Genomic DNA, 115343 nt, shown 5'->3' with positions numbered 1-115343 from the left:
AACACAGAATGGTCGCACCGGTAAAGAGCGGCGCTAAGGTTATCTGCTCCGAATAGAATGGACGCACGCTGGCAATGACCCCTTCACCTTCGCCAAGGGACAAGCTATGGGCCATTAAACCGATGAAGACTAAGATAATGGCTATCTGAGCAAATACGATAACGCCATTAAAATTCGCAACTAAATCAATGCCTCTCAGGTTGAGTACCGTCATGACGGTGACTAAACCAAAGATGAAAATCCAAGGCTCCACGTTGGGGAACATGGCAGTAAGGTAGATTTTGGCCAATAGCATGTTGATCATCGGCATAAACATGTAATCGAGTAGCGATGACCAACCCACCATAAAACCGACATTTGGACTAAAGGTTTTTTGGGCATAGGTATAAGCCGACCCCGCATAGGGATATTTACGCACTAAATGACCGTAGCTAAAAGCGGTAAACAGGATACCCGCTAATGCGAGCAAGTAAGAGGTGGCCACGTGGCCAGAGGTGATCTCAGAGACAATTCCGAAGGTGTCAAACACGGCCATAGGCGTGAGGTACGCAAGCCCCATCACAACCACCTGCCACAGATTAAGGCTTTGCTTTAAGCCCGGTTTTTGTTGGCTCATACACCACCTCCCAGTAAAGTAGGTGGAATGACTAACGCAACATCTTGATTGACGGCAATGACCGAAAATCCGGTAAACAACAGCCCCATTGAATTGTCCTCAGTAAAGTAGGTTCAAGCGAACCTCGTATCATTTCCGGATGTTTACCGGCCTCTATTGGTTTAAAACCCATATATTCAAAAAGAAAATAACCGAGGCAATGAATACCTCGGTTATTTTTTCGGCGCGCATTTTCGCCCAAAACAGGGTAGAAGACAACCCAATAAGCACATTAAGTGCCTTTTATGTGTCCTAGATTAGGGCGTGTTGACGTTTCGAGATTAGATTTTGTTCGTTCTGGCAAGCACGTGCTCGCGAAACGAGGAATGATGTGTCGTTATTCTACTCAAATGACGAGCAGCTCTTACGACAGAAAGTAAGAGCAAGGGCTTGCCAGACGAACCCTTCGGGCAGCATTTGGCTGGCTTTTCTGCAGCGTGATCATCCGTTTATGTAGAATAACTACACTGCACGGACGTTGCCTTGCATAAAGCTGCAAAAATAACCCTGAAACGTCAACACGCCCTAACAATGGCAACAATATCTGTAGAAGAATAACTCAACACAGGCAAGAAACGAGCGAATCTAAAGCCTATATCGATGTTTGTAATACATTTGCTCGGCGTTTAATCCCTAAAATGGCAAGGCCAAAAAATGCCGCAAATAATCCCCAAAGCTGTAACCACTTTGGTAACACGCTCGCCCAGCTAGCGCCCATTTGATTGAGTTCTAACATGCCCATAATGGCCGGAACGGCAGGGATCATCTGCGAGCCCAGCACAAGCGGCTCAGGGATTAAGGCAATCGGCCAGACAAAGCCTGAGACAAACAGGATTGGCATTGAAATTAATAGCAATACTTGAGTAGGCAAATCGCGGCGGGTAAACAAGGTGCTCATTGCGACTCCAGCCGCCGCCGTCGCCAGTAAAAACGGTAATAGCCACAGCGCGACCAGGCCAAAGCGCGCTTGAATACTCACGTTATACCAGTGGTAGCAATAGCCCACATAAAAGCTGGTAAACACCATATAAATCAACATAAACGCCATAATTCGACCGCAAACCAATTGCAGCGGCGACACCTGCTGCCAATAGCCCTGATGGCGCCACTGGCCTGCACCTAAAATGCCAGTACCGATCAGCAATGTTTGATGCAGGATCAGTAAAAATAACCCCGGCACGACATAAGGTGTATAGCCTAGGCTTGGGTTAAACGCAGGAACACTATTTAAGTGCAGCGAGTTGAGGTTCTGTTCGGCCTCTTTAGGATTTTTCCCTTGAGCGAGCATACCAATCCATTGTATTTGCTTACCTGCATCCATCCCCGCACTGACAAGACCTTCGGCCACAGCGGAGTAAATCAAGAAGTAACTGGCATCACCGCCGTAGCTTAAGGTTACGCCCTTACCTAACAACAAATCGCGGCGAAATCCTTCGGGGATCACCAATAAACCGTGTGCCTTACCGGTTTCGATAAAGCGTTTCGCCTCGGAGATAGAGCCGACTTGGCCTATCACTTGGATTTTTGCACTGGCATCCGCATGGCGAATAAGTTGACGACTCAGGGAAGAATGGTCTAAATCCACCACGATAAGCTGCTGTTCTGTTGGGACTTGGTGCAAATAAGGCAAGGGATAGAGCACCGAATAAAACAGCACACCGCCAAATAGGGTCACAGCGATAGCCTTATCGCTAATAATCGCCTTTAATTCAGTGAGCACTAACTGCCATAAATTCATGTTATTGCCCCTTCACTGATAGAGATGTATCGGTGTCAGCCGCTACCGAATTGGGGGTTACCGTTATCGGCAGTAGTTTGCTCGCCAAGGCATAAATCACGGGGAGCAGGCAAATAAATCCCCAATAACTACTCAATTGCTGCGCCATCGTTGACCAAGTAGCACCATAACTGACCACGCTCACATGGGATTCAATATAATGGCTCGATGGCATAATGAGCCGCCACCACTGGGCAAGTTGTGGCATTTCGTGGGTAGGAAAAGTGATCCCCATAAAGGCAAAGGCTGGTGCAAATAATGCGGTACAAAAACTGATGACCCGCGCGCTATCACGCATCAGCACAAACACCAGTAACACCAAACTCCATACCGCCAACAGCATGATCAACTGGGCAAACAGCAGCAGCGCTATACTGCCCGCAAAAGGCAGGGCCAGATACAAATACAACCAAGCGAGGATAAACCCGCCTTGCAGCATCAAGATAGGGGTAAACAGCAGGATTTTAGCCAACACCTTAGGCCAAAAATGCTCGGTCAATTGATTGGAGATCCCCTCCTCTGACTGTGCGGCATTAAGGTGTAACTCGCGATTTAAGCTGTTAGCCATCACCAGCATAGATAACAACTGCCAAAGGGCTACCAATACTGGCGGCACTAAAAAGCCAATGTAGTTATTGTTACGATTAAATAATGCCGTGGTTTGGCTTTTGACCGGGCTCAAATTCACCGCCACTTGTGATTTTGGTGTGCCCGTCATCAGTTGCTTAAGGCCTGCGACCTGCAACAACCCATCGCCGAGACTCAACTGAATTTGACTCGACAACAGCTTACCCACCAACAAAAACTGGCTGTTGTAGCGCACATCGATTGTGGGTGTATGGCCGGTAAGCAAATCCTTTTTCATATCATAGGGAAATACTACCACCGCATAGACCTGCGCCTGCTGCATGGCCTCGACGGCCAAGGAGAGATCGGTAAAACTCTGGGGATCGGTCACAGGATTGGCTTTGAGTTGACGGGTCAACATCCGGCTGAGTTGGCTATGGTCTTGGTCAACAATCGCCACGGGTAACTGCCGCGGTAAACCCGCACTAAATAACCACCACAGGCACAAAATCCCCAGTAACGGAATGTAACTGATAAGGGCTAGTTGCCAAGGATCGCGCCATAGCGCCTTAAGCTCGCGGCGCACCAATGCCATGAACAACGCCATAAAGCCTACGGAGGCAGACTCTGTCGCATCGGCGTTAGTGCCATGCTCGCTCAATGGCTTAGGCTCGCTCGGTAACTTGGTCACAGTCGTTACTCTGCACTGAGCAACACAGACATACCGACGCGCAGATCAGCAATTGGCGCCGTTGGGCGTAATTCAACCTCAAAGGTGCGCATATCAAAATCGTGGCCGCTTTCGGTCGAACGCCAAGTCGCAAAATCCCCCATCACACTGATATGGGAGACAGTAAACTCTACCGTTTTATCCAGCGCTGGCAGTGTTAATTGCAGTTTATCGCCCTTTTTAAAACGCTTTAGTTGATCTTCACGTACTTGGAATACCGCCCAAGCGTCCTGCATATCAATCAGACTCACCACAGGGAAACCACTCGGCGCCAGTTCACCTGCTTGCAATAATACTTCGCTAATTTCCCCAGATTTAGGCGCACGCATTTGGCTATCAGCCATAATGGCACTGACTTCTTTCACCGCGCCTTCGGCCATACGCGCATTCCCCGCCGCAGCGGCTTTGGTTTCGACCCGCGCGCCTTCTTCGGCCATTTGATACATGGCTAACGCCGCTTGTTCTGTATATTTTGCCGCTTGCCACTGGGTAAAGGCTTCATCGCGTTTTTGCCGTGCAGCCACTCCTTCGGCAAATAAGTTTTCAACGCGGGTATAGGTAGTTTTTGCCAGTGTTGCCGCGGCTTGCGCCTTAAGCCATTGCTCTTTAGCTGCCATCACTTCTTGGCTACGGGCACCATTATTTGCCTCTTGTTGCAAGGCTTTAGCTGCATCACGGCCACCTTCGGCCTGCATCAACTTGGCATCTAGCTCAGGGCTGTGGATAGCAAACAGTAAATCACCTTCATTGACACTATCGCCACGGCGCACAAGCACTTGTTCGACCCGCCCTGGCACCTTAGAGGATACGTTATATTCGCGGGCTTCAATCTGCCCCTGCAGCACACTCGGCTTTGGGCTATAAGCCAGTTTGAGCCCATAGGCTAAAATAAGGCCTAATGCGACCAACGCTGTGAGAGCAAAAATTCTGTTAGCGCGCATTGATAGTCTCCTGCGATTGAGTGCCTGTGGCACTGCGACCGATAAATTCATCTAATTGACCACTGATGGCCATTAATCTGGCATAGGCTTGCACATAGCGATAACTGGCACCGAGCTGCTGGGTTTTAACGGCGCTCAGTTTTAATTCGGCATCGACCCTATCGATAGACGTTGAAAGCCCTTGATTAAAGGCGATTTCCCTTAAACGCAGGTTCTCGGTGGCTAGTTCAAGTGAGGTATTCAGGGCCTTGAACTCTTCTTCGGCCTGTAATAACTGGCGGTAACTTTGGTCGAGCAGCAAACTTAAGTCTTGGCGTGTCTGCGCCTTAGTGTAACGGGCTTGCAGCAAGGCACTCTTAGCCGCTTCCACTTTACCGCTGCGGCCATCGCGGCTCAGCAAGGGCACTTTTACACCGACACCGACCATCCAGTCCGGTTCTACCTTAGAAAACAAGCTGTCATCTTCGTATAAGGTGTAATTACCAAAGAGGAAAACCGTGGGGTGATATTTACCTTTCTCTAAGGAAACCAAACCATTCGCCTGCGCCTCTTTAGCCTCAAGTAGCTTAAGCGCCGGGTGTTGATTTAAGGTCATTTGGGTCAAGTCCCCCAATGACGGCGCCTGTGGCAGCACAAATAGCGGCGAGTTAGTACTGACATCACTTCGTTGCAACATACGCGATAGGGCGATAACGGCCATTTCATGTTGGCGGCGGGCGCTGCCTAAATTGACCTTAGCGTTGTCTAAGGCCACTTGAGCATTGAGGCGCTCGACCTTAGCGATTTGCCCTTCGCGCTCCAGCGCCAACGCATGGTCAACGTGCTTAGTTAAGGAGGCCACCAGCTCAGTTTGGGTGCTGACAAGGGATTGAGTCACATCAACGGCATAATAACGATCAACCAACTGAGTGAATAAGTCGCGGGTTGCTAACTGTAATTCCTGTTGTTTCTCGGCCACCATGGCGGCATGAATGCCTTGAGCCGCAGTGATCTGGCCGCCGGTATAAATCGGCCACATCGCCTGTAAGCTGGCGCGGAAAATATCTTGCTCGGTAAAGGGCGTGACAAATAATGAACCCGGAATACTCGCCAGTGCACCGCCAAGTGCGGGTGGCAAAGTCGCAGGGTCAAGCGAGGCTAAGGGGTTGAGATCCCTTAAATCTAATTCGATTGGTTTTTCGAGGTGGGTATAACTGCCATTCAGACTGAGGGACGGCAGATTTAAACTTTCGCCCGCCTCTTGCTCGCCCTTGGCGCGATTCACCTCTTGGGATTGAGCCTGGAGTTTATCGCTCACCTTAAGCACTTGCTGCCAAGCCTCAGTAAAGCTACTGGGCTGGGCATAGGCCGCTAACGGCAATAGTGAGGGCAAAGGCAATAAACACAGCCATGCCAAACGTGATAGTTTCATTAACACCTCTAGAGTAGTTACTCTAATTTCCTTTGCAAATGATAACATCCATCATGGAAGGCGGCTAGAACCCACCGCTGGAAGTGTAAGATGGGTTCTAAAATAAGCACTTAGCCAATCAACGTAGGAGCTTCTAGCTTCTAGCTTCTCGTTTTACGCAGTACCGCCTACGGTCAGCTTGTCGAGCTTAAGGGTCGGTTGACCGACACCCACAGGCACGCTTTGACCATCCTTACCACATACACCAACGCCCTTATCCAACGCCATGTCGTTACCCACCATGGAAATCTGGCTCATGGCTTCTGGGCCATTACCAATCAGGGTAGCGCCCTTAATTGCTTGAGTCACTTCACCATTTTCAATCAGATAGGCTTCAGAGGCGGAGAACACGAACTTGCCCGAGGTAATATCCACCTGACCGCCACCAAAGTTAGGCGCATAAATGCCCTTCTTCACTGACTTGATGATCTCGCTCGGATCTGACTCGCCCGCCGTCATATAAGTGTTAGTCATACGAGGCATAGGCAGATGCGCATAGGATTCACGGCGACCATTGCCCGTTGGTGCCACGCCCATCAGGCGAGCATTTAATTTATCCTGCATATAGCCTTTGAGAATACCGTCTTCGATTAACACGGTTCTCTGGGTTTGTACGCCTTCATCGTCGATGCTCAGTGAGCCACGGCGATTCGCAAGCGTGCCATCGTCCACGACAGTCACCAATTTCGAAGCCACTTGCTGGCCAACCATGCCACTAAAGGCGCTGCTGCCCTTGCGGTTAAAGTCACCTTCCAGACCATGGCCTACAGCCTCGTGCAATAACACACCTGGCCAACCATTACCGAGCACCACGGGCATTTCTCCGGCGGGCGCATCAATGGCATTGAGGTTAACTTGTGCCTGACGCACCGCTTCACGGGCAAAGGCAAAGCACATCGGCAAACTAGTTTCATCATTCACCATAAACACGCTGTAATCGTGACGACCACCGCCACCAGCACTGCCACGTTCACGCTTGCCATTTTCTTCTAAAATCACGCTGCAATTAAAGCGCACTAAGGGACGAATATCGGCAGCCAAGGTGCCATCGCTAGCAGCGACCAAGATTTCTTCGTGCACACCAGCAAGGCTAATCACCACTTGAATAATGCGGCTATCGAGGCTACGAACATAAGCATCGGCCTCTTTCAGCAGGTTGATTTTTTTCACTTCCTCCATGGCGGCGATAGGGTCGAGACTATCGTACAGTGCCAAAGCTTGCTGGCGCTTAAATGCCTGAACCTTGGCCTGCTCACCCGCTCCCGCAATACCGCGCGCCGCCTCGGCCGCAGCGCTTAAGGCCGCTGGCGTAATATCATCGGCATAGGCAAAACCGGTTTTCTCGCCGCTGATAGCACGCACACCGACACCACGTTCGATATGGAAGCTACCATCTTTAATAATGCCATCTTCGAGCACCCAAGATTCGTGGCGACTGCCTTGGAAATAGAGATCGGAAAAATCGACTTTATGTTGATGTATGGTGTTTAAATAACTTTGTAACCCATCTAGGGCTAAGCCACCCTTTAATAAACTTTGCTCTACTTGTGCTAAAAAAGGCATCGCGGTTCTCTCTGAAAGCTTGGCTAAAATTGGCAACTCACTCATTTTTAAATAACTAAAATTCGCTGTGAGTCTATTTCATCTAAATCTGTTGAAGGCTTAATCTGTTCAAGGTTTAAGGTTCGGTGCAGTAAAACAATTATGTTGCGCCACGGGCATTTTACTGCGGATGCTGTGCACCTCGGCCACATCGATATCGGCATGCACCCAACCTGTACCGGTTTTCTGCTCGGCAATTACCTCGCCCCAAGGGCCTATCACCATGCTCTGCCCCCAGGTCTCGCGGCTGCCTTCGTTATGGGCGCCCCATTGGGCTGCGGCCAAAATAAAGCATTGGGTTTCAATGGCTCTGGCCTGTAATAACACCTGCCAATGGGCTTCTCCCGTGACCTTAGTAAAGGCCGAAGGCACGGTAATAATCTCGGCTCCCGCAAGGCGCAGCGCCCTAAATAAGTCCGGAAAGCGTAAATCATAACAGATGGTCAAGCCAATTTTGCCAAAAGGGGTGTCGATGACACTGATATGATTGCCGGGGCAGAAGGTTTCACTCTCGCGGTATTGCTTAGTGCCATCGGCGATATCCACATCAAACAGATGCAGTTTATCGTATTGCCCTAAGGTATCACCTTTATCATCAAACAGATAACAGCGGCTGTAGACGCGCCCATCCTCCGCCAGCGCGGGGATGGTCCCCGCCACCATATATACAGAGTAACGGGCGGCTAAGGCACTTAAGGCGGATTTTAACGGGCTAAGATGACTATCACCCGCATAGGCGAGTTGTTGACTCTCATGGCCACCAAACAGCAGGCTGCATTCTGGCAACACCACTAAATGCGGGGCATTTTTGTCCCATTGCAGGCGATCACGGGTTAATTCCTCAAGCTGCGATTCGATAAACAACAGATTCGCGCTGACGTCGCGACTGCTCTGACATTGCAACAGGCTGATGCGCATGACTATCTCCTTGAATTGTGTTTATCGACAATACCACCTTGGGGCTCACAGGCTTAGGTTGTTCTGGTTCGGCTTTAGGCGGCTCAGCAGGCTCTACCTTGGGGAGCGTCGGCGCTTGCGGCGATGTCTCTTCCTTAACAGCTTTTACAGGTTGCTCGTTGTTTTTTTCGGGCTCGACGGGCGGCTTAGCCTCTGTCTTGGTCGGGGCACTATTCTTGACGGGTGGCGCATCATTCGGCTCTGCACCCTCGGTTAGCGCTGGCAATTCGCCCCCCACCATAGGCAGAATCGACTCGGGGATTTCAATCTCTTTACTCTTACGTTCCAGTTCCTCTACCACAGGCTCAGACATAGTGCCCGTTACTCGGAAGCGGATCTCAGAGATCACCTCAATCACAGGCTCTAACACTTTGGTTAAGGCAAACGCCCCAAGCCCGAGCGTCCACGCACTGGTACTGAGCAGCACCACAGTTGGCACACTTGAGGCCAGTTGCGGCACAAAACGGATATCGTAATTTAAGCTTTCGCTGGTGAGATCCGTATAGCCGCGCACCTTCATATTACCTGCAATCGCATCCATTTCAGTGTCCGTAGTTTTCACTACACCATTATCGATTTGCAGATTACCGGTAAAGGAATTGAAGTACATGCCTTGACCAAATACATCACTGAAATCTAAGGACAATTTACGTACTAATGAATCGAGGCTAAACAGTGAGAAAATCCGTGCGCCCTTATCGCTCACTTGGGATAAATGGCCTTTGCCCAATTCAAATTTGACTTTACCATTCAAGGTTTCAAGGGAAAACGCATAGGGTGCACCTTGCCAAGCTAGCTCGGCATTCACCTTCAATGGAGCTTCATTTACACCCGGATCGATCCCAAGTTGGTGACTCAAATAGCTAAACTGACTAGCATTCAAACTGACGGATAACTCGGTTTGATTTTGGCCATTCTGCTGTTGCCAAATCCCATTCCCCTGCAAAGACACCTCAGGAGTGGTTAAAGATAACGTCTGAATGCGGTAACCCGAGGCTTGCGGACTTGCTTGCACCACTAACTGGCCAAATGGCTTATCGAAAAAACGAAAATCCTCTACATTCACCGCAACGGGCGGCAAATTAGTGAGCACCTGCTCCGCCGCAAAATCCGCTTCACCTTCAGGCTTCACATTGGGTGAAAAATAGAACTTACTGGCAGTCACTTTTAAGCCTTGCGTCAACCAATTAGGGTAAAAATCTACCGTTCCTTCAAACTCGCTAGCTTTGGCATCGAAGCGCCAACCATTTTCATTGGGTTTGGCGCTGAGTCTCAACTCTGTAAGCCCTTGCCCTAATAAATCAAACTTGCCGATATTTGCATCAACCCCAGCCACTGAAGGGAATAAGTTAGCGTTATTTGCCTCTTCCACCAAAATACCAGTGCGAGTCGGTTTGTTTTCTGAAGCAACAAAGGCATTAATTACGGGTAACCAATTAGCTAACTTGCCACTGGTTACATCGATCTTAATGTGTCCAAGCTCGGTATTGGGCACCTCGGTAGCCTCGAAGAGTCGCCCTAATAGCAGATCGAAATAACTGAATTGCGTACCTTTTTCAGCCTCGAAGCCGCCAATAAACTCAGCTTGTTTATCGAGTTTTACCCTCAGGGTTGAAGTCTGGTGATCACCAGAAAACTCGGCCATTAAAGGCCTAGGCTCGTCAGCAGGTTTTGCGAAAATGCCCGGTAATGTTAAGGTGGCACCGACCAGATCGGAACCTAAATTGGCTTGAATTTGATAGCCTTGCTCATCGAATATCATGCTCAAGTTACCGCCCCAAGCGACTTTACCTTGGTAAAACTTACTTAAGGGATTTTGTAACTCTAAGGGTAAACGACTGAGATCCCAACGACTCTTCATATCCACATTCAGCGCAAAATCTTTACCTTCGGGTTGAGTGACAAAACTAAACTCCAAGGGCTGCTCAAACAGGCGAGACTTAATCCCTTTGCCTTCGACTATCTCGTTGGCAAATTGCACTGTGCCCGTCACCGCCTTGAGTTGTAACCCTGGCTGCGCAATAAACACCGGCGTGTTATCAAACATAATTTGACCGCGGATATCCTCAGCCTCACCCTCATACAAGGGAATACTAATATCTAAATTCCCCGTTACCGCGCCCTGCACTTGCACAACCTTTAAGGTTTTGCCCACAGTATCGGCAAGGGGAGAAGCCTGTAGCACTTGAGTCGCAGCACTGCCTTGGGTCGCAAGATCGGCCTGAATTTTTAACAGCGAATGCTCGCCTAACTCGGGAATAAACACGTGGGCACCATCGGCAACCACATTCATCAACTTTCCTTGGTTAACCCAGATATCCATGCGGGCATTTTCAAACAAGGCATCGAGGGAAAGATCAGTGACTGCGGGCCAATCCGGTTGGAATTGGTATTCGGCATTGTTTAAGGTAAATGCCGCTTGGAACACACCGCTATTATCCTCAAAGGGAAAACTCGATAATGCCCCCTGCCATAATACTTGGGCGTTTTGACTCTGCCCCGCTTTAATCGCACCATCCAGATACTCAACCAGTGACTCGCCCATGGCTTTGATCGGGAAGTATTTATCCGCATTGGCGGCATTTTTGACTTCAACATTGGCGGCAAGGGACATACTGGTAGCAGCGCTAAAATCCAGCTTTAGAGCAGCAGCAAGACCAATATCGTCGTTTTCGAACTGCACCTGAGGCACAGATAAGGTTGCCCTTTGGGTATCGAAGGCACCGGTTAACGCCGCGCCATGCAGCACTAAAGGCGCTGAAAATTGATCGCCAAAATCGAAGGTATAAGTTTGCTCGGGAAGCGAAAAAATTAACTTTTCATCCTGCCATTGCAACTTCAGATCCAAGGGGTTGATATTGGGTATTCCTTCCACTTTCTGCCAGTGGAATTGCTTAACGCTAGTGCTTGCGAGCAAAGGCTGATCTGCCGCTTGATAGAGACGAATCGGTCCGACGCTACCCTCGGGCGCGAGCTGAAACCATTGCTGCAATACGGCTAAATCGACACCAGGGAAAAGCGGTAGCAATGGAAATAACGTGTCTAAATCCAAACGGCTAACATAGGCATATAAAGCATCGTCTTGCTGCTTGGCCGCAAACTTCAGCTCGGGCCAATGCACCCCATTGGTGACAAAATCCAAATGAGTGCTGCTGATCTCCCAACCTGCCGCGTTTGGCTCCCAATGAATGCTACCGGACTGGATCTCAAACTTTTGCGGTTGACCTTGCATCGACCATTGCAACCAACTTGGCTCAAACTGCACGAGTCCAGAACGTAAACTTCGATGGGCAAAATCAAACCACGCCTTAAGATTGACTATCCCTTCTAAGGGCAGTTTTTTGCTTGGATCATAGGGATTAGGTTGGCGTGATGCCCATTCGCCCAAATCTAAGGACTGAGCCGCCAGATAAACTTGTCCGGTTAAACTCTCGGGCGCTGTAGCATCGCCGTTAATATCGAGTTGCAGGCTGAGCGATTCCTTAACCAAGGTATTGTTATCGAGGTAAATTTCCCCCGCGCCGCGGTGGCGCTCACCACTATTACGCCAATTGAGGTGACGAATATGAATGGGTCGATATTCATGTTGCAAGCTAAGCAGTTGCACCGAAGCATCCGTCAGCGAGAAACGCTCGAGCTGCTTTAAGAGTAATTTATACAACCAATCGGTTTGCGCCGTTTGATTGGACCTCCCCTGCGCCTTATTACCCGATAATTTATCGATATCGAGGGCAATATGAACACCATCGAAATTGACATCTTCAATGCGTGGACTGGTGGTCAGTAGCGATTGCCAAAAATCCAATTTGATTTGGACATGCTTCACCAACACGGTAACAGGGAGCTTGTCCTGCGTAGGGATCACTAGATTATCAACCGTTACCGCTGGGCCAAAGGCCTGCCACTGGGCGGATAACTCGCCAACTTGGATATCAATTTGATATTCGCTTTTTACATACTCAACTAACTGCTGGCGTACTTCATCGACCTGAGGCAATAATCCACGGATCAAGCTTACCGTCAAGGCAAACAAGACTAAGATCAGTGCCAGTAATTGCCAGCAAAAACGGCTTAGTTTTTTAGCAGTAAAAAGCGTTGCCACTACATCATCACCACGTCGTATTTATGCTGGGAATACATAGGCTCATTTTGCAGGCGAATACGCTTACCTATATAAACTTCAAGCTCGGCGACCAAATGACTTTCATCTCCACTTAAGCTGTTATAGACAGCGGGCGAGCAGTAAAGCAAAAACTCGTCGGCGTCATAGGCCCGATTCAAGCGAATAATTTCGCGGAAGATTTCATAAGAAACAGTTTCTACCGTCTTCATGCTACCCGTGCCCTGACAGGCTGGACACTCACTGCATAGCACATGCTCTAAGCTCTCGCGGGTGCGCTTACGGGTCATTTCAACTAGACCCAACCCAGAGAAACCACTGACATTAGTCTTAACTCTGTCCTTGGCGAGCGCACTATTTAAGCTATTGAGTACCCGCGTTTTATGCTCGTCGCTCAGCATATCGATAAAGTCGATAATGATGATGCCGCCGAGATTTCGCAGCCGCAGTTGCCGTGCAATCGCTTGGGTGGCTTCAAGGTTAGTGTTAAAGATGGTTTCTTCAAGATTACGGTGGCCCACAAAGGCACCAGTGTTGATATCGACCGTAGTCATAGCTTCAGTCTGATCGATAATCAGATAACCGCCAGATTTAAGCTCCACCTTACGTCCCAGAGCACGCTGGATTTCATTTTCGACATCGTACAAATCGAAAATTGGCGCTGGGCCAGAATAGTGCTCAATCTTGTCGGCGATTTCCGGCATAAACTCTTGGGCGAAGGCTTGCAGCTCGGCAAAGGTGCGGCGCGAATCGACTTGAATTCGGTCTAATTCGGTTCCCACAAAGTCGCGCACAATGCGCACCGGCAGGGCCAGATCTTGATAGAGTAATGCTACGCCACGGCGCTGACGCCGCTCGGAGACCTTAGACCATACTCGGCGCAAAAAAGCCGCATCTTGGGCAAGTTCGTCCTCACCTACGCCTTCGGCGGCGGTGCGGATAATAAAGCCGCCGTCTTCATCGACGAATGGCAGAGTGATTTTTTTAAGACGACTGCGCTCTTCTTCCTGCTCAATCCGCTGGGACACCCCAACATGGCTAGAGCCAGGCATAAACACCAAATAACGGGAAGGCAGTGTGATATCTGTGGTTAGGCGCGCACCTTTAGTGCCCAGAGGGTCTTTCACCACTTGCACCATAATATCTTGCCCTTGGCGAACCAGCTCGGCGATATCACGGACCACAAAATGGCCCTTCTCCACATCGGCCACGCATTCAGTGTGCGGCACAATGTCGGAGGCATGTAAAAACGCGGCTTTATCTAAGCCAATATCCACAAAGGCGGCCTGCATGCCGGGCAACACACGGCTGATTTTGCCCTTGTAAATATTGCCCACCAGACCACGCTTCATGCGCCGTTCAATATGGACTTCTTGCAGCACGCCGTGCTCGACTAAGGCAACGCGCGCCTCAGAGGGGGTTACATTAATCAGTAATTCTGAACCCATCTTGCGCTGAATTTTATTCGGATTTAAGCGACTGGTATTCACGACTCACCCCATTAGGGAAATTAAATTAATCTCAGTATGTTCTAAGCCTGAAAACCAATACCGCAGACTAGATAATGCCCGCCTCAGATAAGAGTTGGCGAGTTTCGACTAATGGCAAACCGACAACACAGGAGTAACTACCATCAATTGACTCAACAAAACAGCCACCTAATCCTTGGATCCCATAACTGCCCGCTTTATCCATGGGCTCTTGTGAGGCAACATAGGCATCGATATCTGCATCAGAAAGCACACAAAAACGCACTAAGGTTTCAACTAAACGCACTGCGGTATGATTGACACTTGCTAAGGCGACGGCGGTCATTACTGTGTGCACCTTGCCAGAAAGCGCACGTAGTACCCGCTTAGCATCGGCTTCATCAACAGGCTTACCTAATATTTCGTTTTCAAGCACCACGATAGTATCAGAACCTAATACAGCAGGCTGTGACATACCTGAGCATAATGCAAGCCCAGCCTGGGCCTTTTCAGCCGCAAGGCGCTGAACATAATCCCGTGGTAACTCTCCGGTCTTCGGAGTTTCGTCAATATCTGGTGCTACTTGCGCAAACGTAAAATCAGCCCGTCCGAATCCAATATGAGTCAGTAATTCTTTCCGGCGCGGCGATGTCGAGGCTAAAACTAAATTCACAACTAACGAACCTTATAATGACGTCGAATGCGACGTAAAATCCAAAAAATCCAAGGCCAAAAAACGAGGCCCGATAGTGCAGGCAAAAACAGTTCAGAGTGGAATGTTGCACCATCCATCACAAACTCAACCCAATAAACAATGAGGTGATAGATAGCAATTAACAGCATTATGACCAGCGACTGTTGCCATTTCGGGAAGTTACGTAAACGCTGACAATGTAAAATAGCAATATAAATCACCAACGACATTGCCAAAGAGCGAACACCTAAAGTCGCGCCCAAGAGAATATCAAGGGCTAAGCCCATAACCCAAGCCGTCAGAATGTTATATCTGTGGGGCAACGCAATGGACCAATAGATCAAAATCATCAGTAACCAATCAGGACGCCAGGCCTCAACAATTACTGGCAGTGGCATAATTTGGCTTAAGAGCCCAACAAATAGGGTTAGCCAAACCGCGATGCGTCCATTAGCAGCTTGTAAACTCATTAGTGCACCTCTGCTGGCGGTTGGGTAGTAGCAGCGTTAGATGCCCCATTCGCGTTACTGGATGCTGCATTGGGATTACTGGGTACCACATTGACATTTGTGCCCTGAGTACCGCCTTGAGTCGTTGGCGTTCCATTACTGGTATCAGGCTTAACGTCTTGTGCAGGATGATCTGCGGCCGGTACAGGCACTTGATTAGGCAGTGTCACCCCCGAATCTGGCGATGGCCAAATTAACAGGAGATAACGAATACGGTCGAGTGCCGCCAGAGGCTGAGCCGTGACTCGCGCATAACTTTGGCCATCTTCGGTAAAGACTTCCACTACCCGCGCAACCGGATACCCTTCAGGGAAGCGGTTACCTAAGCCAGAAGTGACCAGCAGGTCGCCCACACGAATATCGGTACTCTTGGCAACATGGCGTAACTCAATTTCATCAAGTTCCCCCGTCCCGTTGGCGACAAGGCGCACATCATTACGGGTAATCCGTACGGGTAAGCCATGGGACACATCAGACAGTAGTAACACTCGGCTAGTCATCTCACTGACCTGCACAACTTGCCCCACCACACCTTGCGCATCCACAACAGGCTGACCAACAAAGACGCCACTGCGGGAACCTCGGTTTAAAACTACATAATGATGGGAAGGATCGCTGGCAACCTCCATGACCTCTGCAACCATCTTGAGAGAATCCTGATAGGCAGGCGAACCTAGCAAGGCGCGTAAACGTTCGTTTTCCTGACGTAAATGCTCGAAACGCTGTAAGCGTTCACTCATTAATAATTGTTGCCTTAACAGCTCTTTATTTTGCAATGCCAACATATTGCGGGTCGCAAAACTCTCAGAAGACCAATCGAGGATCGCACTGGGGACACTCGCGAGGTATTGAATAGGACTTAAAGCGGATGAAAGGGATTCACGGGCAGGCTCAAGGCGGTGATTTGCCGCAAGCAAAATCACCGACAGGATAATTGCCAGTGTTAAACGGAACTGGTTCGAAATACCACGAACAAAAATTGGCTTCATAGGAAAGCTAAGGCGGTGATTAGCCGCCCTATACCGAAGTTAGATTAGGTTTCTTCGGAGAACAGATCGCCGCCGTGCATATCAATCATTTCAAGGGCTTTACCACCACCGCGCGCTACGCAGGTCAATGGATCATCCGCCACCATGACTGGAATTCCCGTTTCTTGCATCAATAAACGGTCTAAATCACGCAATAAGGCGCCACCACCGGTTAACACCATGCCGCGCTCAGAGATATCAGAAGCTAATTCTGGTGGTGATTGCTCTAGTGCCACCATAACCGCACTCACAATGCCCGATAATGGTTCTTGCAACGCTTCTAAAATTTCGTTGCTGTTGAGCGTAAAGCTACGAGGTACACCTTCGGCCAAATTACGACCACGGACTTCAATCTCTAATACTTCATCACCTGGATAAGCAGTACCGATAGTGTGTTTGATACGCTCAGCGGTCGCTTCACCAATCAAACTACCGTAATTACGGCGAACATAATTGATGATGGCATCATCAAACTTGTCACCGCCAATACGCACAGAAGAAGAATATACCACACCATTCAAGGAGATAATGGCAACTTCAGTGGTACCACCACCGATATCAACAACCATTGAACCTGTGGCTTCAGACACAGGTAAACCTGCACCGATAGCCGCGGCCATTGGTTCTTCAATCAAATACACTTCACGGGCACCCGCGCCCATGGCTGACTCGCGGATCGCACGGCGTTCAACTTGCGTTGCGCCAACGGGAACACAGACTAAAACACGTGGGCTTGGGCGAAAAAAGCTGTTGTTATGCACTTGCTTAATAAAGTGCTGCAACATTTTCTCTGTCACATAAAAGTCTGCAATCACACCGTCTTTCATTGGACGGATTGCTTGAATATTGCCAGGAGTACGGCCTAACATCTGTTTAGCTTCTGTACCTACAGCCGCTACAGATTTCTGACCAGAGCTGTTACGCTCGCCACGTATAGCAACAACTGAAGGCTCATTGAGGACGATGCCTTCATCACGAACATAAATTAAGGTGTTAGCTGTACCCAAATCGATCGATAGATCATTAGAAAAAATGCCACGCAGCTTCTTGAACATGTAACTAGCCTGTATTCTGTGGAGTCAGAAGAAAAGAAAAATCAGCTAACTTTATCAATGCCACCCTGATTCCACAAGACCGTTGAGGTTAACAATCGCTAATGGAGTGATTTTTTTTCAAATAGACCACTCAAAAACACTATTTAATCGATAAACGCGCCTTATTGAACAAAAATCAAACAACCCAAAACCCCATTTAATACAAGCTGGCAACATGCGTAAAACCTGTATCTTGCATTTTAGCCTCAGCATGATGCTTTGAGTTCATGCGACAAAACGCATCGCATAACGATAAATCACTACGGACTAATTCCAATTCAGCAAAATCGATCTCCCCTAATTAACTTCTCGCCAGTAGATGATTCTGTCATGACCTCGGTAACGCCCAAAAAATGCACTCGCACGGGGATCGGATAAGCTGGTTGGAGACACCCCATTCCAATTCCAATACCATTCTAACCAAGTCGGTACCTCTAAAGGCGCGGTCACTTGACCGCGATATAAGTTGCCACTAGAGGTGAGAGCTCGCCACAGCAAATCAAATTGCCCCGCTTGAAATGCTGAAGATGCGCCAGTGCGAGTAATACTCTGCCCCGTGGCTAAATCCGGGTCAAAGTTATAACCCAGCCCTGTATTATCCACCTGCGAACCTAGGCCATAGGTGGCAATCGTGCAGCTATCATTCCCATTTATAACCCAACTAGTGCCATTCCAATACTCAGCTCTTGTCGGCATTTTAAGGATTTCAGTCTCTGGGCCATAAGTGTTATCCATCACCACTCGGCCGTGGCGTAGGGTTTGAGTGGTGATTTTCTTAGCATTACAGTTAGTGCAATTACCCGTGGTTGCCGCATCCATATCGGGCGAGGCCACATAGCTGTAAAGTCCATTTGGCCGAGGATCGTTATCCATCAACTGCACGCCAATATCGAGCAGCTCGAAGGGACCGTCTTGATAAAGATTCGTCGTCACATTTGGGGTTACTCGGTTTAAATAAGCGCGATAAGTACCATCGACCATCGCCACACCCTGACTCCAACTATCAATCTTTACAGGCAAGGCACTTAAGCGACTCTGTAAATCGACACCATTGTTATTGTTTTCTCCGACCAATTTCGCGGTTGCGAGGGAGAATGGTGGGAAATAGTTTTGTGTCACCGCGCCGCCGATATTCAAGGCTTTGATGCTCATTGACATGGGAAAAGGTTGATCCATATAACTAAAACTGCCACAGGCAGGTAAGACGGAAATATCGCCCACTAAGAATCTATCGGGTACAAAGCGGCCAATATTGGCTGAATAGCCAATCGGAATATTTAAGCTGCTGGCCACACCTAGATAATTAGGACTCGCCTGCGCCGTAATTTGAAATACGCCAACTTCGCTAATACTTTGATTACTGATGGTGTTGAGATTATTAGTTTGCGCGCTATGGTTATAGGTAGTCACACCTAAAACCCCATCATGGCCACCACTGGCGATACTAGGCGCAACAACTTTACTGATAAGCTTTATGGTTTGGTCACTAAAGTTAGGCGTAGATACGTTGCCCGAACAAAAGTCCGTATCACCGTCCTTTTCCCAAGCCATAGCTTGTACTGTCATTCCGAAATTCTGCCCCGCTTTACGGTAAGCATTGCAGCTCATATCCGCACTCGGGCAACTGGCGCTGGCGTCCACGGGTTTGACGCATAATCCCGCAGGCACACTGACAAACTGATCTGAGCCAGTCATCAAAAGACCCGCATCTTCACCCGTGCCATCAAACCTAGCATCAAGTTGTACTCGTCCGGCATCGGGATAATTTATCTCGAGGGATGCAACGCCATTAGTAAACTGTAACGGAATTTGGGTACGTGAAACCTCAGTTTTGCCGATAGCAGTCGTTGTCGAGCCAGATACATTCCCTTTAATACTAAGAGGTTGCTGCCAAGTGCTTGGGATGGAAGAGGGGGAAATATAGCTACTCCAAAAACCAATATTCTTAGTCGTATTTTCAAATACTGGTACGCATTCCAAACTCGAATTTGACTTTCTTACTGCAGAAATATTGATGGAAGTAGGCTTGTTTGCCAATTTATCAGGGACGTCGAAAATAAATCCACTATCAGCAAAAGCTAAAGTACATGAAGCCGTATTTAAAGGACCAGTCCCCTTACGGCAAAGAGTATCGCTTCCAGCAATGGTAGATGGAATAGAACTACTGACGCCAATCGTCACTGGCGAAGCTGTCACATTATAACGTAGGCTTGCGGTTGCTATGCCATTAACAAAACTAAGACTCGAAGTATTTACTCCACCAACATACCAAGCGCCATTGGTATTGGGATTTAACGACAACTGCGCAACAACAGGATCGGTAAATAACTGACTACAATCAGCATTTGCACAGGCACGCACGGCCATTGTTTCAGCTTTACAGGTCAACGGCGAGTTCGAATAATCAAATTCAAAATGATGCACTTGTTGACCAACAGGCCGTGATTTTATGGCGCACACTTTGAAGTTATCGATTTCATGGTTGTTATTTGCTCCCCCAGTAGAACCCGTGAATGACAAATAAAAATCTTCAGGTACCGCACCCTGGCCAGCTTTTGCCCTTGCATCAAAAGCCGAAACAAGTGCTTGATAGCCTCTTCCATCACGAACATCCCGTTCAACGGAGACCCACGCTTGCCCATTGATCGTTGAATCAATTTTGATTCGATACTTATGGTTAGGTTGCGCCGTTTGGGTACTTCGCACATCAATAGCAGGGTTTAAATTTGCAGCTGTTCCAGCTAAATAACTATAATTTGATGCAGCGGAACCACGTAGGGCAATGGATTGCGCCCTAAATCCAGGCCCCCCCACTTTACCTTCGTTACCGCTCGAAAAGTTACCATATTCATCTAAACCAACACCTAGCCAACCACCAGCAAAACCCGATGTACCATCATTACGCTGAGCATACCCTAGGGCACCACCAAAACTACCCGGTTGAGGAGTCACTGATGCATCAGAGAGAATAACCGCAATACCATCCCCCCCGGTACCTGACGATGGAGACCAAGCAAAATAGTCAAACTCAACAGTGACTAGGTTATCCTCAGCAGGAAATAGCCGCTGGAAGGTACTTGATGTCGCTTGGTTACCCGATGCAGGAGTAATTCTAAGCCTGTTACCCACAATACTTGGTGGCGTTGAACTCCCTAATACTTTTATTGCCCAGTCATTTCCAAGGCTAGAACGGGAAAAATCGTCAGTAAAACATTCTTCAACAGGGGCGACTTTTTCGAGCGCGATAAACCCATAATCTTCCGAAACATGCGTCCGGTCAGTATCTTGATAAGTATCTTCGTCATTGACGACACTGACCAGTGTCGATGTCAGTGTACAACGCCTTAACCAACCACCATCACTACCATTACGAGATGACTTACCCGCCACAAAGGTTGGAGCATTGTCAAACCCTGTTAACGCCGTGGTGTAAGCACATTGCTGTGTTAATGAAGTGCCTGATTGATGGGTGATGGTGTTAGCGAATTGATAGCGAACATTTTCTCCACCGAGCGCCATAGTGCCAACACCCGGTTCGATGGCAAGATAAGCGATTGTCTCATCGTTAAGTGAATTCACACCACTAGGCTGACATTGCCGATTATTACCGGATCTAGAATACACTTCAGAAGTATCTAAATTTAATTGCATGCCGCCGTTATAGGGCTGAGAAATACTGGTTAGCCAGCAATTATTATTGCGGGTTTGCAACTGATTGAGTCTTACCGTTAATCCACTGGCAAGAGGTTGATTAACCCAGGCCGACGAAGACATGTTTAAAGCACTATTGGTCGTCACTGTCCCTGCGGTAAAACGTTTACCGTTTGATAATGTATAGCTACCCGGAGTTACCGCAATCCAATGCACTTCTGGCATGGGCGAAGATGGAATGTAACGATTGTTTGGGCTCGAAGGCTCTGCTTGGTACCAAGTAAAACCTGTATTGCTCACATTCGACAAGAAAACCGAAGCAGGTCCATCAGCATTAATGGATGAACTCGAAATGGTAGGCATCAAGAATACGAGGGGAGTCACTCCAGCAGGAAAGGCCTCATCAAAAACCACTGAAGTAGATGTCGCCTTACCAAAACTCAATTGTAAGTTTGAACCACCAATAATTTTTGAATCATCATTAACCGTTAACTTACGGGAAGTTATACGACCAAAAATGGTATTAGTGCCATTAATAGTGACTTCTGCATCGCTGTAGATATAAGCATTTATATCAATATTAGATGTATTTAGAGCGATATTACTGTACCCCAAAAACAGTAATTCACCGGCGCCAGATGCATTAAACTTTAGGGCGCCTGAAATGTTAACGGCATTTTTAACAAAAAATCGTACATCGCCCGCGATATTAATATTGGGTGAACCACCAGTAACGGTAAAATTCTCAACCCAATAATCTCCCGCGGATAAATTAAGCACAGTCGATTTATCGAGAATCAGATTTTTAATTTTATAAGTAGAGTGATTAGCAGAAAACGCTAGCTGACAGCCATTTTTATCTAAAATAATTGAACCAAATTCCGTTGTACTATCAGCTCCAAAGGTGGTACTGGGTTGGCATTGACCATAACCAATTCCAACAGAACCATTACCCGTTTGAAACTGATTAGCGGGAGAATTCAAATTAAGGCCTGCAATATCAGAACCCGTAATATCACAATATCGAACCCCTCCGGCACCATCATCACAGACATTATTCTGCATACTATTACCCGCCTTATTGCTGCTGCAATAAGCGAGATTTTGCCCGCCCGTTCCATCAATAAAACCGCGATAGATAGTTAAGTTTGAAGCAGGGCTTGCACATCCACTGGCCGTTCCATGGTGTCCTTGAACCACCGCAGGAAAATACTTGTTATAGTCAACACTCTCAAACGCTTGAGTCGAATAACTGCATAACAGCAAACTAATAAACATCCCTAGCAATCTAACCACGGGCTTCTACCTCTACTTGACGGCTTACACGGGTATCGCCACTCTCGCATATCGCTTTGCTATTAATGCGGAACTGAGTGACTGTGCCGACCGCATAGGATGTGCAGCTTAAACTGACGCTACAGGCATGAAAGCCCACCACATCGGGGGGTGTCCAACTGCTTGAAACACTTGCACATGTCGCCGTCGCATTAGCGGGGGCGTTTAATGGGAATAATTGCGCTAATGCGGCATCGGCACCGCTATTCGCCGCGGCTAAAGCCCGGGTTCCCCACACTTCTTGGGTTAATCCGCTATCGGCATCTTCCACAATGTTGATTAAGGCGGCGGCCAATAAAAACATCACGGTAATAACAAAAATACCGATGACCAAGGCGCTGCCACCTTGGCGACGAGCCGAAGACTGACAATACTTTGAGCGCGATAGACTAACTAAGTTAGGGGACATTGATCACCTGCACTTGATGTCGATATTGAAATGTCTCGCCGTTGACATTAAATCGTGGTTGTAGATGCACCATCGCATTATTGACTAGACTCGATGGTGTTAAGATCAGCGGTAAATCGGCGTTATTACTCAACACATTAGCCACACTCTGTGCCATTAGCACGCCCGAACTCATATCCGCAGGTGTTGGCTGGCTGGCATTCAATCCATAGCCAGTATAACGCTTAAGAGTTAACTCATTGCTGGATGGCGCTTTTTCAAAACAATAACTCACAGGATTTGAACCAAAATAGATCCGCTGCCGTGGTGATGCTTCAGCAAAACGTACTGGCGCAGTAAACGTCAGCGTTACCTGATTACCCAAAGGCGCCATGGTGTTAATCTGAGCGCGTTTTTGCCTCGCACTGTTATACACATCGCTATCAGTCAAAGGATAAATCCAAGCATATTGGTTAACCGCAATCTTACTGGTCACATCGTCTAAAATCACCGTTCCCGAGAGAGCTGTGGCGCTCGGCGATATTGGCATAGATAAATAGGAGGTGCTGGCTTGGATAGGTACAAATTCAATACATTGATAGGTGAGTGAATCCGTATTCACTCGCACACTATTAGGCACTGAGCTGCGTAATTCGCGCGTCATTCGCTCGACCACAAAACGGCTCTGACTGAGCACTTGATCGACCGAGCTCGATTCGACAAAAATTCGCGTGCCAAAAATAATAAAGCTACTGACCCCAACCACAAGAATGCCAAGGATCAAGATAACCGTAACCATCTCAACTAAGGTAAATCCCCGCGCGGATTTTTTATTTACAGCATAGTGTGAAGACATCAGTAATTACTCCTCACCATATTGTAAGTAATCACTTCGCCATCGGGCGTTGTCACATTAATCGTCACTAACTTGGTATTGGGCACGGCCCCATAAGCAACAGTGACACTTAAACGATAGTTAGGATAAGCATCAGCATAGGTTTGACTGGAGTTAAGCATAGCTGCGGTTTCATTTAAGCCGTGGTAATCGTCAACATCGTCATAGTCATTGCGACTTTCTCCCTCATTGGGCCATTGCCAATCCGTTGGTCCGAGACTAATCACATTTGAGCAAGGCAAGCCTAGTGGGCTATCGCAGGCGGGTACGCCGCCATTGGCGTTAGTATTTTCATCGTAACGTTTACCCCAAATCTCATTCATCACCGAATGGGCCAGTTCGGCGCTTTGCACCCTATGTAAGGTCTTCGCCGCGCGATCCGCTTGGGGAAATAACATGCTGCTGAGCATCACTATGGCAATGGCGATCACTAACATGCCGACCACTAACTCAATGAGAGTAAATCCCCGAGGGTGAACCGGGCTTAATCGAATACCTCTAGTGCTAATTGGCATAGATGTAACCCTCGCTAGAGATATTGATGATCACAGTCTCATTAGCGGTGACTTTAATACAGTGGCCATTGCAACCTAACGAAGGCCGGCCATTGGTATCAAAATCAATATTAAAGCCACTGGCACCATTACTCACTAACGCAAGGCTCGCTCCACCTTCGAATGCTTGGACATAGAGTGGATCGGGTGAAATCGCCGCCCCCGTGCAACCTGTGCTACTACGGCCCGCAAATTGACTCGCCTGATAACCTGAACTCGATACGGCGAGGCGATAACATCTATCGGTATTATTGAGGGCCTTTTGCTGCACTTGACGCAGTTCGGCGATAAATTCATTACGCAGGCTATAGGCGCTATAGGATGATTGAGTAAACAGACGCGGCAAGACAGTCACAGCCAAAATCGAAATCAAGATAATGGTCGTCACTAACTCAACTAAGGTAAATCCAGTCTGTTTCGCCATGGGAAAATTAACCATTGTCCATATTAGGTTCTAGGTTCTAGGTTCTAGGTTCTAGGTTCTAGGTTCTAGGTTCTAGGTTCTAGGTTCTAGGTTCTAGGTTCTAGGTTCTAGGTTCTAGGTTCTAGGTTCTAGGTTCTAGGTTCTAGGTTCAGTTTCTGCCAACCGTTTGATTAAGGCAAATAAATCTCTATAAATTTGGAGATAAATTCTAAGTAAATTCATTTTGTTGCAGCTGATATCACCCACCTATTTTACCTAAAAAAAAGGCCTGCTAGGCAGGCCTTTTCCGTAATTCAAATTAACAACCATTATCTGTAACAGTAATCGTTGGCAAGGCACCTGCACTTGCTGCTTGTGTATAAACAATCTTACAGCTTTTCGCTGGTTCAGAGCCAACAGCAGCTACATCAGCAGGTGCGCCACGTTGCCAAATGGTACCTGTAGCTTCATCGATAATCCAATCAGCAGCAACTTCACCAGAAGGTACTGCTGATGATGGGGAAGTTCCAGTATTAAACTTAACATCCATACCCTTTTCTAAAGCAGCCTTAGTTGCAGCCATATAACCATATACTACCGGAACATCGTCAGTAGCTGTCGCAGGAGTCCCTGCAACTGTATTACCGAGCACATCAACACTACCTGTTGCAGTACCTTCAATTCCGAGCAATGCAGCTTTTGAATAAACTAGGCTATTGGCACCTTGAATAGCTCCCTTCATACCTTGAATTGTTGAAGCACGTGCATCTGATTGCAGGTTAATAAACTTAGGTGCCGCTGTGACAGCAAGAATACCTAAGATAATGATCACTACGACTAATTCGATTAAGGTAAAACCTTGTTGTCTTTTCATATAAAACTACCCTTTTTTGAGAACCAATTAACTAGAACTAATTAAAAGATAAACCAATTAAAACATTAAATTAAGGCGTAAATGGTGTTTGAGTGAAACTTAGTACTTTGCCTGTACCTGGATTATAAACCACGCCTTTAGCGCCAGTGGTTGATAAATCTGGTGCTGGAGTTGGCACACCTGTATTTTGGTTTAACACCAGAGAGGCCACTTGGTGATAAACACATAAATCCAAACCGCTCACGGCTGTACCCGCAATTGAATTAGTACTGCCACCCGCACCATCGATAACGCGTACGGTATAGCGTTGATTTCGCGCATCTTGCGAATAGAGCACATTACGCGGCGCACTTTGCAATACCGTATTGAATACCTGTTGACAGCTTGCATCCGTCATCGCCGTTGCATCGGTACCAGAGGTACCCGTTGGATAGCCAAAACGTGGGTCGAGTGAAACAGAAGTACCATCTAAGATCACACTGCTATTTTGGCGACCATCGACTTCCCATTGTGAACGCACAAAACTCACGGCTGTAGATAAACCACCCGCCACACCGTCCACACTGGCATCTTCAGCATCATCGGTGACGTTTAAAAAACGTGGGATTGCCGTTGCCGCTAACAGACCCAAAATGACGATCACTATGACCAGTTCAATCAATGAAAAACCATTTTGTTTAGTCTTCATTAGTTTCCCCCTACTTGATGAAAGTCCATTCTAACAGCTAAATCAGTTTATAAAAGCCCGTTACTTAAAAATATTTTAGGAGTTCGTCAAAAAAATGACCCTGCCAGAGTTTAGTTGATAGCCAATACTATCCCCATTTTGTGAGCGATAACGGCAGCTATTATCCTTGCGAAAATAGCTACCAATGAGGGAGTTATCCGCCGCCTCCTGCCCCATGAGTTGCCACCATAAGGCTTGGCAACCTTGGTCACTAAGTTCGGTCGGTTGCGGCCATCCCTGAGCGCTCATGATCACCAGTGTTTGCTGCTCATTATGAGTGTTTTGCTCATTAAACACTTCCCAATCTAGTCGCATTTGTTGTGGTTTGCCAAGGGATAGCCACTGGGAGCGCACCATAGCCAACACATTTAAGAAGCGACTATGTTCGACCTCCACACTTCGGGCGGCAAGTTGTGGCATAGCGGTAAAATATTTAACCCCAATCACCGCGAGAATAATCAGCATCAAGGTCAAGCTAACGAGCCGCCCATAAACCCGTAACAGATTGCTTTCAGCCTTCTGTTGGCTCTGCATCTATTTGATCCTAATTGAGTTAAACTCTCGACTTGGCATTACTTCCCGCCTTTAACCACATTGAGCATATCCCACATCGGCAGGTAAATACCCAGCGCCAGTACCAACACAATAACGGCCACAATACCGATTAAAATCGGCTCTAACTTAGCGGTAAGATTTTTAAGGTCATAGTCAACCTCACCTTCGTAAAAATCGGCGGCATCATTTAACAGTTGGTCAATTTGGCCGGTTTCTTCACCGACGGCGACCATTTGCAGTACCAGTGGCGTAAACAATTTGCTCTGATTCGAAACCCTCAGCATAGATTCGCCTGACTCTATACCACGGCGCATCCCGACAATTTTGTCGTGCATATAGGCATTATCTACCGAATCGGCGACCAAACTGAGCGCCTGCGTCATCGGCACGCCCGCACTTAACATCATCGAAAAACTGCGGCAATAACGGGAGAGGGTCGAGCGCTCAATAATCGAACCCACGGCGGGAATATGTAATTTCCACTGATCCCATTGTTTTTCACCTTTTTCCGTATGATGCCAATAACGGATCCCAATAATAGTTCCGAGTAGTAGCAGTAACATCAAAGGCCAGTAGTGAACAAATAAGTTAGATGTGCCGATCAACACCTTAGTCGCCCAAGGTAAGTCGGCACCGAAACGGGCAAACATTTCGGCAAATTTGGGGATCACCATGATATTTAAAATCACCATGGCCAACGCAATGGCAATCAATACAAATATGGGATACCGCATCGCGGCCTTAATCCGGCGGCGTGTTTCCTGCTCACGCTCGATATAACCGGAGAGCTGAATAAAAGCATCCTCTAACTTACCAGTGTTTTCGCCCACATGAACCATAGAAACAAACAGAGAATCAAACACATCTGGATGTTGGTTCATGGCCGATGACAGTGGGCGCCCCGCAGTTAACTGCTCTGAAATATCATTCAGCGCATCTTTCATCCGTTGGGAGTGGGCGGTTTCGGATAAGCCTGCAATGGCGCGCAGAATTGGGATCCCCGAGCGCGTTAAGGAGTACATTTGCCGGGTAAAAATCTGTAATTCATCCAAGCCGACTTTGCGCTTAAACAGCTGCGCCAAGGTAAAGGACTTAGCTTCCTTCGCGACTTTGACTTCTAACGGGATAATGCCGCGGGCTAACAGCATATCGGCCGCCGCCCCCTCGGAGGCAGCATCGAGCTGACCTGTTACGGCCTGACCTTGTCCACTGCGTCCACGGTATTGATAAACCGGCATAATTACGCCTCAACGCCTTGCTGACTGATAATATCCCGCGAGAGTGGCACCTGCGACTCACTCACATCCTCAACTAGCTTAGCCACCTCTTCAATGGTCGTCATGCCCTCGCTCAAATATTGCAGTGCTGACTCGGCAAGCGGAGTAAAATTTGGGCTTTGCAGGGCTGCACGGGCAAAATCCTGTGGATTACCGGTACGCATCGCATCGATCATCTTTTCATCCAACTCGAGGATCTCAAAAATACCGATACGGCCGCGATAACCACTGCCATTGCAGCTTTGGCAGCCCGTGCCAATGCGGAACTTGGCCGATGAAAAGTCCTGACGACTCACACTATTCAGCCAAGCTTTTTCCTGCGCCGTAGGCTGATATTCCACCCCGCAGTTATGGCAAACGCGGCGCACTAAACGCTGGGCAATAATCACCCTTAACGCACTCGCCACTAAGTAACTGGCGGCGCCCATATCGAGTAAACGCAGCGCGCTGGTTACCGCATCGTTAGTGTGCAATGTGGATAACACAAAGTGACCCGTAAGTGCGCCCCTTAGACCAATCTCAACGGTTTCTTGGTCACGCATCTCACCGACCATGATAATGTCCGGGTCTTGACGCAAAGTAGTGCGCAGCACGTTCGAAAAATCGAGTCCAATCTTATGGTTAACTTGAACCTGGTTGATCCTCGGCAATTGGTATTCGACCGGATCTTCTACCGTGATAATTTTACGATCCGCAGTATTGAGCTCACTTAAGATGCCATACAAGGTGGTGGTTTTACCGCTACCCGTAGGCCCTGTCACCAGCAACATGCCGTGGGGACGTTTAATCTGTTTACGAATACGCGCCAAAATATGTGGCGGCATCCCAGTCTCATTTAAGGTCAACAAGCCTGCGGATTGGTCGAGTAGACGCATCACCACAGATTCGCCGTGGTAAATCGGCATGGTCGACATCCGCACGTCAATCTTGTGGCCCTTAATTTCCATATGGAAACGCCCATCCTGCGGCAGACGTTTTTCAGAAATATCCAGCCCAGCCATAAGCTTAAGCCGCAGTACTAAGGCCGCTGCGATATTGACTTCATTTAGAATGGTCTCGTGTAACTGGCCATCGATACGTTGGCGGATCCGCAGGGCTTTTTCGCCGGGCTCAATATGAATATCCGAAGCGCGCATTTGCACCGCATCTTCAAAAATCGACTGCAGCAACTTAACCACTGTGGTTTCATTATCGCTATCGCCCGAGGTCAGGCTCGCCAAATCAAACATTTGATCTGCGGCATATTCCTCTTCAAGCTTACCAGCGATTTGCGCGATTTGGTCGGTGCGGCGATACAGGTTATCGAAGGCTTGCAATAATTGCTGCTCGGGTGCGACTGCGACACTGAGCTTTTTCGGCGCAATTAAGCTTTCTAAATGGTCGAGCGCCTGCAAATCCGCCGGATCGCTCATGGCCACTAATACCGTATCACCCCGATCTTCAACCGCAAGGGCACGAAAACGCCTTGCTTGCACCTCAGGGATCAGATTCACCACCTCGGTGGGAATTGGGCGTTTGCTGATATCCAGCAGCGGTAGATTTAACTGCTGCGACAAAAATTGCAGCAGTTGAGTTTCGGTAATAGAGCGCAGCTCAATCAGAGTTCGGCCAAGTTTATGGCCCGTCTTACGCTGCTCGCCCAAGGCTTGTTGTAGCTGCTCTTCGGTAATAATCGATTCTTGAACTAACAGATCGCCCAAACGCATCTTTAATCTGGGTTTCATTGGCTATCTCCTAGTTGTTGTAAACGTTGTTCAATAAAAGCCGTGGCCTGAGTTGATAAACCGGAATAGCTTAATGCTGTACGATAGGCTTGACTGGCTTGGGTAAATTGCTTTTGAGAGTCAAGAGCATAGGCTAATCCCATCCACCATTTCCCCTGCTGCGGCTCCTGCTGCAATAACTTGCGGTAAGCCTGTTCAACTAACGGATATTGCCCCTGTTTTTGGGCTAAATCCGTCTGCGCTAACCACTTTTGCCGAGCTAAAGGATGACTATCGGGGATTTGCGCAAGGCTAGCAAGTGCTGCGTCAGTATCGCCCATCGCATGTTGCACCCTAGCCAATAACAAAGCAAATTCAAACTCTTGCGGATAGAGTAACCGTCCCTGCGCTAACACTTCGGCCGCTTGGGGCTGCTCACCTTGACCATAGTGCAACGCCGCCAGTTGTTTGCGCGACTCATGTAGGCTCGGGTCGAGCTTGAGCGCTTTAGCGTAGTAATCCATCGCCTTAACCAACTGACCTTGCTTTTCGGCATCGCTCGCCAATACCAGTTGTTTTTGTGCTAACTGGCTTGGAGAAAGCTTTACTTCCGTCACCGCCATTTGCCCTGTTGGCTGAGCCGCAGCTTGGCTCGAAGCTTGGATCGAAGCTTGAGTCGAAGCAGACTCGACTGCCTCACTCGCCTTGGCCTCTGTTTGGGTTATTTTTACTTCACTCTGATTTACGTTAACTTCCGCTTGATTTGCTTTAACCGCAACCTGTTGTGGCTCAGTATGTGCCTGCACCGACTCTTGAGGTAATGCCGCCCTGTTAGGCATATCAGGTGAGGTATTTGCAGCAACCGATTCTGTTGTCGGTTCACTCGCATTAACACGGGGAGATAGAGCCACACTTGGGGCAGATTCTACTGACGCAGACATATCCTTTGCTGGAGTATCTGTCTGTGGGTTTGTGTTATCCGACGGAGTTTGCGCACTCACCACAGTGTTAACACTGTTATCAGTGGCATTCCTTGAGTCGTACATGGCCTGAAAGGCATAAACCGACACACCACCTACAAGTAGTGACACTAAGCTGATGACTAACCATTTACGCGATGGATTGGGGCGCCCCAGAAACTGGGCCTGATGCACAGCCACATTACTGAGAGAATGCCCCTGCTGGCGTTTATCGAGATCCTGCAGCATCTTGTTGATCACACTCATGCGGCGCCTCCCCACAACTGTTGTAGGTTAACGCCAGATGCCAGCAATGCCGCAATTGCCGCTGCACATACTATCAGTGCGATCGCCATATAGGTCGGCCAGTTTTGCGAACCGCGACTGGCATCTTCGGTATCCTGTATCGCGCCCTTAATGTGGGCGATGCGCACCTGAGTTGCCCCTTCGCCAAAACTGAGCATCAGGGCTTTATGGGCTAAAATATTGATCAATCTTGGAATGCCTCGTGATGCCTCGGCGATTTTACGCGTCAGTTTAGGGCTAAATAATGCTTGCCCCGCATAGCCTGCCACCGCTAAGCGGTAACGAATGTAGGCATCGGTTTCATCCCAGGTTAACGGCCGCAGACTGTAGCTAAAGGTGATGCGCTGACGTAATTGTCTAAAGGCTTGGCGCTTTAATCGCTCATCCAACTCGGGCTGACCAAAGAGCACCACTTGCAACAGCTTACGGCTTTCGGTTTCAAGATTGGTAAACAGCCGCAACGCTTCGAGGCTCTCATCGGGCAAGGCCTGCGCTTCGTCCAGCACTAATACGATGGCGTGACCATGGGCGCTCAGGGCGAGTAATTGTTGCTGAATAAGTCCAGTGAGTTGCTGCTGATCGATTTCGCTGGTGTATTTTAATCCAAGTTCATTGGCCACCGCCCAGCGCAGCTCGGCGGGGGTGAGATAAGGATTAGGAAGATACGCACAATGAAAACCCTGCGGCAGCTCATTAATCAACTTACGGCAGATTAAGGTTTTGCCCGTGCCCACTTCGCCTGTGACTTTGATAAAACCCTCCCCGGTTTGTAGGGCGGTCTGCAATACTTGCAGCGCCTCTACGTGCGGGGATAACCCGAAAAAAAATCCGGTATTAGGGGTTAACGAAAATGGCGTTTGGCTGAGTCCAAAGTGCTTCAAATACATGAAAGCTTACTTATTTTCTGGATACCAACGGTCGAGTAAGGTCTTAGAACGCTCTAACTCGTTTTTCCACGTATCCCCGCCCACCACGGTCGGCTTTAACATAATAATCAGCTCGGTTTTCTTCTTCTGCTTACTGCGGTTTTTAAACAGTTCACCCACCCAAGGGATATCACCAAGCAACGGTACTTGCGATACCACTTCTGAGTTTTCACTCTTCATCAAACCACCAATGACGACAACATCGCCAGAAGCCGCACGGATCACAGTATCAGATTCGCGAATTTCACTTTGCGCCAAGGGTAATTTTAAAGGTTGGTCATTGATTACAATGCCTTTTTCCTGTTCTTTGACATCGATCACCGATGGATGAACATGCAGTAATACGTTGCCGTCTTTATCGATTTGCGGAGTTACATCCAACGCAATCCCCGAGAAAAAGGGAGTTAATTGAACTTGAGGTGTCGTAATAGGCGTAGTGCCAGCCACAGTAGTTGATGAAACATCGGTAACAAAATACTCATCGGTACCGACTTTAATTACCGCTTTTTGGTTATTCGATGCCGTCACCCTTGGGCTGGATAATACATCCACATCACCTTGGGTATCGAGCAGGTTAATCATCCCCGCAAAATCCGCACCCTTGAAACTAATCGTCGTTACGCCACCCAGCGTTGAGCTAATTTGATCACTCAAACCTGGCCCCGCAGACGTACTTACGCCTACCTGAGTATTTCCCCCTGCTAACGCTGAGCCAAGCGCTTGCCATTGAATCCCCTGCTGATAACCATCAGACAGAGTCACCTCGAGGATCTTTGCCTCAAGGATCACTTGGCGTTGTAAATGTGTCTCTGCCGAACTTAAAAAAGCACGCACTTGACGTAATTCATTCGGATAGGCACGAATCGTCACTAATCCCGCCTGTGGAGTGACGACCACTTGGCGACCACCGCCCGTGTCACCCACAATGGCGGTTAAGGTTTCTTTTAACTCGCCCCAAAAATCGGTCTTAGTGTGCGAACGGATAAAGGTGCCATTGCTGCTATCGCTGCTGTTATTGTTGGCATTATTACCGTTGCTCGAATTGTTATTGCCACTAAGGTTACCGTTATTCGAGTTATTATTGCCGTTATTGTTATTCGAGTTGCTGTTATCGGAAATTCGGCCCGAACTCACCGAGGTTAACGACAGGCCATCGCGTACCATGTATAAGTAATTGACCGGAAAAGTCTCAGTACGCATCCCCGCAGGGAATACTCGCAAAATACGTCCTTCACGGCTGACTTCATAGCCATAAATATCTTCAACCACTTGAATGGCTTCGCTCAATGTCACGCCTTTTAGCGACAATGAAATCGTGCCCTGCACATCGGGATGCACCGCCACACTAAAGGGGGTGCCCTGAACGAGGCTCGGGAAAAATACCCTCGCATCGACATCATGGGCAGAAACATCGATACGACGTTCGGTTTCCATGGGCGCAGCTAAACTGCCCATTAAGGTATTAGTATTTAGTTCACGCTGCACCGCGTCTGGCATAACGGCTGGCGGAGGTGGCGTTGACTGCTTCGCGGCCTGCATCGACGCAGAAAGAGCCTCTTTTGATGCCATAGGCTGCGGTCTATCTGTGGTTTGGCAAGCCATAAGACAAAGTGAGAGTAGAGGTGTGAAGTATTTAATGGCGGTCATCTGAGTCTTATTCCCTATCTCTCTGTTATTGCTTGAAATAATGCTAATTTTCGTCCATCAGAAAGTAATACTGACGAGGGGGTAATACGCACGATTTTGACCCCTTGGATGCTATCACCTACGGACACAATTTTATTATTAATCACGGCGTAAGCCGTGTTGCCTGAGCTGACAATACTGTTGAGCACTAAGGCTTGATGCTGATTTTGACTCGCAGCGCTTACAGCCGAATAGCCTTTACCGGGCAAAGTAGGGTCCCGTAAGTTTTCAGCCGACACTTGTGCCGAAATAACCAGTAATGCGATGAAAATATAAGGCTTATTGAGCAACACTGATAAAGTCCTTATTAATACTCAAGGTATAAAGCTCGATATCGATTTTCCCTTTGGGGTAATCAGCCACTTTATAGTCGAGGCGTTTCCAGTAAAGTTTGTCGGGCATGGCTTCTACTGCTTCAACAAAACGCAAGACCGAGAAATAATCACCTTCTAAGCTCATGCGGATCCCATGGCTATACAAATTCAACTTTTTCTCTTCACCCACCGCAAGCAGTGGTACGGGCGCGATAGAGGTAAACTTCTGTAAGGTAATTCCCTGAACCTGCCCAAGCAGATTACCCAATAGTTCAGGCATATAATCGGCGGGCACCATATCGACCATCTGCTCGTTAAGCTGAGTATCAAGCTGTTGGTTTTGTTGCTGTAGCAAGGTTAAACGCTGGCGATAGTCCTGATTGGGATCTAGTGCTAATCGCTGCTGATATAAATCAATCTGTTGCACCGAAACCTGATTTTCTTGCTCTATGACCTTTAACTGCTGCGCCGTCGAATGCTGTTGTTTCCAAAGCGACTCAATAGGCATATAAGCCAACATAGCGATCAGTGCTAACAGGGCAATGGCGATTAGCCCACGCTCGCGTTGGCTGAGAGCATCAAACTTTTGCGCTAATTGTTCAAATTGGGCTTTCATCGCGCCTGCTCCTCTGGGGTCTCACTCGTCAGCGTGAAAGCCAGCGGTTTATCCTCACCGCGATCCATAGTCATAGACGAAAAAGCCTGCCCTTTTAAGGTCTGGGTCGCTTTTAGCTTACTCACCCAAAGCGGGATACTCTGTGGATGATCAGCAAATCCTTCAAACATAAAGTGCTGCTCGTTAATCACAATATGGTTAAGCCAAACACTCGCATCGGCCACCATAGCCAAATCCTTCAATACAGGTGCAAAACCTCGGCTGGTGAGGGAGGAACGCAGTGCCAGCTCATTCATTAATAATTGCTTTAGCTCGAGCTGCTGTGACTCTAACTCGACGCGCGCAACTAACTCAGGATCGGGTTTACGGGCGGCGATTTGTGCTTCAAACTCCGCCTTTTGCTGGTCAAATTGCTGTTTTTGCGCTGACGCTTGGCTTAGCGCCTGCACAGACTCATTTAATGTCCAATAGCTAAAACCGGCAACTGCACCGCAGACAACTAACAAGCCTACGGTATAACTGATTAATTTAGCGAAGGTTAAGCTCTGCTTTGGCGGCAATAGGGCGGCAGAATATAGGTTGACTCTCGATTTTATCACTCGTCACCTCGTGAAAGCTCACTAAAGGCCAATCCCGCCATTTTCGCGCCAACGGAGGTCTTATTAACCACGTTTACAGCTTGATTAAAGTTGGCTGACACCAACTTCGCTAAGGCATCGATCGCACCGTCGGCAAATAACTCAATGGAGTTAACAGGAGGCTGGCGCAGTTGACTCTCAAAATAATCCATAGATCTTTGAATTTCTAGGCTTAAGTTATCTGCCAATCCATAGTTTAGTTCATCCACTTCAGCCTTATCTAATTGGCTAAAACCGCGTACACGGCGCTGCATATATAACAGCCCCTGTTTTACCACCGTCAGTAACAACTCCTGCCCAGAATGATGGCTAACGACCAATCTTGCCTGATTATCATCCATAAACAGGTTGGTCATCGCGAGTTCTTCGATGCTAATCCCTAAAACAGTCAAGCCTTGCTCACTGATGGCTTGAACCATATTGATCAATTTGTCTTTATCGACCACAACAACATTGAGTTTATTGCTTGGCAAAGGGGGCTCAAAATAATCCAAGTGAATTTGCGGCACAGGAATATTGACCATATCTTTTATAGACCAAATCAAAGCTTGAGATAATTCTTCACTATCGACATTCGGTTTATCGGCGACGAGCAATTGATAGCGACCACTACTAAGAGTGATCTGTAAAGCGGCATGGGGGAAAGTGCTGGCAAGTTCAGCAAAGACACTTTGCCATTGATCTTGTTGTAATTCAAAAGAAACCCACTGCTCATGCAGACGTTCGGTGGCAGGTGCATAGACCCACAGCTTATCAGCACAGACATACACCCCCAGTGCAACACCCGTCTGTTTGGCTCGCCAAAAGGCCAACCGAGCAAAAAGTCCTTTATCCATAAAAATGCCTGTCTTCCGATAAAGTTAAGCTTGAGTGATAAGCCAGCGAATTGCGCTATTTCTACACCACCAGACGGAGATAAGCTCACAGCATTTAGAATGCGAAATTCGTCATATCCAGCGTCATAATTTTGGCACAGGCTAGTTTATCCGCTAATCTGTGAATTTTATAGAGAAATTCAACAACCCAGCCCTATTCTTCCACGAGGATCACATCACTCGGGGAAAACAATACGACTTATAACACCTCTGCTGGATCGCTAAAATACATGCCCTGGGCCATCCCCACCCCGAGAATTTGCAAAGTTTGCCATTCTTCAAACACTTCAACCCCCTCCGCACACACTTGCACTTCAGTACGGTACAAACCACCGATTAAACTACGAATAAACAATTGATTTTCAGGGCGTAAATGAATATGACGTACGATAGAACGGTGCAGTTTAATCATGTCGAAATGGCACTCTCGGATATAGTAAGTGCCAACAACCTGTTGTCCAACATGGTCGACACACAGACGAGCTCCCATCTTACGGATCATATCGAGTTTAGGCTGAAGCTTGTCTTGATGCTGGATCACTATATCCTCTGACACCTCAAAAATCAGTTGAGGTGTCAGATGGCGATGCTCAAGTAAGGTCGTTTTAAGCCACTGGGTAAAGGCCCGGCTCATCAAACTATCTAAGCTAAGATTCACACTATAGATTTGATCTTTATGCTGCTCTTGGCCGAGCAACCCCAATACACGCTCAATCATCTGCCGTTCAATTTGTGGCATCAAACCACATTTGTTTGCCATGGGGATAAACAACGTCGCCCGCACTAATGTCCCTTGATTATCCCGCGCCCGGGTAAAGATCTCTTTATGGTGCTCTCTCCCATCTAAATCCATAATGGGCTGACTAAAGGGATAAAAACGCCGCTGAACTAAGGCATTCTCTAAGAAGCTGCGCCAACGCACCGAGCCTTTGGCAAACTCCTCATCAATCGCGCCCTTATCGTACATAAACCAATTACTATTACCTTGTAATTGAGCAGCACGTAACGCCATATCGGCCTCATCAAGCAGCTGATTAACATTATCCCCGGCGGTAAAATAAGCACAGCCCAAGTGGTAAAAGTTATCTCTATTGTCCACATCATCGGGCAAGGTTTGACTCAAGCAGACTTTAAGTAACTTACTGGCGAGCTGATCTGCCTCAATCAAAGAGACGTGGGGCACAACTATCGCAAATTGATTATGGTTACGCCGCGCAAAAATACTGTTCGGCAAGGTTTGCAAGATAGAGTTAATACTATTGACCGTCGCATGGAGTAACTCTTTAACAGCAGCTTCACCCTTTGCCTGCTGTATCAAATCGAGATCATCCATTTCTAACAGATAAATCACCCCATGAGCGACCATACCTTGGTCATGGCTCATGGCATCGAGGCGGTTATTTAAAAACAACCGATTACCAATACGGGTTTGCGCATCTAAAAAGGTATTGGAGCGAATAAACTTATCGAAACGACCTCGTTCCTTATGGGCATCCTGCAATTCCTCAAGCAGTTTGGTTAAGGCTCTATTGATTAGCCTTGGCTTACCATTACCAGGGGTTGCCAGCGCTTGTTCATGTTTACCTTGTAAAATTAATCGACTGCGCTGAGCAAGTTCCTCAATACCATCCAACTGCTGCGAAAACCATATATGTCCGAAACGAACCAAAGCAATCACAGCTAGTAAGCCAATGCCCAAGATAAGCAACTCATACCAACTCACACTGTAATGTTCGAAAGGTTGTGGCAAGCTCAGAGCCATTGTGAGACCCGACTGAGGATCGAGCAAATGGGTATACACCATGGCATTTTGCGTCTGCACATTGCCGTGATAGGCGAAAAGCACTTCGCTCTTCATGGTTAAACGAAATTCAACGGCGTTATACGCCAGCAACATGGGAGGCAGCCAAGACTCCAACTCCCAATCGGGCTGGGAGTGATAATGCTCTATTAGAAGGGATTCAAGTTCAGACACTTTCTGCTGCTGAAACTTATAGGTTAATTGTACAAAACTCATCATTGCGCTGAGTAAAAACACGAAGGCAATAGCGGCTAAAGACATTAACCAGAAGCTGGTTAGTTTTGTTGTTAACATTCGAGTGAATTTCATCGAGCCGCTATCCTGCAGGATTATTATAATTATTGGTGCACTCTTAACATGAGTTAAACAAATGCTACTCAAGATTATTCAGTAGCATAAGCTAAAAGGCAACCTAGGATTTATTTTCAAAGACATTGAAAATCGCGCCAATAGCAGAGATTTCAGCCAACGTTAAAACAAAAAAGAGGCTAATTAGCCTCTTCTTCTATTAATTCTCTTGTCGCTTAATCCGCATATTGGGGCAAAGTTGTTATTGCAGCAACACCCGAATCAATGGCCGCTTGCGCCACGGCGCGGGCCACGCGCGGCAATAAACGTGGATCCATCGGTTTTGGTAGCACATATTCAGGACCAAAACTTAATGAACTTACCTTTGGATAAGCCTTAAGTACACTTGCTGGAACTTCTTCTTTCGCTAATCCGGCAATGGCATGTACAGCCGCAATCTTCATCTCATCGTTAATGCACGATGCACGCACATCTAATGCGCCGCGGAAAATAAACGGAAAACACAGTACGTTGTTCACTTGGTTTGGATAATCGCTGCGACCAGTGCCCATAATTAAATCGCTGCGCGTCGCGTGGGCAAGTTCAGGTTTTATTTCAGGGTCTGGGTTTGAGCAGGCAAAAATCACTGGCTTATCCGCCATCATGGCCACTTCTTCAGCACCAATCACATTTGGGCCGGATAGCCCTAAGAAAACGTCAGCGCCTTTAATCACATCTTGCAAGGTACGCTTGTCAGTCTCATTCGCAAACAAGGCTTTGTATTCATTCAGATCAGTACGACCCGCATGGATCACGCCTTTGGTGTCAAGCATGTAAATGTTGGCGCGGTTAGCACCACACTTCACTAACATGGTCATACAGGCAATGGCAGCCGCACCAGCACCCATACACACAAAAGTGGCATCGCTAATCAGTTTACCTTGAATGTCTAAAGCGTTAATCATGCCAGCTGCGGTAACAATGGCTGTGCCATGCTGGTCATCGTGAAACACAGGCACATTACAACGCTCAATCAATTCGCGCTCGATAACAAAGCATTCAGGCGCTTTGATGTCTTCGAGGTTAATCCCACCAAAGGTGCCAGCAATAGCCGCAACTGTATTAATAAACTCTTCAGCAGTGTTATGCGTTACTTCAATATCGGTCGAGTCGATATTAGCAAAGTGTTTGAATAATAGTGCCTTACCTTCCATCACGGGCTTTGAAGCCAATGGACCTAAGTTGCCTAGGCCCAGAATCGCCGTACCGTTAGAAATAACGGCAACAGTGTTACCTTTGTTGGTATAACGATAGGCATTTTCAGGATTAGCGGCAATTTCACGTACTGGTTCAGCCACACCTGGGCTATAGGCTAGCGCGAGGTCATGGCTCGTTTCAGCAGGTTTGGTGAGGCATACTGCAGTTTTACCGGGAACGGGGAATTCATGATAATCGAGTGCTTGTTGACGAATATCTGACATTTTAACATCCTGAAATGCGACATTTATAAGTATGGAAGTAAGGCCGACCGACTCAAGATCACCTCATTTATGGGTGATTTAAACAGTGTGGCAGGTCGGGGTAAGATACGCCAATTAGGTCACATTTTAAATAAGATCTTGAGAAATTTCGCCTTTACGGCTGAATTGTCGCCCTAAGCTAAGTTTTACAAACTTATCTTAGTCGATAACGGATGATTACCTGTTTAATTTTGTAGAAAACAAACGAAAATATGCAATAAAACAAGGGTAAAACTGTGGTTAAACCTAAAAAATGTTGACTAAATTACAATAAAGACACTAACTAGCATTATATTATCGTTAATTACTATAAATAAGTCGATTTTGCGCAATTTAACAGGAAGAAAGTGATAGTGGTGTTTTTTTAATTGAAATCGTACCAGAAAGGCTAAAAAGTAGCGATTACGTGCCAGCTAACGACAAAAAGCAAAAAGGCGCCAGAGGCGCCTTCGAGAGAAATATTGCTAACGCAATTATTTCTTGCCAAGCATACCAAAACGCTTGTTGAACTTGTCGATACGACCGCCTGTATCAACAATTTTTTGTGTACCTGTGTAGAATGGGTGACATGCACCACAAACGTCTAAATGCAGGTCTTTACCAGCAGTAGAGTTTACTTTGATTACGTTGCCACAAGTACAGTTTGCAGTGATTACTGCATATTCTGGGTGGATACCTGGTTTCATTGGGATTACCTCAAAAGTAAGGCCATGTCGCTCTTCCAACCCGAAGTCGGACACCACATGCAGTTAATAACGGATATGTTAGGGCGCAGGATATTACAGTATCACCTAAGCGGATACAAGTAGATTATCTGAGCATTTTAACGATAATCCACTTGTTTACTGACCATTTGTCTCAGCTTTTATTGGCCAGCTTCCCTATCTTCGAAACTCGCCTTAGCGCCCTGTGCATCGGGATAACGCGCGAGTATCTCAGCCGATGGACAAGTTAAAATGGCATCTTTCTTTAAGGCATTGATACGATTTTTAGCAAATGCTTTAGGATTAGCGTCATGAATCGCCAACATCGCACCATATACACTGACTTGCCACTCAAGGGCATAGCGATTGGCAATCCGCCATAGGGTCTCGTTGTGATAATCCAACATACACTCACCCGAGCTTGTTGCATTGGCATTTGTCGAGCTAGCGATCTTAGTCACTTCGGCTGTCTTAGCTTCAGACACATCAATCCCATTTATACTCTTATCAGCTTTTACCATATCTGCGTTTGCAGATGAGACTTGGGCAGCAGATGATTCGGTCGATGGCTTAGCGATAGAAGGTTCCGTAGACAAACTCGAAGCTGAGGATGCTTTCGCGTCAGGCTTATCCTCTGGGAAGGTAAATCCAGAAGCGCGGGGGGCAACAACGTTTGCCGTCACAGCCGCCACAATAACGGGCGCAACATCTGCTTCAGCGGTGACTAAATTCACCTCTTGCACAACCTTAGTTGATTTAACTGTGGTTTTGTCACTTTTAGCAGAGCTTGCCGCCAACTGACTAGTTTCGGCTTTGGCTGCTTTGCTTGATTTAACAACCGCGGTTTTTGCTTGCGATACTGAAGACGTCGCAGAGGAAGTATTATCAAACAGCGGCAGATTTTTCACTTCATACCAGCGATCGACTCGATATTCACGAACTAACAAGCGTGCCTTAGGATCAGTGACATCCTCAACTCCCGTCAGCAATATCAAGAAACGGTTGAGCTGTTCAGCCATCAGCTTTTCTTCACCACTGGACTGATGCAACACAAACTCAAGCCGCGTCATATCCTGATTATCACTGATCACATTCACGCGCATTTTGGGATAGGCGCCCAATTCAAACATCCGATTGTTGATGCTGACATGGGAAACCTGTGCCTGCACAGCAGCACTGCATACTAAGGCAAAGAGTCCTAATGATTTCGCTATTTTAGTCATTTACTTACTCTCAACTATCCTTGGATAAACTGTCATTAGGACTAGCCCTTGCTAGCCGCGCTGAGTACACTAAACCTCATTTCCCTTTTAGACTCGCCCAGCATATGTCACTGTTTGTTGAAGTTGCGTTACCTGTGCCTATGCGGCAAAACTTTACTTATCGCGTAAAGACAAACGAGCAAAGCGATGATAGCTCCCAAGCCAAGCCACAAATTGGCGTTCGGGTCAAAGTCCCCTTTGGACGCCAACAACTTATTGGGCTCGTTACCGCGATTACCGACAGTTGCGATCTGGCGCCAACGCAACTGAAATCCGTTATAGAGTTTATTGATGACGCGCCCTTATTGCCAGAATCGCTCTATAAATTAACCCTATGGGCGGCCAGATACTACTTTTGCAGCCAAGGCCAAATGCTCACTCAAGCCTTACCTGTAGCACTGCGCAAGGGCCTAGATGCCGCGCCACAAAAAATCCAGTACTGGCACATCACAGAGCTAGGCAGCAATATTGCGCCAGAAACCTTAAAACGCGCGCCCGCTCAAAAAAAATTACTCGAACAGCTAAAACAAACCAGTCTCACCCAGGAAGAAGTCACCAGCCTAGCGCTGAACAAGACCGCGCTCAAAACCTTAGAAGATAAAGGCTGGATTGCCCGCCACGAAAAACTCGCCGAGCTCAATCTCGATTGGCGCAGCCAACTCGAGCTCGATGAAACGCCCCACAGGCTAAATAAAGAGCAAGCAATTGCCGTAACGGTATTAACGCAGCAACAAGGATATCACTGTACTCTGCTCGAGGGCATTACCGGTTCGGGTAAAACAGAAGTCTATTTAGCCTTGCTCGAACATATCCTTAAACAAGGTAAACAAGCACTTATTCTAGTGCCTGAAATTGGCCTCACGCCGCAAACCATCAATCGCTTTAAACGCCGATTTAAGGTGAATGTTGCCGTGCTGCACTCAGGTTTAACCGACAATCAGCGCCTCGAAGCCTGGCGACAAGCTCGCTGTGGCCAAGCGGCCATCATCATTGGTACTCGCTCCGCATTGTTTACGCCGATGGCATTTCCCGGTGTAATCATCCTCGACGAAGAACACGACAGCAGCTTTAAACAGCAAGAAGGCGTTGGTTATCATGCCCGCGACTTAGCGGTAATGCGTGGGCATTTAGAATCAATCCCAGTGATTTTAGGGTCAGCAACGCCTTCCTTAGAAAGCCTGCAAAATGCGCTCAGTGGTCGTTATCATCATCTGCAACTCGGTGAGCGGGCTGGTAATGCTAAAAAAGTACGCCAAGGTATTATCGATATTAAAAACCTGCCCCTCAAGGCGGGCATGTCGGCGCCACTGATCAACGAGATCCGCAGCCATTTAGAGGCCGGCAATCAGGTATTACTATTTTTAAACCGCCGCGGGTTTGCACCAGCACTGCTCTGCCATGAATGTGGCCACTTACACGAATGCGATCGCTGCGATGCATTTTTTACCGTACATCAATCCCTTGGGGAAATTCGCTGCCACCACTGTGGTAATCAATATGCCATCCCAAGGCAATGCCATAATTGCGGCAGTACCATGTTGATGGGCCAAGGTATTGGTACCGAGCAGCTCGCCGAAGCACTGCAATTGGAGTTTCCAAAATATCCAGTGGTGCGTATCGATCGCGATACCACCCGCCTTAAAGGTTCGCTAGAAAACCATTTAAGTGCGATTCATAAGGGCGAATATAAAATCTTGGTTGGCACCCAAATGCTGGCCAAAGGGCACCACTTCCCTGATGTTACCTTAGTGGGCTTACTCGATGTCGATGGTGCGCTATTTAGCGCCGACTTTAGGGCGCCAGAGCGCTTCGGCCAGCTTTATACCCAAGTGGCGGGCCGCGCTGGGCGGGCCAATAAACCCGGTACAGTGCTTCTGCAAACTCACCAGAGTGATAACCCGATCCTTAGGGATTTACTCCACCGCGGTTATGGCGAATTTGCCCGCAGTCAATTAAAAGAACGGCAAATGGCGCTCTTGCCACCCGCTTGGCATATGGTACTGGTGCGCGCCGAGGCGCATTCTGCCTTAGATGCTGACAATTTTCTTAATGCGTTTGCATCCTTGCTGCCCCAAGATAAAGAGTTTGAGATTATCGGCCCAATGCCCGCGCCACTCGATCGAAAGGCCGGTAAGTTCCGCCGCCAGTTGATGTTTCAGGCCAAACACAGACATAGATTACAGCAGGAGTTCGAGCGTATTTATCCGCTGGTGGAACAACTGCCCGAAGCCAAACGCTGCCGCTGGAGCCTAGATAGGGATCCGCAGGATCTGTTGTGATTCAATAATTTGATAAAAAATCATCGGGAAGATAGCAATTAGTCACCACAAACGGCTAAAATACGCGGTTATTCCCTGTATTCACTCTTAAAGTTAGTAGCTAATTAACCCATGAAATCACATATCCAATCATTACTTGACCAAACCATCGAATCCTTTAAACAACAAGGTATTTTACCTGCGGATTTTGAGGCCCGAATTCAAGTAGATCGAACCAAGGATAAGAGCCATGGCGACTTGGCAACCAACGTAGCCATGATGCTAACCAAGGCAACGGGTAAAAATCCGCGTGAATTAGCACAGCTGATCATCGACAACCTTCCCGCCTCCGCCTATGTGGCAAAAGTTGAAATTGCAGGCCCAGGTTTTATCAACTTCTTCATCGATGACAGCGCACTGGCTAACCAATTACAAGCCGCGATTGGCGATGCGCATTTAGGGATCAAATTACCCGCACCACAAACTGTTGTGGTGGATTATTCATCACCCAACCTCGCCAAAGAGATGCACGTAGGTCACCTGCGTTCAACCATCATCGGCGATAGCGTGGTGCGCACCCTCGAGTTTTTAGGCCACAAAGTGATCCGTCAAAACCACGTGGGCGACTGGGGCACCCAATTTGGTATGTTGCTGGCTTACATGGAAGAATTACGTGCAGCCAATGGCGAACAAGCCCAATTAGAGTTATCGGATCTCGAAACCTTCTACCGCGCCGCCAAACTGCGTTTCGACGAATCGGCTGAGTTCGCGACCCGCGCCCGTCAGCTTGTGGTTGCACTGCAATCCGGTGATGAGTACTGCAACAAACTGTGGCGCGAATTTAACGATATTTCGCTAAGCCATTGCCACGAAGTATACGAGCGTTTAGGGGTGAGTTTAACCCGCGCCGACGTGCACGGTGAAAGCGCCTACAACGCCGATTTAGAGCAAGTTGTTAAAGATTTAGATGCCCAAGGTTTATTGACTGAAAGTAACGGCGCCAAAGTGGTCTTCCAAGAGGCCTTCCGCACAAAAGAAGGCGAACCACTGCCGGTTATCATTCAAAAAGCCGATGGTGGTTACCTGTACGCCACAACCGACTTAGCCGCGATGCGTTACCGCTCAAGTGTACTCAAAGCCGACCGCGTGCTGTACTTTGTTGATTTACGCCAAGCACTGCACTTCCAGCAAGTGTTTAGCCTTGCCAAACTGGCCAAGTTTGTCCGCGAGGATATGTCACTCGAGCACTTAGGCTTTGGTACTATGAATGGCGAAGATGGTCGTCCGTTCAAGACCCGTACTGGTGGCGTGGTGAAATTAGTTGATCTGCTCGACGAAGCCAACAGCCGCGCGCTGGAATTAGTTCGCAGTAAGAATCCAGATATGGATGAAGCGATACTTGCAGAGATTGCCCGCGTAGTTGGGATCAGCGCGGTAAAATATGCTGATCTGTCGAAAAACCGTACCAGCGATTACATCTTCAGCTTCGAGCAAATGCTGAGCTTTGAAGGCAATACCGCGCCTTACCTGTTATACGCTTACACCCGTGTCGCTGGCATTTTTAAGCGTGCGACCGATGTTGACTTAAGCCAAGCCAAAATCGTACTCGACCACGAAAAAGAGAAAGATCTAGGCAACAAACTGGCGCAGTTTGGTGAAATCCTAAGCCGTGTTATCGACAAAGGCCAACCACATGTGCTCTGCGGTTACCTCTATGAATTAGCAGGGGCTTTCTCTAGTTTCTATGAGGCCTGCCCAGTGCTTGCAGCCGATAACGACGAGCAAAAACACAGTCGTTTACTGCTGTCACAACTGACGGCGAGCACTCTGCAAAAAGGCCTAAATCTACTAGGTATCGAAACCCTAGAACGGATGTAAGCCATGAGCAATCGTGACTATGCCAACAGAAGACCGCAATCGGGCGCAAAACCGCGCCCGATCCGCGCGACACGCGCAAGGCCTGCGGCTAAAAAGGCCCCGCCTAGCCGTAAGCTTCCTATTCCTTTGATCCTGTTTGCCTTTATTGCTGTAGGCAGTTTTGGCTATTTTCTGTGGAGCATTAAAGACACGGCCAAGCAGGAAGCGCCTGTAGAAGTCAAAACAGAAAAAGAAGTGAAGACAAAAGAACCTGCTGCTCTCCTTACACCAAAGGTGAAAGAGACTGAACGCCAAGAGGTCGCCGTCGCCGCTCCGGTAGAGGAACAGCCGGTAGTTGAAGTGCCGAAGAAAGATCCGAATGCCTTGCCGCCTAAACCCAAGGAAGAATGGACCTATCTGGACGAGCTTGAGAATAAACACGTCGAAGTGGATATTCCTGATGTCGTGGCGACGCGAGCGCCACAGCAATATCAATTGCAGTGCGCCTCATTCCGTCAGGAGTCGCAGGCGAACCAGATGAAGGCCGTGATTGCATTCCAAGGATTAGAAGCGCAGGTCAGGCAAATTGAGGGCACCTCAGGCACTTGGTACAAAGTCATCCTCGGGCCTTATGAGCGCAAACGTGATGCCGAGCGTAAGCGTCACACCTTGCAAAATGCAGGGATCAATGGCTGCCAACTCTTAGCCATTCCTAAGTAATCCTACTCGGAAATGGGTCTCTGAATCGCGGCGCGTGAGCCATCACGCGCCGCGATTTTTTATCTTCTTGCCAACTGAAGTCCGCTCCCAACCACCCTCTTTCGCCTCGTTTTAAACATTGAGCTAATACCAATCGTATTAAATATCTGTTCATTCAGCGGGAGTTAAACGGGCTTTAGACAAGGCGAAGGCTTGAAGGCATAGTGGCGCTCTGTCGAAAGCCTTAAACGCAGTATAAAGCACGTTCAACCCCGCCCTTCGGGAGCCTCACAGGCATCTCACTCCCGTGTTACATTGACTTAAAAGGGAATAACCATTTCTTCGTCAATGCGCCTTGGATTGAGATGCCTGTGAGGCTCTGAACTGATTAGATATTTAATGTGATTGGTATAAGTCACAATTTCATTTTATAGAATTTATAACCACCTATTTTTACACAGTAAATTTGTTTATTAAGAAAGATTAATATGGCGTTTAATTGACCTAGATCAAACTTAGGCGTATCTCTTAATAAACAGCAAAACCTGTTGTCTACTCTCCAAAAACCAACCTCAGGGTGAAGTATTATGAATGCATTAATCGAGATCGAAGCCTCTGAATTTAGCCAACTGTTCAAAAGTGGTGACGCCTTAAGTATCCGGATGTTTATGGAGCATGTTCACATGCCTTTAGATGTGCAGGATAAGATTTACAACGAAATTTCCGCCTTAGCAGTACTTGAACAAGACACTATCGCGCGGCTTATCGAAACCCATTCCCACTCCGAAATCTCTGAACGTTTGGCCTATTAACGCGCTTAGTCTTAATACAATGTAACGCCAACGGATGGCTTCATTGAATTCCCCCTGTACCGCGTCAATTAGATGCATTCGTCCGAAACATTTTCAACCAATCATCCTTGTCAATCCTATGCAAAACCGCAAAAAATAAGGCCAAATATCACTATTTGGCCTTAGGTTTATTGGTGCTTAAGTTATGAATATTTAAGCACCTGCATGGTTTAGTGTCTTAAGCTTTCTCTTTTAAGCCTATGCTATTCATCCAGTAATCGAAATCGACCATATTACCGGGCAACACAATACGGCTAGACTTTTGGCTTAAACCATCAAGCTGCTTAAAGTATTGCTCACCGAGTTGCATACGCAGTGCGTTATGGCCACCAGGAGCGGCAATCACTGTTGCTAAACGTTCAATCGATTCGGCAGTTGCGCGCGACAGCGTTAAAATCTCCTCCGCTTTACCTTCGGCCTCGTTGATACGACGCTGCATTTCCCCCTCAGAACGGTTAATCGTTTCCGCTTTAATCCCTTCGGAACGATTGATCTTACTCTGCTTATCACCCTCACTCTTTGCCAGTAATGCACGGCGCTCACGCTCGGCATTCACTTGCATTTCCATGGCGTTTTTCACCGTCTCGGGCGGCGTGATGTTCTTAATCTCATAACGATGCACGCGGATCCCCCACATGGCGCCTGCTTGGTCGAGCACTTCGACTACCTTGGCCGAAATCACATCCCTCTCTTCAAAGGTGCGGTCGAGATCTAAAGTGCCGATCACAGAGCGCGTGGTGGTCTGTGCCAGCTGGATAGCCGCATAACGATAGTCGGTGATGCCGTAGCTTGCCTTCACAGGATCGGTAACAGAGATATAAATCACCCCATCGACTTCCACATTTACCTCATCGCTCGAGAAGCACTCCTGTGGTGGCACGTCGATAGTTTCCTCTTTTAAGTCATGGATATAAGCCACTTTATCGACAAATGGGATCAGGGTGTGGAAACCCGCATCTAACGTCGAGTGGTACTTACCTAAACGCTCAACGATATAAGCCGATTTAGTCGGGACTAAGCGAATGGATTGGAACAGCTTAATCACAAATATGGCGAAAATCAGTCCCCAAATAACCATTACTGCGACATCAGTATTCAATGGGATTTCCATTAGCGTGCTCCTTTGCTAGTTGCATTATGGCCAGCCACGGTTTGGGTGACTTGTTCCATTCCTTCGAAGAATCCTTCGAGTTTTGCCATTTCAGCCGGGACGACCGACACTTGCGAATCGTTGAGGATCTTACCAACCTGAGCAATAAACTGCTCTTTTAACAACATATTCATCGCATCGGTACCGCCATTAACCGCTAACGCTTGGGAAATCATTGCCATGCCTTCGGACTTTGCCTTAGCAATAATGGCAATCTCTTGGCCTGTGCCCTTAGCTTCGTTGATACGCTTCTGTTTTTGGCCTTCAGAAATGTTAATCGCTTCTTGGCGTTCACCCTCTGACATATTGATCATCGCGGCCTTTTCAGCATTGGCTAGGGTAATTTCAGCGCGTTTACGGCGCTCAGCTTCCATTTGTTTTTCAAGGGTATGGATCACGTGGCGCGATGGCGTGATATTGCGGATCTCATAACGTAACACTTTGATCCCCCAAGGCTCAGACGCCTTATCAATCTCGCGCACTATGGATTCGTTTAAGCGGTCACGCTCGGAAAAGGTTTCACTCAAAGTGAGCTTACCGATTTCAGAACGCATCGTAGTTTGCGCCAGATTGACGGCAGCTTTACGATAGTTTTCAATACCGTAGCTCGCTAGTTTTCCATCCATAACCTTGAGATACACTAAACCATCCACTTCAAGCTGAGTGTTATCCTTGGAGATACAGCTTTGTGGCGGCACGTCGAGCACTTGCTCACGGGTATCGTGGCGATAGGCCACACGGTCGAAAAAGGGAATTAAGAAATGAAATCCCGGTTGTAACACAGTGCGAAATTTCCCTAAACGCTCAATGACATGCACCTCACGCATTGGCACTATTAGCATGAGCTTATAGAGAATAAACAAGACAAATAAAATGATTAAGGTAAACACAAACATAGACTCATCCTTTAGTTTTGAGACGTTGCCTGATGAACAGGCTCAACCACTAGGGCAATGTTTTCACGGCAGATAATCCTGACCTCAGAGCCCGCAGCAATGACACTACCATCCCCCAATGCGGGCCATTCGCTCCCTTGAAACTCGACTCTTCCTGTCGATTGTCCTGGGCCTATGGTTTGTTTCACTCGAGCGATTTGATTGTAGATATCAAGTTCTTCATCGGTGTTGTCCACATGGGAATCCCCACCGACCAATTTTTGTGTGACTTGCCGAAAGGCAAGCAATAGGACAATGGCCGACATAAACCACAGTGTCAGACTTTGAACTAAGCCTTCCACTAGGCCAATACCTAAGGCACCTGCGACCACTAAACAGGCGGCACCAAGAAGCACAACTATACCTCCGGGTATCACCAGTTCCGCTAGCATCAAGATAATCCCGATAATAGACCAGATGACAATCAGATTCGAAAACTCCATATTTCCCCCTGAAATGAGAGCATCCAGTGCAGCACTATAGCAGCAGAACAACAGACGCGCGACATAATATGTCATAAATTTATACGCCGATTTTTAAACGACAGCAAGGGAAATAACTGAAGCTGACTAATAGGCTGAATCGCTTTATAGGGAAAACGCTATGGGTTTCTGTTCTAAAATTAAGCACAATCAATTCAAAAAGTTAGCTTAAAACATCAACAAACAAGAATGAAAACAATAAATAATCATACAAAATCAATAAATTAAGCAAACACAAACCCACAATATGATTATGTGATTTTCACAACAACATTCGATAAAAACTTTGAATAATTGTAAATTTTTGCATATATTGCCCGCACTTTTGACCTAGCTCTCTGTCGGGGGTCGACTCAAGACACAACACCTGAGTCGCTTTGCCATACAGTGCACAGAGCAGGAACTGAGTACAACCTTATTAACCTCTACCCCTACAACAGGAAATAACAATGAAAAAGACATGCCTATGTCTAGCATTAATGCTTTCACCTCAAGCATTTGCTGGTGACTTAGTACAGTGGTGGGATTTCAGTGCAACCGCCCTTTATGGCGAAGACTACGACTTGGCTCCTTCGGACAAGCAAACGACAGTCACACTCGAAACCGCTGGTGCATGGAAATACGGTGATTGGTTTGCCTTCCAAGATTTTATCTATTTCAAAGGCGACCACACGGGCATGGATAGCACCACCTACGGAGAGATTTCACCGCGCTTTAGCGCGAGTAAAATCCTCGGCGAAAAGATTGCCTTCGGCCCAATTACCGATCTTTCATTAGCCCTCACCTACGAAGAAGGTGAAGGCCCTGTGCATAGCTTGCTCTATGGCTTAGGGGTCGATGTTGCCGTGCCTTACTTTACTTACCTTAACTTCAACACCTATCGTCGCGATGCGATGAGCTCAGGCAACATCAGTGATGGTTGGCAGTTCACCCCAGTATTCAGAATCGATATCCCTGTAGGGTCTGCTAACATCATTCTCGATGGCTTTATCGATTGGGTATTTGCAACAGACAACAGTGGTTATGAAGAGAACTTCCACTTTAACCCTCAGCTTAAATACGATTTAGGTAAGAGCCTATTTGGTGACCATAAGGCAAATAAACTGCTGGTAGGTATTGAGTACGATCTGTGGACCAATAAATACGGCGTGAAAGGTATCGACCAAGACACTTACTCTGTGATTGCTCAGTACCACTTCTAACAGTGACTGGCAAAAGTCAAAGTTACTTTTGAAAATTAAAAAGGTGCCCAAGGCACCTTTTTTGTTATTGAGCCACTCGCTTTGCAGGGGAGTGATATTGAACCAAGATTACGCGAGTAACTTCTTAGCCGCTGCAACCACGATAGAAACCGCACTGACTTCGGTTTTCTTCATTGTTGCTTCATCAGGAATTTCTTGTTGAGTACGGTTTACGATCACACCCGCCACACAGGCAGCGCGCCAACCTTGAGTCGCACACATAGTAAATAGGGTGGCTGATTCCATTTCATAGTTCAGCACGCCCATTTCTTGCCACTCTTTCATTGAACCAGCAAAACGGCGGGTCACACGGCCAGTGACAGTGTCGTAACGCTCTTGACCTGGATAGAAGGTATCTGAAGATGCGGTAACACCAATATGTGGCTCTACGCCCGCATCGCGGCACGCAGCAACCATAGCTGTGGTACATTCAAAGTTAGCCACTGCTGGGAACTCCATTGGTGCAAAATGTAAGCTCGCGCCATCTAAACGCACTGACGCTTGAGTCACAATCACATCACCCACATTCACATGGGGTTGAATCGCACCTGTAGTACCAACACGTAAGAAGGTATTCACGCCTAATTGCGCTAACTCTTCTACCGCAATCGATGTTGATGGACCACCGATACCGGTAGAACAAATCACCACTGGCTTACCTTCAGCATACGCTAAGTAGCTGGTGTACTCGCGGTGGCTTGCAAGAAACGTTGGATTATCCATTAACTCAGCAATACGTTTTACACGCTCAGGATCGCCTGGCACAATCGCCAACGTAGCGCCATCGAGCATCGCTTTGGTCAAACCTAAATGAAATACATCAGCCATCGTGAAAACCCCTTTCATTTTTGATAGTAAAATTCTTATATAATCGACTTTAACCTAGTATCGAAGCGGTGAAGGTTAACTTGATCACAGAATTATCGGCAAGAAGAATTGTTCATCCGTAATGTAATTACCAAATCTATTACAGCTTGATCACAAAGATAGCAAATCTGTGATGCTTCTGTGAGCTTGTATCAATTACGTGGAATAAAGTGTGAGTCAGATCTGACTCAATCGCCACATCAAGCAATATAAAAGATATAGATCATTGATTTATAGCTGATTTGCTGAAATCACGCTTTAGTATTAACCTGTAGAAGGACAAATATTGATCCATATCACGTTTATTCATTATGCCTAAGGTTAGGGTTAAGACGAGACCAAAGCACAGTAGAAAGACGACAAGGAGAACGCCAATGTTTCCAGAGTACCGAGATCTGATTACCACCTTAAAGACCCAAGATGCTCATTTTCAACGTAAATTCAACGAGCACAATCAATTAGATGAGGAAATCAAACAACTGGAAAAACGTGTCGGTAGTGATTTCAATCCCGCAGTGAAAGAGCTCAAGAGCAAAAAACTCCACTTAAAAGAAGAGATCTATCAAATTCTCAAATCCCACAGCTAAGCTGCTATCACGGGAAAAACTAAGGGCGCCGCAGCGCCCTTTTTGTTGCTATCTAAGACCGATTACAAATAGTAATCCTTCAGGGGTGGGAAGCCATTAAAACACACCGCTGAATAAGTCGTGGTGTAAGCACCGGCGGTTAACCAGTACATACGGTCTCCAATCGCTAGGTCATTCGGTAAACCATAGCTGTAGTGCTCATACATAATGTCGGCGCTGTCGCAGGTTGGGCCAGCAATCACACACTTATCCAGCTCACCCTGTTTATGGGTGAAGATTGGGAATTTAATTGCCTCATCCATGGTTTCGATTAAACCAGAGAACTTACCCACATCGGTAAATACCCAACGCTCTAATGCGGTGTAGGATTTCTTACTGATCAACACCACCTCAGACACCAGCACCCCAGCGTTAGAGATCAGCGAACGACCCGGCTCCAAAATAATTTGGGGAAGATCATCACCAAAATCTTCCTTCAGGAAGTGAGTGATTTGCTCAGCATAGACACCGAGTTGATTGGTTTTGTCGATATAATTCGCAGGGAAACCGCCCCCCATGTTGATCATCTTCAATACAATATTGTGCTCATCGCGCAAACGATCGAAGATACTTTTCACTTTACCAATCGCCGAATCCCAAGCACCGATATCACGCTGCTGTGATCCCACGTGGAATGAAATACCGTAGGGTTCTAAGCCGAGTTCCTTCGCCAACACTAACAGCTCATAAGCCATCTCATTTTGGCAACCAAACTTACGAGACAGTGGCCAATCGGCGGTGTCTGTGCCTTCGGTCAGGATACGCACATAGATGCGTGAACCTGGTGCTTCTTCGGCGATCATACGTAAGTCAGCTTCAGAATCCGATGCATACATACGCACGCCACGCTCATAAAAAGCACGTACATCTTGGCGCTTTTTAATGGTATTGCCATAGCTAACACGGTCAGCTGTAACGCCGACATTCATAACCATATCTAGCTCATAAATCGAGGCAATATCAAAGTTTGACCCTTTATTTTTTAGTAATGTCAGGATCTCAGCCGCTGGGTTTGCCTTAACTGCATAATAAACATTGGCATAAGGAAAACTATTAACCATGTCATCGTATTGTTTCGCAATGATACTGGTATCAATCACTACGAACGGGGTCGCTTTATCCTTCGCAAACTCTTCAATACGTTTGAAGGTTTGAGCATCATAATAGTCAGCAACATCAATAGATTGAAATTGGCTCATTGGGCCAGAGTCTCCTTTGGGTCAGATGATAAAAAGTCGTTATGTGTCTTAAAAACGTGCGCAGTAAACGCTATTTTTTTAGTTAACGCAACGAATTTTTATGCTTAATAACTAACTTTTTATTCCAACAAATATTAAGCCGAGTTGGACCTAAAAAAACTATTTTTAAAACAAATAATTATGCATAAGAGTTCAGCAAAGAATCTTAAGCTTTATTAACGCTAAAAATGAATTTTTTAAGATGGCAGCCCGCTTTAGCTAAGGGCAGATTATCAGGGAGAAAACGATAGGATGAACCTTAAGTTCCACGGCGTAGTAATACCGAGCGAGAAAACACATCTGTAGTGTTATATAAGGATTAGTCAGATATAAAAGAGGGGAAATCTCTCCCCCTCAGATAGGGCGTAGTCCTACGACTTTACTGCTGTGACTCATTTAATTTGACTAAGGCTTGGCCTAGGGCTTCGCTGGAGTCAAAGTAAGCAATATCTTGAATATTGAGATTATCCAATAAAATCATGGTTGCCATATCTTTGGTATCGGGCAATAGGCGGCTAATCTGCCCTTCCCTGTCTAAACCAATGGCAAAAGGCAGTTCCTGCATTTGTGGTACAGCCACAAATTTGGCTATCAGCGATGGCATACCACTGATATCAGCCACATAAACTAAATGCGCAGGAAACTTATCCCCCGTTAAAGGCGTTAGAGTTTCTTTAATGATATCGCCACCTTTCATGCTACGACTAAAGAGCACTACTTTGGTTTGTTCGGTAACACTGACCGCCTTATCATTTTGATCTTGCAATGAAATAGGACTTATCGCGTCTCCCGCTACATAACTTGTAGCCAACGCCATCATGGGAGTGAAAAGGAAGGACAGGCACAACAACAGCTTTCTCATAAACACTTAGCTCCATTTTAGATACGGGCAATAGCATACCCGAGTCTGGTAACCCGCTCATTTAATCCGAGCTATTACATGATACGCTTCACAATGCATCACGAATACGTCTTTAAAAGACGTCCACTCACATGGGATATATCAGACTTAGCGACCTAACTTCAAACACTACACTTGCAATTTTAGTCTGTTACAAGTTTACTGTGCTGCCAAAATATCGATAGTGACGGAATACTATGTTGTTGATACTTATCATTATAGCCTTTATCGTACTCTTTGTTTTTTTCGCAAAGTACCAAAAAAAGAAGATTCAAGCCGAAGCGCTTACCGCAGGGGAACCCTCAGCGCTACTCAATCATGGACTCACATTAATCAATCAGGGCGAAGTCAACTCAGGCCTAGACTATATTCAGCAAGCCGTTGATAAGGGCTTTGCCGTGGCCGCCATTGCCATGGCCGAGCTGTATTCGGGTCGATTCCAACAAGTCCCCGCCGATCCCAAGGCATCTGAATATTGGTATCGAAAAGCCGCCGAGATCGATCCGCAATATTTACCCATGCTCACCCTAACTAGCTTGGTCGCCACAGAGGCACAAACACCCGAGCAGTTACGCGAACAGGTAGAACAGCTCAAAACCAGTGCAGAAGCGGGGCAAGTCGAGTTTCAATATGAGCTCGCCTATTTGTATCTCAGACAACCCTTTCTCGATCCCGATGCAAGCCAAGCCATTTACTGGTTTGAAAAAGCCATCGCCCAAGGAAACCAAGATGCCTATTACCACTTAGGTACACTCTACTGGCACGATGAACGTGTCACTTCTGACTATGTTAAAGCGCGGGAATACTTTGAGAAAGCCGTCGCCGCCGGTGATGAACTCGCAAAAGATAACCTAGGCCATATGCTTGCCGCAGGCCAAGGCGGCCCTAAGGATCTCGTCCGTGCCGAAGCCCTACTCAGCGAATATGCCGTAGAAAATGATTTTCGTCAGTATTACCTAGGTAAACGTTTCCTCTATGGTGAAGATTTTGCCGTCGACTATGGTAAGGCTCGCTATTGGTTAGAAAAATCCTGCGCCGCTGACAATGTTTTTGCCAAGTTAGCGCTGGCACACCTTAAACTACTCGACCCACAAACGGATAATGACTACCAGCAGGCAAGAACAGAATTCGAGACGCTAGCGTCCCAGTGGCAAGAGGAAGCACTATTCGGCCTAGGTAAAATCTATGAAGAAGGCTTAGGTGTCTCGCGCCAACCGATTAAAGCCTTAATGTATTACCAACTCGCAGCGATGAGCCATATCAGGGACTATCAAGACGCATATGAGAAGCTCAGTAAGCGCTTAGGAACCTTAGAGATCCGCGAAGCCCAAAGCCTGTGTAATAACTTTCTACATCAACATCCTATCCCCAATGAGCAGCAGGCTTATTACTACCTTAACCAAGCAGAAATCTACCGCAAGGGTGAGCATCCGAGCCGCGAAGCGCTGCAAACCGCAGAGACTTGGTACCGTAAAGCTGCCGACTTGGGCAGCCAAGATGGTATGCAAGCCCTCGTTGATATCAACCGCCATGAGTCGATTGATAAACCGGTTCAGACATATATTTGGTCGAGCATATTACTGCGCAACTTTGGCAAATACGGGATGAATAGCGATCAGCTTTTGTATCAACAACAAGTCCTGCCGCGCTTAACAGAGTCCGAGTTGTTGTATGCCCAAGATGAAATCGAGAGGATTGAAACTCAGCTAGCACCTTACTTACAGAGTAATGAATAAGGATTAAATTGCTGATTACTAGGGTTTAGCCGTTTGGCCAAACCCTATTATTAAAAACCACGGCTTAAGCCGTGGTTTTGCTCAAATGCCGCAGCAATGTTGCCAACGTAGGCGCAACGGTTTGATGGGATGGATAACACAAACCAATACGGCGAAACATCCGAGGCCCATCGAATTTAATCTGTTTAAGCCGAGGCTCGTCTTCGATTAATCCATCGGGAAGAAAACTCACCCCAAATCCCGCCAATACCAGCGACATCACTAAAGACTTAGATTCTGCCTTCGCCACCAAATTAAGCGACAAATTACTGCATGCGAGTAAGCCTATGGTTTGCTGATGCGCTTCGCAGGGTGGGCACTCAATAAAATCGTACTGACTTAACTCTTCGGGACGAATACTGCTGAGCTGCGCAAGCGGATGCTCAGTCGGCACGCATAGCACATAATCCTCCTCCCAAAGCGGAAAAAACACTTCATCCTCATGGCGTAAACTGTCTAAAGTTAATCGGCAATCCGCAGGGCTTTGATAATCCAGCAGTTCTAAATCTAAATGACTAATCGCCTGATTGATTTGAGTTAATAATCCTGCAAGACGACGCTGACTCAGATCGGGCATCACGGCTAAGCGCAACTTTTGCCGACTCGCCTTAGCCATAAATAGAGCAGGTAATTTACTGGCCTCCTCCACCAACTTAACCGCCAGTGGATAAAGATAGTGAGCACTGTCTAAGGCCTTTACGCCCTTTTTACTGCGCTCGAATAAGGCACCGCCAAGCTCTTCCTCTAACTGTTTAAGCCCAGCGGAAAGCGAGGGTTGACTGACATAACAACGTGTTGCCGCCGCGGTAATATTGTTTTCTTCATAAATTGCGATAAAAAACCTTAATAGGCGTAAATCAACCATTTGCCTTCACCAGTCTGCCCAGCATATGTCATAGGCAAATCCTATCATATCCAGTGGGAATAAGTATTTTCCAGCCTAAAAATCCCCTTCTATACTGATGAACAAGCTAGATATTGCTCAATTAACCACATTCTTCGCAGATAAAGATAGGAAACTCAAATGACAAAGCCCACTAAATCCCTCGTTGTGATCACAGGCGCTTCATCTGGTATTGGCGCAGCTATCGCTAAAAGTTTTAGTGCTGCCGGACACCCACTCTTACTGTTAGCGCGCCGAGTCGAGGCAATGCAAGCCCTTGCTTTACCAAACAGTTTATCTATCAGTGTTGATGTAACCGATGCAGACGCTATCAAGGCGGCGATTAATCAAGCGGAAGCACAGTTTGGCTCTGTGGGTTGCCTAATCAACAACGCAGGCGTCATGTTGCTTGGGCAAATCGATACCCAAGATCCTAACGAGTGGAGCCGTATGCTCAATATCAATGTAATGGGCGTGCTCAATGGTATCCATGCAGTTTTAGCCGGAATGAAGGCGCGCAAAACGGGCACCATTATCAACATCAGCTCAGTGGCGGGACGTAAGACCTTCCCCAACCATGCGGCTTATTGCGCGACTAAATTTGCCGTGCATGCCTTAACCGAAAACATCCGCGAAGAAGTGGCAATGGACGATGTACGCCTAATCACTATTGCACCGGGAGCGGTCGAGACAGAACTCTTAAGCCACACCACGGATGATGCTATCAAAGCGGGTTACCATGATTGGAAAACACAAATGGGCGGGGTGATTGCCCCCGAAAACGTTGCCGCAGCAGCATTATTTGCTTGGCAACAACCGCAAAATGTGTGTGTGCGTGAGATAGTGTTAGCGCCGACACGCCAGCAACCTTAAGCGACTTACTTGGCGCGACCTCGCCAGAATCATGGGTGAAACGCAGTGTGCGAGTGCCGCTGCGTTAAAAAATTTAAAACTCAGTCAAGCGTTATCAACACCTAGTAGGCAAAATCTCCCCCTCCATAAAGCGAAAATGGAGCTAAATCATTTCGAACAACTACTTTAGATATTGCAAATTTTACAAAGTGTTAACTCGATCACTATCCATTTTCAGACCTTTACAACCTTAAATCCACTCTATTACACAAAACACTAATTTAGCTGTAAAAACAACCTGTTGTTTTTGAAAATGTAAATATCTGTCAAAGTCACTCCCTCATCAGTCAATTAGATTTTTATCAATGAAATTTTTATCAATTAGATTTTTTTAATGGAAGTGATATACCTCAAATAAACATCCCATCACCTTTGATAAATTTATTCACAAGGTGGAAGCAATAGCCACATTCCACCAACAAAGTCATGTGAATGACAATTAAGAAAGGATGAGATGATGAAAACTTCAACTAAGATCGCAATTGCCGTCGCACTAATTAGCAGCTTAGGCCTCCAAGCCTATGCCGCCGAAGGGGGTAATCCTAAAAAAGGGAAACACCTCTATAAAAAAGAATGTAAAGCCTGCCATAGCCAAGGTGGTGAAGGTGGCGAGCTAACCCCAATGAGCAAAACCATGAGCCAATGGGATCGCTTCTTCGACAAAGATAAACACAAACTCAAACCTGAGGTATTCAACGGCCTCACCGAGCAAGATCTCAAAGATATACAGCAATTCCTGTATGACCATGCCGCCGACTCGGAGCAACCGCAAACCTGCGGTTAATTGCTGCTAAGCCTAAATCAAAGGGATAACCGCAGGCCTGCAACTGCAAGTTAACCCATTGAAATAAAATCCAAGCCCAATAAGAGAAAAATGGGGAGCACACCTCAGGGCCTCCTGTTGGGTAAATTTGGCACAGAGCCTTGAGCCAGTGCCAGCGGAACACTCAGGGAGAAACCCTATGCGTACACGTACACTCATTTCGATATTGGTTGCTAATGCGCTGTTTATGTCCGGCCAAACCTTTGCCGCAGCCAACGAAACGCCAGCCGACACCCAAAAAATGGCCGAGCTGAAACAACAGCTTGCCGATATCACCGAACAGCTCGATGAACTCAATAGCCGCGTCGATAAAACCGAACGCCACACCTCGTTAGACCGCCTTGAAATCACCGGAGATTTTAGAACCAAGGCCCACTCACTGCATTACCGCGATGTTGTTTGGAACCCCGCCATTAAGGTGGACTTTAATGACTTTGGCGCCAAGGCCATGTCCGGCGCCTTTGGGATGCCAAACGATCCTAACTCACCACTCGGCCAGATGATGCAAGCCAACCCAGACCTTGCCGCCGCCTTTCAAAATGGCATGTTACAGGGCGTGATGCCCTATGTACTCGCGCAGCAACATATCCAAGATATTGATAACGATATCTTTTACACCACTCGCCTGCGGTTAAATCTTAAGGCCAAGGTATGGGATAACGTCAGCTTTGCCGGTCGTCTGAGCATGTACAAAAACTGGGGCGACTCCACCGGCGTACAAGTGTTCGACTCTTGGCGCTCATTCACAATGGATGGCACCAGCAGCGGCAATACCAGTGGTGACTGGCTGCGGGTCGAGCGCGCCTATTTCGACTGGAAAAACATCAACGGCTCCGAGTTTTACCTCTCCATTGGCCGCCGCCCATCCACCTATGGCCCACCAAGCCACTACCGTGAAAACGAACTGCGTGGCGGCACGCCTTCAGGCCATTTAGTTAACTTTAACTTCGACGGTGCCACCTTAGGCTACAACCTAGGGGAAATCACTGGCGTTGAGGGGCAAGTGGTTCGCTTCTGTTATGGCCAAGGCTTTGAATCCCAATGGGGTAATGGCGAAATGTTTGGCGATATCGTTACCAAAGATACTCACCTCGGCGGCTTTAATATCGATGCCATTAACGATGGCACTAACTTCCTGCAATTTACCCTGTTTGGTGCCAAAGACGTGAACGACGGCTTTAAAGGCACAATGGCCTTCCCGACCCAACTGGCGGGGATTTTTGCCCCCACCATGTACCAGGATATGCAAAAGTTTGACAACTTTAACTTTGTCACCCGAGTACAACCTAGCGGCGTCATTGGTGATATGTACCTTGGCGGCATTGGCTTTGCGCGGGAAGAAGCTAACGATATCAAATGGTTTGCGTCACTGGGTTGGACGCGCGCAGAGCCAAATGGCAATGCCGGCATGTTCGGCGGCATGTTATCCGATGCGGTGTTTGAAGCGGAACTCAACAGCACTGGGACCGAAATCATCATGGTGCCGAAAACCAGCGATGATACCGAGACCAAAGATGGTTATGGCATCTATGTGGGTATTCAAATCCCCGCGCCCTACGGCAAGTTTGGCTTGGAATATAACTATGGTTCCGAATACTGGACGCCCTTCACCCAAGCTCAAGATGACCCTATTGGCAGCAAGTTAGCCACCCGTGGCCACGTTGGCGAAGCCTATTACATCTTTGATATCAATCCCAAGATGTTTATCAAACTGGCCGGACTCTACTACGACTACGAATACACAGGTAGCGGCACGCCTGTGGGCGCACCACAAAAAATCGATGACGTGTTAGCGGGCTCAGCCTACTCAATGCTGCCTGTGGTAGATAAGGCCTTCGATGTGAACGCCTCACTGACTATTAACTTCTAACCTAGACGCCATTCAGCCCTCGGTATCGCCGAGGGCAGGAGTACAGAATGAAAAAACTCATTGTTATTGCCTTGGCGGGTATAGCGTTGCAAGCGCAGGCCGCTAATCCCCATAAAGACGTCCTTAAAGGCCCCTTCGCAACCGGTTCTGAGGTCACGACTAAGTGTTTAACCTGCCACGAAGAACAAGCCACAGATATGATGAAAACCTCCCACTGGACATGGGAATTAGAACAAAAGCTCCCCGATAGAACCGTATTACGCGGTAAGAAAAACAGTATCAATAACTTCTGTGTGTCAATTTCCAGCAACGAGCCTCGCTGCACTAGCTGTCACGCAGGCTATGGCTGGAAGGACAACACTTTTGACTTTAAAGACAAAACTAAAGTGGACTGTCTTGTCTGCCACGACACCACAGGTACCTATGTGAAAGACCCCGCTGGTGCAGGCGAGCCTATGGCTAAACTCGATCTGGTGAAGATCGCGCAAAACGTGGGTGAACCCGTGCGGGATAACTGCGGTAGCTGCCATTTCTATGGTGGCGGTGGTGATGCGGTCAAGCACGGGGATCTCGACTCTTCTATGGCCTATCCCGATAAAGCCACCGATGTGCACATGGACAGCGACGGCAATAACTTCCAATGCCAAAACTGTCATACCACTGAAAAACATAAAATTTCGGGTAATGCTATGGGGGTATCTCCAGGTGGTATCGACCATATAGGTTGTGAGAACTGCCACGATAGCGCGCCGCACAGCAACAAAAAGCTCAATACCCATACCGCAACCGTGGCCTGCCAAACCTGCCATATTCCATTCTTCGCTAAGAATGAGCCAACCAAGATGCACTGGGATTGGTCAACTGCGGGCGATGATAAACCTGAGACCGTAGATCAATACGGCAAACACACCTATCAGAAGAAAAAGGGTGACTTTGTGTGGGAAAAAATGGTCAAGCCACAGTACGCTTGGTACAACGGCACGGCTAACGCTTATATGGCGGGGGACAAGATGGACCCGAAAGTCGTCACCAAGCTGACCTACCCTATGGGCGACATTAACGACGCTAAAGCCAAGATTTATCCCTTTAAGGTACATACAGGTAAGCAGATTTACGACAAAAAACTCAATATCTTTATCACCCCGAAAACCTACGGCAAAGGCGGATATTGGAGCGAGTTTGATTGGAATTTAGCGGCGAAACTGGGCATGGAGGTTAACACCACCATGATTGAAAAAGGCATCAAATACAGTGGTGAATATGACTTTGCTGCCACCGAAATGTGGTGGCGGATCAACCACATGGTCTCACCAAAAGAACAAGCACTTAATTGTAATGACTGCCACAACAAAGGCACTCGCCTCGATTGGCAAGCCTTGGGCTATCAAGGCGACCCGATGAAAAACAAACAAGGCCCTAAACACAAACAACAATAATTGTACTGACTCGCTGAAAGCCTATCCGAGGCTAAAGCGATTATCGCTCCCCTGCAACCTTCGAGAGCTGATGCCGTTGGCTAAGCTCTCTTTTTTATCAGCTATACTCTGCCAACAAAGACAAATCGGCACAGAGAAAAAACAATACTGTCCCAGTTTGTCTCAACCAATTGGCGTGGAAAGGAGTTTGGCTCTGTTTATAAGTCAAATCAACTGATTTTTATGGCATTTATTTTGCCTAAGCAGGCAATGTTCAATTGTGGCAACCTCTATGACCGCGGGCAAAACCCCAACACAGCACCCCACTCAACCGCTCAACCGTTTACTCGGTGAAACCAGCGGTGCATTCGCCGACCTAGGCACATTTTTACCTTTAGTCTTGGGCTTAATTGCCCTAAACCAATTTTCGCCCCAAGGGATATTTTTAGGCTTTGGCCTATTCGCCATCTTAAGCGCCTTATTTTATCGCCGTCCGATCCCCGTCCAGCCCATGAAGGTCATCGCCGCCCTTGTGATCGCCCAAGGCTTAACGCCAGGGATGCTCCAAGCCAGTGCCATGCTGATGGGTATCATACTGTTAATGTTAGCGTTTAGTGGCGCCATCACTTGGCTTGCCAAGCAATTATCCCAAGCAGTGAGTGTGGGGATTCAATTAGCGATTGGTCTGCAATTGATGTGGATGGGCACTAAGATGATGAGTGACTTTTGGTTGCTCGGACTCGGCGCGTTTGCCTTGCTGTTTGTGAGTAAATTCTTACCATTGCGTTACCTTGCCATGCCACTCGTTATCGCAGCTGGGATGTTGTGGCAAGCCAACAGCCAAACCGAAATAACTAGCAGCCTGACGATTCCCGCCTTAAGCGCCTCACTGCATTTAGCTTGGCCTAGCCTTAACGAGTGGAGTTCAGCAGCAATTTTACTGGTACTGCCACAGCTCGCCCTCACCTTAACCAATGCAGTGATAGCCACCTCGGCCATGGCGCAGGAAAAATTCCCCGAAGATGCCGCCAAACTCACGCCTAAAAACTTGGCCATTAGCTCTGGGCTGGCCAATTTGTTACTCGCGCCTTTTGGGGCGGCGGCCATGTGCCATGGCGCGGGAGGCCTTGCGGTGCAGTATCACTTTGGCGCGCGCACTCACCTCGCGCCATTAATCTTCGGTGGTACTTGTGTGGTGATTGCCCTGTTTTGGGATAGCCAAATTGCGTGGTTGCTCGGACTTATTCCTGTGGCGATTCTCGGCAGTTTGCTGTCCATCGGCGGTTTACAACTGGCGTGGTCAAAACGCCTAATCGATGGTAAGCCCTTCTGTATCTTTGTGATCTTATCTACCGCTGTGACCTGCCTAGCCATTAACGCCGCGGCAGGGCTTGCCGTGGGGATTCTTCTCGAGCAAGGTCGCCGCACTTGGGCCATGCTCGCGATGCGTTAAGCGCCAATATCCCCAAGAAAGTAAAAAACACAGCACATCCCTGTGCTGTGTTTTTATCTCTTAAAATGTTCTTGCAGGATTGGTTGGCGTATCCTTTTGCGCCAGCGCCCATTTAGCAATCGCATCCTTACGCATAAAACCCACTTTTGAGTGTTCTCTCGCGTATTGAATAAACTTGTCTAAGGCATTGGCAAGACCTGGCGTGCCCCCGATACGGTCATGCACACTAATCGACATCATCCGCCGCTGCGATGCTCCTTCCTGATAGAGCATATCGAATTCGTCTTTAAGCTCCTGTAAGAAGGCGGCAGCCGTCATCGCAGTGTTACCATCAAAGCGACCTATATCATTGTTGCGCAATGTATAAGGCACCACGGCAAACGGTTTACCCTGCACAGGGATAATTGAAGGTTCATCCCTTGATAAATCATCAATGTGATAGATAAAACCTAAGTCCTGCAGGATATTTAAGGTTTGGGTACTGTGGCGCATCCAAAATGCATTAAACCCGACAGGACGCTGACCAGTGATCTTTTCTAAGGTATTGATACTCTGGATATAAGAATCACGCTCCTGCGCTGGCGACATACTGTATTGCGGCATCCACATCTGCCCATGGCCTGAAATCTCATGGCCTTCATCCACCACTTGTTTAGCAAGTTGTGGATGTAATTCGGCGGCGCGGCCCACCATATGGGATGTCACCTGAATATTGTGCTTACGCCATATACGCAGCAAACGCGGTATCCCTTCATTCATCCCGTAGTCGTACCAACTGGGAGTAATCGTATCTGGGTAGCCTTTCTCCATTGGTGGAAACGGCCCTTCAGCGTTTTTATCCTGCGCGCCAGCCTCAAACTGCATGGATATCGAGATCACTAGTTGCTCGCCATTAGGCCAAAAACGCTTATTCATATTGCCTCCTACCGAAGTTTGAGTTTGATCATCGACCGCCACTAAGCTCGGAACTCCCATTGAAAAGGCTGACTGACTCAGCCCTACCCCTGCAATCAAAGCGCCGCCCGCCTGTAAACTGGTCTTTAAAAATTGTCGACGTTGATTCATGACTTCGCTCCTGTGGTCACAGCGTTAGAGGCAAGCTGGTTAAATAGCGTTTGATAATCCTCTAGATGCCAGTTATCAGTAATAAAACCCTCACGCACGCGGTACATATCTACGGCGCGAAAATCAATTTTTTGCCCTTGACCACGCTGTTCACCAAAGGTACCCGTAAAGTGGCCATTAAAACGGAAGCGCACAACCGCACGGTCACCGACCACCAGCAAGTGCTCAACGGTTACCGAGAGATCTGGCACCGCCGCCCTAAAGGTTTTAGAGGCGTCGAGCGGTCCGCTAATCCCCTGTGCACGACCTTCGGGCAAGGTGCGATCAATAAAACTGGTCGCTAATGCCCAGCGGGCAAATGTCGGGTCACCGGTATCCCAAAAACTAGCGTATAGCAAAGCGGCGTGGGCAATCGATTCAGCCTGTGGTGAACCATCACTGATCAGTTCCATTGCCGTCACCTTAGGGGTAAGGGCAGTTTTGACATCGACACTGGCTTGAGTAGAACCACCTTGAGCGGCAAACACCGTCATGCTAAGGCTGGCGAGCACAAAACCCAAAAGCGCTAAGCCGAGTAATCCTGAGCTCCACAAACCTACTTTTATCCAAGGAGAAACAGGGCAATAAATACGGTTTTGCATTATGCCACCTCATCATCACTAGAGCGGATGACGGCGCGCAGTGCCGCTTGATAGCTAGGATAATCGGTATAGCCCGCCGCACTGCCGCCAAATAATGGCCCCTTATCGAAGGGCGATAAGGGCAATTGATTGGCTAATCGATAAGGCAGATCGGGGTTAGCAATAAAGGCACGACCAAAGGCCACTAAGTCGGCATAACCTTTTTCGATAACCTCATTGGCACGCTCGACATCGTAACGCCCCGCCACAATAATGCTGCCTTTAAACACTTTGCGTAGCTCAATTCTGAAGGACTCAGGCACCTGTGGCGCATCGTCCCAATCGGCTTCAGACAAGTGCAAATACGCTACGCCCAACGCCGATAAGTGTTTGGCGGCCAACAGGATAGTATCGACAATCTCTGGGCAGGCCATATCCTTAAAGGTCACATAGGGTGCAAGGCGAACGCCCACTTTATCGGCACCAATCTGGGCACTTACCGCTTTAACGACTTCCAATAAAAACCGAATACGCTTCTCCGGCGTACCGCCGTAGGCGTCGGCTCTATGGTTAGAATTAGTCCGCAGGAATTGGTCAATGAGATAACCATTGCCGCCATGGATTTCGATGCCATCAAAACCCGCGGCAACGGCATTTGCCCCTGCGTTGGCAAAGTCGGCCACCACGCGGTCGATATCCGCTTGCGTCATTTCCCTCGGCTCGGGGCAATCTACCATTTGTCCCTCGGGATGCTCCTCATCAACGATCCATACCTTAGTACCAACAGGAGCAATCGCTGAAGGTGCAATCGGCGCTGCACCCTGCTGAAAAATCGGATGGGACACTCGGCCTACATGCCAGATTTGATTAAAGATTTTTCCACCCGCTTGATGCACCGCCGCAGTAACCTTTTTCCAGCCATCAATTTGCGCCTCGGTATAAACTCCAGGGGTAAAAGAATAGCCTTGGCTGTCGTCAGAAATTTGGGTCGCTTCGGTGATGATAAGCCCTGCTGACGCACGCTGGGCGTAATATTGCGCCATTAAATCATTAGGGATATTACCCGGTTGCGTGGTACGCGCCCTTGTCATCGGCGCCATAACAATACGATTTTGCAGTGTCAGTGCCGCTGACTCATAGGCTGTAAATAAACTCATATGCACTCCCGAACCATAAATGATGATTGAATATCTAGGTGCAATTGTGCATTAGTTAATCTATATTGATAATTAGCCTATTATTTAAATCATTTTCAAAAATATTTTGATATGTACCATATAAATGATCTGCAACTCGCCCTGCGTATCGCTGCGCTTGAAAGCCTGTCCGCCGCCAGTAAAGAAGTCGGCATGACGCCCGCAGCAGCGAGCGCGGCACTGCAACGGCTTGAAAAAAAGTTAGGATGCCAACTATTTGCGCGTTCAACTCGGCGGTTGCAACTCACGGAAGAAGGGCGAATATTTCTCGATGCAGCTAAACCAGCCCTTGCGTTACTCGAAACCGCTTCCGCTAATTTGGCCGAGCATAGGGGCGAGCTTAAGGGCGAAGTGCGCATTGCTCTGCCCTCGGACATTGGCCGCAGTCGGATCCGCAATTGGCTAGATGAGCTGATGGATAGCGCGCCTGAGCTGTCGATTCAGCTGTACTTTGGCGACCATATGACAGATCTCATCGATCAAAATATCCATTTAGCCCTGCGTTATGGCCAACTGGAAGATTCCAATCTAAAACGGCGCCAACTGTCGATGACGCCAAGGGTGCTCGTCGCCTCCCCCGCTTATCTTGCGCAATATGGTGAACCGCAAACACTGAACGAGTTGAGCCAACACCAAGTGTTGATCTTAAATCGTGGCGGCGAGCCATGGCAGAAATGGAAATTCAGCCATAATGGTGAAACCGTAGAGATTGAAGTAAGAGGAAAACGCTTTTGCAATGATGGCGCCGTTGTGCGCGATTGGGCACTGGCGGGGCGAGGTATAGCCTATAAAAGTTGGCTCGATGTGGCGCAGGATGTCACCGAAGGCAGACTACAGCTTATCCTAGCCGATAAACTCGCGCCTGCGGTGCCACTGCAATTAGTCTATCTACAAACCGACTATCCTAGCCATAAAATCCGCCGCACTATTGAATTTTTAGCCCAAAAACTGCTGCAATTTAGCCAAGAATATCCCGCGCCTTAAACGATAATTGGGCTTGATAAAAAGCAGCTTGCACCCGCAACTGAAGATAGATACTTAAAAACTCTGCGGCGATTCATTCTAGCCCCGAGGTAATATCACCGTCACCACACAGCCTTGCTGCCAAGGCAATGGCGTTTGTGTCGATTGCTTGCAGTTTTCAATCTCAATACTGCCGTGGTGACGGCTAACGACATCCTTACAAATCGCTAAACCTAATCCGAGCCCTGCATCTTTGGTAGAGGCAAAAGAGGCCATCAACTCATTAGCTTGCCCCTGTAAACCTTGGCCATTATCAATTACCAATACTTTGATTTCAGTGGGTTGATAGTGGATCTCAATCCTTAACTTACGTGCACGGTTATCCTCACATGCTTCCAGCGCATCGAGGCTATTTTTCACCAAATTGACCCACATTTGACTTAAGCCAACACTATCCCCCATCAATTCATAGGGACGACCTTGCACCTGTACGTCAACTTGTACCCCCGCTCGGTCTAATTCTCGGCGTAATAAGGCCAGTGCCTCTTTGACGACTAACGTCACATCCAGCGGTTCAGCCTTCGACTGACGGCGTTTAAGCAAGCCACGAATACGGTGCACAACCGCCCCAGCCCGTATCGATTGTGCGTTGATTTTACCCAAAATATCATAGAGCTCTGGGTTGTCCTGTCCCAGCCTTTCTAGCTGTATCATAGCGCCCTCACTGTATTGGGTTATCGCCGCAATCGGTTGATTTAGCTCATGGGCCAACCCGGCACCAATCTCCCCGAGAATCGCCGCACTTTGTAAGCGTTCTAACTGCAATGCCTTGTCTTTTAATTGCCGCTCAGTACTGACTAAAAACTCGCTCTTTTGGCGGAATTTATATTCGAGCCACAGGTGATAAATGGTCGACACAATAAAGATCAGCAGTAATACCCCACCCCACTCTTTATTTTTCTCCATCCATTTATACACGGTTTGATATAAGGGAGGTGATGCACCTTGCAGCTGTAATTCTTTAAATAATTCAATCACCTTTAGCTGGCTTACCGGCGCAGTCCAACCTAAAGTATCGGCGGTAATCGCCGCCACATGGTCTGGGGGCAGGTCAAACAAGGCGCGGGTGATTTGCATGGTGATCCGTGGCGAAACCGTATCCGCCGCCGCAAATGACCAATTAGGATAGAGTTGGGTGCTCACCTCGCAGTCATATCCAGGAGGATGGGTTGGATGAATGACACGATAGTCCGTCTTATTGATAAGCCCTGTTTCAATCATTTCCTCTAGGGTACAAAAAGGCGCAATGGCGGCATCGGCACTCCCATCGCGCACTTGATAGATCAGCGGCGCGAGGGGAAATCCTAAAAATCGCACTTGGCCAAAGAATTGCTCCGGTAAATAACCCATTTTATGCAGTAATCCCATCGCAGCCTGATAGCCGCCAAGTGCCTGCGGATCGCTAGCAACCACATTCTTACCGCGTAAATCCTGCAAGCTACGTATAGGGCTATCGGCACGCACAATAATGGTCGCGCCTATGGTGAAAGTGCTGCCCTGATGTTTACGGCTTTTCATGGTCGCGAGCCAAGAGAGGGGGAAATTATTACTCAAGTGCAGATACTGGCCGGGGTTAGTCACAATAAACTGCAATTCATTGCTCAGTAACTGGCTACGCATACCATTAAAGTCGACGGGCACTACTTCAAAACGGCTATTAGGGACGTTTTCGCTAAGGTAATCCATCATAGGCTGCCAGCGCTGTTTTGCCTGCAACACCCCATGATTCGCCAGCACTCCCACTTTAAATTCATGAACGGGAATGTCTTCATCGGCATAGGACAAATTAAGCATCATTACGCTCAATATGCAGCTCACGAGTATTGCCCTACACCAAGTTCTCATTGCTATCGCCTTGTCTTGTATGCTTTTGTATTCGGAGTACTTTATACACAAGGCCAAAATGATGCTGTGAATAACACCAAACTCTGGCATTCCCCCTAAAGTGATTTGACTAATTTAGTGATAAACCTCCCAAGACCTAGGCTTAAAATTGAGCCTACGACAAGGCAGGCTTAAGCTGATAAAGAGTCCCACCACCAAAAGGAAAACCATGTCCACTATGCTGCCGCTGTATTTAGTCGATGATGATGAAGCGATTCTCGACTCTTTAGGATTTATGCTCAGGCAATTTGGTTATCAAGTACAAACCTTTAGCAGTGGACGGGATTTTTTAGCCCAATGCCCGTTAACTCAAGCGGGATGCGTGATCTTAGATAGCCGAATGCCAGAGATCAGCTGCCAAGAAGTGCAGCAAAAGCTGCTTGAAACCCAAAGTCCATTAGGAGTGATTTTTCTCACTGGGCACGGTGATTTACCCATGGCATTAAGCGCTTTTCGTAAAGGCGCATGCGACTTTTTTCAAAAACCTGTGTCGGGTAAAGCCCTTGTACAAGCGATTGAAAAAGCACATAAAGAAAGCCAATCCAGCTTTGAGCAACAGAGTCTGCAGCAGAAATTTGCCCAACTGACTGAGCGCGAACAACAAGTATTAGCCCATGTGGTTCAAGGCATGACCAACAAACAGATCTCCGAAGCCATGTATTTATCCTTAAGAACCATCGAAGTGCATCGCGCAAAGATTATGAAAAAGCTTGAAGTGAACAATATGGCAGAGTTAGTACAACACTTAGGAAATCTAAATTCTGTTTTATAAATCAGTGACCAGCACGCTAAACAATCGCAATATATTCTCGCCACGCTTGTCACGATTAAACCGCTAATTCCATATAACTCAGACCATTTAGAATGCGCTGATGGCGACGTTTTCATCCAAACTGCGACAAGCTGTCGCAGTTTGCATCTTTGGCTTTGTATCAAACACCATTCACTGCCACACTCAAGTTAGGTTCTGTCATTTATGCTCCGTAGGCATTAACGATCCACTGCTTTTGAACCTTCCCCCGAGTACGGCCAGTGTCCTCGGGGATTTTTTTATCCCTACAAACCTCGCCTCGCCTCCCTAAATCCGAACAATCAATGTAGCATTGTTGTTAATTAAATTAATATCTATCAATAACTTAATGATAATTTTTCAAAATGAAGTTAGAATGCGACTATCTTGGCAACAGGTGAGCAGTATGAGTCGTTTACACACATCTAAGGGATTCACCCTAATCGAACTGGTGGTGGTTATCATCATTTTAGGCATTCTTGCTGTAGTCGCAGCCCCGCGCTTTATGAATCTAAGTCAAGATGCTCACGATACTCGGGCAAAAGCTGCTTTTGCTGCTTTTACCTCTGGCGTCAAGCTGTATCACAGTTGTTGGCTTGCGGGCGGACACTCGGGATATACCCAAAATCTCGCTTGCTATGGTGATGGCACTATCGACTCGACCACCACGGGCTTTCCACTCGGAAAAGACACGGCTCAAAGCAGCAGCCAAGGCACTCAATTACAAGGCGCTTACTGCGGAGAACTGTGGCAATCGTTACTCGATAATCAGGACTTTGTCCTTACCACACACACGGATTGGGAAACGCAACAAGCACCCAATATCGACATCGTCTACTGGTATAGCGGCGGCGCGATAAGTGATCCTAATACTTATTGTTACTTTAACTATGTGTCGGATGATCGCCGCCTTGGCAGCGAGAATTGGGAGCTAAAATACTATCCCCTCGATGGACGAACTGTTGTCGGCCGCTCCTCGTTATCTGCACCTTAACCCACCCAGCATATCCGCTTTCGCCACAGGGCATAAAATCAACAAAGTCCTGTGGCTTTTTTTGCAATAACTTGAATTCTGACTATCCATCCTATAGTGACTTTGTTTTCCTCCGCATCATTTTCATTGCGGGCAGACACTAAGATTCCTTTTACATGTGGTTGTCAAACTCACCAAAGATTGGCCTTAATCCTATAGATTTGTTACCTTTTTGTTTATGGAACACTCAGATGAATAAACGCCAATGAATAATCTCATTGTTACACCAGGCTACGCTTCACAATTCAGTTGTATAGGTGCCGCATGTGAAGACAGTTGCTGCCATGACTGGACCATCATTTTTGACAAAAAAAGCTACAAAAATACCCTTAACCATCCAAAACTCGCTTCGCTTGCCAAAGAGGCATTTATTGAAACCAAAACCGATGCTAATCAGTGGGCAAAAATCAAACTTAACGCCAATGGAATATGCCCGTTTGTAAACGAGCAGAAGTTGTGTGCCATCCATGCGGCTGCGGGTGAAACAGCCTTAAGCCACACCTGTAAAACCTATCCTCGTAGTGACAATGTTATCGCAACCACTAAATACGAAAGTTTAACGATATCTTGCCCTGAAGCTGCCCGTCAGGTGCTATTTGACGCCAATGCATTTCAATTTGAGGCAAAGAGCGGTGGCGCCAAACGTCCAACCGCGGCCAATCCTGCATGGTTAGAAAAAACCTACGATTACAGTTTGGATTTATTAATTAATATGGGTGTGGATTGGCAACAGGCACTCATGGCTATAGGATTATTGGTAAAAGTCAGTGACCAAGTGAGGCAAAATACTCTTCCTATTGCACAAATAGATCAGCGTTTTGAACAATTAATCTTGCTGGCCCAAACCAATCAAATCGATGAGCAATATCAAAAAATACCCTACACACCACAGCCTCAAACCCATGCTTTTGTGTCGATACATGACCAATTATGCAAACTTCACTCAAGAAGCTTAAAGCCTCGTTTTACCTCGCTTAATGATGCAATTGGTTTGTTATGTAATGATAGTAATCAATATCAAATTGACGATTTAAATAAAGCGTGGGAAGAAAAAGCCTTGCCTGCGTTGAGCAATTATCAGGATTTATTTGACCGTTATATTTTATATTCGCTTTACCATGAGCATTTCCCCATGAGTGATTCACAGCAGCCTTGGATGGCATTTCGCCTGCTCGTGATAGATTGCTTTATGATCCGCTGTTACTTATCTGCCATGGCATTTAAAAATAATGGACTGACAGAAAGTGACATAGTGCTGTGTTTTCAGCTCTATAGCGTTGTGCGCCAACATAAAGCGAAATTTGCCCAGGGCATCAATCAGACCCTACAAGAATGTGGTATTGATAGTATTCCCGCCGCCATCAGTCTATTAAAAACCTCGTGATCGCCCAGGAGAGACTGCCGAAATAGCGCCAACGGCAGTCTTTGCGAATCAGCCGACGCTTCAGTCGTAGCAAGACTGAAGCAGGCCGCCATTTCTCTGTAAGCTGTTATTTTGTTGCAAAAGGCGCGCGAACACGTAAACCCCATTGGCTTTTTCTGCAATAACTTGAATTCTGACTATCCATCCCCATATTTACTCCATCATCCACCGCAGGATTTTCATTGCGGGCAAGAGAAGAGGATTCAAAAGTGACCACTATCGTATCAGTACGCCGTAATAACCAAGTTGTCATCGCCGGCGATGGCCAAGTCTCCCTAGGCAATACCGTGATGAAAGGTAACGCCAAAAAAGTGCGTCGCTTGTATCACAACAAAGTGTTGGCAGGTTTTGCTGGCGGCACCGCCGACGCTTTTACCCTATTTGAGCGTTTCGAGTCCAAACTCGAGATGCACCAAGGTCACCTGTTACGCTCGGCTGTTGAACTTGCCAAAGATTGGCGTACCGACCGTATGCTGCGCAAACTCGAGGCCATGCTTGTGGTCGCCGATGCCGAAGCCTCACTTATCATCACAGGTAATGGTGACGTAGTGCAGCCAGAGCATGATTTAGTCGCCATTGGCTCGGGCGGTAACTATGCCCAAGCGGCGGCGTTAGCACTACTGCAAAATACCGAATTATCGGCGCTGGAAATTGCTGAAAAGTCATTGACTATTGCAGGCGATATCTGCGTATTCACCAATCAATTCAAGACAATTGAAGAACTTAATTACTAACAGGGCGTGAGGAATATTATGTCTGAAATGACCCCCCGTGAGATTGTCCACGAGCTGGATGCCCACATTATCGGCCAGAAAAAGGCCAAACGTTCCGTCGCCGTCGCCCTGCGTAACCGCTGGCGCCGCATGCAGCTAGATGCCGATTTCCGTCAAGAAGTTACCCCAAAAAACATTCTGATGATTGGCCCAACCGGCGTAGGTAAAACTGAAATCGCCCGCCGTTTGGCAAAGCTCGCGAATGCCCCATTTATCAAGGTTGAAGCCACTAAGTTCACCGAAGTGGGTTACGTGGGTAAAGAAGTCGAGCAAATCATCCGTGATTTAACCGACATCGCCATCAAGCTGACCCGCGAGCAGCAAATGGGCAAATGCCGCCAACGCGCCGAAGAACACGCTGAAGAGCGCATTCTCGATGCCCTGCTGCCCAAGCCGAAAAATGACTGGGATAACACGGAAAGCGATACCAGCTCCAATACCCGTCAAATCTTCCGTAAGAAGCTGCGCGAAGGCCAATTAGATGACAAAGAAATCGATATCGACGTGGCCCAGCCACAAATTGGTATTGAAATCATGTCACCGCCCGGCATGGAAGAAATGACCAACCAACTGCAAAGCCTGTTTAAAAACATGGGCCAAGCACCGGCAAAACGTCGCAAGATGAAGATCAAAGAAGCCTTTAAGCTGTTGATCGAAGAAGAAGCGGCCAAGCTGGTAAATCAAGAAGATTTAAAAGAGCAAGCCATTGAATTGGTTGAGCAGCACGGTATCGTGTTCCTCGACGAAATCGACAAAATCTGTAAGCGTGGCGAAACCTCAGGCCCAGACGTTTCCCGCGAAGGGGTACAGCGCGACCTATTACCTTTAGTCGAAGGCTGCACGGTAACCACTAAACACGGCATGGTGAAAACCGACCATATTCTGTTTATTGCGTCGGGCGCATTCCAGATGTCAAAACCATCGGATTTAATCCCTGAGCTACAAGGCCGTTTACCGATCCGCGTTGAGCTAGATGCGCTATCAGCCGATGATTTTAAACGCATTTTAACTGAGCCACATGCCTCACTGACCGAGCAATATATCGCGCTGATGGCGACCGAAGGCGTGACCATTGAGTTTACCGAATCAGGTATTGAGAGCATCGCCAAAGCGGCATGGCAGGTGAACGAGCGCACCGAAAACATTGGTGCCCGTCGTCTGCATACCGTAATGGAAAAGCTGATGGAAGATATCTCCTATGAGGCGTCTGACAAGTCTGGCAGCTCATTTGTGATTGATGCCGATTATGTGAGTGCTCACTTAGATAATCTGGTTCAAGACGAAGACCTAAGCCGCTTTATCCTCTAAGCGATTAGCACACAACATCTGCCATGCATATATGGCGGAGATAAGTTCGAAATTGTGACAGTGGCTAAGGCTTACACTTTGTAACCTTAGCCACAAATTGTTATGTTACAGCTTGTCCATTCTCAGCATTTTCTTGGCACTACCTATGACCACTAGCACACCCAATGTCACCGATCTTAAGCTCAAGCGTAAATCGCGCATTTTAGAAATCAGCTTCGATAACGGCGAGCAGTATCAACTCACCTGTGAGATGTTACGCGTCTATTCTCCCTCCGCCGAAGTGCATGGTCACGGTAACCCTAAGCTGGTCACCCATAAGAAAAACGTCAATATCACCAGCATCGAACCCGTAGGTAACTACGCGGTAAAAATCGTCTTCGACGATGGCCACGATACCGGGCTGTTTTCCTGGCAAGTGCTTTACGATCTCGCCACTCACCAAGTGGAATTATGGGAAAAGTACTTAGCACGCCTGCGAGCCGAAAAGGCTTCTCGCGAACCCCTGATTGCGATGAAAATAAAGTACAACTAATAAATTAGGATAGCTGGCTGTTAATTGTGATATTTAAACAATTACATTACAGCTAACGACAGATGTTTAAGAGTATTCGGCCATAGATTAAGCACAGTTATTCCAGTGACACGCCGTAAATATATCCCTATAGGCTCGACGGCGGCATCCATGCCGCCAACGGTCACTTCCATACCAATGCTTAATTCCACTAATCTCTGCGTATGCTTTAACTCTAAAAACAGGTCATTTTACAATGGGTCGTTTGTGAATCTGTTACTTCTCTTGCTGACCTGAATATCTAAGGAAAGATAATGTCGGAAAAAGTCCCTTGCACAGCCTGCCAAACCTTAATCATGCCCAGCACTGCCGAGCGCAACGCGGGCTTATGTATGCCCTGCAAAACTGGCAATCGTGAAAATATCGAGCAGGCAAAAGCCTATTACCAAAAGGAGCGGGAATTAGATAAAACCTGCCCTTTTAGAGCCCTGTGGCGAGAGATAGTGGTGCAGGTGCATAACGATAAGCAGGGCTTTCACACGCTAAGCGAAGCGGCGCAGCACTATTACGCAGTCAATTGTCTTTCGGGCGAAGTCTACAACGGCGGCTTTATCCAGTATTTCGATAACTCATCGGGTGAGCATTATGCTGTTGCCGAGCGCGGCCTTCAGCAAATTGGCGCTTTGCACTCATTAGCTCTATTACAACAGGCTAAACGGGCGGTATTTGGCGACCTTCCCGTGCCAACTGACAGAGACCAACGCCTCGCCGCAACCGATAATTCAGTCGCCGAAGCCCGACTCAATCAACTCGATGATGAGTTTTATCAAGATTTGGATAATCTTGATATCAAGCTAGAGAGCTATGCAATACAAACTGGATTGGTTAACGCAATCGAATGATTGCGGGTTTATTTTGAATACTTTACGCAAGTAATTAAGCAATACCTTTCAGTAGTCTTTTTAAGTTTAAAGTCGTGGGGCTTCACCCCATACCCGACCAAAAGGAGAAAAGCGCCTGTTCCCCTTTTGGATATCCCCCGGCGTCCCCAACGGAGTTGAAAGCCCCTTGGGCATTAAGCATCCTTATGCTATCGCGTCAGACGCTCGGCCCTGATTCGACTGACGCTATCTCGGCCTCTGATAGGCAGGATGACTGAATGTCGTGAAGTGCATGGTCAATGATGTTCCATACATCATACTGACATTTTCCATTTCCTTATGGATCAGATGCACATGAACGACCATGCCTCGCTCACGCAACGAACGCAAATGCCCTATGGCAACTCCGAGGGTATGTGTATTCTGTAACTTCTGTGTAAGCTTTAATCTAAAAGAGTTTTGCATGTCCTATCTTTCCATATCTTTCAATGAAGCGTCATTGTCAGCCAATGAAACGGCATGAAACCCTTGCCTTCGTAGCACTATTTTAGGTCAGCGAAGGCGCACTACCCATTTCAATGCAAAGCGGCACCAAAGTAACTCCTAGCGACCACTGCTGGCAGCGTTTAAGAACTTAGGTGCTTAATCGCTTAAGCCACACCAACGCTTATTGACAAATTGCTATGATAACGATATTCATATTGGGCATTTTTCGAGCAGTTTCAGATAACACAGTCTCTATCTACTCATCATTAAAGGGAATTATATGAAATCACACAATTTAATTTTGATGCTAGCCACTGTTTTTTGGGGTACATGCTTTTCCATCCAAACAGTGGCCAACGATAAGTTACCGCCCTGCAAAGAAGGGTACTGCCAGAAAATTATTCAAGATATAGGTAATGATAAAGCAACACTGCAGGTATGGACTGAAGACGGCAAAGTGATTTATTCAAATAGCCTTGACTTGGATAAAACAGCAAAGTTAGCACATATCACTCGCGACAACGAATCGGTAGATATCAGTCAAGCTTCCTTCTCCCCAAAACTGTTGCCGATTGATTGTGCTAAAGAGAGCTGCTCAACGACAATTTTGACAACCTACGCCACTGAGACAACGTTGGAGAGCGTCCTCACCTTATTTGTTTACCACAAAGGTGAGCTACTCTCGGTTAGTGCAACGCCGATGAAAGCCCTGATACCTGTTGAATTGACCAAGAATCAAGGTTAAATTTTGCCGCCAACCCTCACCGAATAAAGGGCGAGGGTTTCGCTTAAAACGACTTTGCGCTGATCCCGCTCCCCATTTCACCGTAACCCTTAATTGCAATAGTCATCCACCAGAGTCCACCTAATGCAATCACAGCAGCAATTACAGCACTTCCATACGGTCAGGCTAATTTTAGGCAATCAGCTTAATACCCAGCATACTTGGTATAAGCAAGTCGTCATTAAGGCTGAGTGTCCATATTGCATTATTGTTTTTTGAAAATAAAAAGACGCATATATTATTCCATTGTACAAAGTCGATTACGCCCACTTCTCTTTGCTTGATATAATGCTTTATCGGCACGTGATACTACGCTGATATCAGTGTCAGAATCCTTCAACACAGCCAAGCCAAAACTCGCTGTAACCGCAATGGATAAATCATCAAGCTTCAGCGGCTTTTCATTAAGCGCTTTAATTAATTCTTCAGTCCGTTGTATTGCACTTTGATAGCAATAACCTTCAAATATAAGCAAAAACTCTTCACCACCAAATCGATACACTTGGTCGGTTGAGTGGATTGAATTTTTTAAGAAATGGGCAAAACAAACTAAAACCTGATCGCCAACGTCATGACCATACTCGTCATTGATTTTCTTAAAATAATCAATATCTGCTAATACAAAGTAGACATCACTGTCAGAGCCTCTAAACCTGTTTGCCATTCTCTGATATGTCACAAACGACTCATAGAATGCTCTTCGATTGTTAATCTTAGTAAGTGGATCCTGAAATGCCATGTTTTTCATATCTGCGGCAAAATTTTGTAGACACTCTTTTCTGTAATAAAAACGTCGCTTTAGGGTATGCTCATGAATAGAGATAATCACACCGGTTAAATTTGTAGCAAGATATCCCATGCCAACAATAAATAAAGAATAGGCGTCAATATCTTTCGATACATAAATAATTAAAAAACCGGTCAAGGAATATAAAGAACATAAAAAAATCGACAGTAACACATTAAATAGTGTTGAAAAATAAATTGCAATTACAATGATAATATCAAATAAAGCATGGAGAAAATAATCGTCTTTATAAATCAATACCATGCCTTGTAAATTCGCAAAAATAAATGCTGTCAGTATAAAAGTCACCACCCTAAAGGAAGCGACATTTTTTAAATGACGCAACATAAAAATAGCCGCTATACACTGAAGAATCCCCTGATGATTTACAAATAAATCATCAAATTAGAGTGGAAGCGCATCTTGTTGCATGATCAAATGGTTTCGCTAAAAACTACACTTGGACAACAAGATGCGCGAAGCCAATATCCTACAACATTCTTTACACCAATACTGCCCAGAACTTCACCTAAAACGATTAAACAGCTTGATGCTGGCCTCTAAGGCACTGATTGAATGTAAGACACTGACCTTGACTGAGTTAGGTCGAAATTTACCAACCACGGCCCGAACCAAGCACAACATCAAGCGCATTGATCGTTTGCTCGGCAACACGCATCTGCATCAAGAACGGTTAGCTGTCTACCAATGGCATGCCAGCCTCATCTGTTCTGGTAACCCTATGCCGATTGTGCTCGTCGATTGGTCAGACATCCGAGAGCATAAACGCATCATGGCTCTGCGCGCCTCAATAGCCTTCAATGGCCGCTCTATTACCCTGTATGAGAAGTCCTATCCCCTATCAGAACAATGCTCTAAGGCCTCCCACAACGGTTTTTTAGCGGACTTAGCCAAGATTTTACCTTTGCATGTTACCCCTCTCATCGTGACTGACGCGGGGTTCAAAGTGCCTTGGTACAAAGAGGTTGAGGCGCATGGTTGGTTTTGGCTAAGCCGTATTCGCGGTACAGTTCAATTTGCAGATATTGGCGCTGAAAATTGGCGTGCAGTTCGCAGTACACATGACTTGGCCAACGGTCAAGCGAAGAGCCTGGGTTGTAAGACCTTGACCAAAACTAACCCTATCAATTGCCATCTCACGCTTTATCGTAGCAAACCTAAGGGGCGTACAAATCAGCGTTCAACGAGGACTAATTGCCACCATCCATCGGCAAAAACGTACTCAACATCGGCGAAAGAGCCTTGGGTGTTAGCCAGCAATTTACCACCAGAATCTCGGAGCCCAAAGCAGCTGGTAAACCTGTACGCCAAACGTATGCAAATAGAGGAAACCTTTCGTGACCTCAAAAGCCCGGCATACGGCTTTGGCTTACGCCAAAGTCGTACCAACAGTCCAGAGCGATTCGACATCATCCTACTGATAGCGTTGATGGTTCAATGCCTGTTGTGGCTAGTTGGTTTACACGCACAGCAACAGGGCTGGGATAAGCATTTTCAGGCCAATACCATTGGGCATCGAACGGTACTCTCAACGATTCGCTTGGGATTGGAGGTGCTCAGGCGGCCTGATTATCAAATCACGGAGAAAGAATTGCTGGCGGCCTGGGTATTATTCGCCAATCAGTTGCTCAAATATGGCTATGCTATGGCTGATTTATGAGGGGATCCTTCAGCGCTATACAGCAAATGACTAATCCGCCACGCCAAACTAAGGCTATCGCAGGCCAGTACTGCTGCTTGATAACCATATGGTCAAAACAGAGCAGGATAGATAACACTAATGCAATGACGGCAAGTAGCAGTCTAGCAATGTGCTTGTCTTGATTTATTTTTACGCCAATAAAACGACTTTCTAACTCAGAGTCCTTAAATTGGCGGGTCCTCGTAAGTAATGTCTGTTTTTTCTCATTCGATAATGCCTTCATAGCGTAATAAATTCTCTTTTTAAAATTTTTGGCCTCTAAAGGACTATTGTCATTACAACTGATAATAAAGAGACGGTGATTTGGATCTAATACTTCAATCGATACTTTTAGCCATTTTGGTAGAACGCAATGCAACCAAGTTAAATATTAATATTTTCAATGCATTAAGCTCATAAACCTTCTTCATACACTAGAGGATTCAACTCACTACATATGTAACATGTGATCGCTATTTTTTATTGTGAGCTATACAACGTAAATTCGTCAAAAATAAAGTGAGAAAGTTCGGGCATACTTTTACGCCAGAACAATGACTTAATAGCCTCAGAGGCTAAAGGATATACCATCCCCTCGAGGTCGCCGCAGGACATTAGCGTTAGTAGCGTGAGCAAGTCGTGGCCTTATCTTGTATCTGCTCCAAAGGGTAATGGAGAATATCAGCATGATATATGGAAGATCTTTGACCATGCACTTCACGACATTCAGTCATCCTGACTATTAGATGCCAGATAATATTAGTCAAATCAGAGACAAACCTCTGACGCGATAGCATTCTCACGCTTAATGCTCAAGGAGCTTTCAACTCCGTGAGGGGCGTCTTGGCTGCGAGTGAAAACATTAGCAAGGAGGATATGCTTAATCGAAGTAAGTTGAAAATCAGGAGGGTGAAGCTCCACAATTTTGACTTTGCGATTAAATAATGTCAGCTAAATTAGGGCGTGTTGACGTTTCGAGATTGGATTTTGTTCGTTCTGGCAAGCACATGCTCGTGAAACGAGGAATGATGTGTCGTTATTCTACTCAAATGACGAGCGGCTCTTATGACAGAAAGTAAGCGCAAGCACTTACCAGACGAGCCCTTCGGGCAGCATTTGGCTGCAAAAATAACCCTGAAACGTCAACACGCCCTAGGCACTCAAAGAAGTAAATCAATCCCAAATCACAGTGATAAAACTACCCTCCTAAAGCAACCTTCAGATTGATCCCAACTACCCATATCATCGTAATCCTCAATTGCAAATACCATCCACCAGAGTCCACTTAATGCAATTACGGCAGCAATCACAGCAGCAATTACAACACTTCCATACGGTTAGGCTGATTTTAGGCGATCAGCTTAATGCCCAGCATACTTGGTATCAGCAAGTCGATCCCAAGGTGCTGTATTTAATTGCAGAGTTGCATCAAGAAAACACCTATCTGACCCACCATGTGCAAAAGATTTGCGCGTTTTTCAGTGCCATGCCGCAGTTTGCCAGCGAGCTTGGCGCGGCGGGGCATCGAGTGCGTTACCTCACCCTCGACGATACCCAAGACTTTGCCGACCTCAACGCATTGCTAGAGTATTTTGTCGCCGAAACGGGGGCGATTAAGTTTGAATATCAACGGCCTGACGAATATCGACTCCTAGTGCAATTAAGCCAGTTGAAGTTGGCCAATGCCGTTGTGAATTGCGTCGATACTGAGCACTTTTTATTACCCTTTGACGAAATTGATAGGGAATTTCCCCAAGGGCAACACAGGCTGATGGAGCATTTTTATCGGCGAATGCGCAAAAGATTCAATATCTTAATGACAGATGGCAAGCCCGTTGGTGGGCAGTGGAACTTTGATGCGAGCAACAGGCAAAAGCTTAAATCCCAAGATATTAAATCATTACCCACACCCTTGATGTTTGGCCACAATGTGCAAGACATTCTCGAGCGTCTTCAACGCCATGGGATTAATACTATGGGCAAGGCGGATACGCATTTACTCTGGCCGATAAACCGCGCACAAAGCCTCGAATTACTTCAGTATTTTTGTGAATACTGCCTGCCCGCCTTTGGCCGGTTTCAAGATGCGATGACCCAGCAACATCCGGCGCAGTGGAGCCTGTACCATAGCCGGCTGTCCTTTAGCCTAAATGCTAAACTTATCAGTACATTAGAAGTAATCAATGCGGTGATTGAGCACTATCATGCCAATCCTTTTATTGAGATAGCTCAGGTCGAGGGCTTTGTTCGACAAATCCTCGGCTGGCGTGAGTATGTGCGCGGTATCTATTGGGCCAATATGCCCAACTACGCCAACATTAATGCCCTCGAGGCCACGCGCAAGCTGCCCGACTACTTTTGGCATGGTAAGACTCGAATGAATTGCCTGCACCACGCCTTATCTCAGTCACTGGATTTTGCCTATGCCCATCATATTCAACGCTTAATGGTGATTGGCAACTTTTGTTTATTGACCGAAATCGCCCCCGATGAAGTGGATAAATGGTACTTAGGCGTGTATGTGGATGCGATTGAATGGGTCGAAATGCCCAACACTCGTGGCATGGCGCTATTCGCCGATGGCGGCATCGTCGGCACTAAACCCTATGCCGCAAGCGGCAGTTATATCAATAAAATGAGTGATTACTGCGGCAGTTGTCATTACAAGATAAAAGAACGTAGCGGCGAATCAGCCTGCCCATTGAACAGCCTGTATTGGCGCTTTATGGATAAACACCGCGCACAGCTCACCCATAATCCACGCATCGCCATGCTTTACCGCACTTGGGATAACACCGAGGAGTCGGTTAAACAGGCGATGTTGGCCACTGCGGAACAGCATCTAGCGCAACTTGAACGGCTATAACACTGAGTATTGAGGAGAAAAGCCATGCATATTCTAGTACTGGGCGGCAGCGGTGGTATAGGTCAAGCGATGGTCAATAAGCTTGGCGAAACCTATCCCGAAGCCACTATTCATGCGACCTATAAACAGCATCGGCCAGATACTGGGCGAGACGATGGCGTTATCTGGCATCAGTTGGATATCACCCTTGAGGAGGAAATTAAGCAACTGAGTCAAAATATCCCCCAGTTAGATTGGCTGATTAACTGTATTGGCATGCTGCACACCGAGGATAAGGGGCCAGAAAAAAGCTTACAGACCCTCGATGGGGACTTTTTCCTGCACAATATCCAGCTAAATACGCTGCCGAGTATGATGCTGGCAAAGCACTTTGAACCAGCGTTAAAACGCAGTGCGTCGGCAAGATTTGCGGTGATTTCGGCGAGAGTCGGCAGCATTAGCGATAACCGCTTGGGTGGCTGGTACAGTTATCGAGCCTCGAAAGCTGCGCTGAATATGTTCCTCAAAACGCTATCGATTGAATGGCAAAGAAGCATCAAACACTGCGTGGTGCTGTCACTGCATCCCGGCACCACGGATACGCCACTATCCAAACCTTTTCAGCAGAGTGTGCCCAAAGATAAATTGTTTACACCAGAGTACGTAGCCCAGTGTTTAGTGGGCATTATTACCAATGCCACCCCAACTCAAACAGGGCAATTTTTGGCCTACGATGGGGTAGAACTGCCTTGGTAGCGAGACAAGCGTTTAGCACTGATACAGATAAACCTTGGCACCTCTTAACCCTGGCAAAAGTAGGCATAATTGATGCGGCCGCCCTGCTCCCATACGGCGGTCCAGCCGTTCACATCGCTCATATAGCTAAAATAAATGGCATGGGATTCAAGGCAAGTTTCTTGGAAGGCAGCTTTATTGTCGTTAATAAACTGCGCCGAAGCCGCCAAAATATCACTGCACTCCTCATCGTCGGCAACTAACCAGATAAAGTCCTCGCGGCAATCATCCCTCGCAACCATCTCTTCGGGGGAATATAAGTCCAGCTTTTGCTTGAGTGTTTGCCACTGCTCGGGCGTGATATTGCAGGAGATCGCCAGTTTATCAAGCACCCCGGCACCGCCCGCCCAAAAGGATAAATCAAAGTCTAACAGCAGCGGATCGGGTGCAAAGTCCAATAGATTTTCAACCACTTGCAAGCTTTTAGCTAAATCGGCATCGGGCCTGCAATAACGCACCTCAACACCATCATACTCACGCATTCCACGCCTCCTTCCTTGAGCGAATGCTCGTTTACTTTAGCGGCCCGTTTCACTCACCGGTTTCTTTAATAACTTACGCTGCAAGGTGCGGCGGTGCATACCCAGTTGCCGAGCGGTAGCCGACACATTGCCCTGATTAGCATTGAGCACCTGCTGAATATGTTCCCACTCCAGCCGTTTAGGATTAAGCGGTGAGTCGTCAACATCATCTTCTTGCAAGGTATTAGGGTAAGCATCAAGCTCAAAGGCAGCTAGCAGGGTTTGGGTATCGACGGGTTTAGCCAAATAGTTATCCGCGCCAAGACGAATCGCCTCCACCGCGGTGGCAATGCTGGCGTAGCCCGTCAGTAGCACCATCACCACTTTGGGTAACAAATTACGCAGCGGCACAATTAAACTCAGGCCGTTGGCCTCGGCCAATTTCATATCCAGCAGGATATGGGTTGGGCAACACTCACGCGCCACCAGCAGGGCACTACTGGCATCGTGACTTAAACGGCATTCAAACCCATGGCGAGTCAAACGCCGCGCTAAAATACCTGCAAGCGCTTGATCATCTTCAATAATCAATAGCCGTTTCATACTGTTTCTCCAGTTGGCACTTTAGGCGCCAAGAGTGTAAAACGAATTTGCGCCACTGTGCCGCCTTGGGGATGATTTGCCAGAATAAGCTCCGCGCCTAAACGCTCCAAGCTAGCATGGCTCAGTAACAAGGCTACGCCTAAGCCTTTAGGGCTTTCGATTAATAAGGTGCCTAATTGTGGCAATAATGAAGGGGCGATACCCGCGCCATAATCACGGATCTGCAAATAAGCCTGCCCCTCGCTTGGCGAACAATCGACGCTAATATCCACCTGCGAAGTACCTATGGTTTCGACACTGGCGCGGGCGGCGTTTTCAATCAAGGCCATAATCGCGGGGGTTAAGCTCATATCGGTTAAGATCTGCTTTTCTTCTAGCAGCTTAGGCTCACAGGTTATCAACCAATTGAGTTCTGTTTGCGGCATCAATAACTGGGTTTTCTGCTTTAATCCAGCCACCAGCTCAGTGAGATTTTGAGGCCGCTGACGACGGTCACGAATCGACTCGGTCGCCAATCGCAGCTCCGCCAAGGTGTGCTCACAACGCCCTAGTGCAGTTTCCATTTCAACTAAGGTTATTGAGGGTTCGGGGGTTTCTTCCCTTAATTCATCGAGCAATAAATGCAGTGTTGAGAGTGGCGTCGCTAATTGATGGGCCATTTGCGCCGATACAGTGCCGAGCGCCACTAACTGTTCCTGCCGCAGTTGTCCTTCGCGCATATAGGCAAGCTGCGCATCCTGACGGCGCATGCGTTTGGCGATCAGCGCCACACTGGTGGTAAGCACTAAAGCTGAAATCACAAAGTTAAACCACATGCCTAAATAGTGGGAACTCATATCCATGCCGTGGTGCTGCATCTGCGACTCTGGCACGGTAAAAATCATCAGGCTATAGGCAAGCGTTGATATCGCGGTCAAGCTCCAAGGCGCCCAAATAGGCAATGTGACCGCAGCCAAGGCGATAGGTAACAATAATAGCGAAATAAACGCATTGGTCGCCCCGCCCGAAAAATACAGCCAAGAAATCCAAAACAACGTATCCAGACTCAGGGCAATAAACAGGCCGCGCTCTTTCGCAAACAAGGGTTTACGTAATGCTAATGTGAGCGAAAGATAGAGCACCTCCAGCACAAACACGTGCATGAGCGGCTCCATTTGCAAACTCAGGCCAAAGGTATCGGCGGCAAACAACGTCAAACCAATTTGCAGCAATAAACCTAAGGTGCGCAGCAGCGCGACTTGGTCGGCCGCTTGCAGATTCGCTCCTAAAATTTTAACCATCATTATTCCTTAAGCTTAAGGCCAGCAGCCGCAAGTGCTGCACTGGATTGAGCGAGCGCCTGATTAAGCCCTGCGCTAAATTCCAACTCAGAATAAATGCCCAGCGCCGCTAAACGCCCGCAACTTAAGGTGCAGTTCTGCGGCCTTTTAGCGCTATCCATCGGTGTCATTTCTGGAGTTAAATGCGCAGTATCAATTGCCAATAACTCACCTAAGCCCAGTAGCATTTGGTACTTAGTCATGGTTTGCGGCGCACTAAAATGATAAATCCCTGACACATCGGCAGCATGTAACTGCCGCTTGATCAACTTAGCGATGGCGCCAGCAATATCCGCCGTCGAGGTCGGCGAGCGAATGGCCCAAGCATCTACCCGCTGTGGCCTGCTATCTAACAATTGATTGATTAACACTAATACCGCAGATTCGCTCAGTTGAGTCACTTCGCCGTAGAGGATCGGTAAACGTAATACCGCAAAACTGCTGTCGGTATTCAGCACACAGGTTTCGCCCTGTAATTTAGACTCACCATAAAAGTTAACCGGATTGGGTGCGGCATCTTCGGCATAGGGCGGCGTTGTGCCATCAAACACATAGTCGGTTGAGATATACAGCAGCCAAGCTCCATGCTGTTTAGCGGCCTTAGCAAGGGTTTGGCTAGCGCTCAAATTCAGCGCCAAAGCCTGCTCAGGCGAGTGCTCGGACACATCGGGGCGACGCTCTGCGGCGCAGTGCACGATAACCTCTGGCCGTTCGTGGGCAATAAAGGCTTCTACTGCAACAGTTTGGGTTAAATCGAGTTTATGGATATTCGCTTCGGCGCGGCTAAAGCCGGTGGCAATCACCCGATGCCCTGCGGCAGTTAACTGTTTAACGACCGCCCTGCCGAGTAATCCGGTTGCGCCCGTCACCATAATATTTGCCATATTGTCCCAAACTCCTTAGCCACCCATTTGGCGGATAATTCTAAAAGCTTTTCATATTCAACGCACTTGTTTACTCTTATTTGCCCGTACTTAAGCTGATTTGGGTTTATCCCACTCGACCTGATTAACAACAAAAGGCTGAATTTGACTCAAGCACTTCCCCTTATCCTCGCAGGCCCGATGCTGCGCCACTGCGATGCCTCGTACTTTACCCTCTGGTTTGTGAGCCGCGAGCCATTGACTGAATTACAGCTGGCCTTAGGGGAGCAAAGCTATGGGTTAGCAGAGGAAGAAGTGCATTGCATCCCACTCGGCAAGCACGCCTTTCAGTATTTGATTAGTGTGTCGCGACCTACACTGCTTACGCCTGAAACGGCTATTCCATACCGCGTTTCGGCTAAGGGGATTGGCGATATTTTCAATGGTGTCAATGGATTGCACTATAGCGGTGCCGACTCACCCCAGGTTTACTTTTGCACCGAACTCAAACAGGTATGGCATGGCTCATGCCGCAACCCCCACCACCATAGCGAGGATGCCTTAGTCGCCGCCGATACTAAGCTAGCAACACTTATCGATAAGGATTCGCAGCAGCGCCCAGCCCTGTTAATGCTCAGTGGCGATCAAGTTTATGTGGATGATGTGGCTGGCCCCATGTTATGCGCCATTGGTCAGGTGATCGAAAAACTCGGCCTGCACCATGAAGCCTTTCACGGCGCCACTATTGCGGGAAGCGAGGCAATCCGTTATCAAGCCGATAGCTTGTACTTACGCCATAAAACGCTGCTGCCACGTACCGAATATCCCGCCAAAACTGCGCTTTGGCGCTGGTATGTCAACCATCCGATATTTACCTCATCCATCGCAGAAAACCATTTAGTTAGCCTGAGTGAAATGATCGCCCTATACCTACTCACTTGGTCGCCCGAACTATGGGAGTTGGTTGATTTACCCAAGGATGTCGACGGTCTCTCTGCCGCCAACAAGCTGCGGTGGCAAAAAGAATGGCAAAACTTACTGGCCTTTAAAGCGGGACTCACTCAGGTTAGGCGCCTTATGGCGCATATCCCTGTGTATATGATGTTTGATGACCATGATATTACCGATGATTGGAATCTCACCGCCAAGTGGGAACAAGCCGCCTACGGTCATGCATTTTCTAAACGAATCATTGGTAATGCCTTGATTGCCTATACCCTATTCCAAGGATTAGGTAATGCACCGGATAAATTTAATGCCGAGGTTCGCCCAAAGTTAGATGCGTTTTTCAATCGCCCCGATCCTAACACTCAGGATGCCTTGATTGATCTCTTACTGACATTTGAGCAATGGCATTACAGCTTAGACACCTCACCCAAGCTGGTTGTACTCGATACTCGCACCCGCCGTTGGCGCAGTGAATCGAATCTCGCCAAACCCTCGGGCTTGATGGATTGGGAAGCCTTAATGGATTTACAGCAGGCGCTACTGGGTCAATCTAAGGTCATTATCGTCTCGCCCGCGCCGATGTTTGGTGTCAAAGTGATTGAGGCGGTGCAACGCATGGCCACTTTTATGGGCGCTTCGCTGCTGGTTGATGCGGAAAACTGGATGGCGCATCCGGGCGCAGCCAATGCTTTGCTAAGCATCTTTATGCACCGCAAGACCCCAGAGCAATTTGTGATCCTCTCGGGGGATGTGCACTATTCCTTTGCCTATGACATCAGCATTCGCTTTCGCCGTAGCAGCCCAAAGATTTACCAAATTACCTGTAGCGGGATTAAAAACCAGTTCCCCGAAAAACTGCTGCCACTTTTCGACAAGCTCAATGGTTGGCTTTACGGCCACTTCTCACCATTGAACCTATTTACCAAGCGAAAGCGAATGTCATTACGGGGCAGACGGCCAAATGGAGAACGGAGCAAGCGTTTAGTCAACCGCAGCGGCATCGGCATTTTGGTATTAGCGGATAATGGCGAGCCCACAAAAATTGCCGTATTACATGGGGATATGAGCGAAACTCGGTTCGAACCACCGAGGCAAGAATAGTTTATTGCAACGGTTCAACACGCTTTTCAACCACTGCCGAATTAGCTGGCGTTATCATGCTATCTTCTTGCTTGGGCAAGCTTTGATTAAATAGCTGTGACTCGGGGCGCTTTGGCGGCGAGGTATTATCTAACATCTGATCCCAAATGACCTTTGGTGAGGATGACGATCCGGCTTTACTCTCATCCTCCTGCATGATTTCTGCACTTGGCTTTTTGGGTTCGATTACCGCACTCGCTTTACGGATCTCTGTTGTCAACTCATGAACATAAGGATGTTTCGTCCAGTTACCAACATACATGGCGCCTAAAAGCACTGCGAGACAGAGCAAAATTGAAATGATTGCAGATTTGGTCATGCTATTACTTCCCTCAAACAACCAATACAAGACTCCTTACTGCTAGCGAGCGTAATTCCGTCTGTATTCTTATCATCGCTGAGAAAACCACACAATCATATTGCACTAGCCCACTTTTTTCATTGTGGCAATAATGCTTTCCGCTGACTAAAGCGTTAATCCATCACATTGAATATCGTGCGTGCGACCACTGATTGGATCGACAAAACGTAATCGCTGCGCTAAGAGTTGTAGTGGCTTGGTAAAATCATCCGGCCCTTTAGGTAATAATGTCGGATAAAAGCGATCATTTAATAATGGCATACCAAGACTTTGCATATGCACCCGCAATTGGTGAGTTTTACCGGTAATAGGGCTTAAATGAAATAAACCAAACTCGCCTTTAATCGCAACCAAGCTTATCTCCGAGTGAGTATTTGCCATGCCTTCAACTATTTTCATAGTAAAACTGGGTTCGCTGCGTTGCATGCGATTTTTGACCGTCCAATGCTTTGGTAAAGTTAATTCGCCACTGGCATATTGTGCCAAAAGTTCAGGGGTGAGTTTGGCAATCGCTTGATAATCTTTACGGATCGCATCATCGATAAATAGCTGATGATAAATATGCCGCGTCTCTGGGCGAGTCGTCATCAGGATTACGCCAGCGGTTTCCCGGTCTAACCTGTGGGCAGGGGCGATAGTGTCTATCCCAGTGCTTAAGCGTAAACGGTGCACTAGGCACTCATTCACATAATCACCGCTGGGGGTGACGGGTAAAAAATGCGGTTTGTAGGCCAAGATAAGGTTGTCATCTTGAAACAAAATCGGCGACTCGAAGGGGACTTTCGCTTCCACTGGGACTTCACGGTAGTAATATGCCCTCGCCGTTGGGCGATAGGCGGTATCTAATCCAATCAAGCTACCGTCTTGCCAATGCACTTTGCCATCGAGGATGCGCTGACGCCAAACCGCTTCGCCAATATGGGCATAATGCTCGATCAAAAAAGAAAATACGGTTGGTTTATCAACCACTTCTAGGGGGAGAACCACAAAAGAAGGTTGGGCGGCACGGGCGGTTTGAGTCATAGAAACAACTAGCGGCGATAATGAGCCGCTATTTTAGCCTTGGTGTGGTTTTTCAGTCCACATGGGACTTGATAAGTTGCAATACAAAATCCATGGTTTTATGGCAGTCGGGCTGATTCACCAACACCAGCTTATCGCGGTTATACATGGGCAGCACTTCTAACCAACGTTGGCTAACCCAAGCCGCATCCTCTAAATGCACTTGAGAATACAACTCCAGTAAGTCAGGATTTACTTCATAAAACTGTTCAAGGGCAGCACTGATCAGTTCGAACTCCCCTTGTATCGGCTCTTCCTGCCAATTTTGACAGGGCAAAGTGCGGGACATCCACAGCTTATCTTTTGCTTGCGCCGCGGAGAGAATGCTAACCCTTTGGCGCCCCTCTAAAACGATGCTGAGGGTATCATCTTCTAACTGATTAAAATCGATAATCTCGCACTGTGTCGCAGTCGGATAACAGGGCGGATTGCCGCTGGGCTTACTCGCCGCAAACGCCAAATCGTATTTGCCTTTTAACACATCCGCGACCATGCGCAATTGGCCCGGTTCGACCACGCGGACCTCAATCCTTCCCTGTGGCAGCAACAAGGCATCGCGCATAATTAACGCCATTTCTCGTGTTTGCATAGCAACCTCCTGCCCACTGATACAAGAATGTGCTCAAAAATCAGCCACACCTTATTAATTTAGAGTGTAGCAGGAGAAATAATTTCCTTCCTAAAGTCGCTGACGGTAAAAAGCATTTAGGCCGAGTTTACCCCTCTCACCCTACAGCGGCGCTAAGTGTGCTGCGATATTTCCCTTTGCATACACTTCGGCAAATTCGTCAGCAAGCCGCTCGCTTAAGGCAACAGAACGGCGCCAATACTGCATCCGCTGCGCAGTATCCAGTTGTTTAAAGTCTTCACGGTCGGGCACCTTACCAAAAGGCAGTGACGCCACAAACTCCGCCGAAGGCGCAAGTATTAAGGCGTTATGGTAATTGGTGCGCGCTCGGCGCCAGGTCAAGGATTTATCGAACCATCCAGGGCTCATATGGGGATAAAAATGCGGGTACAGGTTCAATCCCATAGTATGGGATAAGGGCAAATCGAAGTGATAGTCGGTGATGCCGCCATCATAGTATTGCCCCGCGGGCGCGCCATCAATCCGTGAGACTGACGCAAGCACTAATGGAATAGATCCCGTTGCCAACATCACAGCATCCATATTGGCCTCGGTGAGCCTCGCCTGTTGGCTGGGTAAATCGTCAAGTTGCTTAAAAGGTGATGCTGCCACTTGTTGGCTAAACACCACCCGCTCGAAATGCCAGCCCAAGGTTTTGCGGCTAATGAGGTTGGTCGCTGCCGCCATCGCCAGCCCAGCCGCTAATGGCAATTTATGGCTAAGACGATTGATGTGTTTAGCGCGGCAGGCAATTAAGTGACTGTGAATAAAGGGATGATTGACTATCTCGCGCCCACCCGTCTCGCCAAGAATTCCTTGGACTATGCCCTTTACCTGCTCGCTCACCGCATGCGGTGTCGGTATCGTTTCATACCGTTGGCCAATGTAGTAATCCTCTAAACGTGCGTAGGCTTGTAGTGGATCCTGCTGTGCTAAACAGGCTAAACGCCAGGCGCCAGAGGATGCCCCTAAGGTGTATAGCGGCGTTTGCCTATCTTTAAAAAATTCAGCAAAAAGATACTTATCAAGCCCCGCAATCCCTAACCATTTGGGTCCACCGGATGCCGCCAATAGTTGTGTAAAAGCATCGGGATGCAGACCTTGCTCCCTGATAATGTTAAAGGCCGTAGGACCTGCAAGAAAGCGTAATGCGGGCAAAACTTAACTCCTTAAAGTGCCTCAAACCTGAGGTTTACTGCCATTAAAACACAGCCGCCAAGCGCGATAAACCTTCAGCAAACCTAATGGATCTAGATGATTTTATTCACTTAGCCAATCACATGAGCAGTGGCAACATATTCGACTAGCTTTAAATGATTATCTAGAACAGTAAGCTCTGAGTTAGTTCTTTTCCGTCTAAATGTAACAATTGTTACAGTGATAACCTTCACCCTATCGAATTGTTACTTTCGTTGGTTCAATGTTTTCGTTCCAGCTTAAGGTTAATCCACATTGAGAGGTTTTATGCGTCCAGCCGTTATCGCATTAGCAGTATCTTCAACTTTGGTTTTTCCTGTCGTACACGCAGAAGAACAGGCCAGCAACGTTGAGAAAATTGAAGTCGTCGGCTCGCGGATCGCTCTGCGCACCGCAACCGACAGCGTTGCTCCCGTCGATATCATTACCGCGGAGCAACTCGAATCCACAGGTATGACCGAAACTGCTAAGGCGCTGCAATTTGCCGCGCCAAGTTACAGTTTCCCCTTCTCATCGGTGACCGATGGCTCAGATGCGGTGCGTCCTGCCAGCTTACGCGGCCTGTCGCCTGATCACACGCTAGTACTGGTAAACGGTAAACGCCGCCATGGTTCAGCGCTGGTGCATTTAAGCGGCACTGTCGGCAAGGGCTCATCTAACGTCGATTTGAACGCAATCCCGATGACCTCCATTAAACGCATTGAAATCCTGCGTGACGGCGCCTCGGCACAATACGGCTCAGATGCGATTGCCGGTGTTATCAACGTAGTCTTAAAAGACAACGACCAAGGCGGTAGCGTCTCAGCTCAAGCCGGACAAACCTATCTGGGTGACGGTGAACAATGGCGCGTTGGCGTAAACCACGGGATGAGTTTTAACAACGACGGTTTTGTGAATATTGGCGTCGAAGCCCACCATAAAGACAGCACCAACCGCGCTGGCTTAGATCCACGCCAACAATATCCTAAGCTGCCAGACGGTTCGACTGATCCGCGTGAAGCGACTTTCAACCGTAAGAGCCACCAAGTGGGCGACGCCGAATACGATAACTTAGGCTTATTTATCAACGCGGCGCAGCCTTTCTCAAACGACAGTAAACTCTATGCATTTGGTGGCATTAGCCAACGTGAAACCAAATCCGGCGCATTTTATCGCCGCGCGCTCGATGCCCGTAACTTGACCGAGCTTTATCCCGACGGCTTTTTACCGCAGATCAATCCTAAGATCATCGACTCATCATTCGTGTTGGGCTACGAGTTCAATCTCGGCGAGTGGAATATTGATACTTCAGCGGGCTATGGCGGAAACTCGTTCGAATACAACATTGTAAACACCCTAAACGCATCACTCGGCCCAGATAGCCCGACGGAATTCGATGCGGGCACCCTGTCCACCAGCGAAGCAAACCTGAACATCGATATCTCGCGCTACTATAACTTTGCCAATGACTCAGAGATCTTAGTGGCAACGGGTGTCTCTTGGCGCCAAAACGGTTATCAGATTGACGCAGGCGAACCGGGTTCTTACATCAATGGCGGTTATGATAACCGTGCAGCGGGCAGCCAAGGTTTTACCGGCTTTACACCTGAGTCAGAAGTCGATGAAACTCGCGACAATACTGGTGTTTATGTTGAGCTTGAAAACCAATTAACCACTGAGTTTTATTGGGCAGCGGCGCTACGTTACGAAAACTATTCAGACTTTGGCGGCAACACCAGTTGGAAGCTCGCGGGTCGTTACGACTTCACTGACCATTTAGCGCTGCGCGGCACAGTAAACACAGGCTTTAGAGCGCCGAGCGTACAACAGCTGTACTTCAGCAATATCTCGACCCTGTTCAATCCTGATCCGACTACGGGCCAGTTAGTGCCTATCGAATCAGGCACCTTCAACACCTTATCACCAGTCACTAAGGCCCTTGGCATTAACGAACTCGACCCAGAGCTGTCGCAATCCTTCAGCTTAGGCTTGGTCTACACCAATGATACGGGTTTAGCGTTAACCTTGGATGCCTATCAGATTTCAATCGATGACAGGATTATCCTCTCAAGCTCAGTGACGCCAAACGACTCACCCGCAGTTGCCGCGGCGCTGGCCAATACCAATGCAGAATCGGCGCGCTTCTTTATTAATGCCGTCGATACCCGTACTCGCGGCGTCGATTTAGTAGTGAGCCAAGATTTTGATATCGGCTCTTGGGGCGATTTACGCGCCAACTTGGCGTACGCCTATAACAAAACTGAAATCCAAGATATTCATTTCCCTGAAATTTTGGACGGACTCGGCCCTAAACTCTTCGATAATATCGAACAAACCCGCATGACCTCGGCCACGCCGCACAATACGGGTAACCTAGGTCTGACCCATGAATTAGGTGACTTTAAGACTAACATTCGCCTCAGCTATTTCGGTGATTACACTGTGGGTTACTCAACGGGTGATGTGAATTACAGCGACCAATGGGTGATGGATTTATCCGTACGCTACGCCGCAACCGATGCTTTAAGCTTCACCGCTGGTGTGCAAAACTTGTTTGATGTGTATCCTGAAAAACGCCCAGATGACAATAACTTCAATGGTATTTTCGTCTATCCATTAACCAACACGCCGTTTGGCTTTAATGGGGGATACTACTTCCTCGAGGCTAAGTACACTTACTAAGCCGCAAACCATCAAAACAGGCCATTTATGGCCTGTTTTTTTATATCTATCGCTTATGTTCTAACGGCGGTGAACTGATTATAATCTTTACAATTCACTCATTTACTTACGCCATATCGAGTACCCCATGATTGTAGATACCTTAGCTAATCGCCATATTTATCAATCACTCAGTCCACGCATTGCCACGGCATTAGCACATCTTGCCAGCACCGACTTTAGCCAACTGCCCGTTGGCAATTATCCCCTCGATGGCGAGGATATTTTCGTGATCGTCAATGATTACCACACCAAGCCACAATCGACGGAACCCTTTGAAGTACACCAAAAATACATCGATGTGCAGTATGTGGTCAGCGGCGAAGAAGAGTTTGGTTATCTGCCATTGGCCGACCAAACACCCTCAAAACCTTATTTTGAAAAGCACGATTACGCCGAGTTCGATTACGAGTCGAATAAAGCCAACGCCTCCTACATTCAATTAAAGGCTGGGATGTTTGCGCTCTTTTTCCCTGGCGACATGCATATGCCCGGCACGAGTGATACACCGACAGCGGTGCGTAAAGTCGTGATAAAAGTGAAAATCTAAAATCTGAGTCAACAATGCCTAAGTTTTGACAAAAATAGCCGCTTAAGGCGCAGCGATATGCGCTTTGGCTATTTCCGAATCCGACGAAATATTGTTAAAATTGCCACAAATTTAAAGGAGAGTCCCTGAAATGCCTATGTACGTTGTCGGTCACAAAATCCCCGATTCTGATTCAATCTGTGGTGCTATCGCGTTAGCTTATCTCAAAAACCAAATCGGTGAAGAAGCCGTTGCCGCACGTTTAGGTGAGTTATCACCCGAAACCGCTTTTATTCTGGAGCGTTTTGGCTTTGAAGCACCAGAATACAAAACCAGCTATGCTGGCGAGCAGGTCTATATTGTTGACCACTCTGAACTAACTCAAGCACCAGACGATATCGCCAAAGCGACTATCGTGGGGATTGTGGATCACCACAAACTAGGCGATCTGACCACTGATACGCCATTAGAGTGTTGGATCCGCCCTGTTGGTTGCAGCAACACGGTCATTAAGATGATGTACGACTTTTACCAAGTCGCCATTCCTAAAAACATCGCTGGCATTATGATGTGCGCCATCCTAAGCGACACTGTGATCTTCAAATCACCGACTTGCACCACAGCTGACATTCGCTGCGTTGAAGCCTTAGCCGAAATCGCAGGCATCGAAGATTTTAAAGCACTGGGCATGGAAATGTTCAAAGTAAAATCGGCAGTTGAAGGCACGCCAGCACGCGACCTCGTGATGCGCGACTTTAAAGACTTCAACATGAACGGTAACTTAGTCGGTATCGGCCAATTAGAAGTAATTGATCTGTCAGTATTTGATGCAATCAAAGCCGAACTAGAAGCCGATATTAAAGCACTGAAGGCTGAAGGTAACCGCCACAGCGTACTGTTACTGCTGACCGACATTATGAAAGAAGGCTCAGAACTGTTAGTGGTTTCTGACGATGCCGATCTGATTAACCGCGCCTACGGTAAAACTCCAGTTGATGGCAAAGTGTGGTTAGACGGTGTATTAAGCCGTAAGAAGCAAGTTGTACCACAACTGCAGGCCGCTTTCGCTTAGGCGACCATTAAGTCGTAATGCCTAAAAAGCCGAACTGAGTTCGGCTTTTTTGTGCCTTCGATATGCTCCATTCCATAAAATCAGTATGAAACTTTGCTCATAAAGCTACCCTAAATTTGGCAGTGCCGAGTAAGATGGGATGATTCATTCACGCTCCCTGTTTTCATCATGCCAGAAGTCTTACAACACCTTATTACCGAAATGACCCCTTGGTTGCAGCAATACGGTTATCTGCTGCTGTTTATCGCTATTGCCGTCGAGGGATTTGGCATTCCAGCCCCAGGACAATCCTTACTCATTGTTGCCAGTTTACTGGCGGCTACGGGGCAAATGTCACTGTCATTAGTTTTGATCGTAGCCAGCGGTGCAGCCCTGTGTGGCAACACATTGGGTTATTTTATTGGTCGACGCTTTGGCGAGGTATTGCTGCGAAAAGGTTGGATAAAACCCAAACTAGAAGACAAAATTCATGATGTGATTGGCCAGTATGGCATTGCGGCCTTAGTGCTCAGCCGTTTTGTCGAAGGGCTTAAGCAATTTATGTTTATAGGCTGTGGGCTGGCCAAGATGCCTTTTAAACAATTTGTGATGGGCAACCTACTCGCCACCAGCATTTGGGTGACTCTTTTTGGTCTAGGGCCAGTGTTAATCCGCGATGAAATCGCACCAATACTCGCGTTTTATCATCAACATAAATACCCTACATGGGCGATCGTTAGTCTGTTGCTAATCTCGTTACTGCTGCTAAGTTGGCGTAAATGGCAAATGAAAAATCAATAAAGTGCGCACTTCCATATGCTCATTTTACCGCCGAGATTGTGGTAACCCAATTGTAGTAATGAGTTACTCATTCTCAACTTTAGGTCGAGGTGGCGTTTCCTCTAGCGGTTGATGCTCATTCGCTGGATTAGCCTGTGGCGATTCTTCCTTTACACCTTCCCGCGGTGGCAATTCCAAGGTTGATTCTGTCTTTATCGGTACTGGAGGCTCTGGTTGCTGTGATGGGTTTTCAGCTTCAGCAACAGGTTCAACAATAACCACAGGCTCGTCTGGAGTACTCGTTTGGCCACTGGTTGTATTTGTGGCTTCAGGCTCTGGCGCAAGGGCGGCTAAATCTTCATTCGCTGGGCTTTCAACCGCATGTTTAGGCAATTGATTTCGATATAAATCAATCATACCCATCACCTCGGACAGCGCCTTAGCGTGATCCGACGTTAAGATCCCATTATGCCCAGAGACAATTTCATCGGACACAGCGAGCACCCAAACCGCCTGCATATTGGCATCGGGACAGGTCTGTACACTGCGCCTTGCCTGTAAGCGGGCTCGAATTTTCCAGCCCGAATGCGGCAACGTCATCATACAACCGGGAAGCTGATCGTGAGCCATTAATGCTGAAGGCATTTTCATCGGCGTAGCACAGTTACCGCCTGAACATTTATCGATATCATGGGTTATTGCCCAAGAGTTACCCAGTGCCCGTTCGCCATCTTTTATGTAATTAAACGCCTCTTTTACCGCAAAATCGCCCTTAGATTGCAACACCACCATACTCGGTTTTTGCCTATCTAAGCTCATCAAAGTATCGAGCGGTTTAAAATCCTGCGCTGGCGCTGCTGGGTTTAACAGTAAGAATAGATTCGGGTTATCTTGCTCAGTATCGATAGCCGCCTTAATTCTATCTTTGCTGGCGTGCAACACGACTAAGCCACCAAGACTATGACCGATAACGGTATAACGCAGTAACTGATGCTCAGCGACCAATCCATCCAATTTATCCAGTAACTGCGATAAACCCGTTTGCCCTATGCGTTTTGCTACGGCTTTACGCTGCAAAATAGTCGGGAAATCCAATGGTTCAATCCAACTAGTAGCATCATCTGAACCATCGAGCCAGAAAGGATCGTACTTATCTCCCCGCCAGCCGATGTATAAGCCGAGCAAGTTTCGTTGAGAATCAGAGGCCGCCATTTGCTGATAAAACTGTTCGAAAGCGACAAAGTTTTCATCCTTGGGATTGGCACTGTGGTGCCAGCCATGGACAAAAATCAGCAACTCAGGCGCAGTGCCATTATTGGGTTGTAAAATCCGCGCCTTAAGCGCTTGCCATTGTCCATCATTGTGGGGCTGGCCTTGATCGTTAAATTCAATCACATGCAGATTTTGCTTGGCAGTATCAGGGCCGGGCATGTGGTAGGCTTGATCGGGAATAAAAGGAAGCAAAATACCGAGGGACAACAACATTAAAAACAGTAACTTGTACTGGGTAAACTTCTTAAGGCTCATTTATGACAACTAAATTGTGGCCAGACTAGGCCAATAAAGACACGCTGCAGGGGCTAACAGCAAATTGGCCAAATTATACGCTAACCCCAGATTCCCAGCTAGAGCGGAAATAGCCTTTTATCACAGTGCTCACATCAATCTTAGCGCCATGTGTCTGGTAATTTCACTTGGCTCCAAAGATCGGCGCACAATGGCGCGGTGTGCTGCCACTGACCACTCCCTATCCATTTCACTAAAGCATCACCGACTTGCGGATAGGCAATGGGATTTGGCGATGCGGCCTTAAGCCAACGCTTAACCGCGCTGATATCTAAGCTCATCATACAGTCACCCGCCCCCAATAATTGTAGCGCTGCCACATTCGATAGCTGCTCGAATTGACCAATCAGCGGTTTGACCAACAACTTTTTACCTAAGGTCAGCGCCTCACTCGCCAGCTCAAATCCCGCATTGCCGATGACACCACCGCAGCTCGCTAAATGCTGTTTAAATCCATCACGGTTAAACCCATGCCATTGAATATGATCGGCAATGCGTTTGGTAGGCTGCTTGGCGTGATACACCAAAAACTGATAATCCGTAAAAGGCTTAAAAAAGTCGGCAATCACATCCGCCTCTTCGAAGGGTAAATACACCAATATTTGATGGGTATGTTCAATAGGGCTGACATCCACTTCGACAAAGGGAGGCAAGATCGGAAAACCAAAATGATGCCAATGGCATCCTAAAGCCACATCCACCGGTGCAAAGTAGTTGAGTAGTAACTCATTCAACCAAGTGCTTCCCAATTTAGGCACAGGATGAGTCAAGGCAGCTTGATGACTTATCCCAATCGAGGGGACTCCCTGGCGCCTCGCCGCCCATGCGGATATGGGTTCAAAATCATTTAGAACGAGATCATAGCAACTCAGATCCAGCGCTTGAATATCCTTAAGCAACGATAGGGAACAATTCTGCTTCACCGTTTGCGTGATATTGACTCGCCCTGAGTGCGTAGCAAAAGTCATCCCTGCTTGGACGCGATACTCCCCAAAACACTCCATATCGAAAAAATCTTCAGGCTTGCGTCCCGAAAACAAAAAGTCGACTTGAATATTGTGCTCAACTAAGGCCTTTGCCATCACTCGAGCACGACTTAAATGACCATTCCCTGTGCCTTGCACTCCGTAGAGTATTCGCATTGCTTATCCTTTAACTGTGAATGAAAGAGTGGTGAATCAAGGAGGTATCCAACGAATGAGTGCCTGATTGTGTTAAATCACGGGATGCACAAGCAAAACAGCCCCCGTACCTAACAGAACACCGGCGACAATATCTGAGGGGTAATGCACTCCAAGCGCAATACGCGAGCCACCAATACAGAGCGCCCATACGTAAGCAAAAGGCGCAGCCACGGGATACACCTGCGCCACACTTGTGGCCATCACAAAGGCGGCCGACGTGTGTCCCGAAGGTAGGCTAAAACGATCTGAGGGTTCAAAGCCGCTTTCAAACCCAACCAAGGCATGACAGGGTCGAGTACGGCGAATGCTATTTTTGAGTAATATGTACAACGGCAATTCAATCAAAAAACTCGCCAACAGCAGATTGAACAGGTTCTGCCCTTGGGAGTGCGTCAGCATCAACCCAACAGAGAGATACAGATACACATGCCCATCTCCAGTTGCCGATATCCGCTTCGCCCAATCATAAAAGCCATGACGCTGGCTCAAATCCACAATGTGGTAAAACATGCGCTTATCTAAGTCTGTAATGTAACTCAACATAAAACAGGCTCCTTGCTGGCATGCCAGCGAGTATCATGACGATGTTAATGAGTGCATTCTCTCGACACCTGTTAGCGTCTGCATGTGTTAACGCCCTGTCAGACGACTATTTCACGATAGAACCCCACGCTAAACCTACGAAAACTTAAACAGAGATGGCTTAAGTGCTCAGTGTTAAGGTGAGACTAAGAACTGCCGATGACGGTAAAGTGACATCAGGCCTAAAGTTTTATGACACCTGTGGCGAAAATGGTGAGGAATGAAGCTATCAATTGGAGCAAGAGGGAAAACGTACGGGGAGAATACAGTGCTGCCCAGTTGCTATGAACGGGCAGCACTGTCAGAAAACCTTCAAGCGACAGCTTGTTCCAGCGCTTTAGCGCGGTAAATTTTCGTCAAATGGTAAATATTGATACAGGCAACAAAGGCGTTCATCCCCGCAACAGGCCAGGCTGAAATAAATACGCCATAGATAACAAACAAGGTACAACCGACAAAGTTTAACCATCTTAACCAGATGATATTCTTCATCATAAGTGAAATTGCCACCATTACTGAGGCAAAATAACCAATAATTTCAATCGTGTTTACAGCTTCCATAGGCACCTCTCGAAGGCCCTCTACCGTCCATAAGCGTAACGGGGGGTCCTTGCCCCTAAAGCAAATTAAGTTAAGTAAGTTAATTTAAACTTGGGATATAATACCAAAACGCGCAACAGAGTTGTAATAAAAAACCGTTATTTAATGACTGATATCAAGTTTTGAGGATAAACACCTGTTAAGTGACGAAAGTTTACAACATAAGTGTTAACGTCCAAGTGCAACAATACCGTGATTGATAACACTTTTCTTTTCAGGAATCCCTTTTATACTGGCGTAAACTCGCTAAACTGTACGCAACGCGGATCAATAGGAGTGTAAATATGGAATACAACACCTCAGAACTATGTGACATGTACTTAGATGTCGTAGATGTAGTCGAGCCCATGTTCAGTAACTACGGTGGTTGTAGCTCTTTTGGCGGTTCTATCAGCACCATTAAGTGCTTTGAAGACAACGGCCTAATCACCGAGGTCTTACAAGAAGATGGCCAAGGTAAAGTCTTGCTGGTTGACGGTGGTGGTTCATTACGCCGCGCCCTGATCGATGCATCTATCGCAGAAATCGCAGTCAACAACAACTGGGAAGGCATTATCGTTTACGGTTCAGTACGCGATGTGGATGCGCTGGAAGAATTAGACATCGGCATTCAAGCCCTTGCTTCAATTCCTGTGGGCGCCGATGGCAATTCAGTGGGTGAAGTCGATATCCCTGTCAACTTTGGCGGCGTGACCTTCCTCCCTGGCGATCATATCTATGCCGATAACACTGGCGTCATTCTATCGCCAGAACCACTCGATATCGAGTAATGCTAAATAACATCGAAAGAAAGCCAGCTAAGCTGGCTTTTTTATTGGCAGATACCATTAAGTACCATTGAATATTCGTCCTTGGGTACGCCACAATATCCCTGTCCCTACCCGATAAGAATACTAATCTATGTCTGAATTTATCCCATTCACCCAAGCCGATATCGCCAGTCTCGTTAGCCCGCGAGCCGGTGAAACCAAAATAGGCCAATGCGTACACTTGGCTAACCATGAACATCCATTAGAAGCGATACTCACCACCGCTAAAGCCCATGGTGCACAATTTGCCATTGTCGGAGTGGGTGAAGATATCGGCCCACGGGCTAACCTAGGCAGAGGCGGTGCCACCGACGCCTTTACCACCAGCATGCGCCAGTGGTTGAATTTACAGTCGAATCGTTTTCTTTCGGGCGCCGAATGCCTGATTTTAGGGCAAGTTCATACGGCGGATCTGCAATTACAGGCACAGGATGGCGAAGGCGCGAGCCTAACCCATCTACGCCAAGCAGTTGAGCGGCTCGATGAACGGGTGATTAAACTAGTCAGCGCCATACAAGCGGCAGGGCTTGAACCCATAGTGATTGGTGGCGGCCACAACAATGCCTATGGCCTGTTAATGGCGACCTCGGCCCATTATCAACGCCAAGTTGCCGCAGTGAATTTAGATCCACACAGTGATTTTCGCCTGCTCGAAGGGCGTCACAGCGGTAATGGCTTTAGTTACGCCGCCAATCGCGGCGCGCTGGGTTATTACCATGTACTCGGTTTGCACGAGCTCAAAAACAGCGAGGCCAATTTACAACAACTCACTGAGTTTGGTGGCACTTGGCATAGTCTGCAACAAATTTGGATTCGCCGAGAGATTAGCCTGACGCAGGCGCTACAGGATATTGCCAACAAACTTAACCAAACAGCGCTCCCAGTAGCGCTAGAATTGGATGTCGATGCCATCGCAAAAATGCCGAGCAGTGCCTCTACAGCTGCGGGAATTCCCCTACTCGATGCCGCCCACTACATTAGCTATATCGCCAGCCGATGTCCCTGTGCTTATTTACATTTAGCCGAAGCCGCCCCAAGCTGTCATGAGGCCGGCATAGAGGCGGGCTTTAGGGACGTGGGTCAAAGTATCAGCGAGTTAATTTATGCCTATGTACAAGCAAGATGCCAATTTTTAGCCCGATAGCCTCGTTTGCTTGTGTCCTTACGGGCGCGAAGCTATTCACCAAATCCTGATATTGTGGTCTAATGCCAGTCCATTTTATCGGGTCGGCACACTAAACACTGGCAAAAGCCAAACTCTTTAAGCTAACGCCTTGAGGAGAGTTTACTAGCTCGATCACAGAGTGATAGATCAAAGATTCAGCAAATGCAGGCGATGGCTTACACTCGCCACTAATACTTTGCAAAACAATAGGAATACATTGATGTCTGAGGGTGAATCTAAAAATACCCACTTTGGTTATAAAACCGTAGAGGCGGATAAAAAGGCCGATCTCGTTGCTGGCGTGTTCCATTCGGTTGCCGCCAAGTACGATATCATGAATGACGTTATGTCCTTCGGTATTCACCGTTTTTGGAAACGCTACACCATTGAAGTATCTGGCGCTCGTCCGGGTATGAAGGTGCTTGACCTTGCCGGTGGTACGGGCGATTTAACCGCTAAATTCTCTCACTTAGTGGGCGATAAAGGCGAAGTGGTTTTAGCTGATATCAACGATTCTATGCTAAAAGTGGGCCGCACTAAGCTACGTGACAAAGGAATTGTCAACAATGTCAGCTACGTGCAAGCCAATGCTGAAGCACTGCCCTTCCCCGATAATCACTTCGATATCATCACCATCGCCTTTGGTCTGCGTAACGTAACAGACAAAGACGCAGCGCTTCGTTCTATGAACCGCGTACTTAAGCCTGGTGGTAAGTTATTGGTATTAGAGTTTTCTAAGCCCCAGCATGAAATCATGCGTAAAGTGTATGATTTATATAGCTTCAAAGTCTTACCAAAGATGGGTGAACTCATTACTAAAGACGCTGACAGCTATGAGTACTTGGCCGAATCCATTCGGATGCATCCAGATCAAGACACTCTTAAGCAAATGATGGTGGATGCGGGCTTTGAACAGGTCGATTACACCAATATGACCGATGGCATTGTCGCCCTGCACCGTGGTTATAAATTCTAATGATGCCGCAAGAAGTGGTGTTACTTGCCTGCGCCGCTATTGAGATGGGTCTGAAACAACTTCAGACCCAAGCGGGCGACGCCTATGCGCGCCAGCGCCAGCTACATGGCAAAGTATTTCGTATTCAATTAACGCAACTCAACTGGCCAATTTACTTGGTCTTTGCCAAAGAAATCCAAGTACTGAGTCGCTATGAAGGTGATGTCGATGTCAGTCTGCACGCTGATGCAACCACACTTTATCGCGTGTCCGAAGGTGCCAACCTGACTGAACTTATCAAGCAAGATAAGCTCAAGCTCGAAGGCGATCTGAACTTATTGCAAAGCTTTAGCCAATATCTACGTAGCATAGAGTTTGATTTTGCCGAGCCCATTTCGCGTTATTTGGGTGACGGCCCCACTCACAAGCTCATCAGTACAAGCCATCAGGCAAAAGGTTTTGCACTTGAAGTATTGCGTAAAACCCGCTCCCATTTGGGGCAACTCGCTATCGAAGAGTATCGGCTTGCGCCCCATCGGATTGAGCTTATTCATTTGTGCGATCAAATAAATGACTTAGTTACCGACACTCGCGCGCTCGAACAACGGATTGCCCAATTAAGAGACTCAATTAAGCCATGACCCTTGCCAGTATCCGCCGCGGTTATCATGTGATTAAGACCCTATTGCAATATGGGTTAGATGATGTTTTACCGCCAAAGATGACCCCTTGGTACTTTAAACTCGCCCGCAATAGTCTGTTTTGGATCCGTAATAAACACAAAGGTAAATCCGGTGGCGAGCGCTTAAAGCTAGCAATGCAAGAGCTTGGCCCTGTGTATATCAAGCTAGGGCAAATGCTCTCCACCCGCCGTGACTTACTGAGTGATGAATGGGCGACAGAGCTTGCCATGTTGCAGGATAAAGTCCCTCCCTTCGATGGCGCACTCGCCCGACTCGCGATAGAAGCTGAGCTTAAAGCACCAATCGAGACCTTCTTTGATGACTTTAATGAAACGCCATTAGCCTCGGCCTCGATTTCCCAAGTGCATACCGCCACGCTTAAATCCAATGGCAAGGCCGTGGTATTAAAAGTGCTGCGCCCGAACGTAGAAACTAAAATCCAGGCCGATCTCCTGCTGATGTCGCAAACGGCGAAGGTCATCGATTATCTTCTTGGCGAAGGTAACCGACTACGCCCAGCCGAGGTGATTGAAGATTACCGCGTCACCATTTTAGGGGAGCTCAACCTTAAGCTTGAGGCCCTCAATGCCATTAAGCTACGTAATAACTTCCTCGACTCAGACGCGCTCTATATTCCTTATGTATATGAAGAGTTTTGTTATCCACGTTTGATGGTGATGGAACGGATTTACGGTATTCCAGTATCGGATATCGCTGCACTTAAGGCACAAGGCACAAACTTTAAACTGCTAGCCGAACGGGGCGTAGAGCTATTTTTCACCCAAGTGTTCCGCGATAACTTTTTCCACGCGGATATGCATCCGGGAAATATTTTTATCTCCCGCGAACATCCCGAAAATCCTTACTACATCGGCCTTGATTGCGGCATTATGGGCACGCTCAGTGAGGTCGATAAGCGCTATCTCGCGGAAAACTTCCTCGCATTTTTCAATCGTGATTATCACCGCATCGCACAGCTGTATATTGAGTCGGGCTGGGTGTCGGAAAAAACCGATCTGCAAGCTTTTGAACAAGCCATCAAGGTCGTGTGTGAACCCATGTTTAACAAGCCCTTAGATGAAATCTCCTTTGGGCATGTGTTGTTAGAGCTGTTCCGTACCGCACGGCATTTTGATATCGTCGTGCAGCCTCAGCTCGTGCTGCTCGAAAAGACTTTGCTGTATATTGAAGGTTTAGGCCGTCAGCTCTATCCGCAGCTGGATCTCTGGCAGACCGCTAAACCCTTTTTAGAGCAGTGGATGGCCGAGCAAGTGGGACCTAAAGCCATGTTTAAAAAGGTATCCACAAAACTGCCATATTGGTCTGATAAACTTCCGGAATTCCCTGAACTAATTTATGACAACCTTAAATTAGGCAGGAAATTGCTGAGTTCTCAGCAACAAATGCTAGATAAGTATCTGAAATACCAGCAGCAAGCACATAAGAGTAATTACTTACTCATCACTTCTGCAATTTTATTGATCTGTGGCACGTTATTGTTCAACCAAGACGCTACACTGTTGAGCCCTTACGTGTGCCTGATTTCAGGTACGGTACTGTGGATTATCGGATGGCGATCTAGGCCAAAGAATCGTAAATTTTAGCTAGCACTAATTAATCAGAGGTTCATAATAGAACCGATATCAATTAAGAGGATACCTTCATGGGTGGCATTAGTATTTGGCAACTTCTTATCATCGCGTTAATCGTTGTCTTATTGTTTGGAACTAAGAAATTACGCTCTTTGGGTGGTGACTTAGGTGGTGCTGTTAAGGGCTTCAAAAACGCCATGTCTTCAGAAGAAGATAAAAAGGCGCTAGAAGACACTGAAGCGGCAAAACCAGTGCAAACTGCACAAACCGCACAACCAACTCAACAGGCGACTGAAAAGAAACCTGAGTCTCACAAAGAACAGGCGTAACTCTTTATGTTTGACGGTATCGGCTTTATGGAGCTGCTGCTGATCGGTGTTCTGGGGCTGGTCGTTCTTGGCCCCGAACGTCTACCAGTTGCAGTACGTTCAGTAACCAGTTGGATCCGCGCGATGAAACGCATGGCCAACTCAGTCAAAGAAGAACTTGAGCAAGAGCTAAAGATCGAGCAGTTGCACGCCGACCTCAAAAAAGCGGAGAGCAAAGGTTTATCTAACCTCTCTCCCGAGCTGCAAGAGTCAATCGATCAATTGAAGCAAGCCGCGCAGTCAGTGAATCGTCCTTACCAAGTGCAAGATATTCCCAGTGCACAGGAAAACCAGATCCACAATCCTGCAAGCCAAACGGTTTCTACCGAGGCGAGTCCAACTTCGGCTTCCTCCGCCCCACATAGTGAGTCCATTCAGGGCGAGGATACCCGTTCTAACCCGAAAGCTAACGGATAATTCATGTCGCAACAGCAGCCACTTATCAGCCATTTGCTTGAACTTAGGTCCAAGCTGCTTAAATCCATTGCCAGTGTATTGATTGTATTTATTTGTAGTGTGTATTGGGCAAATGATATTTACCATTACATGGCAATCCCTTTAATGCAGTCTTTGCCCTTAGGTGGCAGTATGATTGCGACCGATGTGGCCGCACCTTTCTTCGCCCCTTTTAAACTGACATTAGTTCTGTCATTTTTTGTGGCCGTACCCTATGTGCTCTTTCAAATTTGGTCCTTCGTAGCACCGGGTTTGTATAAGCATGAAAAACGCTTAGTTATGCCGCTACTTTTTAGCAGCACAGTGCTATTTTATTTAGGTATAGCCTTCGCTTATTACGTTGTATTCCCAGTTGTATTTGGCTTTTTTGCCAACACGGCTCCAGAGGGAGTACAAGTTGCAACCGATATCAGCAGCTATCTTGATTTTGTACTGAAATTATTTTTTGCATTCGGCTTATCCTTTGAGATCCCGATTGCCGTTGTTTTACTCTGCTGGGCCGGTGTGACAACACCTGAAGATCTCAAGCAAAAACGCCCCTATATTATTGTCGGCGCATTCGTGGTGGGTATGCTGCTCACACCACCTGATGTTATTTCCCAAACTATGCTTGCCGTGCCAATGCTGTTATTGTTCGAAGGCGGATTATTTGCGGCTCGTTTTTACAGTAAACCTGATGACGAGACCGATGAAGAACAACCAACGAATGACTAATGCCTCAATCGGCATTAGAGGAAAATAATAATAAGGAAACTGGGATGCGTTTAACTCTACTGACTGGTGCAGTGTTACTGGTATCTGCACAGGCTAATGCCGGTATTGAGCAGCAATTAACTCAATGTGCAGGGATAACGGACAAGCTCGAGCGCTTGGTATGCTATGACAACCTCGCAGCAAGCATTCAAGTCACCACAGTGACCAATAACACCACGGCACCGATAGCTGTCGCCCCCGTTGTCACTCCCGCAGCGGCCCCTGCAGCTGTGGCGACTGCAGCTCCTGTTGCTGCCGCCGCGACCAATGTCGAAGATAATTTCGGTATGGAAGTTAAACGCGTCCAAGAGAATACGACTGACAAAATTTATCTCGATGTGGAGTCAATAGCAGAAGATGCCTACGGTGCCTTAAAGATTACCTTTACCAATGGCCAAGTTTGGAAACAAACCGAAAACCGTAAGTTCAACCTCAAAGTCGGTGAAAAAGTATTTATCGAAAAAGCAGCGCTTGGCTCTTTCTTAATGGGCACAGAAAGTCGTAATGCTAAGGTGAGGGTAAAACGCCTAAAATAATGTCATCTTATATAGATATCGCTGTCAACTTGCTTGGCAGCGCACTCGAACCAGACATAACGCAAATCATACAAGCAGCGGCGGACCAAGGGGTTTCGCCGTTAATTGTTATTGGCAGTGATTTAAGCGAAAGCGCGGCAGCCATTCAATTATGCCAACAGTATCCCAAACAGCTTTATTGCACTGCAGGTGTACACCCGCATCATGCTAGCGAATGGCAAACGAATTCCAAACAAACTCTCATAGATTTATGCCAAGCATCGCAGGTCGTTGCCGTTGGTGAATGCGGGCTAGACTATAATAGGGACTTTTCCCCCCGTCCGGCCCAGCGCAAAGCATTTATCGCCCAATTAGAACTGGCTATTGACCTTCAAAAACCCGTTCTGATGCATGAACGAGATGCCCATAGTGATTTTTTAAGCATTGTTAGTGAGTACCGCCCCCATCTTCGCGGCGCATTGTTACACTGCTTTACTGGCAGCCAAGCGCAAATGGAAGCTTATATCGATCTCGATTTACACCTAGGAATTACAGGTTGGGTTTGTGATGAAAGACGCGGCCAAGAATTAGCAGCGCTAGTGCCATTTATTCCAAAAGATCGCTTATTGATCGAAACAGATAGTCCTTATCTGCTACCGCGTAGCATGCGTCCTAAGCCTAAATCCAGTAAAAATAAACCCGAATATTTGCCTTATATTGCTCAGTATATTGCCAATCTACGCGGTGAAGATCCGGCTGAATTTGCAAAACAATGCTATCAAAATAGCCTAGCGTTTTTTAATTTGAGTCAACAGAATGGCTAAATTAAGTTGCTTATTGGTTTTGCTTATCAGCATGCTCATATCATCTGGTAGCTTCGCAAGCATAATCAACATCAATGAACACACTCCGACGCCGCTCAGTCTAACACCTTGGCTAATGGTGACTCATCCCCATTCTGAAAGTCAGTTAGCGGACATTGAAGCACTTCCCAAGGCACAATGGCATAAGTTTACCAGTAACGATATTCAACGTCTTAGCCTGCATAATTTTTGGCTGTCAGTTAATCTTAGTAGTAATAACGAAAGCCTTTCACGCATTCTTGCCTTAGATAATCCCTTATTAGATAAAGTAACTATTTACCATCTTGTAGATAACCAACTCGTCAACACAACGTATATGGGAGATACACTTCCCTATAAACAGCGTCCACTGCTGAGTAATATTTTTCTATACCCTTTTAAAATTAACACCAATGAACAACATACCTTTTATATACATATTGAAACCGAAGGCAATGCGGCCGTTCCTTTAAATTTATGGTCAGCCAACGATTTGGCACAAATAGCGGAATCAACAGCTGTCGAACATGGATTTCAGCTTGGGGTACTCGCCGCCATCGGTATATTCAGTCTATTTATCGCGTTAGCTTCTGGTTCATTCAGTTACAGCTATTACTCCGGCTACGTCCTTAGCATGACTCTCTTAGTTGCCACGATTAATGGTTTCGCATTCCGCTTCCTCTGGCCTAATTGGCCAACATTGCAGCAACTGATGGTTCCAGTGCTACTTCCTTTGGTTATGGCTTTCGCCTTAATGTTTACCGAAAAAATTTTACAATTAAAATACTATAATCGCCGCATGCTATTGATGTGCCGTTATAGTGCCGTTTATATCCTTTTAATCTGTTTATTAGTCCCCTTTTTGCGTTATGGCACTGTACTTTATATTGAGATTATCTCGGTTGTCGTGCTCAGTATCATTATGATGATACTCGCAATTATTCAAGCCGCTAGAGGGCAAAAATTAGCCAAACTTTATACTGTTGGCTGGGTGAGTATGCTGACGGGTGCGTGCCTGAGTAGCTTACTGTATTTAGGCGTTATCGAGCTGAATATCAAACCTCAGACACCTGTAATGCTGGGGTTAACCTTTGAAATCATCTTTATGTCACTCGTGCTTGCTATCCGCTATAACGACGAACGTAAAGCCAAACAACGCATTCAACAAGAAGCACTAAAACAAGCACAAAAAATTCGTAGCGCACGTGAAGATGCATTAAAAGTAGAAGCAGAAACTAACGAAAGACTGGAACAAATGGTGCAAGAGCGCACTTTGGAACTTGAAATTACCCTGCGCGAATTGCATGAAGTTAATCAAAAGCTCACAGAACAAAGCACTATAGACAGCTTAACGGGGGCTAAAAACCGCAGTGCCTTCGATAAACGCCTATTAGCAGAAAGCCGTATAAGTCGTCGTCAAGAAACGCCAATAGCACTATTAATGATCGATATCGATCGATTTAAATCTATCAACGATCAATTTGGCCATTTAGCGGGTGATCAGGCCCTAAAACTTATCACAAAGACATTGCAGCAGCATTTAAAACGACCAACAGATCTAGTATCACGTTTTGGTGGAGAAGAGTTTGCTATTATTCTTCCCAATACCAACGCGGATGGTGCGCTTCAAGTCGCTGAAAATATAAGAGATGCAGTGGCTAGTATCGGCCTTGAATGGGAAGGAAAACCCATACCACTCACCGTCAGTATCGGCGTGAGTGCCGACGTAATCTTGAATGAACAACACAGTACCGAATTATTAGAGCAGGCAGATAAAGCCCTCTATCAAGCAAAAAATAGCGGACGCAATCAAGTGAAATTGTATGCGCCAGCGCAAACAGAACCTAATTAGGAGTCTAATGTGAATATCATTACCAGTGCCTTCCCACAGCGCAGAATGCGCCGCATGCGCAAACATGATTTTAGCCGTCGCCTGATGGCAGAGAATCACCTAACAGTGAATGACCTAATCTATCCTATGTTTGTGCTCGAAGGCAGTAATCGCAGCGAAAAAGTCGCTTCAATGCCAGGTGTGGAGCGTTATTCAATCGACTTACTGCTCAAAGAAGCAGAAGAACTTGTTGAATTAGGCATCCCCTTAATTGCCCTCTTTCCTGTCACGCCTGCAGAGAAAAAGTCTCTCATGGCAGAAGAAGCTTACAATGCTGACGCACTAGTGCAACGTGCTGTACGTGAACTCAAAAAAGCCTTCCCACAACTTGGCATTATGACGGACGTGGCTCTCGATCCTTTCACGACCCATGGTCAAGACGGCATTATTGATGAAACAGGCTATATCCTGAATGACATCACTACAGAAATTTTAGTTAAACAAGCCTTGTCCCATGCCGAAGCAGGCGCTGATATTGTTGCGCCATCGGATATGATGGATGGCCGCATCGGCGCGATCCGTCAAGCACTGGAAGCAGCTGGCCATGTTAATACCCAGATCATGGCCTATTCAGCCAAATACTCTTCGAGCTACTATGGCCCATTCCGTGATGCAGTTGGCTCAGCAGGCAACCTAAAAGGTGGCAATAAGCATAGCTATCAAATGGACCCAGCTAACAGTGATGAAGCACTACACGAAGTGGCGCTCGATATCCAAGAAGGTGCTGATATGGTGATGGTAAAACCAGGTATGCCATATCTCGACATCGTTCATCGTGTTAAAACTGAGTTAGCTGTTCCTACTTTTGCTTACCAAGTGAGTGGTGAATATGCCATGCACATGGCCGCGATCCAAAATGGCTGGTTAGCTGAAAAGGCTATCGTCATGGAATCGCTACTATGCTTCAAACGCGCTGGCGCCGATGGCATCCTAACCTACTTCGCCAAACGTGCAGCACAGTGGCTAAAAGAAGCTAAATAATTGGGTTTAAAAACCAATGCTAAGCATAAAGGGCAGCCAAGTGCTAATGCCGATCAGTTAAGACAGATCGCTTGACGATCTCGCTGAAAAGATCAAAATCCGATGACCTCATGTCATCGGATTTTTTATGCAACTCTCGGAAGCACTCGCCCGTACCCATATTACCCGCCTAACCGAATTCACCTGCTTAGCTGATGTGTTAGAACCTGAGTTAATTCAATCTTGCCTAGACTCCCAGGGCGTTGCGACGTTAAGACGGCGTAAATTGCCGATGGACGCGATGATTTGGGCCGTTATCGGAATGGCTTTGTTCCGAGGGGAGTCTGTTCGGTCACTCATCAACAAACTCGACATTGTTTTGCCGCAAGAGATTGATTATGTTGCACGCAGCGCCGTGACTCAGGCGCGTAAACGATTGGGCAGTGAGGTTATTAGAGAAGTATTTAACCGCAGCGCCAATACCTGGCACGCGAGAGCTGAACATCCTCATTGGTGCGGTCTTAACTTGTATGGTGTTGACGGTGTAGTGTGGCGGACACCCGATAGTGTCCAAAATCAAGCCGCCTTTGCGCGTACCGCAAACGCTTCAGGCGAAGCGGCTTATCCGCAAATTCGCATGGTTTGCTTGATGGAATTAAGCAGCCATTTATTGGTCAACAGCGCCTTTGATTCGGTTGCCGAAAATGAAATGAACTTAGCGTCCCAGCTCATTCCTAGCATTCCTAATCACAGCCTAACCCTATTTGACCGAGGATTTTACTCGCTCGGCCTGCTGCACGCTTGGCAGCAAGCGCAACCTGATAGCCACTGGTTGTTGCCATTGAAGAAAGGCACACAATATGAGGTGGTGCGAACGCTAGGAAAGCATGACCAGAGGGTGAAACTCACCACGACACCTCAAGCCAGAAAGAAATGGCCGCAGCTCCCTGAAACTCTTGAAGCGCGTTTATTGACTAAGACAGTGAAAGGTAAGTCAGTCGCCATTTTGACCTCGTTGACAGACCCGATGCGTTACCCCAGCGAAGACATCGTCGACTTATATGCCCATCGATGGGAAATCGAACTGGGCTATAGAGAGATGAAACAACATCTACTGGAGAGCCGTTTTACGCTCCGCAGTCAACTACCGGAGCTGGTGACTCAAGAGTTATGGGGCGTGCTACTGGCCTATAATCTCATTAGATATAAGATGTTGCTGATGGCTAAAAGCTTGCCATCGGTCCATCCCAATCAACTGAGTTTTCGGGATGCGGCGAGTTATATCATCTTCAAGTTGACACAACTGTCATCACAAACACCGGGGAATGTCCCGAGAGACGTATTGGATATAGAACGAAATGCACGGCAATTTAAGCTGGATGGTAAACGGGAAAGGGCATATCCACGAGTCCTTAAAATGAGCAAAAACAAGTTTCCGGTTAGACCAAAGAAAAATGCCGTTCACTCTTAAGTGAACGGCATTAGCCAAACGCTGCCCTTTTTATTAGCTCGAAGAAAGCCTTTGAAACTATTGCTCTGTCGGTCAAATCGATATGCAGGTCATAACTATCGTCATCGCAGAAGCGAATAAAAGGAAGTATGAATAGGAAGTAGTAATAGAGAGAATGAAATTACAAATGCCTAAAACAAAAAAGCCAGCTTATTCAGCTGGCTTCATTGCTCTCTTATCGAGAATATTAGGCGCTTGGCGATGACCTACTCTCACATGGGGAGACCCCACACTACCATCGGCGCGATTGCGTTTCACTTCTGAGTTCGGGATGGGATCAGGTGGGACCACAATGCTATTGTCACCAAGCAAATTCTTACTGGTTAATTCTACGTCTGACGGCATTGTTTCCTCACTACTGCGACCTCCATGGATGGAGGAAGTGTCATTAGATGTAAGGAACGTCTTTGACCTCATGTACTACCGTACACTCCGCCCTTTGCTCGTCACGGCTTTGTCTGCCGTACAATTACCTGCGCAATTAACCTTTATTTGTTAATTTAGAAAGCTGGATTGAGTACCACTTCTTAAGTGTTTCTATTCGTCTAAGTGCTACTTAGCAAAACCCATCTGGGTTGTATGGTTAAGCCTCTCGAGTCATTAGTATCAGTTAGCTCAACGCCTCACAACGCTTACACACCTGACCTATCAACGTCCTAGTCTCGAACGGCTCTTTAGTGGACTTATAGTCCAAGGGATGACTCATCTTGGGGCTCGCTTCCCGCTTAGATGCTTTCAGCGGTTATCGATTCCGAACATAGCTACCGGGCAATGCCATTGGCATGACAACCCGAACACCAGCGGTTCGTTCACTCCGGTCCTCTCGTACTAGGAGCAACTCCCCTCAATCATCCAACGCCCACGGCAGATAGGGACCGAACTGTCTCACGACGTTCTGAACCCAGCTCGCGTACCACTTTAAATGGCGAACAGCCATACCCTTGGGACCGACTTCAGCCCCAGGATGTGATGAGCCGACATCGAGGTGCCAAACACCGCCGTCGATATGAACTCTTGGGCGGTATCAGCCTGTTATCCCCGGAGTACCTTTTATCCGTTGAGCGATGGCCCTTCCATTCAGAACCACCGGATCACTATGACCTACTTTCGTACCTGCTCGACGTGTCTGTCTCGCAGTTAAGCTGGCTTATGCCATTGCACTAACCGTACGATGTCCGACCGTACTTAGCCAACCTTCGTGCTCCTCCGTTACTCTTTGGGAGGAGACCGCCCCAGTCAAACTACCCACCAGGCACTGTCCTTACCCCAGATAATGGG

At 47.3% G+C, this 115343-nt stretch carries 101 protein-coding genes and 2 rRNA genes (2 of these 103 cut by a window edge); 42 read left to right on the top strand and 61 right to left on the bottom strand.

Going from position 1 to position 115343, the window contains the following annotated elements; genetic code table 11:
• The 34 genes from FJD32_RS03235 to FJD32_RS03070 all read right to left on the bottom strand — a co-directional run.
• A protein-coding gene (locus tag FJD32_RS03235; RefSeq protein ID WP_037422470.1) for an APC family permease crosses the window boundary here: on the bottom strand, positions 1–616 show its beginning. 716 nt of this gene lie to the left of the window's left edge; 616 of the gene's 1332 nt are visible here — the first part of the coding sequence; its start codon is at positions 614–616; the stop codon falls past the left edge of the window.
• 631 nt (positions 617–1247) lie between these two features.
• Positions 1248–2393 (bottom strand): ABC transporter permease, encoded by a 1146-nt coding sequence (locus tag FJD32_RS03230; RefSeq protein WP_140907727.1) that lies wholly within the window; start codon positions 2391–2393, stop codon positions 1248–1250.
• A 1-nt stretch (position 2394) separates the two neighbouring features.
• A complete protein-coding gene (locus tag FJD32_RS03225) occupies positions 2395–3606 on the bottom strand; it encodes an ABC transporter permease (RefSeq protein WP_140907732.1) in 1212 nt (403 codons plus the stop codon).
• 89 nt (positions 3607–3695) lie between these two features.
• The gene (locus tag FJD32_RS03220) at positions 3696–4670 is read right to left on the bottom strand and encodes an efflux RND transporter periplasmic adaptor subunit (RefSeq protein ID WP_109277779.1); all 975 of its coding nucleotides are present in this window, start codon (positions 4668–4670) and stop codon (positions 3696–3698) included.
• Positions 4660–6081, bottom strand: coding sequence for a TolC family protein (locus tag FJD32_RS03215; protein ID WP_037422462.1), 1422 nt, complete (start codon positions 6079–6081; stop codon positions 4660–4662). The genes FJD32_RS03220 and FJD32_RS03215 overlap by 11 nt, the downstream gene beginning before the upstream one ends.
• Before the next feature lie 153 nt (positions 6082–6234).
• Positions 6235–7683, bottom strand: a complete 1449-nt coding sequence (gene tldD, locus FJD32_RS03210) for a metalloprotease TldD (protein ID WP_037428162.1) — start codon at positions 7681–7683, stop codon at positions 6235–6237.
• A 108-nt stretch (positions 7684–7791) separates the two neighbouring features.
• Positions 7792–8640: a carbon-nitrogen hydrolase family protein gene (locus FJD32_RS03205; protein WP_037428163.1), complete on the bottom strand. Its 849-nt coding sequence runs from the start codon at positions 8638–8640 to the stop codon at positions 7792–7794.
• Positions 8564–12781 (bottom strand): YhdP family protein, encoded by a 4218-nt coding sequence (locus tag FJD32_RS03200; RefSeq protein ID WP_140907726.1) that lies wholly within the window; start codon positions 12779–12781, stop codon positions 8564–8566. The genes FJD32_RS03205 and FJD32_RS03200 overlap by 77 nt, the downstream gene beginning before the upstream one ends.
• Positions 12781–14247: a ribonuclease G gene (gene rng / locus FJD32_RS03195; RefSeq protein WP_051714234.1), complete on the bottom strand. Its 1467-nt coding sequence runs from the start codon at positions 14245–14247 to the stop codon at positions 12781–12783. The genes FJD32_RS03200 and rng overlap by 1 nt, the downstream gene beginning before the upstream one ends.
• 109 nt (positions 14248–14356) lie before the next feature.
• Positions 14357–14941 carry a nucleoside triphosphate pyrophosphatase gene (locus FJD32_RS03190; protein ID WP_037428165.1) on the bottom strand — a complete coding sequence of 195 codons (585 nt, stop codon included), beginning with the start codon at positions 14939–14941 and terminating at the stop codon, positions 14357–14359.
• 2 nt (positions 14942–14943) lie between these two features.
• Positions 14944–15432, bottom strand: a complete 489-nt coding sequence (mreD, locus tag FJD32_RS03185; protein WP_037422445.1) for a rod shape-determining protein MreD — start codon at positions 15430–15432, stop codon at positions 14944–14946.
• The gene (gene mreC / locus FJD32_RS03180) at positions 15432–16460 is read right to left on the bottom strand and encodes a rod shape-determining protein MreC (protein WP_037422442.1); all 1029 of its coding nucleotides are present in this window, start codon (positions 16458–16460) and stop codon (positions 15432–15434) included. The genes mreD and mreC overlap by 1 nt, the downstream gene beginning before the upstream one ends.
• Before the next feature lie 44 nt (positions 16461–16504).
• Entirely contained in the window at positions 16505–17554 is a 1050-nt protein-coding gene (locus tag FJD32_RS03175; RefSeq protein WP_007651015.1) for a rod shape-determining protein, read from the bottom strand.
• A 336-nt stretch (positions 17555–17890) separates the two neighbouring features.
• Positions 17891–22522 carry a DUF6701 domain-containing protein gene (locus tag FJD32_RS03170; protein ID WP_140907731.1) on the bottom strand — a complete coding sequence of 1544 codons (4632 nt, stop codon included), beginning with the start codon at positions 22520–22522 and terminating at the stop codon, positions 17891–17893.
• A gap of 10 nt (positions 22523–22532) precedes the next feature.
• The gene (locus FJD32_RS03165) at positions 22533–22988 is read right to left on the bottom strand and encodes an MSHA biogenesis protein MshP (protein ID WP_140907725.1); all 456 of its coding nucleotides are present in this window, start codon (positions 22986–22988) and stop codon (positions 22533–22535) included.
• On the bottom strand, positions 22978–23823 hold the full coding sequence (locus FJD32_RS03160; RefSeq protein WP_140907724.1) for a type II secretion system protein: 846 nt from the start codon (positions 23821–23823) through the stop codon (positions 22978–22980). The genes FJD32_RS03165 and FJD32_RS03160 overlap by 11 nt, the downstream gene beginning before the upstream one ends.
• Positions 23823–24377, bottom strand: coding sequence for a type II secretion system protein (locus FJD32_RS03155; protein WP_140907723.1), 555 nt, complete (start codon positions 24375–24377; stop codon positions 23823–23825). The genes FJD32_RS03160 and FJD32_RS03155 overlap by 1 nt, the downstream gene beginning before the upstream one ends.
• On the bottom strand, positions 24367–24855 hold the full coding sequence (locus FJD32_RS03150) for a prepilin-type N-terminal cleavage/methylation domain-containing protein (RefSeq protein ID WP_181159890.1): 489 nt from the start codon (positions 24853–24855) through the stop codon (positions 24367–24369). Before FJD32_RS03150 ends, FJD32_RS03155 begins: the two co-directional genes overlap by 11 nt.
• A 283-nt stretch (positions 24856–25138) precedes the next feature.
• Complete coding sequence (locus FJD32_RS03145) at positions 25139–25693, bottom strand: prepilin-type N-terminal cleavage/methylation domain-containing protein (RefSeq protein ID WP_140907721.1); 555 nt, start codon at positions 25691–25693, stop codon at positions 25139–25141.
• Between the two features lie 70 nt (positions 25694–25763).
• The gene (locus FJD32_RS03140; RefSeq protein ID WP_023266932.1) at positions 25764–26381 is read right to left on the bottom strand and encodes a prepilin-type N-terminal cleavage/methylation domain-containing protein; all 618 of its coding nucleotides are present in this window, start codon (positions 26379–26381) and stop codon (positions 25764–25766) included.
• Between the two features lie 75 nt (positions 26382–26456).
• Positions 26457–26954 carry an MSHA biogenesis protein MshF gene (locus FJD32_RS03135; protein WP_140907720.1) on the bottom strand — a complete coding sequence of 166 codons (498 nt, stop codon included), beginning with the start codon at positions 26952–26954 and terminating at the stop codon, positions 26457–26459.
• Between the two features lie 38 nt (positions 26955–26992).
• Positions 26993–28213 carry a type II secretion system F family protein gene (locus FJD32_RS03130; protein WP_140907719.1) on the bottom strand — a complete coding sequence of 407 codons (1221 nt, stop codon included), beginning with the start codon at positions 28211–28213 and terminating at the stop codon, positions 26993–26995.
• A 2-nt stretch (positions 28214–28215) separates the two neighbouring features.
• Complete coding sequence (locus FJD32_RS03125) at positions 28216–29976, bottom strand: GspE/PulE family protein (protein WP_037422422.1); 1761 nt, start codon at positions 29974–29976, stop codon at positions 28216–28218.
• Complete coding sequence (locus FJD32_RS03120) at positions 29973–31181, bottom strand: tetratricopeptide repeat protein (protein ID WP_140907718.1); 1209 nt, start codon at positions 31179–31181, stop codon at positions 29973–29975. Before FJD32_RS03120 ends, FJD32_RS03125 begins: the two co-directional genes overlap by 4 nt.
• Entirely contained in the window at positions 31178–32107 is a 930-nt protein-coding gene (locus tag FJD32_RS03115; protein ID WP_140907717.1) for an AAA family ATPase, read from the bottom strand. The genes FJD32_RS03120 and FJD32_RS03115 overlap by 4 nt, the downstream gene beginning before the upstream one ends.
• Positions 32108–32113: 6 nt before the next feature.
• Positions 32114–33793: a pilus (MSHA type) biogenesis protein MshL gene (gene mshL, locus FJD32_RS03110; RefSeq protein ID WP_140907716.1), complete on the bottom strand. Its 1680-nt coding sequence runs from the start codon at positions 33791–33793 to the stop codon at positions 32114–32116.
• A 14-nt stretch (positions 33794–33807) separates the two neighbouring features.
• Positions 33808–34125: an MSHA biogenesis protein MshK gene (locus tag FJD32_RS03105; RefSeq protein ID WP_140907715.1), complete on the bottom strand. Its 318-nt coding sequence runs from the start codon at positions 34123–34125 to the stop codon at positions 33808–33810.
• Complete coding sequence (locus tag FJD32_RS03100) at positions 34112–34762, bottom strand: MSHA biogenesis protein MshJ (protein WP_140907714.1); 651 nt, start codon at positions 34760–34762, stop codon at positions 34112–34114. Before FJD32_RS03100 ends, FJD32_RS03105 begins: the two co-directional genes overlap by 14 nt.
• Positions 34759–35361 carry a PilN domain-containing protein gene (locus FJD32_RS03095; RefSeq protein WP_037422409.1) on the bottom strand — a complete coding sequence of 201 codons (603 nt, stop codon included), beginning with the start codon at positions 35359–35361 and terminating at the stop codon, positions 34759–34761. Before FJD32_RS03095 ends, FJD32_RS03100 begins: the two co-directional genes overlap by 4 nt.
• Positions 35358–36236, bottom strand: coding sequence for an MSHA biogenesis protein MshI (locus tag FJD32_RS03090; protein WP_140907713.1), 879 nt, complete (start codon positions 36234–36236; stop codon positions 35358–35360). The genes FJD32_RS03095 and FJD32_RS03090 overlap by 4 nt, the downstream gene beginning before the upstream one ends.
• A gap of 238 nt (positions 36237–36474) precedes the next feature.
• Positions 36475–38385: an RNase E specificity factor CsrD gene (csrD, locus tag FJD32_RS03085; protein ID WP_037422403.1), complete on the bottom strand. Its 1911-nt coding sequence runs from the start codon at positions 38383–38385 to the stop codon at positions 36475–36477.
• A gap of 215 nt (positions 38386–38600) precedes the next feature.
• Entirely contained in the window at positions 38601–39845 is a 1245-nt protein-coding gene (locus FJD32_RS03080; RefSeq protein WP_069454188.1) for a malic enzyme-like NAD(P)-binding protein, read from the bottom strand.
• Positions 39846–40357: 512 nt separating this feature from the next.
• Entirely contained in the window at positions 40358–40570 is a 213-nt protein-coding gene (gene rpmE, locus FJD32_RS03075) for a 50S ribosomal protein L31 (protein WP_037422397.1), read from the bottom strand.
• A 179-nt stretch (positions 40571–40749) separates the two neighbouring features.
• Positions 40750–41811 (bottom strand): FimV/HubP family polar landmark protein, encoded by a 1062-nt coding sequence (locus tag FJD32_RS03070; RefSeq protein ID WP_088586611.1) that lies wholly within the window; start codon positions 41809–41811, stop codon positions 40750–40752.
• Between the two features lie 104 nt (positions 41812–41915).
• Between FJD32_RS03070 and priA the strand changes: the two genes are divergently transcribed.
• From priA to FJD32_RS03050, 4 genes are all read left to right on the top strand, one after another.
• Positions 41916–44129, top strand: coding sequence for a primosomal protein N' (priA, locus tag FJD32_RS03065; RefSeq protein ID WP_122040778.1), 2214 nt, complete (start codon positions 41916–41918; stop codon positions 44127–44129).
• Positions 44130–44240: 111 nt separating this feature from the next.
• Complete coding sequence (gene argS / locus FJD32_RS03060; RefSeq protein WP_088586610.1) at positions 44241–45986, top strand: arginine--tRNA ligase; 1746 nt, start codon at positions 44241–44243, stop codon at positions 45984–45986.
• Positions 45987–45989: 3 nt separating this feature from the next.
• Positions 45990–46685: an SPOR domain-containing protein gene (locus FJD32_RS03055; RefSeq protein WP_088586609.1), complete on the top strand. Its 696-nt coding sequence runs from the start codon at positions 45990–45992 to the stop codon at positions 46683–46685.
• Positions 46686–47251: 566 nt separating this feature from the next.
• Positions 47252–47476: a hypothetical protein gene (locus FJD32_RS03050; RefSeq protein ID WP_023266915.1), complete on the top strand. Its 225-nt coding sequence runs from the start codon at positions 47252–47254 to the stop codon at positions 47474–47476.
• Positions 47477–47693: 217 nt separating this feature from the next.
• On the opposite strand, the gene FJD32_RS03045 is transcribed toward FJD32_RS03050, so the two are convergent.
• Genes FJD32_RS03045 through FJD32_RS03035 form a run of 3 tightly spaced genes read right to left on the bottom strand, consistent with a single transcriptional unit; the run spans position 47694 to position 50043 of the window.
• Positions 47694–48626 carry a stomatin-like protein gene (locus FJD32_RS03045; protein WP_037422379.1) on the bottom strand — a complete coding sequence of 311 codons (933 nt, stop codon included), beginning with the start codon at positions 48624–48626 and terminating at the stop codon, positions 47694–47696.
• Positions 48626–49561 carry a slipin family protein gene (locus FJD32_RS03040; RefSeq protein ID WP_037422376.1) on the bottom strand — a complete coding sequence of 312 codons (936 nt, stop codon included), beginning with the start codon at positions 49559–49561 and terminating at the stop codon, positions 48626–48628. The genes FJD32_RS03045 and FJD32_RS03040 overlap by 1 nt, the downstream gene beginning before the upstream one ends.
• Positions 49562–49572: 11 nt before the next feature.
• Positions 49573–50043 carry an NfeD family protein gene (locus FJD32_RS03035; protein WP_055648046.1) on the bottom strand — a complete coding sequence of 157 codons (471 nt, stop codon included), beginning with the start codon at positions 50041–50043 and terminating at the stop codon, positions 49573–49575.
• 488 nt (positions 50044–50531) lie between these two features.
• Between FJD32_RS03035 and FJD32_RS03030 the strand changes: the two genes are divergently transcribed.
• Positions 50532–51284, top strand: coding sequence for an outer membrane protein OmpK (locus FJD32_RS03030; RefSeq protein WP_055648047.1), 753 nt, complete (start codon positions 50532–50534; stop codon positions 51282–51284).
• A 108-nt stretch (positions 51285–51392) separates the two neighbouring features.
• Here FJD32_RS03030 and udp read toward each other — a convergent pair whose 3' ends face one another.
• Entirely contained in the window at positions 51393–52151 is a 759-nt protein-coding gene (udp, locus tag FJD32_RS03025; RefSeq protein WP_140907712.1) for a uridine phosphorylase, read from the bottom strand.
• Between the two features lie 413 nt (positions 52152–52564).
• On the opposite strand from udp, the gene FJD32_RS03020 reads away from it, so the two are divergent.
• A complete protein-coding gene (locus tag FJD32_RS03020; protein ID WP_037428200.1) occupies positions 52565–52777 on the top strand; it encodes a DUF465 domain-containing protein in 213 nt (70 codons plus the stop codon).
• A 62-nt stretch (positions 52778–52839) separates the two neighbouring features.
• On the opposite strand, the gene FJD32_RS03015 is transcribed toward FJD32_RS03020, so the two are convergent.
• Positions 52840–54015: a type III PLP-dependent enzyme gene (locus FJD32_RS03015; RefSeq protein WP_037428201.1), complete on the bottom strand. Its 1176-nt coding sequence runs from the start codon at positions 54013–54015 to the stop codon at positions 52840–52842.
• Between the two features lie 418 nt (positions 54016–54433).
• On the bottom strand, positions 54434–54916 hold the full coding sequence (locus tag FJD32_RS03010) for a hypothetical protein (RefSeq protein WP_037422362.1): 483 nt from the start codon (positions 54914–54916) through the stop codon (positions 54434–54436).
• 236 nt (positions 54917–55152) lie between these two features.
• Between FJD32_RS03010 and FJD32_RS03005 the strand changes: the two genes are divergently transcribed.
• A complete protein-coding gene (locus tag FJD32_RS03005) occupies positions 55153–56691 on the top strand; it encodes a tetratricopeptide repeat protein (protein ID WP_055648048.1) in 1539 nt (512 codons plus the stop codon).
• A 64-nt stretch (positions 56692–56755) separates the two neighbouring features.
• On the opposite strand, the gene FJD32_RS03000 is transcribed toward FJD32_RS03005, so the two are convergent.
• Positions 56756–57595, bottom strand: a complete 840-nt coding sequence (locus FJD32_RS03000) for a LysR family transcriptional regulator (RefSeq protein ID WP_088586608.1) — start codon at positions 57593–57595, stop codon at positions 56756–56758.
• A gap of 159 nt (positions 57596–57754) precedes the next feature.
• On the opposite strand from FJD32_RS03000, the gene FJD32_RS02995 reads away from it, so the two are divergent.
• The 5 genes from FJD32_RS02995 (at position 57755) to FJD32_RS02975 (ending at position 64086) form a co-directional block, all read left to right on the top strand.
• Entirely contained in the window at positions 57755–58486 is a 732-nt protein-coding gene (locus tag FJD32_RS02995; RefSeq protein ID WP_055648049.1) for an SDR family oxidoreductase, read from the top strand.
• 493 nt (positions 58487–58979) lie between these two features.
• On the top strand, positions 58980–59309 hold the full coding sequence (locus FJD32_RS02990) for a c-type cytochrome (protein WP_011718452.1): 330 nt from the start codon (positions 58980–58982) through the stop codon (positions 59307–59309).
• 178 nt (positions 59310–59487) lie between these two features.
• The gene (locus tag FJD32_RS02985) at positions 59488–61218 is read left to right on the top strand and encodes a DUF3373 domain-containing protein (RefSeq protein ID WP_055648050.1); all 1731 of its coding nucleotides are present in this window, start codon (positions 59488–59490) and stop codon (positions 61216–61218) included.
• 47 nt (positions 61219–61265) lie between these two features.
• Complete coding sequence (locus tag FJD32_RS02980; RefSeq protein ID WP_055648051.1) at positions 61266–62654, top strand: tetrathionate reductase family octaheme c-type cytochrome; 1389 nt, start codon at positions 61266–61268, stop codon at positions 62652–62654.
• A gap of 271 nt (positions 62655–62925) precedes the next feature.
• Positions 62926–64086 (top strand): putative sulfate/molybdate transporter, encoded by a 1161-nt coding sequence (locus FJD32_RS02975; protein WP_055648052.1) that lies wholly within the window; start codon positions 62926–62928, stop codon positions 64084–64086.
• Between the two features lie 60 nt (positions 64087–64146).
• On the opposite strand, the gene FJD32_RS02970 is transcribed toward FJD32_RS02975, so the two are convergent.
• Genes FJD32_RS02970 through FJD32_RS02960 form a run of 3 tightly spaced genes read right to left on the bottom strand, consistent with a single transcriptional unit; the run spans position 64147 to position 66928 of the window.
• Positions 64147–65151, bottom strand: coding sequence for a polysaccharide deacetylase family protein (locus FJD32_RS02970; RefSeq protein WP_088586606.1), 1005 nt, complete (start codon positions 65149–65151; stop codon positions 64147–64149).
• Entirely contained in the window at positions 65148–65792 is a 645-nt protein-coding gene (locus FJD32_RS02965) for an ester cyclase (RefSeq protein ID WP_055648054.1), read from the bottom strand. Before FJD32_RS02965 ends, FJD32_RS02970 begins: the two co-directional genes overlap by 4 nt.
• Positions 65792–66928, bottom strand: a complete 1137-nt coding sequence (locus FJD32_RS02960; RefSeq protein ID WP_055648055.1) for an alkene reductase — start codon at positions 66926–66928, stop codon at positions 65792–65794. Before FJD32_RS02960 ends, FJD32_RS02965 begins: the two co-directional genes overlap by 1 nt.
• Positions 66929–67039: 111 nt before the next feature.
• Here FJD32_RS02960 and FJD32_RS02955 point away from each other — a divergent pair, with 111 nt between their 5' ends.
• Complete coding sequence (locus FJD32_RS02955) at positions 67040–67951, top strand: LysR family transcriptional regulator (protein ID WP_055648056.1); 912 nt, start codon at positions 67040–67042, stop codon at positions 67949–67951.
• 78 nt (positions 67952–68029) lie between these two features.
• On the opposite strand, the gene FJD32_RS02950 is transcribed toward FJD32_RS02955, so the two are convergent.
• Entirely contained in the window at positions 68030–69835 is a 1806-nt protein-coding gene (locus FJD32_RS02950) for a sensor histidine kinase (RefSeq protein ID WP_088586605.1), read from the bottom strand.
• A 208-nt stretch (positions 69836–70043) separates the two neighbouring features.
• Here FJD32_RS02950 and FJD32_RS02945 point away from each other — a divergent pair, with 208 nt between their 5' ends.
• The 8 genes from FJD32_RS02945 to FJD32_RS02910 all read left to right on the top strand — a co-directional run bounded on the left by FJD32_RS02945 (position 70044) and on the right by FJD32_RS02910 (position 77824).
• Positions 70044–70646 (top strand): response regulator, encoded by a 603-nt coding sequence (locus FJD32_RS02945; RefSeq protein WP_055648057.1) that lies wholly within the window; start codon positions 70044–70046, stop codon positions 70644–70646.
• Between the two features lie 424 nt (positions 70647–71070).
• The gene (locus FJD32_RS02940) at positions 71071–71658 is read left to right on the top strand and encodes a type II secretion system protein (protein ID WP_047540133.1); all 588 of its coding nucleotides are present in this window, start codon (positions 71071–71073) and stop codon (positions 71656–71658) included.
• Positions 71659–71902: 244 nt separating this feature from the next.
• On the top strand, positions 71903–73081 hold the full coding sequence (gene fliB / locus FJD32_RS02935; RefSeq protein WP_140907710.1) for a flagellin lysine-N-methylase: 1179 nt from the start codon (positions 71903–71905) through the stop codon (positions 73079–73081).
• Between the two features lie 248 nt (positions 73082–73329).
• Entirely contained in the window at positions 73330–73854 is a 525-nt protein-coding gene (gene hslV / locus FJD32_RS02930) for an ATP-dependent protease subunit HslV (RefSeq protein WP_011073856.1), read from the top strand.
• Positions 73855–73872: 18 nt separating this feature from the next.
• The gene (gene hslU, locus FJD32_RS02925; protein WP_055648059.1) at positions 73873–75201 is read left to right on the top strand and encodes an ATP-dependent protease ATPase subunit HslU; all 1329 of its coding nucleotides are present in this window, start codon (positions 73873–73875) and stop codon (positions 75199–75201) included.
• Between the two features lie 145 nt (positions 75202–75346).
• Entirely contained in the window at positions 75347–75733 is a 387-nt protein-coding gene (locus FJD32_RS02920) for a DUF971 domain-containing protein (protein ID WP_055648060.1), read from the top strand.
• A gap of 293 nt (positions 75734–76026) precedes the next feature.
• On the top strand, positions 76027–76614 hold the full coding sequence (locus tag FJD32_RS02915) for a DUF4375 domain-containing protein (protein WP_088586604.1): 588 nt from the start codon (positions 76027–76029) through the stop codon (positions 76612–76614).
• A gap of 745 nt (positions 76615–77359) precedes the next feature.
• A complete protein-coding gene (locus tag FJD32_RS02910) occupies positions 77360–77824 on the top strand; it encodes a hypothetical protein (protein WP_088586603.1) in 465 nt (154 codons plus the stop codon).
• Between the two features lie 277 nt (positions 77825–78101).
• Here the strand turns inward: FJD32_RS02910 and FJD32_RS02905 are convergent, their stop codons facing one another.
• Positions 78102–78998, bottom strand: coding sequence for a GGDEF domain-containing protein (locus FJD32_RS02905; protein ID WP_088586602.1), 897 nt, complete (start codon positions 78996–78998; stop codon positions 78102–78104).
• Between the two features lie 124 nt (positions 78999–79122).
• Between FJD32_RS02905 and FJD32_RS02900 the strand changes: the two genes are divergently transcribed.
• A complete protein-coding gene (locus FJD32_RS02900; protein ID WP_001206290.1) occupies positions 79123–80331 on the top strand; it encodes an IS4-like element IS10A family transposase in 1209 nt (402 codons plus the stop codon).
• Here the strand turns inward: FJD32_RS02900 and FJD32_RS02895 are convergent.
• Entirely contained in the window at positions 80315–80596 is a 282-nt protein-coding gene (locus tag FJD32_RS02895; protein ID WP_088586601.1) for a hypothetical protein, read from the bottom strand. The two genes, FJD32_RS02900 and FJD32_RS02895, sit on opposite strands and share 17 nt — an antisense overlap.
• Positions 80597–81640: 1044 nt before the next feature.
• Between FJD32_RS02895 and FJD32_RS02890 the strand changes: the two genes are divergently transcribed.
• Both FJD32_RS02890 and FJD32_RS02885 read left to right on the top strand, forming a co-directional pair.
• Positions 81641–83218, top strand: a complete 1578-nt coding sequence (locus FJD32_RS02890) for a cryptochrome/photolyase family protein (protein WP_088586600.1) — start codon at positions 81641–81643, stop codon at positions 83216–83218.
• 24 nt (positions 83219–83242) lie between these two features.
• Positions 83243–83953, top strand: coding sequence for an SDR family oxidoreductase (locus tag FJD32_RS02885; RefSeq protein WP_088586599.1), 711 nt, complete (start codon positions 83243–83245; stop codon positions 83951–83953).
• A gap of 44 nt (positions 83954–83997) precedes the next feature.
• Here the strand turns inward: FJD32_RS02885 and FJD32_RS02880 are convergent, their stop codons facing one another.
• Genes FJD32_RS02880 through FJD32_RS02865 form a run of 4 tightly spaced genes read right to left on the bottom strand, consistent with a single transcriptional unit; the run spans position 83998 to position 87259 of the window.
• Positions 83998–84474: a hypothetical protein gene (locus FJD32_RS02880; protein ID WP_122040775.1), complete on the bottom strand. Its 477-nt coding sequence runs from the start codon at positions 84472–84474 to the stop codon at positions 83998–84000.
• A gap of 36 nt (positions 84475–84510) precedes the next feature.
• Positions 84511–85056 (bottom strand): response regulator, encoded by a 546-nt coding sequence (locus FJD32_RS02875; protein WP_037428969.1) that lies wholly within the window; start codon positions 85054–85056, stop codon positions 84511–84513.
• Positions 85053–86336 (bottom strand): HAMP domain-containing sensor histidine kinase, encoded by a 1284-nt coding sequence (locus tag FJD32_RS02870; RefSeq protein ID WP_088586598.1) that lies wholly within the window; start codon positions 86334–86336, stop codon positions 85053–85055. Before FJD32_RS02870 ends, FJD32_RS02875 begins: the two co-directional genes overlap by 4 nt.
• A 2-nt stretch (positions 86337–86338) precedes the next feature.
• Positions 86339–87259 (bottom strand): SDR family oxidoreductase, encoded by a 921-nt coding sequence (locus tag FJD32_RS02865; protein WP_140907885.1) that lies wholly within the window; start codon positions 87257–87259, stop codon positions 86339–86341.
• Positions 87260–87439: 180 nt separating this feature from the next.
• On the opposite strand from FJD32_RS02865, the gene FJD32_RS02860 reads away from it, so the two are divergent.
• Positions 87440–89287, top strand: a complete 1848-nt coding sequence (locus FJD32_RS02860) for an alkaline phosphatase D family protein (RefSeq protein WP_140907886.1) — start codon at positions 87440–87442, stop codon at positions 89285–89287.
• 1 nt (position 89288) lies between these two features.
• Here FJD32_RS02860 and FJD32_RS02855 read toward each other — a convergent pair whose 3' ends face one another.
• The 4 genes from FJD32_RS02855 to FJD32_RS02840 form a co-directional block, all read right to left on the bottom strand.
• Positions 89289–89645 carry a hypothetical protein gene (locus FJD32_RS02855; RefSeq protein ID WP_140907884.1) on the bottom strand — a complete coding sequence of 119 codons (357 nt, stop codon included), beginning with the start codon at positions 89643–89645 and terminating at the stop codon, positions 89289–89291.
• Between the two features lie 147 nt (positions 89646–89792).
• Positions 89793–90710 (bottom strand): pseudouridine synthase, encoded by a 918-nt coding sequence (locus FJD32_RS02850; RefSeq protein WP_140907883.1) that lies wholly within the window; start codon positions 90708–90710, stop codon positions 89793–89795.
• A gap of 52 nt (positions 90711–90762) precedes the next feature.
• The gene (locus FJD32_RS02845) at positions 90763–91338 is read right to left on the bottom strand and encodes an LON peptidase substrate-binding domain-containing protein (protein WP_140907882.1); all 576 of its coding nucleotides are present in this window, start codon (positions 91336–91338) and stop codon (positions 90763–90765) included.
• Between the two features lie 141 nt (positions 91339–91479).
• Complete coding sequence (locus FJD32_RS02840) at positions 91480–92535, bottom strand: alpha/beta hydrolase (protein WP_099457363.1); 1056 nt, start codon at positions 92533–92535, stop codon at positions 91480–91482.
• Positions 92536–92841: 306 nt separating this feature from the next.
• Between FJD32_RS02840 and FJD32_RS02835 the strand changes: the two genes are divergently transcribed.
• The 4 genes from FJD32_RS02835 (at position 92842) to FJD32_RS02820 (ending at position 97655) form a co-directional block, all read left to right on the top strand.
• Positions 92842–95235 (top strand): TonB-dependent receptor, encoded by a 2394-nt coding sequence (locus tag FJD32_RS02835; RefSeq protein WP_047536654.1) that lies wholly within the window; start codon positions 92842–92844, stop codon positions 95233–95235.
• Positions 95236–95362: 127 nt separating this feature from the next.
• Complete coding sequence (locus FJD32_RS02830) at positions 95363–95824, top strand: YhcH/YjgK/YiaL family protein (RefSeq protein WP_011624946.1); 462 nt, start codon at positions 95363–95365, stop codon at positions 95822–95824.
• Positions 95825–95954: 130 nt separating this feature from the next.
• Positions 95955–96875, top strand: coding sequence for a manganese-dependent inorganic pyrophosphatase (locus tag FJD32_RS02825; RefSeq protein WP_055647626.1), 921 nt, complete (start codon positions 95955–95957; stop codon positions 96873–96875).
• Between the two features lie 168 nt (positions 96876–97043).
• Positions 97044–97655, top strand: coding sequence for a DedA family protein (locus tag FJD32_RS02820; RefSeq protein ID WP_037422677.1), 612 nt, complete (start codon positions 97044–97046; stop codon positions 97653–97655).
• 63 nt (positions 97656–97718) lie between these two features.
• Here FJD32_RS02820 and FJD32_RS02815 read toward each other — a convergent pair whose 3' ends face one another.
• From FJD32_RS02815 to FJD32_RS02800, 4 genes are all read right to left on the bottom strand, one after another.
• Positions 97719–99161 carry a hypothetical protein gene (locus tag FJD32_RS02815; protein ID WP_055647627.1) on the bottom strand — a complete coding sequence of 481 codons (1443 nt, stop codon included), beginning with the start codon at positions 99159–99161 and terminating at the stop codon, positions 97719–97721.
• 140 nt (positions 99162–99301) lie between these two features.
• A complete protein-coding gene (locus tag FJD32_RS02810; RefSeq protein ID WP_088586592.1) occupies positions 99302–100342 on the bottom strand; it encodes an MJ1255/VC2487 family glycosyltransferase in 1041 nt (346 codons plus the stop codon).
• A 72-nt stretch (positions 100343–100414) separates the two neighbouring features.
• The gene (locus FJD32_RS02805; RefSeq protein WP_088586591.1) at positions 100415–100927 is read right to left on the bottom strand and encodes a phosphatase PAP2 family protein; all 513 of its coding nucleotides are present in this window, start codon (positions 100925–100927) and stop codon (positions 100415–100417) included.
• 351 nt (positions 100928–101278) lie between these two features.
• A complete protein-coding gene (locus FJD32_RS02800) occupies positions 101279–101527 on the bottom strand; it encodes a YgjV family protein (protein WP_011073879.1) in 249 nt (82 codons plus the stop codon).
• A gap of 323 nt (positions 101528–101850) precedes the next feature.
• Between FJD32_RS02800 and rraA the strand changes: the two genes are divergently transcribed.
• The 13 genes from rraA to FJD32_RS02735 all read left to right on the top strand — a co-directional run bounded on the left by rraA (position 101851) and on the right by FJD32_RS02735 (position 114026).
• Positions 101851–102336 carry a ribonuclease E activity regulator RraA gene (gene rraA / locus FJD32_RS02795; protein WP_037422666.1) on the top strand — a complete coding sequence of 162 codons (486 nt, stop codon included), beginning with the start codon at positions 101851–101853 and terminating at the stop codon, positions 102334–102336.
• A 130-nt stretch (positions 102337–102466) separates the two neighbouring features.
• On the top strand, positions 102467–103519 hold the full coding sequence (locus tag FJD32_RS02790) for a formimidoylglutamase (protein ID WP_088586590.1): 1053 nt from the start codon (positions 102467–102469) through the stop codon (positions 103517–103519).
• Between the two features lie 241 nt (positions 103520–103760).
• Complete coding sequence (ubiE, locus tag FJD32_RS02785; protein ID WP_037422660.1) at positions 103761–104516, top strand: bifunctional demethylmenaquinone methyltransferase/2-methoxy-6-polyprenyl-1,4-benzoquinol methylase UbiE; 756 nt, start codon at positions 103761–103763, stop codon at positions 104514–104516.
• Positions 104516–105136, top strand: a complete 621-nt coding sequence (locus FJD32_RS02780; RefSeq protein ID WP_088586589.1) for an SCP2 sterol-binding domain-containing protein — start codon at positions 104516–104518, stop codon at positions 105134–105136. Before ubiE ends, FJD32_RS02780 begins: the two co-directional genes overlap by 1 nt.
• Positions 105133–106782: a ubiquinone biosynthesis regulatory protein kinase UbiB gene (gene ubiB, locus FJD32_RS02775; protein ID WP_037422654.1), complete on the top strand. Its 1650-nt coding sequence runs from the start codon at positions 105133–105135 to the stop codon at positions 106780–106782. The genes FJD32_RS02780 and ubiB overlap by 4 nt, the downstream gene beginning before the upstream one ends.
• 59 nt (positions 106783–106841) lie before the next feature.
• On the top strand, positions 106842–107099 hold the full coding sequence (gene tatA / locus FJD32_RS02770) for a Sec-independent protein translocase subunit TatA (RefSeq protein WP_037422651.1): 258 nt from the start codon (positions 106842–106844) through the stop codon (positions 107097–107099).
• Positions 107100–107105: 6 nt separating this feature from the next.
• Positions 107106–107555 (top strand): Sec-independent protein translocase protein TatB, encoded by a 450-nt coding sequence (gene tatB, locus FJD32_RS02765; protein WP_037422648.1) that lies wholly within the window; start codon positions 107106–107108, stop codon positions 107553–107555.
• 3 nt (positions 107556–107558) lie between these two features.
• Positions 107559–108308 carry a twin-arginine translocase subunit TatC gene (tatC, locus tag FJD32_RS02760; RefSeq protein ID WP_037422645.1) on the top strand — a complete coding sequence of 250 codons (750 nt, stop codon included), beginning with the start codon at positions 107559–107561 and terminating at the stop codon, positions 108306–108308.
• A gap of 44 nt (positions 108309–108352) precedes the next feature.
• The gene (locus FJD32_RS02755; RefSeq protein WP_088587012.1) at positions 108353–108883 is read left to right on the top strand and encodes a hypothetical protein; all 531 of its coding nucleotides are present in this window, start codon (positions 108353–108355) and stop codon (positions 108881–108883) included.
• The gene (locus FJD32_RS02750) at positions 108883–109686 is read left to right on the top strand and encodes a TatD family hydrolase (RefSeq protein WP_088586588.1); all 804 of its coding nucleotides are present in this window, start codon (positions 108883–108885) and stop codon (positions 109684–109686) included. Before FJD32_RS02755 ends, FJD32_RS02750 begins: the two co-directional genes overlap by 1 nt.
• Positions 109679–111556 (top strand): diguanylate cyclase, encoded by a 1878-nt coding sequence (locus FJD32_RS02745; RefSeq protein WP_088586587.1) that lies wholly within the window; start codon positions 109679–109681, stop codon positions 111554–111556. Before FJD32_RS02750 ends, FJD32_RS02745 begins: the two co-directional genes overlap by 8 nt.
• A 9-nt stretch (positions 111557–111565) precedes the next feature.
• Complete coding sequence (gene hemB / locus FJD32_RS02740) at positions 111566–112576, top strand: porphobilinogen synthase (RefSeq protein ID WP_037422636.1); 1011 nt, start codon at positions 111566–111568, stop codon at positions 112574–112576.
• Positions 112577–112703: 127 nt separating this feature from the next.
• Positions 112704–114026, top strand: a complete 1323-nt coding sequence (locus FJD32_RS02735; protein WP_205403023.1) for an IS4-like element ISSba6 family transposase — start codon at positions 112704–112706, stop codon at positions 114024–114026.
• Between the two features lie 232 nt (positions 114027–114258).
• Here the strand turns inward: FJD32_RS02735 and rrf are convergent.
• Both rrf and FJD32_RS02725 read right to left on the bottom strand, forming a co-directional pair.
• A 5S ribosomal RNA gene (gene rrf, locus FJD32_RS02730) occupies positions 114259–114374 on the bottom strand.
• Positions 114375–114644: 270 nt separating this feature from the next.
• Positions 114645–115343, bottom strand: a 23S ribosomal RNA gene (locus FJD32_RS02725) (it continues 2194 nt past the right edge of the window).

Source organism: Shewanella sp. LC6 (assembly GCF_006385735.2).
In the GTDB taxonomy this organism is placed as follows: domain Bacteria; phylum Pseudomonadota; class Gammaproteobacteria; order Enterobacterales; family Shewanellaceae; genus Shewanella; species Shewanella xiamenensis.
The sequence above is the reverse complement of the archived record's forward strand: the minus strand, read 5'-3'. Positions and strand labels throughout refer to the sequence as shown.

Coding starts and splice junctions, on each gene's coding strand:
- FJD32_RS02815 (WP_055647627.1), bottom strand. CDS start 99,161: ATGAGCCTTAAGAAGTTTACCCAGTACAAGTTACTGTTTTTAATGTTG.
- FJD32_RS03080 (WP_069454188.1), bottom strand. CDS start 39,845: ATGTCAGATATTCGTCAACAAGCACTCGATTATCATGAATTCCCCGTT.
- FJD32_RS03070 (WP_088586611.1), bottom strand. CDS start 41,811: ATGACTAAAATAGCGAAATCATTAGGACTCTTTGCCTTAGTATGCAGT.
- priA (WP_122040778.1), top strand. CDS start 41,916: ATGTCACTGTTTGTTGAAGTTGCGTTACCTGTGCCTATGCGGCAAAAC.
- FJD32_RS03130 (WP_140907719.1), bottom strand. CDS start 28,213: ATGCCGGTTTATCAATACCGTGGACGCAGTGGACAAGGTCAGGCCGTA.
- FJD32_RS02955 (WP_055648056.1), top strand. CDS start 67,040: ATGTACCATATAAATGATCTGCAACTCGCCCTGCGTATCGCTGCGCTT.
- FJD32_RS02825 (WP_055647626.1), top strand. CDS start 95,955: ATGCCTATGTACGTTGTCGGTCACAAAATCCCCGATTCTGATTCAATC.
- hslU (WP_055648059.1), top strand. CDS start 73,873: ATGTCTGAAATGACCCCCCGTGAGATTGTCCACGAGCTGGATGCCCAC.
- mshL (WP_140907716.1), bottom strand. CDS start 33,793: ATGACCGCCATTAAATACTTCACACCTCTACTCTCACTTTGTCTTATG.
- FJD32_RS03145 (WP_140907721.1), bottom strand. CDS start 25,693: ATGAAAAGACAACAAGGTTTTACCTTAATCGAATTAGTCGTAGTGATC.
- FJD32_RS03090 (WP_140907713.1), bottom strand. CDS start 36,236: ATGGATAAAGGACTTTTTGCTCGGTTGGCCTTTTGGCGAGCCAAACAG.
- tldD (WP_037428162.1), bottom strand. CDS start 7,683: ATGCCTTTTTTAGCACAAGTAGAGCAAAGTTTATTAAAGGGTGGCTTA.
- FJD32_RS02985 (WP_055648050.1), top strand. CDS start 59,488: ATGCGTACACGTACACTCATTTCGATATTGGTTGCTAATGCGCTGTTT.
- FJD32_RS02920 (WP_055648060.1), top strand. CDS start 75,347: ATGACCACTAGCACACCCAATGTCACCGATCTTAAGCTCAAGCGTAAA.
- FJD32_RS03175 (WP_007651015.1), bottom strand. CDS start 17,554: ATGTTCAAGAAGCTGCGTGGCATTTTTTCTAATGATCTATCGATCGAT.
- FJD32_RS03170 (WP_140907731.1), bottom strand. CDS start 22,522: ATGTTTATTAGTTTGCTGTTATGCAGTTATTCGACTCAAGCGTTTGAG.
- FJD32_RS02885 (WP_088586599.1), top strand. CDS start 83,243: ATGCATATTCTAGTACTGGGCGGCAGCGGTGGTATAGGTCAAGCGATG.
- FJD32_RS02820 (WP_037422677.1), top strand. CDS start 97,044: ATGCCAGAAGTCTTACAACACCTTATTACCGAAATGACCCCTTGGTTG.
- FJD32_RS03015 (WP_037428201.1), bottom strand. CDS start 54,015: ATGAGCCAATTTCAATCTATTGATGTTGCTGACTATTATGATGCTCAA.
- FJD32_RS03115 (WP_140907717.1), bottom strand. CDS start 32,107: ATGTATTTGAAGCACTTTGGACTCAGCCAAACGCCATTTTCGTTAACC.
- FJD32_RS03125 (WP_037422422.1), bottom strand. CDS start 29,976: ATGAAACCCAGATTAAAGATGCGTTTGGGCGATCTGTTAGTTCAAGAA.
- FJD32_RS02735 (WP_205403023.1), top strand. CDS start 112,704: ATGCAACTCTCGGAAGCACTCGCCCGTACCCATATTACCCGCCTAACC.
- FJD32_RS02915 (WP_088586604.1), top strand. CDS start 76,027: ATGTCGGAAAAAGTCCCTTGCACAGCCTGCCAAACCTTAATCATGCCC.
- ubiB (WP_037422654.1), top strand. CDS start 105,133: ATGACCCTTGCCAGTATCCGCCGCGGTTATCATGTGATTAAGACCCTA.
- FJD32_RS02845 (WP_140907882.1), bottom strand. CDS start 91,338: ATGCAAACACGAGAAATGGCGTTAATTATGCGCGATGCCTTGTTGCTG.
- FJD32_RS02750 (WP_088586588.1), top strand. CDS start 108,883: ATGTCATCTTATATAGATATCGCTGTCAACTTGCTTGGCAGCGCACTC.
- FJD32_RS02865 (WP_140907885.1), bottom strand. CDS start 87,259: ATGGCAAATATTATGGTGACGGGCGCAACCGGATTACTCGGCAGGGCG.
- FJD32_RS02810 (WP_088586592.1), bottom strand. CDS start 100,342: ATGCGAATACTCTACGGAGTGCAAGGCACAGGGAATGGTCATTTAAGT.
- FJD32_RS02850 (WP_140907883.1), bottom strand. CDS start 90,710: ATGACTCAAACCGCCCGTGCCGCCCAACCTTCTTTTGTGGTTCTCCCC.
- FJD32_RS03005 (WP_055648048.1), top strand. CDS start 55,153: ATGTTGTTGATACTTATCATTATAGCCTTTATCGTACTCTTTGTTTTT.
- FJD32_RS02965 (WP_055648054.1), bottom strand. CDS start 65,792: ATGCAAAACCGTATTTATTGCCCTGTTTCTCCTTGGATAAAAGTAGGT.
- FJD32_RS02910 (WP_088586603.1), top strand. CDS start 77,360: ATGAAATCACACAATTTAATTTTGATGCTAGCCACTGTTTTTTGGGGT.
- FJD32_RS03040 (WP_037422376.1), bottom strand. CDS start 49,561: ATGTTTGTGTTTACCTTAATCATTTTATTTGTCTTGTTTATTCTCTAT.
- FJD32_RS02805 (WP_088586591.1), bottom strand. CDS start 100,927: ATGTTGAGTTACATTACAGACTTAGATAAGCGCATGTTTTACCACATT.
- FJD32_RS02945 (WP_055648057.1), top strand. CDS start 70,044: ATGTCCACTATGCTGCCGCTGTATTTAGTCGATGATGATGAAGCGATT.
- tatC (WP_037422645.1), top strand. CDS start 107,559: ATGTCGCAACAGCAGCCACTTATCAGCCATTTGCTTGAACTTAGGTCC.
- FJD32_RS03000 (WP_088586608.1), bottom strand. CDS start 57,595: ATGGTTGATTTACGCCTATTAAGGTTTTTTATCGCAATTTATGAAGAA.
- FJD32_RS02975 (WP_055648052.1), top strand. CDS start 62,926: ATGACCGCGGGCAAAACCCCAACACAGCACCCCACTCAACCGCTCAAC.
- FJD32_RS02870 (WP_088586598.1), bottom strand. CDS start 86,336: ATGGTTAAAATTTTAGGAGCGAATCTGCAAGCGGCCGACCAAGTCGCG.
- FJD32_RS02835 (WP_047536654.1), top strand. CDS start 92,842: ATGCGTCCAGCCGTTATCGCATTAGCAGTATCTTCAACTTTGGTTTTT.
- FJD32_RS02875 (WP_037428969.1), bottom strand. CDS start 85,056: ATGAAACGGCTATTGATTATTGAAGATGATCAAGCGCTTGCAGGTATT.
- FJD32_RS03220 (WP_109277779.1), bottom strand. CDS start 4,670: ATGCGCGCTAACAGAATTTTTGCTCTCACAGCGTTGGTCGCATTAGGC.
- FJD32_RS02780 (WP_088586589.1), top strand. CDS start 104,516: ATGATGCCGCAAGAAGTGGTGTTACTTGCCTGCGCCGCTATTGAGATG.
- FJD32_RS03230 (WP_140907727.1), bottom strand. CDS start 2,393: ATGAATTTATGGCAGTTAGTGCTCACTGAATTAAAGGCGATTATTAGC.
- FJD32_RS02755 (WP_088587012.1), top strand. CDS start 108,353: ATGCGTTTAACTCTACTGACTGGTGCAGTGTTACTGGTATCTGCACAG.
- FJD32_RS03205 (WP_037428163.1), bottom strand. CDS start 8,640: ATGCGCATCAGCCTGTTGCAATGTCAGAGCAGTCGCGACGTCAGCGCG.
- FJD32_RS03010 (WP_037422362.1), bottom strand. CDS start 54,916: ATGAGAAAGCTGTTGTTGTGCCTGTCCTTCCTTTTCACTCCCATGATG.
- mreD (WP_037422445.1), bottom strand. CDS start 15,432: ATGAGTTTACAAGCTGCTAATGGACGCATCGCGGTTTGGCTAACCCTA.
- FJD32_RS02980 (WP_055648051.1), top strand. CDS start 61,266: ATGAAAAAACTCATTGTTATTGCCTTGGCGGGTATAGCGTTGCAAGCG.
- FJD32_RS02895 (WP_088586601.1), bottom strand. CDS start 80,596: ATGAAGGCATTATCGAATGAGAAAAAACAGACATTACTTACGAGGACC.
- FJD32_RS02855 (WP_140907884.1), bottom strand. CDS start 89,645: ATGACCAAATCTGCAATCATTTCAATTTTGCTCTGTCTCGCAGTGCTT.
- FJD32_RS02890 (WP_088586600.1), top strand. CDS start 81,641: ATGCAATTACGGCAGCAATCACAGCAGCAATTACAACACTTCCATACG.
- FJD32_RS02830 (WP_011624946.1), top strand. CDS start 95,363: ATGATTGTAGATACCTTAGCTAATCGCCATATTTATCAATCACTCAGT.
- FJD32_RS03035 (WP_055648046.1), bottom strand. CDS start 50,043: ATGGAGTTTTCGAATCTGATTGTCATCTGGTCTATTATCGGGATTATC.
- FJD32_RS03155 (WP_140907723.1), bottom strand. CDS start 24,377: ATGCCAATTAGCACTAGAGGTATTCGATTAAGCCCGGTTCACCCTCGG.
- FJD32_RS02745 (WP_088586587.1), top strand. CDS start 109,679: ATGGCTAAATTAAGTTGCTTATTGGTTTTGCTTATCAGCATGCTCATA.
- FJD32_RS02970 (WP_088586606.1), bottom strand. CDS start 65,151: ATGAATCAACGTCGACAATTTTTAAAGACCAGTTTACAGGCGGGCGGC.
- rraA (WP_037422666.1), top strand. CDS start 101,851: ATGGAATACAACACCTCAGAACTATGTGACATGTACTTAGATGTCGTA.
- FJD32_RS02860 (WP_140907886.1), top strand. CDS start 87,440: ATGCTGCGCCACTGCGATGCCTCGTACTTTACCCTCTGGTTTGTGAGC.
- FJD32_RS02880 (WP_122040775.1), bottom strand. CDS start 84,474: ATGCGTGAGTATGATGGTGTTGAGGTGCGTTATTGCAGGCCCGATGCC.
- FJD32_RS03225 (WP_140907732.1), bottom strand. CDS start 3,606: ATGGCGTTGTTCATGGCATTGGTGCGCCGCGAGCTTAAGGCGCTATGG.
- FJD32_RS03150 (WP_181159890.1), bottom strand. CDS start 24,855: ATGGTTAATTTTCCCATGGCGAAACAGACTGGATTTACCTTAGTTGAG.
- FJD32_RS02790 (WP_088586590.1), top strand. CDS start 102,467: ATGTCTGAATTTATCCCATTCACCCAAGCCGATATCGCCAGTCTCGTT.
- FJD32_RS03215 (WP_037422462.1), bottom strand. CDS start 6,081: ATGAAACTATCACGTTTGGCATGGCTGTGTTTATTGCCTTTGCCCTCA.
- mreC (WP_037422442.1), bottom strand. CDS start 16,460: ATGAAGCCAATTTTTGTTCGTGGTATTTCGAACCAGTTCCGTTTAACA.
- FJD32_RS03165 (WP_140907725.1), bottom strand. CDS start 22,988: ATGTCCCCTAACTTAGTTAGTCTATCGCGCTCAAAGTATTGTCAGTCT.
- FJD32_RS03045 (WP_037422379.1), bottom strand. CDS start 48,626: ATGGAAATCCCATTGAATACTGATGTCGCAGTAATGGTTATTTGGGGA.
- FJD32_RS02800 (WP_011073879.1), bottom strand. CDS start 101,527: ATGGAAGCTGTAAACACGATTGAAATTATTGGTTATTTTGCCTCAGTA.
- FJD32_RS03030 (WP_055648047.1), top strand. CDS start 50,532: ATGAAAAAGACATGCCTATGTCTAGCATTAATGCTTTCACCTCAAGCA.
- FJD32_RS02995 (WP_055648049.1), top strand. CDS start 57,755: ATGACAAAGCCCACTAAATCCCTCGTTGTGATCACAGGCGCTTCATCT.
- rng (WP_051714234.1), bottom strand. CDS start 14,247: ATGGGTTCAGAATTACTGATTAATGTAACCCCCTCTGAGGCGCGCGTT.
- rpmE (WP_037422397.1), bottom strand. CDS start 40,570: ATGAAACCAGGTATCCACCCAGAATATGCAGTAATCACTGCAAACTGT.
- FJD32_RS03135 (WP_140907720.1), bottom strand. CDS start 26,954: ATGCAGAGCCAACAGAAGGCTGAAAGCAATCTGTTACGGGTTTATGGG.
- FJD32_RS02990 (WP_011718452.1), top strand. CDS start 58,980: ATGATGAAAACTTCAACTAAGATCGCAATTGCCGTCGCACTAATTAGC.
- csrD (WP_037422403.1), bottom strand. CDS start 38,385: ATGAAATTCACTCGAATGTTAACAACAAAACTAACCAGCTTCTGGTTA.
- FJD32_RS03100 (WP_140907714.1), bottom strand. CDS start 34,762: ATGAAAGCCCAATTTGAACAATTAGCGCAAAAGTTTGATGCTCTCAGC.
- FJD32_RS03140 (WP_023266932.1), bottom strand. CDS start 26,381: ATGAAGACTAAACAAAATGGTTTTTCATTGATTGAACTGGTCATAGTG.
- tatA (WP_037422651.1), top strand. CDS start 106,842: ATGGGTGGCATTAGTATTTGGCAACTTCTTATCATCGCGTTAATCGTT.
- ubiE (WP_037422660.1), top strand. CDS start 103,761: ATGTCTGAGGGTGAATCTAAAAATACCCACTTTGGTTATAAAACCGTA.
- FJD32_RS03160 (WP_140907724.1), bottom strand. CDS start 23,823: ATGTCTTCACACTATGCTGTAAATAAAAAATCCGCGCGGGGATTTACC.
- FJD32_RS02905 (WP_088586602.1), bottom strand. CDS start 78,998: ATGTTGCGTCATTTAAAAAATGTCGCTTCCTTTAGGGTGGTGACTTTT.
- udp (WP_140907712.1), bottom strand. CDS start 52,151: ATGGCTGATGTATTTCATTTAGGTTTGACCAAAGCGATGCTCGATGGC.
- FJD32_RS03050 (WP_023266915.1), top strand. CDS start 47,252: ATGAATGCATTAATCGAGATCGAAGCCTCTGAATTTAGCCAACTGTTC.
- FJD32_RS03055 (WP_088586609.1), top strand. CDS start 45,990: ATGAGCAATCGTGACTATGCCAACAGAAGACCGCAATCGGGCGCAAAA.
- FJD32_RS02940 (WP_047540133.1), top strand. CDS start 71,071: ATGAGTCGTTTACACACATCTAAGGGATTCACCCTAATCGAACTGGTG.
- FJD32_RS02960 (WP_055648055.1), bottom strand. CDS start 66,928: ATGAGTTTATTTACAGCCTATGAGTCAGCGGCACTGACACTGCAAAAT.
- tatB (WP_037422648.1), top strand. CDS start 107,106: ATGTTTGACGGTATCGGCTTTATGGAGCTGCTGCTGATCGGTGTTCTG.
- argS (WP_088586610.1), top strand. CDS start 44,241: ATGAAATCACATATCCAATCATTACTTGACCAAACCATCGAATCCTTT.
- FJD32_RS03020 (WP_037428200.1), top strand. CDS start 52,565: ATGTTTCCAGAGTACCGAGATCTGATTACCACCTTAAAGACCCAAGAT.
- FJD32_RS02950 (WP_088586605.1), bottom strand. CDS start 69,835: ATGAGAACTTGGTGTAGGGCAATACTCGTGAGCTGCATATTGAGCGTA.
- FJD32_RS02900 (WP_001206290.1), top strand. CDS start 79,123: ATGCGCGAAGCCAATATCCTACAACATTCTTTACACCAATACTGCCCA.
- fliB (WP_140907710.1), top strand. CDS start 71,903: ATGAATAATCTCATTGTTACACCAGGCTACGCTTCACAATTCAGTTGT.
- FJD32_RS03120 (WP_140907718.1), bottom strand. CDS start 31,181: ATGAGTGTGATCAACAAGATGCTGCAGGATCTCGATAAACGCCAGCAG.